Annotated in this window: 106 protein-coding genes, 1 tRNA gene and 1 riboswitch (1 of these 108 running past the window's edge); of the genes, 72 read left to right on the top strand and 35 right to left on the bottom strand. The window is 67.1% G+C overall.

The genetic code is table 11. The features are described from left to right. Together EHF44_RS18000 and pepN are read right to left on the bottom strand one after the other, a co-directional pair. Positions 1-361, bottom strand: the beginning of a protein-coding gene (locus EHF44_RS18000; RefSeq protein ID WP_124684915.1) for a class 1 fructose-bisphosphatase. Its footprint begins 653 nt before the window's first position; 361 of the gene's 1,014 nt are visible here — the first part of the coding sequence; the start codon lies at positions 359-361; the stop codon falls past the left edge of the window. Between the two features lie 122 nt (positions 362-483). Then, complete coding sequence (gene pepN, locus EHF44_RS17995) at positions 484-3,177, bottom strand: aminopeptidase N (protein WP_124684914.1); 2,694 nt, start codon at positions 3,175-3,177, stop codon at positions 484-486. 203 nt (positions 3,178-3,380) lie between these two features. Here pepN and EHF44_RS17990 point away from each other — a divergent pair, with 203 nt between their 5' ends. Together EHF44_RS17990 and EHF44_RS17985 are read left to right on the top strand one after the other, a co-directional pair. Further along, positions 3,381-4,022 (top strand): DUF4136 domain-containing protein, encoded by a 642-nt coding sequence (locus EHF44_RS17990; RefSeq protein WP_253699924.1) that lies wholly within the window; start codon positions 3,381-3,383, stop codon positions 4,020-4,022. A 244-nt stretch (positions 4,023-4,266) separates the two neighbouring features. Beyond that, the gene (locus EHF44_RS17985; RefSeq protein ID WP_124684913.1) at positions 4,267-6,588 is read left to right on the top strand and encodes an NADP-dependent malic enzyme; all 2,322 of its coding nucleotides are present in this window, start codon (positions 4,267-4,269) and stop codon (positions 6,586-6,588) included. Positions 6,589-6,768: 180 nt separating this feature from the next. Here EHF44_RS17985 and EHF44_RS17980 read toward each other — a convergent pair whose 3' ends face one another. The 6 genes from EHF44_RS17980 to EHF44_RS17955 form a co-directional block, all read right to left on the bottom strand. Next, positions 6,769-7,014 carry a hypothetical protein gene (locus EHF44_RS17980; RefSeq protein ID WP_019448091.1) on the bottom strand — a complete coding sequence of 82 codons (246 nt, stop codon included), beginning with the start codon at positions 7,012-7,014 and terminating at the stop codon, positions 6,769-6,771. Positions 7,015-7,254: 240 nt separating this feature from the next. Then, entirely contained in the window at positions 7,255-8,331 is a 1,077-nt protein-coding gene (locus EHF44_RS17975; protein ID WP_124684912.1) for a porin, read from the bottom strand. 206 nt (positions 8,332-8,537) lie between these two features. Continuing rightward, positions 8,538-9,059, bottom strand: a complete 522-nt coding sequence (gene uraD / locus EHF44_RS17970; protein ID WP_124684911.1) for a 2-oxo-4-hydroxy-4-carboxy-5-ureidoimidazoline decarboxylase — start codon at positions 9,057-9,059, stop codon at positions 8,538-8,540. Beyond that, positions 9,056-10,000 carry an allantoinase PuuE gene (gene puuE, locus EHF44_RS17965; RefSeq protein WP_124684910.1) on the bottom strand — a complete coding sequence of 315 codons (945 nt, stop codon included), beginning with the start codon at positions 9,998-10,000 and terminating at the stop codon, positions 9,056-9,058. The genes uraD and puuE overlap by 4 nt, the downstream gene beginning before the upstream one ends. A gap of 192 nt (positions 10,001-10,192) precedes the next feature. Then, positions 10,193-11,599, bottom strand: a complete 1,407-nt coding sequence (locus EHF44_RS17960) for a nucleobase:cation symporter-2 family protein (RefSeq protein WP_124684909.1) — start codon at positions 11,597-11,599, stop codon at positions 10,193-10,195. Between the two features lie 210 nt (positions 11,600-11,809). Then, a complete protein-coding gene (locus EHF44_RS17955; RefSeq protein ID WP_124684908.1) occupies positions 11,810-12,550 on the bottom strand; it encodes a GntR family transcriptional regulator in 741 nt (246 codons plus the stop codon). Positions 12,551-12,895: 345 nt separating this feature from the next. On the opposite strand from EHF44_RS17955, the gene uraH reads away from it, so the two are divergent. Both uraH and EHF44_RS17945 read left to right on the top strand, forming a co-directional pair. Further along, positions 12,896-13,249, top strand: a complete 354-nt coding sequence (uraH, locus tag EHF44_RS17950; RefSeq protein WP_124684907.1) for a hydroxyisourate hydrolase — start codon at positions 12,896-12,898, stop codon at positions 13,247-13,249. A gap of 31 nt (positions 13,250-13,280) precedes the next feature. Then, positions 13,281-14,483 carry a urate hydroxylase PuuD gene (locus EHF44_RS17945; protein WP_124684906.1) on the top strand — a complete coding sequence of 401 codons (1,203 nt, stop codon included), beginning with the start codon at positions 13,281-13,283 and terminating at the stop codon, positions 14,481-14,483. A 104-nt stretch (positions 14,484-14,587) separates the two neighbouring features. Here the strand turns inward: EHF44_RS17945 and EHF44_RS17940 are convergent, their stop codons facing one another. The 7 genes from EHF44_RS17940 to xdhA form a co-directional block, all read right to left on the bottom strand. Beyond that, on the bottom strand, positions 14,588-15,163 hold the full coding sequence (locus EHF44_RS17940; RefSeq protein ID WP_124684905.1) for a TMEM165/GDT1 family protein: 576 nt from the start codon (positions 15,161-15,163) through the stop codon (positions 14,588-14,590). A gap of 56 nt (positions 15,164-15,219) precedes the next feature. Beyond that, positions 15,220-15,394, bottom strand: a riboswitch (yybP-ykoY riboswitch). A 75-nt stretch (positions 15,395-15,469) separates the two neighbouring features. Continuing rightward, positions 15,470-16,654 carry a fatty acid desaturase gene (locus tag EHF44_RS17935; protein WP_124684904.1) on the bottom strand — a complete coding sequence of 395 codons (1,185 nt, stop codon included), beginning with the start codon at positions 16,652-16,654 and terminating at the stop codon, positions 15,470-15,472. Between the two features lie 184 nt (positions 16,655-16,838). Further along, positions 16,839-18,170, bottom strand: coding sequence for a guanine deaminase (guaD, locus tag EHF44_RS17930; RefSeq protein ID WP_124684903.1), 1,332 nt, complete (start codon positions 18,168-18,170; stop codon positions 16,839-16,841). Between the two features lie 86 nt (positions 18,171-18,256). Continuing rightward, positions 18,257-19,321 carry an adenosine deaminase gene (locus EHF44_RS17925; protein WP_124684902.1) on the bottom strand — a complete coding sequence of 355 codons (1,065 nt, stop codon included), beginning with the start codon at positions 19,319-19,321 and terminating at the stop codon, positions 18,257-18,259. Positions 19,322-19,365: 44 nt separating this feature from the next. Then, positions 19,366-20,370 carry a xanthine dehydrogenase accessory protein XdhC gene (xdhC, locus tag EHF44_RS17920; RefSeq protein ID WP_124684901.1) on the bottom strand — a complete coding sequence of 335 codons (1,005 nt, stop codon included), beginning with the start codon at positions 20,368-20,370 and terminating at the stop codon, positions 19,366-19,368. Between the two features lie 17 nt (positions 20,371-20,387). Beyond that, positions 20,388-22,742 carry a xanthine dehydrogenase molybdopterin binding subunit gene (gene xdhB / locus EHF44_RS17915; protein ID WP_124684900.1) on the bottom strand — a complete coding sequence of 785 codons (2,355 nt, stop codon included), beginning with the start codon at positions 22,740-22,742 and terminating at the stop codon, positions 20,388-20,390. Positions 22,743-22,754: 12 nt separating this feature from the next. Then, positions 22,755-24,251: a xanthine dehydrogenase small subunit gene (gene xdhA, locus EHF44_RS17910; RefSeq protein WP_124684899.1), complete on the bottom strand. Its 1,497-nt coding sequence runs from the start codon at positions 24,249-24,251 to the stop codon at positions 22,755-22,757. Between the two features lie 278 nt (positions 24,252-24,529). Between xdhA and EHF44_RS17905 the strand changes: the two genes are divergently transcribed. From EHF44_RS17905 to EHF44_RS17875, 7 genes are all read left to right on the top strand, one after another. Next, a complete protein-coding gene (locus tag EHF44_RS17905; protein WP_124684898.1) occupies positions 24,530-25,480 on the top strand; it encodes a LysR substrate-binding domain-containing protein in 951 nt (316 codons plus the stop codon). Positions 25,481-25,601: 121 nt separating this feature from the next. Then, positions 25,602-26,204: a DUF4126 domain-containing protein gene (locus EHF44_RS17900; protein WP_124684897.1), complete on the top strand. Its 603-nt coding sequence runs from the start codon at positions 25,602-25,604 to the stop codon at positions 26,202-26,204. A 39-nt stretch (positions 26,205-26,243) separates the two neighbouring features. Further along, a complete protein-coding gene (locus EHF44_RS17895) occupies positions 26,244-28,799 on the top strand; it encodes an ABC transporter permease (RefSeq protein WP_124684896.1) in 2,556 nt (851 codons plus the stop codon). A gap of 2 nt (positions 28,800-28,801) precedes the next feature. Then, positions 28,802-29,221, top strand: a complete 420-nt coding sequence (locus EHF44_RS17890) for a group II truncated hemoglobin (RefSeq protein ID WP_124684895.1) — start codon at positions 28,802-28,804, stop codon at positions 29,219-29,221. Continuing rightward, complete coding sequence (locus EHF44_RS17885; protein ID WP_124684894.1) at positions 29,208-29,819, top strand: DUF924 family protein; 612 nt, start codon at positions 29,208-29,210, stop codon at positions 29,817-29,819. Before EHF44_RS17890 ends, EHF44_RS17885 begins: the two co-directional genes overlap by 14 nt. A 114-nt stretch (positions 29,820-29,933) precedes the next feature. After that, on the top strand, positions 29,934-30,644 hold the full coding sequence (locus EHF44_RS17880) for a TetR/AcrR family transcriptional regulator (protein ID WP_124684893.1): 711 nt from the start codon (positions 29,934-29,936) through the stop codon (positions 30,642-30,644). Then, a complete protein-coding gene (locus tag EHF44_RS17875; RefSeq protein ID WP_124684892.1) occupies positions 30,641-31,225 on the top strand; it encodes a TIGR00730 family Rossman fold protein in 585 nt (194 codons plus the stop codon). Before EHF44_RS17880 ends, EHF44_RS17875 begins: the two co-directional genes overlap by 4 nt. A gap of 70 nt (positions 31,226-31,295) precedes the next feature. On the opposite strand, the gene EHF44_RS17870 is transcribed toward EHF44_RS17875, so the two are convergent. From EHF44_RS17870 to EHF44_RS17835, 8 genes are all read right to left on the bottom strand, one after another. Continuing rightward, positions 31,296-31,793, bottom strand: coding sequence for a diacylglycerol kinase (locus tag EHF44_RS17870; RefSeq protein ID WP_124684891.1), 498 nt, complete (start codon positions 31,791-31,793; stop codon positions 31,296-31,298). Beyond that, entirely contained in the window at positions 31,720-32,838 is a 1,119-nt protein-coding gene (locus EHF44_RS17865) for a glycosyltransferase family 4 protein (RefSeq protein WP_124684890.1), read from the bottom strand. Before EHF44_RS17865 ends, EHF44_RS17870 begins: the two co-directional genes overlap by 74 nt. Before the next feature lie 130 nt (positions 32,839-32,968). Next, on the bottom strand, positions 32,969-33,964 hold the full coding sequence (locus EHF44_RS17860) for a UDP-2,3-diacylglucosamine diphosphatase (protein ID WP_124684889.1): 996 nt from the start codon (positions 33,962-33,964) through the stop codon (positions 32,969-32,971). A 103-nt stretch (positions 33,965-34,067) separates the two neighbouring features. Next, positions 34,068-35,069, bottom strand: coding sequence for an esterase/lipase family protein (locus EHF44_RS17855; RefSeq protein WP_124684888.1), 1,002 nt, complete (start codon positions 35,067-35,069; stop codon positions 34,068-34,070). Further along, positions 35,066-35,605, bottom strand: a complete 540-nt coding sequence (locus EHF44_RS17850) for an RDD family protein (RefSeq protein ID WP_124684887.1) — start codon at positions 35,603-35,605, stop codon at positions 35,066-35,068. The genes EHF44_RS17855 and EHF44_RS17850 overlap by 4 nt, the downstream gene beginning before the upstream one ends. 105 nt (positions 35,606-35,710) lie before the next feature. Further along, positions 35,711-36,496, bottom strand: a complete 786-nt coding sequence (locus EHF44_RS17845; protein WP_124684886.1) for a DUF3106 domain-containing protein — start codon at positions 36,494-36,496, stop codon at positions 35,711-35,713. Position 36,497: 1 nt separating this feature from the next. After that, positions 36,498-36,950 (bottom strand): DUF3619 family protein, encoded by a 453-nt coding sequence (locus EHF44_RS17840; RefSeq protein WP_124684885.1) that lies wholly within the window; start codon positions 36,948-36,950, stop codon positions 36,498-36,500. Further along, positions 36,947-37,513 (bottom strand): RNA polymerase sigma factor, encoded by a 567-nt coding sequence (locus EHF44_RS17835; protein WP_124684884.1) that lies wholly within the window; start codon positions 37,511-37,513, stop codon positions 36,947-36,949. Before EHF44_RS17835 ends, EHF44_RS17840 begins: the two co-directional genes overlap by 4 nt. A 385-nt stretch (positions 37,514-37,898) precedes the next feature. Between EHF44_RS17835 and EHF44_RS17830 the strand changes: the two genes are divergently transcribed. The 7 genes from EHF44_RS17830 (at position 37,899) to EHF44_RS17800 (ending at position 45,581) form a co-directional block, all read left to right on the top strand. Further along, positions 37,899-39,662 carry an acetolactate synthase 3 catalytic subunit gene (locus EHF44_RS17830; RefSeq protein ID WP_124684883.1) on the top strand — a complete coding sequence of 588 codons (1,764 nt, stop codon included), beginning with the start codon at positions 37,899-37,901 and terminating at the stop codon, positions 39,660-39,662. Next, a complete protein-coding gene (ilvN, locus tag EHF44_RS17825) occupies positions 39,662-40,153 on the top strand; it encodes an acetolactate synthase small subunit (protein ID WP_008643328.1) in 492 nt (163 codons plus the stop codon). Before EHF44_RS17830 ends, ilvN begins: the two co-directional genes overlap by 1 nt. Positions 40,154-40,286: 133 nt before the next feature. Beyond that, the gene (ilvC, locus tag EHF44_RS17820; protein ID WP_124684882.1) at positions 40,287-41,303 is read left to right on the top strand and encodes a ketol-acid reductoisomerase; all 1,017 of its coding nucleotides are present in this window, start codon (positions 40,287-40,289) and stop codon (positions 41,301-41,303) included. A gap of 262 nt (positions 41,304-41,565) precedes the next feature. Further along, positions 41,566-42,219, top strand: coding sequence for a phosphatidylserine decarboxylase (locus tag EHF44_RS17815; protein ID WP_124684881.1), 654 nt, complete (start codon positions 41,566-41,568; stop codon positions 42,217-42,219). Between the two features lie 31 nt (positions 42,220-42,250). Beyond that, entirely contained in the window at positions 42,251-43,156 is a 906-nt protein-coding gene (gene pssA / locus EHF44_RS17810) for a CDP-diacylglycerol--serine O-phosphatidyltransferase (RefSeq protein WP_124684880.1), read from the top strand. Positions 43,157-43,240: 84 nt separating this feature from the next. After that, the gene (gene lysM, locus EHF44_RS17805) at positions 43,241-43,744 is read left to right on the top strand and encodes a peptidoglycan-binding protein LysM (RefSeq protein WP_124684879.1); all 504 of its coding nucleotides are present in this window, start codon (positions 43,241-43,243) and stop codon (positions 43,742-43,744) included. A 295-nt stretch (positions 43,745-44,039) separates the two neighbouring features. Next, complete coding sequence (locus tag EHF44_RS17800; RefSeq protein ID WP_124684878.1) at positions 44,040-45,581, top strand: 2-isopropylmalate synthase; 1,542 nt, start codon at positions 44,040-44,042, stop codon at positions 45,579-45,581. Between the two features lie 109 nt (positions 45,582-45,690). Here the strand turns inward: EHF44_RS17800 and EHF44_RS17795 are convergent, their stop codons facing one another. After that, positions 45,691-46,233 (bottom strand): hypothetical protein, encoded by a 543-nt coding sequence (locus EHF44_RS17795; RefSeq protein ID WP_437340305.1) that lies wholly within the window; start codon positions 46,231-46,233, stop codon positions 45,691-45,693. A 108-nt stretch (positions 46,234-46,341) separates the two neighbouring features. Here EHF44_RS17795 and EHF44_RS17790 point away from each other — a divergent pair, with 108 nt between their 5' ends. The 48 genes from EHF44_RS17790 (at position 46,342) to ureG (ending at position 93,193) form a co-directional block, all read left to right on the top strand. Further along, complete coding sequence (locus EHF44_RS17790; RefSeq protein ID WP_172966085.1) at positions 46,342-47,625, top strand: branched-chain amino acid ABC transporter substrate-binding protein; 1,284 nt, start codon at positions 46,342-46,344, stop codon at positions 47,623-47,625. A gap of 159 nt (positions 47,626-47,784) precedes the next feature. After that, positions 47,785-48,054, top strand: a complete 270-nt coding sequence (rpsO, locus tag EHF44_RS17785) for a 30S ribosomal protein S15 (RefSeq protein WP_124684877.1) — start codon at positions 47,785-47,787, stop codon at positions 48,052-48,054. 466 nt (positions 48,055-48,520) lie between these two features. Beyond that, the gene (gene pnp / locus EHF44_RS17780) at positions 48,521-50,686 is read left to right on the top strand and encodes a polyribonucleotide nucleotidyltransferase (protein ID WP_124684876.1); all 2,166 of its coding nucleotides are present in this window, start codon (positions 48,521-48,523) and stop codon (positions 50,684-50,686) included. 141 nt (positions 50,687-50,827) lie between these two features. Beyond that, positions 50,828-51,832, top strand: a complete 1,005-nt coding sequence (locus tag EHF44_RS17775; RefSeq protein ID WP_124684875.1) for an NAD(P)H-quinone oxidoreductase — start codon at positions 50,828-50,830, stop codon at positions 51,830-51,832. Positions 51,833-51,975: 143 nt separating this feature from the next. Continuing rightward, positions 51,976-52,713, top strand: a complete 738-nt coding sequence (tpiA, locus tag EHF44_RS17770) for a triose-phosphate isomerase (RefSeq protein ID WP_124684874.1) — start codon at positions 51,976-51,978, stop codon at positions 52,711-52,713. Between the two features lie 50 nt (positions 52,714-52,763). Then, positions 52,764-53,132: a preprotein translocase subunit SecG gene (gene secG, locus EHF44_RS17765; protein ID WP_124684873.1), complete on the top strand. Its 369-nt coding sequence runs from the start codon at positions 52,764-52,766 to the stop codon at positions 53,130-53,132. Between the two features lie 209 nt (positions 53,133-53,341). Continuing rightward, positions 53,342-53,426: transfer RNA gene (locus EHF44_RS17760), tRNA-Leu, on the top strand. Between the two features lie 171 nt (positions 53,427-53,597). After that, positions 53,598-53,957 carry an NADH-quinone oxidoreductase subunit A gene (locus EHF44_RS17755; RefSeq protein ID WP_124684872.1) on the top strand — a complete coding sequence of 120 codons (360 nt, stop codon included), beginning with the start codon at positions 53,598-53,600 and terminating at the stop codon, positions 53,955-53,957. A 6-nt stretch (positions 53,958-53,963) separates the two neighbouring features. Beyond that, positions 53,964-54,446 (top strand): NuoB/complex I 20 kDa subunit family protein, encoded by a 483-nt coding sequence (locus EHF44_RS17750; protein WP_008643342.1) that lies wholly within the window; start codon positions 53,964-53,966, stop codon positions 54,444-54,446. A gap of 1 nt (position 54,447) precedes the next feature. Further along, a complete protein-coding gene (locus EHF44_RS17745; RefSeq protein ID WP_124684871.1) occupies positions 54,448-55,047 on the top strand; it encodes an NADH-quinone oxidoreductase subunit C in 600 nt (199 codons plus the stop codon). Between the two features lie 10 nt (positions 55,048-55,057). Then, positions 55,058-56,311 (top strand): NADH-quinone oxidoreductase subunit D, encoded by a 1,254-nt coding sequence (locus EHF44_RS17740; protein WP_124684870.1) that lies wholly within the window; start codon positions 55,058-55,060, stop codon positions 56,309-56,311. Between the two features lie 227 nt (positions 56,312-56,538). Next, entirely contained in the window at positions 56,539-57,039 is a 501-nt protein-coding gene (gene nuoE / locus EHF44_RS17735) for an NADH-quinone oxidoreductase subunit NuoE (RefSeq protein ID WP_061957852.1), read from the top strand. 1 nt (position 57,040) lies between these two features. Continuing rightward, positions 57,041-58,336 (top strand): NADH-quinone oxidoreductase subunit NuoF, encoded by a 1,296-nt coding sequence (nuoF, locus tag EHF44_RS17730; RefSeq protein ID WP_124684869.1) that lies wholly within the window; start codon positions 57,041-57,043, stop codon positions 58,334-58,336. Between the two features lie 13 nt (positions 58,337-58,349). After that, positions 58,350-60,722, top strand: a complete 2,373-nt coding sequence (gene nuoG, locus EHF44_RS17725; protein ID WP_124684868.1) for an NADH-quinone oxidoreductase subunit NuoG — start codon at positions 58,350-58,352, stop codon at positions 60,720-60,722. 18 nt (positions 60,723-60,740) lie between these two features. Further along, complete coding sequence (nuoH, locus tag EHF44_RS17720) at positions 60,741-61,805, top strand: NADH-quinone oxidoreductase subunit NuoH (protein WP_124684867.1); 1,065 nt, start codon at positions 60,741-60,743, stop codon at positions 61,803-61,805. Between the two features lie 71 nt (positions 61,806-61,876). Further along, positions 61,877-62,368: an NADH-quinone oxidoreductase subunit NuoI gene (gene nuoI, locus EHF44_RS17715; protein ID WP_124684866.1), complete on the top strand. Its 492-nt coding sequence runs from the start codon at positions 61,877-61,879 to the stop codon at positions 62,366-62,368. A 165-nt stretch (positions 62,369-62,533) separates the two neighbouring features. Further along, on the top strand, positions 62,534-63,172 hold the full coding sequence (locus EHF44_RS17710) for an NADH-quinone oxidoreductase subunit J (protein ID WP_124684865.1): 639 nt from the start codon (positions 62,534-62,536) through the stop codon (positions 63,170-63,172). A gap of 16 nt (positions 63,173-63,188) precedes the next feature. Then, a complete protein-coding gene (gene nuoK / locus EHF44_RS17705; RefSeq protein WP_092138821.1) occupies positions 63,189-63,494 on the top strand; it encodes an NADH-quinone oxidoreductase subunit NuoK in 306 nt (101 codons plus the stop codon). A gap of 59 nt (positions 63,495-63,553) precedes the next feature. Next, a complete protein-coding gene (gene nuoL, locus EHF44_RS17700) occupies positions 63,554-65,641 on the top strand; it encodes an NADH-quinone oxidoreductase subunit L (RefSeq protein ID WP_124684864.1) in 2,088 nt (695 codons plus the stop codon). A 27-nt stretch (positions 65,642-65,668) separates the two neighbouring features. Further along, on the top strand, positions 65,669-67,135 hold the full coding sequence (locus tag EHF44_RS17695) for an NADH-quinone oxidoreductase subunit M (protein ID WP_124684863.1): 1,467 nt from the start codon (positions 65,669-65,671) through the stop codon (positions 67,133-67,135). Between the two features lie 18 nt (positions 67,136-67,153). Further along, positions 67,154-68,629: an NADH-quinone oxidoreductase subunit NuoN gene (nuoN, locus tag EHF44_RS17690; protein ID WP_124684862.1), complete on the top strand. Its 1,476-nt coding sequence runs from the start codon at positions 67,154-67,156 to the stop codon at positions 68,627-68,629. 17 nt (positions 68,630-68,646) lie between these two features. Continuing rightward, on the top strand, positions 68,647-68,955 hold the full coding sequence (locus EHF44_RS17685; protein WP_124684861.1) for a DUF2818 family protein: 309 nt from the start codon (positions 68,647-68,649) through the stop codon (positions 68,953-68,955). A gap of 40 nt (positions 68,956-68,995) precedes the next feature. Further along, the gene (locus EHF44_RS17680; protein ID WP_124684860.1) at positions 68,996-69,631 is read left to right on the top strand and encodes an NUDIX domain-containing protein; all 636 of its coding nucleotides are present in this window, start codon (positions 68,996-68,998) and stop codon (positions 69,629-69,631) included. Positions 69,632-69,786: 155 nt separating this feature from the next. After that, positions 69,787-70,758 (top strand): esterase/lipase family protein, encoded by a 972-nt coding sequence (locus EHF44_RS17675; protein ID WP_124684859.1) that lies wholly within the window; start codon positions 69,787-69,789, stop codon positions 70,756-70,758. Then, on the top strand, positions 70,755-71,735 hold the full coding sequence (locus EHF44_RS17670) for a lipase secretion chaperone (protein ID WP_124684858.1): 981 nt from the start codon (positions 70,755-70,757) through the stop codon (positions 71,733-71,735). Before EHF44_RS17675 ends, EHF44_RS17670 begins: the two co-directional genes overlap by 4 nt. 216 nt (positions 71,736-71,951) lie before the next feature. Continuing rightward, positions 71,952-72,416: a DUF1178 family protein gene (locus tag EHF44_RS17665; protein WP_124684857.1), complete on the top strand. Its 465-nt coding sequence runs from the start codon at positions 71,952-71,954 to the stop codon at positions 72,414-72,416. An 89-nt stretch (positions 72,417-72,505) separates the two neighbouring features. Further along, the gene (locus EHF44_RS17660) at positions 72,506-73,708 is read left to right on the top strand and encodes an acyl-CoA dehydrogenase family protein (RefSeq protein WP_124684856.1); all 1,203 of its coding nucleotides are present in this window, start codon (positions 72,506-72,508) and stop codon (positions 73,706-73,708) included. A 13-nt stretch (positions 73,709-73,721) separates the two neighbouring features. Next, positions 73,722-74,840, top strand: coding sequence for an acyl-CoA dehydrogenase family protein (locus tag EHF44_RS17655; RefSeq protein WP_124684855.1), 1,119 nt, complete (start codon positions 73,722-73,724; stop codon positions 74,838-74,840). Positions 74,841-74,904: 64 nt separating this feature from the next. Next, complete coding sequence (locus EHF44_RS17650) at positions 74,905-75,357, top strand: MaoC family dehydratase (protein WP_124684854.1); 453 nt, start codon at positions 74,905-74,907, stop codon at positions 75,355-75,357. A 101-nt stretch (positions 75,358-75,458) separates the two neighbouring features. Further along, positions 75,459-75,932, top strand: a complete 474-nt coding sequence (locus EHF44_RS17645; protein ID WP_124684853.1) for a MaoC family dehydratase — start codon at positions 75,459-75,461, stop codon at positions 75,930-75,932. A gap of 592 nt (positions 75,933-76,524) precedes the next feature. Continuing rightward, positions 76,525-77,493, top strand: a complete 969-nt coding sequence (gene cyoA, locus EHF44_RS17640; RefSeq protein ID WP_124684852.1) for a ubiquinol oxidase subunit II — start codon at positions 76,525-76,527, stop codon at positions 77,491-77,493. An 8-nt stretch (positions 77,494-77,501) separates the two neighbouring features. After that, entirely contained in the window at positions 77,502-79,475 is a 1,974-nt protein-coding gene (gene cyoB / locus EHF44_RS17635; RefSeq protein ID WP_124685162.1) for a cytochrome o ubiquinol oxidase subunit I, read from the top strand. 5 nt (positions 79,476-79,480) lie between these two features. Then, on the top strand, positions 79,481-80,125 hold the full coding sequence (gene cyoC / locus EHF44_RS17630; RefSeq protein ID WP_124684851.1) for a cytochrome o ubiquinol oxidase subunit III: 645 nt from the start codon (positions 79,481-79,483) through the stop codon (positions 80,123-80,125). Beyond that, on the top strand, positions 80,126-80,476 hold the full coding sequence (gene cyoD, locus EHF44_RS17625) for a cytochrome o ubiquinol oxidase subunit IV (protein WP_124684850.1): 351 nt from the start codon (positions 80,126-80,128) through the stop codon (positions 80,474-80,476). Positions 80,477-80,786: 310 nt separating this feature from the next. Beyond that, a complete protein-coding gene (gene urtA / locus EHF44_RS17620; protein WP_124684849.1) occupies positions 80,787-82,040 on the top strand; it encodes an urea ABC transporter substrate-binding protein in 1,254 nt (417 codons plus the stop codon). A gap of 113 nt (positions 82,041-82,153) precedes the next feature. After that, a complete protein-coding gene (gene urtB, locus EHF44_RS17615) occupies positions 82,154-83,800 on the top strand; it encodes an urea ABC transporter permease subunit UrtB (protein ID WP_124684848.1) in 1,647 nt (548 codons plus the stop codon). Between the two features lies 1 nt (position 83,801). Further along, on the top strand, positions 83,802-85,004 hold the full coding sequence (urtC, locus tag EHF44_RS17610) for an urea ABC transporter permease subunit UrtC (protein ID WP_124684847.1): 1,203 nt from the start codon (positions 83,802-83,804) through the stop codon (positions 85,002-85,004). Beyond that, entirely contained in the window at positions 85,001-85,849 is an 849-nt protein-coding gene (gene urtD, locus EHF44_RS17605) for an urea ABC transporter ATP-binding protein UrtD (RefSeq protein ID WP_124684846.1), read from the top strand. Before urtC ends, urtD begins: the two co-directional genes overlap by 4 nt. Before the next feature lie 2 nt (positions 85,850-85,851). Continuing rightward, positions 85,852-86,544: an urea ABC transporter ATP-binding subunit UrtE gene (urtE, locus tag EHF44_RS17600; protein WP_124684845.1), complete on the top strand. Its 693-nt coding sequence runs from the start codon at positions 85,852-85,854 to the stop codon at positions 86,542-86,544. Positions 86,545-86,652: 108 nt separating this feature from the next. Further along, positions 86,653-87,531, top strand: coding sequence for an urease accessory protein UreD (locus EHF44_RS17595; protein WP_124684844.1), 879 nt, complete (start codon positions 86,653-86,655; stop codon positions 87,529-87,531). Positions 87,532-87,558: 27 nt separating this feature from the next. Next, the gene (locus EHF44_RS17590; protein WP_124684843.1) at positions 87,559-87,861 is read left to right on the top strand and encodes an urease subunit gamma; all 303 of its coding nucleotides are present in this window, start codon (positions 87,559-87,561) and stop codon (positions 87,859-87,861) included. A 58-nt stretch (positions 87,862-87,919) separates the two neighbouring features. Continuing rightward, the gene (locus tag EHF44_RS17585) at positions 87,920-88,597 is read left to right on the top strand and encodes a HupE/UreJ family protein (protein WP_124684842.1); all 678 of its coding nucleotides are present in this window, start codon (positions 87,920-87,922) and stop codon (positions 88,595-88,597) included. A 21-nt stretch (positions 88,598-88,618) separates the two neighbouring features. Beyond that, positions 88,619-88,924 (top strand): urease subunit beta, encoded by a 306-nt coding sequence (locus EHF44_RS17580; protein ID WP_124684841.1) that lies wholly within the window; start codon positions 88,619-88,621, stop codon positions 88,922-88,924. Then, on the top strand, positions 88,924-90,642 hold the full coding sequence (gene ureC, locus EHF44_RS17575) for an urease subunit alpha (RefSeq protein ID WP_124684840.1): 1,719 nt from the start codon (positions 88,924-88,926) through the stop codon (positions 90,640-90,642). Before EHF44_RS17580 ends, ureC begins: the two co-directional genes overlap by 1 nt. Before the next feature lie 3 nt (positions 90,643-90,645). Beyond that, entirely contained in the window at positions 90,646-91,224 is a 579-nt protein-coding gene (ureE, locus tag EHF44_RS17570; RefSeq protein ID WP_124684839.1) for an urease accessory protein UreE, read from the top strand. Between the two features lie 13 nt (positions 91,225-91,237). Beyond that, positions 91,238-91,849, top strand: a complete 612-nt coding sequence (locus EHF44_RS17565) for an endonuclease domain-containing protein (protein WP_124684838.1) — start codon at positions 91,238-91,240, stop codon at positions 91,847-91,849. Continuing rightward, the gene (locus EHF44_RS17560) at positions 91,846-92,538 is read left to right on the top strand and encodes an urease accessory protein UreF (protein WP_124684837.1); all 693 of its coding nucleotides are present in this window, start codon (positions 91,846-91,848) and stop codon (positions 92,536-92,538) included. The genes EHF44_RS17565 and EHF44_RS17560 overlap by 4 nt, the downstream gene beginning before the upstream one ends. Positions 92,539-92,569: 31 nt before the next feature. Then, positions 92,570-93,193: an urease accessory protein UreG gene (ureG, locus tag EHF44_RS17555; RefSeq protein ID WP_124684836.1), complete on the top strand. Its 624-nt coding sequence runs from the start codon at positions 92,570-92,572 to the stop codon at positions 93,191-93,193. A 54-nt stretch (positions 93,194-93,247) separates the two neighbouring features. Here the strand turns inward: ureG and EHF44_RS17550 are convergent, their stop codons facing one another. From EHF44_RS17550 to EHF44_RS17540, 3 genes are all read right to left on the bottom strand, one after another. Continuing rightward, on the bottom strand, positions 93,248-93,625 hold the full coding sequence (locus tag EHF44_RS17550) for a helix-turn-helix domain-containing protein (RefSeq protein ID WP_124684835.1): 378 nt from the start codon (positions 93,623-93,625) through the stop codon (positions 93,248-93,250). 398 nt (positions 93,626-94,023) lie between these two features. Beyond that, complete coding sequence (locus EHF44_RS17545; RefSeq protein ID WP_124684834.1) at positions 94,024-94,716, bottom strand: glutathione binding-like protein; 693 nt, start codon at positions 94,714-94,716, stop codon at positions 94,024-94,026. Between the two features lie 150 nt (positions 94,717-94,866). Then, entirely contained in the window at positions 94,867-96,129 is a 1,263-nt protein-coding gene (locus tag EHF44_RS17540; RefSeq protein ID WP_124684833.1) for an acyl-CoA dehydrogenase family protein, read from the bottom strand. Positions 96,130-96,312: 183 nt separating this feature from the next. On the opposite strand from EHF44_RS17540, the gene EHF44_RS17535 reads away from it, so the two are divergent. The 3 genes from EHF44_RS17535 to ggt all read left to right on the top strand — a co-directional run bounded on the left by EHF44_RS17535 (position 96,313) and on the right by ggt (position 100,792). Continuing rightward, positions 96,313-97,263, top strand: coding sequence for a LysR family transcriptional regulator (locus EHF44_RS17535; RefSeq protein ID WP_124684832.1), 951 nt, complete (start codon positions 96,313-96,315; stop codon positions 97,261-97,263). Positions 97,264-97,487: 224 nt separating this feature from the next. Beyond that, positions 97,488-98,666: a CAP domain-containing protein gene (locus EHF44_RS17530; RefSeq protein ID WP_253699919.1), complete on the top strand. Its 1,179-nt coding sequence runs from the start codon at positions 97,488-97,490 to the stop codon at positions 98,664-98,666. Positions 98,667-98,887: 221 nt separating this feature from the next. Continuing rightward, positions 98,888-100,792, top strand: coding sequence for a gamma-glutamyltransferase (gene ggt / locus EHF44_RS17525; protein WP_124684830.1), 1,905 nt, complete (start codon positions 98,888-98,890; stop codon positions 100,790-100,792). 87 nt (positions 100,793-100,879) lie between these two features. Here ggt and EHF44_RS17520 read toward each other — a convergent pair whose 3' ends face one another. The 4 genes from EHF44_RS17520 to EHF44_RS17505 all read right to left on the bottom strand — a co-directional run bounded on the left by EHF44_RS17520 (position 100,880) and on the right by EHF44_RS17505 (position 105,793). Then, positions 100,880-101,884: a Bug family tripartite tricarboxylate transporter substrate binding protein gene (locus tag EHF44_RS17520; RefSeq protein ID WP_124684829.1), complete on the bottom strand. Its 1,005-nt coding sequence runs from the start codon at positions 101,882-101,884 to the stop codon at positions 100,880-100,882. 377 nt (positions 101,885-102,261) lie between these two features. Next, a complete protein-coding gene (locus EHF44_RS17515; RefSeq protein WP_124684828.1) occupies positions 102,262-103,341 on the bottom strand; it encodes a phosphotransferase in 1,080 nt (359 codons plus the stop codon). Positions 103,342-103,409: 68 nt separating this feature from the next. Next, complete coding sequence (locus EHF44_RS17510) at positions 103,410-104,189, bottom strand: oxepin-CoA hydrolase, alternative type (RefSeq protein WP_124684827.1); 780 nt, start codon at positions 104,187-104,189, stop codon at positions 103,410-103,412. Positions 104,190-104,269: 80 nt separating this feature from the next. Then, a complete protein-coding gene (locus tag EHF44_RS17505; protein WP_124684826.1) occupies positions 104,270-105,793 on the bottom strand; it encodes a 3-hydroxyacyl-CoA dehydrogenase in 1,524 nt (507 codons plus the stop codon). Between the two features lie 175 nt (positions 105,794-105,968). Here EHF44_RS17505 and EHF44_RS17500 point away from each other — a divergent pair, with 175 nt between their 5' ends. Next, the gene (locus tag EHF44_RS17500; RefSeq protein ID WP_124684825.1) at positions 105,969-106,610 is read left to right on the top strand and encodes a glutathione S-transferase; all 642 of its coding nucleotides are present in this window, start codon (positions 105,969-105,971) and stop codon (positions 106,608-106,610) included. A 191-nt stretch (positions 106,611-106,801) separates the two neighbouring features. Here EHF44_RS17500 and EHF44_RS17495 read toward each other — a convergent pair whose 3' ends face one another. After that, positions 106,802-107,971: a pyridoxal phosphate-dependent aminotransferase gene (locus EHF44_RS17495; RefSeq protein WP_124684824.1), complete on the bottom strand. Its 1,170-nt coding sequence runs from the start codon at positions 107,969-107,971 to the stop codon at positions 106,802-106,804. A gap of 43 nt (positions 107,972-108,014) precedes the next feature. Further along, positions 108,015-108,587: a putative toxin-antitoxin system toxin component, PIN family gene (locus tag EHF44_RS17490; RefSeq protein WP_124684823.1), complete on the bottom strand. Its 573-nt coding sequence runs from the start codon at positions 108,585-108,587 to the stop codon at positions 108,015-108,017. A gap of 40 nt (positions 108,588-108,627) precedes the next feature. On the opposite strand from EHF44_RS17490, the gene yaaA reads away from it, so the two are divergent. Next, entirely contained in the window at positions 108,628-109,413 is a 786-nt protein-coding gene (yaaA, locus tag EHF44_RS17485) for a peroxide stress protein YaaA (protein ID WP_124684822.1), read from the top strand. 26 nt (positions 109,414-109,439) lie between these two features. Next, positions 109,440-110,582 carry a M14 family metallopeptidase gene (locus EHF44_RS17480; RefSeq protein ID WP_124684821.1) on the top strand — a complete coding sequence of 381 codons (1,143 nt, stop codon included), beginning with the start codon at positions 109,440-109,442 and terminating at the stop codon, positions 110,580-110,582. 154 nt (positions 110,583-110,736) lie between these two features. Here EHF44_RS17480 and EHF44_RS17475 read toward each other — a convergent pair whose 3' ends face one another. Then, the gene (locus EHF44_RS17475; RefSeq protein WP_437340304.1) at positions 110,737-111,504 is read right to left on the bottom strand and encodes a BspC domain-containing protein; all 768 of its coding nucleotides are present in this window, start codon (positions 111,502-111,504) and stop codon (positions 110,737-110,739) included. Positions 111,505-111,766: 262 nt separating this feature from the next. Next, the gene (locus EHF44_RS17470) at positions 111,767-112,639 is read right to left on the bottom strand and encodes an N-formylglutamate amidohydrolase (RefSeq protein WP_124684819.1); all 873 of its coding nucleotides are present in this window, start codon (positions 112,637-112,639) and stop codon (positions 111,767-111,769) included. Positions 112,640-112,648 lie beyond the last annotated feature (9 nt).

Below are 112,648 nucleotides of genomic sequence, written 5' to 3'. Positions count from 1 at the left end.
TGTTCGACGAGCCGTCCAGCGGATCGAACAGCAGCAGGTACTCGCCCTTCGGGTAGCGGTTCGGGATCTCGTAGAACGAGTCCATTTCCTCGGACGCCATGGCCGCCAGGTGGCCGCCCCATTCGTTGGCGTCCAGCAGCACCTCGTTGGCGATCACGTCGAGCTTCTGCTGGGTCTCGCCCTGGACGTTGCCGGTGCCGGCCGACCCCAGCACGCCCGCGAGGGCGCCCTTGCTGACGGCGTTGGAAATGGCCTTGCAGGCGCGGGCAACCACCTCGATCAGCAGCCGTAGCTCGGGCTGGATCGTGTTGTGCTTGCGCTGCTCCTCGACCAGATAGCGGGTGAGGCTGATGCGTGTCATGGTGGGTTCTCCTTGGATGGCCGCCATTCTACAGGGCCAGCGCTGCGGACAGGCCGTTTTGGCCTGCCGCGCGCCTTAATCGGCCCATGTCCTGGTGCGGCGGCGCACCGAAGGGGGAACGGTCAGCTCGCCAGCGCCTTGCCGACGATCTCGCGCACGTCGCGTGACAGCGTGGGCGCGGCCGCCACCTGCTCCAGCGCCGCGCGCATGCGGTCGCGCAGCGGGATCTCGTACTTCTGCCAGCGGTCCATCACCCGGGCCAGCCGCGCGGCCACCTGCGGGTTGATCGCGTCCAGCGCCAGCACCTGCTCGGCCCAGAACGCGTAGCCGGAGCCGTCCTCGGCATGGAACTGGGCCGGGTTGCCCGAGCAGAAGCTGAAGATCAGCGAGCGGGCGCGGTTCGGGTTGCGCAGGTTGAACGCCGGGTGCGCCATCAGCGCGCGCACGGTGTCGATGGTGCGCTTGCCGGCGTGCGGGCCCACGTCGCCACGCTGCATGCCCTGGAGCGAGAACCACTTGTCGATCACCAGCGCGTCGCCCTCGAAGCGGCTGTAGAAGTCCGCCAGCGCGTGCTCGCGGCCCGGCGCGAAGCTGTTGACCAGCGCCGACAGCGCCGCGAAGCGGTCCGTCATGTTGTCGCTCTGCTGGTAGTGCTGGTCGGCCAGCGCCTGCATGTCGGCGTCGCCGGTGTCGGCCAGGTAGCCCAGCGCCAGGTTGCGCAGCGCGCGCCTGGCCATGGATTCGGCGTCGGGGCTGTAGGTGCCAGGCGTGGCGTTGGCGTGATAGGCGGCCAGCCATTCGGCCTTGAGCGCGCGGGCCAGGCCCTCGCGCAGGAACAGCCGGGCGCGGTGGATGGCGGCCGGGTCGGCCACGCCCATGCGCTCGGCCAGGTACGCCTCGGCCGGCAGCATCAGCGCCTGTTCGCGGAAGGCCGGATTCAGCGTGCCATCGGTCAGCACGGTGCGGAAGGCGGCCACCAGCCCGGTGTCGAGCTTCAGTTCGCGCCGGGCCTGGACGTCGGCCACCAGTTGCAGCAGCGCGCGCGTGGCCAGCCGCTGGCCGGCTTCCCAGCGGTTGAAGGCGTCGCTGTCGTGGGCCAGCAGGAACGTCAGCTCGGCATCGCTGTATTCGTAGTCGACGATGACCGGCGCCGAGAAATTGCGCAGCAGCGACGGCAGCGGCGCGCGGCCGCCCTTGGGCAGGCCGACGAAGCGGAAGGTCTGCTCGGCCTGCGTGAGATCGAGCACGCGCGTGGTGCCGGCCGGCTGCGGCTCGCCGTCGAGCTGCAGCGGCAGGTCGTTGCCCTCGGCGTCGATCAGGCCCAGCGCGAACGGGATGTGGAACGGCTGCTTGTCCGGGCTGCCGGCGCGGGTCTCGATGCCGACCTTCGGGCAGCGCTGCGTCAGCGTCAGCGTGAGCGCGCCGGCGGCGGCATCCCACTGGGTCCGGGCCATCACCACCGGCGTGCCGGCCTGGCTGTACCACAGGCCGAACTGCTTCAGGTCGCGGCCGTTGGCGTCGGCCATGGCCGCGCGGAAGTCGTCGCAGGTCACGGCCTGGCCGTCGTGGCGCTGGAAGTACAGGTCCATGCCCTTGCGGAAGCCGTCGCGGCCCAGCAGGGTCTGGTACATCCGCACCACCTCGGCGCCTTTCTCGTAGACCGTGACCGTGTAGAAGTTGTTGATTTCCTCGTAGCTGTCCGGGCGCACCGGGTGGGCCATCGGGCCGGCGTCCTCGGGAAACTGCACCTGGCGCAGCACGCGGACGTCCTCGATGCGCTTGACGGCGCGGCCCGATTCGGACCCCATCATGTCGGCCGAGAACTCCTGGTCGCGGAAGACGGTCAGGCCCTCCTTGAGCGACAACTGGAACCAGTCGCGGCAGGTCACGCGGTTGCCGGTCCAGTTGTGGAAGTACTCGTGCGCCACGACCGACTCGATATTGGCAAAGTCGACGTCGGTGGCCGTCTGCGCGTTGGCCAGCACGTACTTGGTATTGAAGATGTTGAGGCCCTTGTTCTCCATCGCGCCCATGTTGAAGTCGCCCACGGCGACGATCATGAAGCGGTCCAGGTCCAGCTCCAGCCCGAAGCGACGCTCGTCCCAGCGGATCGAGTGGATCAGCGAATCCATCGCGTGGCGGGTCTTGTCCAGGTCCTGCGGCTCCACCCAGACCTGCAGCAGCTTTTCCTTGCCCGAGGCCGAGACGATCGTCTCCTCGATCCGCTCCAGCTTGCCCGCCACCAGCGCGAACAGGTACGACGGCTTGCGGAACGGGTCTTCCCACACCGCCTCGTGGCGGCCGTCGGGCAAGTCGCGCTGCGACAGCAGGTTGCCGTTGGACAGCAGCACCGGGTAAGCCGCGCGGTCGGCGCGCAGCGTCACGCGGTAGGTGGTCATCACGTCCGGGCGATCCAGGAAGTACGTGATGCGACGAAAGCCCTCGGCCTCGCACTGGGTGAAGAAGTTGCCGTTGGAGACGTACAGGCCGGACAGCGTGGTATTGGCCGACGGGTCGATGGCGACGGTGATCTCCAGCGTGCCCTGCGCGGGCAGGCCGGTCAGCGTCAGCGTGCCGGCGTCGGCGCGGTAGGCCGTGAACGGCTGCCCGTCGAGCCGCACGCCCAGCAGTTCCAGCGCCTCGCCCGCCAGTGTCAGCGGCGCGTCGGCGGCGCCGGTGCGCTGCAGCTTCAGCGTGCTGGTGACGATGGTGCGCTGCGGATCGAGGTCGAGCACGAGGTCGACGTGGTCGATGGCAAACGCGGGCGGAGTATAGTCCTTGCGATAGACGGTAACGGGCGTGTCGGTACGCAGCATGGGGAGATCCTGTCGTCGGGTGACCGGGGGCGGCGGGCCGTGGCGGCCGGAGCCGGGCCCTGAAGCCCCCATTGTAGCCAAGGGGCCTGCGGCCTGCGTCGGGCCGGCAGCGGCCCAGGGAATTTGGCGCGTCCGTCCCTGTCTCAGGAAACGTGACCGGACCAATAAGAAGAGGTATCGCGATGTGGCAAGCCGTGGCAAGCATGGGAAGACGGGGCGGGATGGGGTTGCTGGTGGCGCTGGGCGCCTTGTGGCTGTCGGGCTGCGCCAGCACCGTCACCACCGAGGTGACGGCGTTCCGCGATGCCGGCTGGAACAACGACCCGCCGCATACCTACGCCTTCGAGCGCACCCCGCAGCAGGAAGGCCAGCTCGATCGGCAGACCTACGAAGCGTGGCTGGCGCAGACGCTGGGCGGCATCGGCTTCGAACAGGTGCCGGCCCGGCAGGCGCGCTACCTGGTGACGATGGACTATGACGCCGCGCCCGGCTTTGTCCGCGTGGCCGAGACGGTCTATCCCGACCCGTGGTACGGCCCGTGGGGTCCCTACTGGGGCCCGTATGGCTACTACCGTCCATGGGGCCCTTACGGTTGGGGGCCTGGCTACTGGCCGCCGCAGACCGTGGTGCGCGACGTGCCGGTGACATTCTCGAACCTGCGCGTGTTCTTCAAGGACGCCGCCAGCGGCAAGCGCGTGTACCAGGTGACGGCCCGCAACACCACCGAGGGCGGCAACCTGACCGCCGTGATGCCATACATGATCCGCAGCGCGTTTGCCGGCTTTCCGGGGGACAGCGGCCGCCCGCGGCGCGTGACGCTGGAGGTCGAGAAGGAGGCGAAATAAGCCGGCAGGCAAGGCAGTCGGCGCGGGCGCGCCGCAGCATTCGGCCCGCATGCATTCGTCGACATTCGTCCACCGGTTTGGTCCACCGGTGAGACGTACCTGAACCCTGCCGTGCGGTAAAAGGTGTTTTTCAACGCCGCACGGCAAAAACACGCGCCGGACCGCTGCAAAGCCCCGCCAGCGCGGAATGGCTGGGCTAGAATGGCTGCTCGATTTTTTTGGCCTTCTCTTCCGGACAAGCAGAATGAGCAGCAAGACCAGCGGTGATGCACCGCAACACGCCCCCAACAGCCCCGAAGCGCAACTGCGCCTGGCCGCGCTGGAATACCACCGCAGCCCGACCAAGGGGAAGATCCAGGTAACGGCCACGAAGGCGCTGTCCAACCAGCGCGACCTGTCGCTGGCCTATTCGCCGGGCGTGGCGTATGCCTGCGAGGAAATCCACAAGGACCCGTCGATGGCCGCCGAGTACACCTCGCGCGGCAACCTCGTGGCGGTCATCACCAACGGTACCGCCGTGCTGGGCCTGGGCGACATCGGCCCGCTGGCCGGCAAGCCGGTGATGGAAGGCAAGGGCTGCCTGTTCAAGAAGTTTGCCGGCATCGACGTGTTCGACATCGAGCTGGATGCCCGCGACCCGGACAAGATCGTCGAGATCGTGGCCGCGCTGGAGCCCACGCTGGGTGGCGTGAACCTGGAGGACATCAAGGCGCCCGAGTGCTTCTACATCGAGAAGCAACTGCGCGAGCGCATGAACATTCCGGTCTTCCACGATGACCAGCACGGCACGGCGATCATCTCGGCCGCCGCGCTGCTGAACGGCCTGAAGGTCGTGGGCAAGGAAATCGGCAAGGTCAAGCTGGCCGTCTCGGGCGCCGGCGCCGCCGCCATTGCCTGCCTGGACACCATGGTCAGCCTGGGCGTGAAGCGCGAGAACGTCTACGTGGTCGATTCGAAGGGCGTGATCTTCCAGGGCCGCGACGCCAATATGGAAGCCAACAAGGCCCGCTACGCGCAGGACACGTCGGACCGCACGCTGGCCGATATCGTCAAGGGCGCCGACGTATTCCTGGGCTGCTCCACGGCAGGCGTGCTGACCGGCGACATGGTGAAGACCATGGCCGACCGGCCGATCATCCTGGCGCTGGCCAACCCGGAGCCGGAAATCCGCCCGGAAGTGGCCAAGGCCGCGCGCCCGGACTGCATCATCGCCACCGGCCGTTCGGACTATCCGAACCAGGTGAACAACGTGCTGTGCTTCCCGTACATCTTCCGTGGCGCGCTCGATTGCGGCGCGACGAAGATCACCGAGGAAATGAAGCTGGCATGCGTGAAGGCCATCGCCGAGCTGGCCGAGGCCGAGCTGAACGATGCCGTGGCCGCCGCCTACGGTGGCCGCGAGCTGAAGTTCGGGCCCGACTACATCATCCCGACGCCGTTCGACCAGCGCCTGATCGAGAAGATCGCGCCGGCCGTGGCCAAGGCCGCCGAGGAGTCCGGCGTGGCCACGCGTCCGATCAAGGACCTGGAAGCCTACCGCCAGCAACTGTCGAGCTACGTCTACCACACCGGCCTGATCATGAAGCCGGTGTTCTCGGCCGCCAAGGCCGCGCCCAAGCGCGTGGCCTATGCCGAGGGCGAGGAAGAGCGCGTGCTGCGCGCCGTGCAGGGCGTGGTGGACGAGGGCCTGGCGCGTCCGATCCTGATCGGCCGCCCGCACGTGATCCAGATGCGCATCGAGAAGGCCGGCCTGCGCCTGCGTCCCGGTGTCGACTTCGAGCTGATCAATCCGGAAGACGATCCGCGCTACCGCGCCTATCACGAGGAATACCACGCGCTGCGCGGCCGCGACGGCGTGACGCCGGACATGGCCAAGGTGGCGCTGCGCCGCTCGAACACGCTGATCGGCACGATGCTGATGCACATGGGCGATGCCGACGCGCTGCTGTGCGGCACCGTGGGCCGCTTCGAGGCCCATCTGGAGCACGTGCGCGACGTGATCGGCCTGGCGCCGGACGCCAAGGTGTTCGCCGCCATGAACGCGCTGATGCTGGAAAAGCACACGCTGTTCATCACCGACACGTTCGTGAACGACGACCCGAGCGCCGAGGAACTGGCCGCCATCGCGCAGCTTGCCGCCAAGGAGATTGCGCGCTTCGGCCTGCATCCGAAGCTGGCGATGATGTCGCACTCGATGTTCGGCTCGTCGACGCGTCCGTCGGCGCGCAAGATGCGCGAGGCAGCGGCCATCCTGGCGCGCGTGGCGCCGGAGCTGGAAGTGGAAGGCGAGATGCAGGGCGACGCCGCGCTGGACGAGGACGTGCGCCGCCACTTCCTGCCCAACACCAAGCTCGTGGGCAGCGCCAACCTGCTGGTCATGCCGACGCTGGACGCGGCCAACATCGCGTTCAACCTGCTCAAGATGACGGGCGGCCAGGGCGTGACCGTGGGCCCGATCCTGCTGGGCGCGGCCAAGCCGGTGCACATCCTGAATCCGCAGGCCACCACGCGCCGCATCGTCAACATGACGGCCGTGGCCGTGGCCGAGGCGGGCGCGATCCGCTAAGGCCGCGCCGGGTCTGATCTGCACGGCGTGCAGGTCTGATGGTCGCAAAAGGAAACCGGGCCGCGAGGGGCAATCCTCGCGGCCCGGTTTTTTTGTCGGTGCGCTGGCACGTCTGCCGGGGTGTCAGCGCGTCGGCGGGTCAGTACGCACGGGTCGTGCGCCCTAGCCGGTGCATTGCCGCTATTGCAGCACGTTGTACTGCTCCCGCATCACCACGATGATCGAGCGGGCCGCGGCCATCTGCTGTGCCAGATCGTCGAAGGTGTCCTGGCGAAAATCGACCTCAGCGCTCCAGTTGCAACCGGTATGGTCGGGCTGGTGCACGCGCATGGCGTGCAGCTCCACCTCGCCGCATTCCGGGTTGTTGTCCAGGCACTGGCTCAGGATGGCCATCAGTTCCGATCGGGATTTCACATAGCGCCGCATGCGTCACCTCACTCGTCCTGGTTTACGTGGTCCGGCACACAGTCCGGAAGACCAATCTAGGTAGAAGAGGGGGCGGTCGCCAATTGAATCGGCCTATGAAGCGGGGGCTTCCGATCCTGCTGCAGTCGCGCGAATTTGCGCTGCGGCGCAGCATTGTGGCGGATCGGGCCGGGTTGCGCGCAAGAAAAAGCCTGCCGCGCGGGCAGGCTTTTGTGACGGCGCCGAGACTGGCGGCAGGCGTCAGAACTTGTGGCGCACGCCCACGCCGAAGCTGTCGCCGTGTTCCACGCCCGTGACCTTGTCGTAGAAGTAGGCCGCGTAGACGTCGGTGCGCTTCGACAGGTTGTAGTCGTAGGCCACCGCGAACGTGTTGCGCTTGATGCTGGTGACTTCGTTCAGCACGCGGCCGAATGTGTACGACGCCAGCACGTTGCCCGCGCCCACCGGCACCGAGACGCCGGCCTGGCCGTCGATGTGCTTGATGTCGCCGGTGGCGCTGGTCGTGAAGTCCGTCTTGATGTACTGGCCCTGCAGGAAGGCCTTCACGAACTTGAAGTCGTACGACAGGCCAGCCTGCACGGCCGACTGCTTGTCCAGGTTGGCCAGGGCCGGGTTCTGCGGGTCGAACGGCGCCACGTCGAACTTGACCTGCTGGAACGCCACGGTGGCAGCCAGGTTGCCCGAGAAGTAGGTCATGTTGCCGCCCCACTTGTTCTTGCTGTTGCTGCCCGCCGCCTCGCCCGCGCCGTAGATCAGGTTGGCGGTCAGGCCCCCGAACGTGGGCGTGGAGTAGACGATCGAGTTGTTCCAGCCCGAATCGCCGATGATGCCCGGATCGTAGAGGCCCGTACCCGGCGTGCCGAAGTACGTGTGGAAGATCATCGGGCTGAAGACGTACGAGTCGATCAGCGGGTTGAACAGGATCGTCGAGACAAAGTACGGCGTGGTGTTGCGGCCCAGCTTCAGCGCGCCGTAGCGGTCGTTCTGCAGGCCGACGTAGGCGTTGCGGCTGAACAGCGAGTCGCCGTTGAAGCGGCCCGAGCTGCCCGAATCGGTACGGAAGAAGCCGTTCAGGTCGAAGATGGCCTTGGTGCCCATGCCCAGGTCCTCGGTACCCTTGATGCCCCAGTACGACGTCTGCATGCCGCCCGAGTTGGCCACGTAGGCGCGCTCGCCCGTGCCCGGGCTCTTGATGCCGCCGACGAACATGTCGGCCTGGCCGTACAGCGTGACGCTGGACTGGGCCAGGGCCGCGCCGGAGAAGAGGGTGGCCGCGATTGCCGCCAGCTTGATGGCCGGCTTGTACTGCTTTGTCATGTAAGACCTCCGTGGTTGTGATGCTGCTCAGAACGTTTTCGTTGTGTGCCGGAACCCTTGACTGGGCTTCTTCTGCTTTGTCCCTTGGCCGCGCACGGAAGTCTGACGGTGCAGTGGGGACCGGCGCGGCCGGGACTTTGTTGGACGGCGACGCGGGTCGCCGAACGTTCCTGAATTTCTCTCTCTTGACTGCCGTGGATTTTTTTTCAGGCGGATACTAAGTCGTTCAGGCGGAACTGCGCAATGCGGTGGATCTGGTTGATGCAAGTTTGCAACTCGACCGGGGGCTCGTTGTCGAGGCGCCTTGCAAAAGCGTCGATGATCCCGTGGCGGTCGTAGCCGCGCACGGCCAGGATGAACGGGAAGCCGAACTTGCGGTTGTAGGCCGCGTTCAGGTCCTGCAGGCGCTGGAATTCCTCCGGCGTGCACTGGTCCAGCCCGGCGCCGGCCTGCTCCCGCGTCGATTCGGCCGTCAGCTCGCCGCGCACGGCCGCCTTGCCCGCCAGCTCCGGGTGGGCGCGCACCAGCTTGAGCTGGGCGTCCTGGCCCGCTGCATCCACCGCGGCGCGCAGCGCGCCGGCCAGTTCCGCCGTGTTGGCGAACGGACGCTGCCGCGCCGCGGCGTCGGCGAACCAGGGCGAATGTTCGTAGATACCGCCCAGCACCTTGACGAACTCGGGCTCGGGCATCGCGTTCAGCTGGGTAATCGTGTAGCGCGTCTGGCTCATGCCTGGCTCCGGTACGGGTGGGTGTCGATCCAGTGGCGGGCGATGTCCACGCGCCGCGTGATCCAGACCTTGTCGTGCGACTGGACGTAGTCCAGGAACCGCTGCAGCGCGCGGAACCGGCCCGGCCGGCCCAGCAGGCGGCAGTGCATGCCGATCGACAGCATCTTGGGCTGGTCCAGCCCGCTGGGGTCGCCCTCGGCGTACAGCACGTCGAACGCATCCTTCAGGTACTGGAAGAACTGCTCGCCCGTGTTGAAGCCCTGCGGCGTGGCAAAGCGCATGTCGTTGGAGTCCAGCGTGTAGGGCACCACCAGGTGGGGCTTCTTCTCGCCGCCGGCGACTTCCACCTCGGTCCAGAAGGGCAGGTCGTCGCCGTAGTAGTCCGAGTCGTACAGCAGGCCGCCGTGCTCCACCACCAGCCGGCGCGTGTTGGGGCTGTCGCGGCCGGTGTACCAGCCCAGCGGCATCTCGCCGGTCAGGTCCTTGATGATCTGCATGCCGATGCGCATGTGCTCGCGCTCGGTGGCCTCGTCGATGCCCTGGTAGTGGATCCAGCGCCAGCCGTGGCAGGCGATCTCGTGGCCCAGCTCGACGAAGGCGCGCGTCAGTTCCGGATGGCGCTGCAGTGCCATCGACACGCCGAAGATCGTCAGCGGCAGCTTGCGCTGCTCGAACTCGCGCAGGATGCGCCAGACGCCCGCGCGCGACCCGTATTCGTAGATGCCTTCCATGCTCATGTGCCGGGCGGGGTAGGCCGCGGCACCGACGATCTCGGACAGGAACTGCTCGGACGCGGCGTCGCCGTGCAGCACGCAGTTCTCGCCGCCTTCCTCGTAATTGAGCACGAACTGCAGCGCGATACGCGCGCCGCCCGGCCAGCGGGCGTGCGGCGGGCGGGCGCCGTAGCCGATGAGATCGCGTGGATAGTTATCGTGTGTCATCTGTTGTGTCTGCTTCAGGAGAGAAATCTGCAGCCTGCAGGGGTCGGTCCCGGAGCGCGCTGCATGACGCAAAGCGCGTGCCAGAGGCCGCCCGGTGCAGGCGGCAACGTACGCGGCAGGCGGAGCGGAACGCAGCGGATTGTCCGCGCCCGATTGTCGCGTGCGATTGTCAGGGGTCAATGGTCGGCGGGGTTACTCCGTGCCATGGCTGTTCGCGGCGGCGTTGCGCATGGCTTCCTCGGCCGACTGCATGCCGTTGAAGAACAGGTTCAGCACCACGGCCACGATGGTGCCCAGCACGATGCCGCTGTGCGTGAACGGGTCGGTCCACTTGGGCAGGTACTGGAACAGCGTGGGCGCCAGCGTGGGGATCATGCCGAAGCCGATGGAGATCGCCACGATGAACAGGTTGTGGCGGTTGCGGTTGAAATCGCAGCTGCCCAGGATGCGGATGCCGGTGGCCGCGACCATGCCGAACATCACGATGCCGGCGCCGCCCAGCACGAACTGCGGCACCGACGCCACCACGTGGGCCATCTTCGGGAACAGGCCGAACGCGATCAGGATCAGGCCGCCGGCGGCCGCCACGTAGCGCGAGCGCACGCCGGTCACGGTGACCAGCCCCACGTTCTGCGAGAACGACGTGTACGGGAACGTGTTGAACACGCCGCCGATGACCGTGCCCAGGCCGTCGGCGCGCAGGCCGGCGGTCAGGTCCTTCGGGCTCAGCCGGCGGCCGGTGATGTCGGACAGCGCCAGGAACATGCCGGTGGACTCGACCAGCGTGATCAGCATCACGATGCACATCGACAGGATCGCGGTGAGCTGGAACGTCGGCATGCCGAAGTGCAGCGGCGTGATGACGGCCACGAAGCTGGCTTCGTGCAGGCCCTCGAACGACACCTTGCCGAACGCCATTGCCACGAACGTGCCGATGATGATGCCCAGCAGCACCGCGCAGTTGGCCACCAGGCCGCGCCCGTAGCGCGTCAGCAGCAGGATCACCAGCAGCGTCAGGCCGGCGATGGCCAGGTTGCCCAGGTCGCCGTAGGCCAGGTTCGGCACGTCCTTGACCACGCCGTCGATGACCGCCCGCGTGGTGGGCTGGCCGCCGCCGGCCCAGTTGATGCCCACGCGCATCAGCGACACCCCGATCAGCGTGATCACGGTGCCGGTCACCACGGGCGGGAACAGCCCCAGCATGCGCCCCATCATCGGCGCGATCAGGATGCCGAAGAGCCCGGACGCGATCACCGCGCCATAGATGCCCAGCAGGCCCACGTTGGGGTCGGTGCCGATGGCGATCATCGGCGCCACCGACGCGAACGTCACGCCCATCATCACGGGCATGCGGATGCCGAACTTCCAGAAGCCGATGGCCTGGATCAGCGTGGCCAGGCCGGCCGCGAACAGGTCGGCATTGATCAGGAACGCGAGCTGGTCCTTCGGCAGCTTGAGCGCCCCGCCGACGATGAGCGGAACGGCAACGGTACCGGCATACATCACCAGCACGTGCTGCAGGCCCAGCGCCAGCAACCGCCCGGAGGGCAGCCGCTCGTTTGTCTGGTCCGTGGGGACCGTGGTGCTTGCGGAATTCATGGGTGTGTCTCCTCTCCGATTGGTTTCGATGGGAACGCGCGCCGGGTTTTGCCCGTGACCGCTTTTGTCGATGCCTCTTGTGACGGGCGATTGTTGGCGGTTCTTGTCCGGCTGCCTGCCGCGCCTCTGGCGGGCGTGGATGCGGTGGGCAGCGGGTGGGCCTGCATCGGCAACAGGGGTGTGCTGTTGCCCGGCGGCGGGAACACCGTGCTAGGTGGAGCGGCCCAGCACGCTGCGAAGATCGAAGTTGCCGGGCTCGTCCGGCTGCACGCGGTCCGCGCAGGCGCCAAGGTGGTGCGCCATGCGCGACTGCGCCAGGGCGGCGTCGCCCTGTTCCAGTGCGTCAAGAATGTCGTCGTGCTCGTCGAACGAGCACGCGTTGTGGCCGGGGGCCTCCACGCTGGCGATCATCAGCGTGGTGCGCGACACCAGCCGCCGCATCATCGTCACCAGCAGCGCGTTGCCGGACAGGTCGGCCAGCGCGGTATGGAATTCGGCGGACAGGCGGATCCAGGTAGGCCGCTCGTGCGTGAGAAACGCCTGGCGCTCGTCGGCCACCATCTTGCGCAGCGGCGCGATCACCGCGCGCACGTTCGGCATGGCGGCCAGTTTTTCCAGCACGGCGCGCTCCAGCATCTGGCGCAGCTCGAACATGTCGTGCGCCTCGTCGGTCGACGGGCTGGCGATGAAGGCGCCGCGGTTGGGCTCCAGGTCGACCATGCCGTCGGCGGCCAGCCGGGACAGCACCTTGCGCACGGTGTGTCGCGCGGTGGCATAGATCTCGCACAGCGAATGCTCGGTGAGCTTGGTGCGCGGCGGCAGGCGGTGCTCCATGATCGCGTCGTAGATCTCGTGATACATGCGCTCTTCCACCGACCCCTTGCGGGCGGGCTTGTTGTCTAGGGACGCGGGCAGCGCGTCGGCGGCGATCAGCTTGAGATTCTTGGACATCCTGGACACTCGCAATGCAGGGGAGGCGATGGTCAGCGATCGTAGCGAGCCGTTCACAGACCAACATCAAGCGTTTTGATATCGATCATTTGGCTGCGCCGATCTAAAAATTGTTGACAATTATTTGGATATGCAAGCACCATTGTCAACAAAACCGACCCAGGTTTTCGACAACTACGGGTAATTACCGAGTTGTCTAACGGATGGGGCAGGCGCATTGTCGCCTCGCACCAATCCAGCGCCGGGATGCGTTGAAACACGTACCGAGCGGGCACCATTTCCCACAAATGGTGCTAGTGAAGGCAGCGGCGCCCCTCACAACCCACATTCCAAAGGAAGAACAGGATGGGACGCTTGACCACTCACGTTCTCGACACTGCCGCCGGGACGCCCGGTGCCGGCATGTCGGTTACCCTGCATAAAATTGTCGACAATCGTCGCGAGACCCTGAAGTCGATCCGGACCAACCACGATGGCCGTGCCGACCAGCCGCTGCTGGAAGGCGCCGACCTGCAACCGGGCGTCTACGAACTCGACTTCGGTGCCGGTGACTACTTCCGTGCCCAGGGCGTCAAGCTGCCCGAACCGGCCTTCCTCGACGTGGTGACGCTGCGCTTCGGCATTGCCGACACGGCCGCGCACTACCACGTGCCGCTGCTGGTGTCGCCGTGGTCGTACTCGACCTACCGCGGCAGCTGAGACAAGGCGGACGGGAACAAGGAGACAAGTCATGGAAGGCTACATTCTCGACTGGGCCAATCTGCTCTTGCGCTGGCTGCACGTCATCACGGCGATTGCCTGGATCGGCTCGTCGTTCTACTTCGTCTGGCTCGACAACAGCCTGACGCGCCCCACGGACGCCGGGCTCAAGGACAAGGGCGTCGATGGCGAACTCTGGGCCGTGCACGGCGGCGGGTTCTACAACCCCCAGAAGTACCTGACCGCGCCGAAGTCGCTGCCCGAGAACCTGCACTGGTTCTACTGGGAGTCGTACTCCACGTGGATGAGCGGCTTCGCGCTGCTGGTGGTGCTGTACCTGTTCAACGCCAGCACCTTCCTGATCGACAAGAACGTCTACGACATGTCGCCCGGCGCGGCCGTGGGCTTCGCGGTGTCGTACCTGATCGTGGGCTGGGTGGTCTATGACGCCATCTGCCGGATCTTCGGCAAGAGCGACCGGACGGTGGGCATCCTGGTGGCGATCTACGTGGGCGTGGCCGCCTACGTGGCGTGCCATATCTTCTCGGGCCGCGCGGCGTTCCTGCTGACCGGCGCGATGATCGCCACGATCATGAGCGCGAACGTGCTGTTCTGGATCATCCCGGGGCAGCGCAAGGTGGTGGCGGCGCTGAAGGCCGGCCAGCCTGTGGACCCGATCCACGGCAAGCGCGGCAAGCAGCGCAGCGTGCACAATACGTACTTCACGCTGCCGGTGCTGTTCGCGATGCTGTCGAACCACTACAGCATGACCTACGCGGCCAAGAACAACTGGGTGGTGCTGATCCTGGTCATGCTGGCCGGCGTGCTGATCCGCCAGTTCTTCATCCTCAAGCACAAGGGCAAGATCAACATCGCGTGGCCGGCCGCCGGCGTGGCGTGCCTGGGGCTGGTGGCGTTCCTGATCGCGCCGCAGCCGCGCCCGCAGGTGGCGCAGGGCGAAGGCGCCGCCAACGCGGTGAGCTTCGTCAAGGTGCAGGAGATCATGAACTCGCGCTGCGTGCAGTGCCATGCCGCGCAGCCGAAGATGATGCCGACGGCCGCCAAGGGCATCAAGCTCGATACCGTGGACGACATCAAGTCGCACGCCCAGCTCATCTACCAGCAGGCCGTGCAGCAGAAGGCGATGCCGCTGGGCAACGTCACGCAGATCACGGACGACGAACGCGCGCTGCTGGGCCAGTGGTTCGAGGGCGGCGCCAAGACGACCAACTGATTACGACCGGGCATCGGTGATCGACGGTCCGGAGGCTGCGCAGTCGGCAGCCGGCTGTACCGGACCGGCGAGGGTTTGAACGGGGCTTCGGCCCCGTTTTTTTATCAGCGTCCGACGTTGAACAGCGCCAGCAGTCCCAGCACCAGGAAGATCGCGGCGGCGATCTTGTGGACCAGGGCGATCGGCATCCGGTTCGCGAACTTCTCGCCCAGCATCACGGCCGGTGCATTGGCCAGCATCATGCCGAACGTCGTGCCTGCCACCACCGCCAGCACCTCGCCATGGAAGCGGGCCGCCAGCGCCACGGTGGCGATCTGCGTCTTGTCGCCCATCTCGGCAAAGAAGAAGGCCACGATCGTAGTGCCCAGGATGCCCAGCGCGCCCTTGACCGGCTTGGCTTCCTCGGCCTCGTCGAGCTTGTCGGGAATCAGCATCCACGCGGCCATCGCAATAAAGCCAAGACCGAGGATCCATCGCAGCAGGTTGGCGCCCAGGACCTGGGTGATCCAGCCACCAAGGGCGCCGGCAAAGCCGTGGTTGACCAGCGTGGCGATCAGGATGCCGAGGATGATGGGAAGGGGTTTGCGATACCGCGCGGCCAGCACGAGGGACAGCAACTGCGTCTTGTCGCCCATTTCGGCGAGCGCGACGATACCTGTGGAGACGAGGAATGATTCCATTGTTATTGGTGTAAAACCGGGCCGCCTGCGCATCTTGCGAGATGCCAATGACACACACCTTTCCCGGCCCGGCCAGAAAGGTATGGTCATCGGTCTCGCCAGGCGCTGGACACAAGGTCCAAGGCTGCGCACGCCATAACCGCTTCGCGGTCAAGTCTGTTGACGTACGCCCCTGTCCTCCGGGTGCCGCATTGCGCGGCGCGGTGGGATCAGGGCGGCTACTCCCCAATGGAGCCCGCATTGTAGCCAGACCGTCGGCGAATGTCCAACGATCTGGCGGAACTACGATCGAATTGAGAAGGGTTCTCAGGCAGGTACGGGGGCGTTCTCGCTGGTCTGGCGACCGCGGAAATCGGTCCAGCACAGGGCCTTGAAGTCGTAGAGCTTGCAGTGCCGCGCGGTACGGAAGTACCAGCGCCACGAGAACTTCTCGATGATGATCCGCCCCGGCAGCGCGTGCTCCAGCAGGGCCTGCGCGCGCTTCAGCCGGTACAGCGGCACGCTCATGTCCACGTGGTGCGCCGTGTGTTCCATGATGTGGTGCAGCGCCGCGCCGATGCCCATGCCGAAGCGCAGGTGCACGGTCGTCGAGACGAACGGCTGGGCCTTGGCCCACATCGCCTTGGTGTCGTACCACGCCACGCTGGTATGGGTGTGGTGGACGTAGAGCACGAAGCCGACCGTCGTGTTCCAGACCAGGAACGGCAGCACGAAGCCGGTGCCGACCATCAGCAGCACCGACTGCCCCGTGGCGACGGCAAGCCATGCCAGCGCGCCGATCCACAGCGCGCCGAAGGCAGCCACCAGCGTGCAGTCCCACAGGAAGATCGCGCGGCGCGTGGCCATCTGGCGCTTGCTCGGGAAGAACAGCTTGAACCACCAGATCTCGATCAGGTAGTACAGGCCGGCGCCGAAGCCGTTGCGGTAGATGCGCTCCATTACGCGGCGGCGGCGCGGCAGCGCGCGGAATTCGTCGAGCGAGTAGGGCGCCCAGACGAAGTCAAAGCCCTTGAGGTTGGTATAGCCGTGGTGCACCACGTTGTGGCCCACTTCCCACAGGCTGTACGGCGTCAGCGACGGCAGGAAGGTCAGCCGGCCCAGCCACTTGTTCAGTCCACGGTGGTCGGTCAGGCTCTGGTGGCAGGCGTCGTGGCCGATGATGAACAGCCGCGCGATGATCAGCCCGGCCAGCACGCCGAGGCCCACCTTGGCCCACCATGCCGACAGCAGCACCACGCCGGCCAGCACCGCGAAGAACAGCGCGTAGTCGAACGCGAACAGCAGCAGCGCGCGCGACGTGCTGCGACGTCCCAGCGGGATCAGCCAGCTTCGGATGGTCTTGCGGTTGGGGAACGGGGCCTCGAACGCGATCGGCTCGGGCAGTGGCACGTCGCCGGCATGCGGGCGACGCTGGGAGGCGGTGGACGGGGCGGCGGCGGGGGGCGGCGCGCCGCCGTCCGTCGGGGAAAGGGTCTGGGATCTGGCAGTCATCAAGGCTTCAGCGAGTCGGAATGCAGGGGGCGCCCGTTTGCGTGGGCGCACGAATGCGACAGGCTATAAGGCTTGGATGACGATTGTGTTGATGCCGATCAAGACATTGGGCCTGAAAGGGGCTTCGGCGTCCCATGCGAAGCCGGAGCCGCTTGATCGGCAGGGCGGCACGCCGGCGGGGTGCTCAGGCAGCCACCGGCTGCGCGGCTTCGCCCATCACGTACACGCTGTCGATGACACGGTCGTCGCCCAGCATCGCAAACGCGAACAGTTGCTCTTCCAGCGTCTCCGAGCGGCTGCTGCGGCGCGCGATCAGCGGCGTGGCATCGGGGTCCAGCACCACAAAATCGGCCTCGCAGCCCACCTCGAAACTGCCGATGCGGTCCTGCCAGCCCAGCGCCTCGGCCGCCGCGCGCGTGGCCAGGTAGAACATGCGCAGCGCCGTCAGGTGGTAGCCGCCCATGCGCGCCACCTTGTGGGCGGCGTTCATCGTGCGGAACATCGAGAACGACGTGCCGCCGCCCACGTCGGTGGCCAGCGTCACGTTCAGGCGGTTGGCGTCGGACTGGTGGAAGTCGTAGAACCCGCTGCCCAGGAACAGGTTCGACGTGGGGCAGTGGGCCACGGCCGCGCCGCTGTCGGCCAGGCGGCGGCGGTCCTCGGGGTCCAGGTAGATCGCGTGGCCGTAGAACGCGCCCGGGCGCAGCAGGCCGTAGCGGTCGTAGACGTCCAGGTAGCTGCGGGCGTCCGGGAACAGCTCGGCCACCCATTTCACCTCGTCGCGGTTCTCGGCCACGTGCGTCTGGATGAAGACGTCGTCATGCGCGCGCGCCAGCTCGCCGCAGGCGGCAAGCTGGGCTTCGGTGGACGTGGGCGCGAAGCGCGGCGTGATGGCGTAGGCCAGCCGGTCCTTGCCGTGCCACTTCGAGATCAGGTCGGCCGATTCGCGCGCGCCGGATTCGGCCGTGTCCTGCAGGAAATCGGGACAGTTGCGGTCCATCAGCACCTTGCCGGTGATCATCCGCAGGTTGCGCGCCTGGCTGGCCGCGAACAGCGCGTCGGCCGACTGCGCGTGCACGGTGCTCCAGACCATCGCCGTGGTCGTGCCGTTGCGCAGCAGTTCGTCGGTGAAGAAGTCGGCCACGCCGCGCGCGTAGGTGGCGTCGCTGAAGCGGCGCTCCTCGGGGAACGTGTAGGTGTCCAGCCAGTGCAGCAGCCCCGGCGACGGCGACGCGATGATGTCGGTCTGCGGGTAGTGCACGTGCGTGTCGATGAAGCCCGGGACGATCAGCTTGCCGCGATGGTCGACCAGCTCGGCGCCGGCCGGCACCTCGTGCGCCAGCGTGGCGTACGGGCCCACGGCGGCCACGCGCCCGGCGGTCACGACCATCAGGCCGTCTTCCCAATACTGATAAGCGTCCTCGTGGAACTGCGGATCGCGCAGGAAATGGAGGATGCGGCCGCGGATGGCGCGGGTGACGGCACCGTTGGTGCGGGGGGCGGGGGAAGTCGTCATCGTCTTGTCTCGGGGCGGCCGGCGCCCCGCCCGTGCCTTGGCAGGCAGCGGGCGCGGCATCCGGCATTCTGGGATAGGCGTCCGCGTCAGCCCGTGGAACTCACATGGGCCGCCGCGGGCGGGGACATCGGCGGCGCCGACCAGAAATGGTCGACCTCCGCCAGGAATTCGGCCTTCTGCTTCTCCGGCAGGAAGGCCGCTTCAAAACTGTTGCGCGCCAGCTTGTGGGCGTCGGCGGCGTCCAGCGGCAGCGCGTCGAACGTGGCTTCCCAGTTGGCGTTCATGTAGCCGCCAAAGTAGGCCGGGTCGTCCGAATGCAGCGTCACGGCCACGCCGGCGTCCAGCAGTTGCTTCAGCGAGTGGTCGCGCAGGTCCGGATACACCTTGAGCTTCTGGTTCGACAGCGGGCAGACCGTCAGCGCCACGCGCTCGCGCGCCAGCCGTTCAACCAGCGCCGCGTCGTCGATGGCCCGCACGCCGTGGTCGATCCGCTCCACCTTGAGGATGTCCAGCGCATCGGTCACGTACTGCGCCGGGCCTTCCTCGCCCGCGTGGGCCACCAGGCGCAGGCCCAGCGCCTTGGCGCGGGCAAACACCCGCGCGAACTTCTCGGGCGGGTTGCCGCGCTCCGACGAATCCAGTCCCACGCCGACAAAGCGGTCGCGGTAGGGCAGCGCGGCCTCCAGCGTGGCGAACGCGTCTTCCTCGGACAGGTGGCGCAGGAAGCAGAGGATCAGGCTGCTCGAAAAATCGTACTCGGTGCGCGCCTGCGCCAGCGCGTCCGAGATGCCGTCGATCACGGTGCCGATCGGCACGCCGCGCTCGGTGTGGGTCTGCGGGTCGAAGAAGATCTCGGCATGGCGGACGTTGTCGGCCACGGCGCGCTGCACGTAGGCCATTGTCATGTCGAAGAAGTCTTCCTCGGTCAGCAGCACGCTGGCGCCGGCGTAGTAGATGTCCAGGAACGACTGCAGGTCGCTGAAGGCATAGGCGGCGCGCAGCGCCTCCACGTCGGGGTAGGCCAGGCTGACGTTGTTGCGCTGGGCCAGCCGGAAGATCAGCTCGGGTTCGAGCGTGCCTTCGATATGCACGTGCAGTTCGGCCTTGGGAGTTCGGCGGATTTTGTCCGCCAGCGCGGCATCGATGGTCATGGGGCCTCTTTTCTATGCTGACAGCCGCACGGGCGGCTGTGCTGTTACGGAAGCACCGTCTCCAGCCGCTGGGCGCGCAGCGCCGCAATGCGCTGCTCGCGCACCTGCAGTAGCTGGGCGACGATGGCAACCGCAATCATAGCCGGAGCCTTGTCTGTAATGCCCGCCACACCCATCGGGCAGGTCATTTCCGGCAGCCGCGCCGGGTCCACGCCGTGCTCCACCATCCGGTGCTCGAACCTGGCCCGCTTGGTCCGCGAACCGATCAGCCCGAAATAGGCGAAATCCGTGCGGCGGAAGATGCGCTCGCAGAGCTGCTGGTCCAGCGCGTGGCTGTGGGTCATGACGATGAAGTACGCGCCCGGCGGCGCCTGGTCGATCACGGCCTCGGGCGTGTCGGTCGGCTCAGCCTCGATGGTGTCGGGCAGCCCGGCCGGGAACAGCGTGTCGCGCTCGTCCACCCAGTGCACGTGACAGGGCAGCGTGGACAGCACTTTTACCAGCGCATGGCCAACGTGGCCCGCGCCGAACAGCACCACGTGCATGGCGTCGGGCACCAGCGTGTCGATCCACGTCCCGTCGCCCTGCAGCGCCGCCGTGGCCAACTGTGCACGGCTCGGCGCAAAGCCGACCGGGCCGGCGGGCGGCACCACGCGCTCGATCGCCCGGCCGGCCCGGAACGCGGCCTGCACGGTGTCCAGCCACGGCAGGTCGGTCTCGTCCAGTACTTCGAACGCCAGCTTGACCACGCCGCCGCAGCACTGGCCCAGCGTCGGCCCCAGCGCGATGCGCTCGATGCGACGCGGCGGGTTGCCGCGCACATGGCGGTTGGCCAGCATCGCGCGGGCGATGTCCATGCCGCGCCATTCCAGATGGCCGCCGCCGATGGTGCCGACCAGGTCGTCGGCCGTGACCAGCATGCGGATGCCGGCGTCGCGCGGCGCGGAGCCCTTGACGTCGACGATGGTGACCATCGCCACGGGCACGCCGGCGCGCACCCAGCGGGCGGCGTCGGCAAAGCGGAACGGCTTGAGCGGGGCGTCCTGCATGGTAGGTCTCCGTCGCGTCAGGCCGGCACGCCGGCGGCGGCCTGCACGGCCTCCACGGCGTCCAGGATGGCTTCGCTGGTGGCCGGGGCCCGCAGCGGCGGGTTGACCCGGTAGTCGCCCACGGCGGCGATGGCGTCGCGGATGGCGAAGAACACCGAGAACGGCAGCAGCAGCGGCGGCTCGCCCACGGCCTTCGAGCGGTGGATGCTGTCCTCGACGTTGGCGTTCTGGAACAGCCGCACGTGAAAGCCCTCTGGCACGTCGTTGATCGTCGGGATCTTGTAGGTCGACGGCGCGTGGGTCATCAGCTTGCCGTTCGGGTTCCACCACAGTTCCTCGGTGGTCAGCCAGCCCATGCCCTGCACGAACGCGCCTTCCACCTGGCCGATGTCGATGGCCGGGTTCAGCGACTTGCCGGCGTCATGCAGCGCGTCGGCGCGCAGCAGCTTCCATTCGCCGGTCAGCGTGTCGACGATCACCTCCGAGCACGCGGCGCCGTAGGCGTAGTAGTAGAACGGCCGGCCGTGCAGCGCCTTCTGGTCCCAGTACAGCTTGGGCGTGGTGTAGAAGCCATCCGACCAGAGCTGCACGCGGGCGATGTAGGCCTCGCGCACCAGTTCGTTGAATGGCAGCCGCAGCTCGCCGGCAATCACCAGGTCGTCGTTGAAGCGGATGTCGGCGGGCGTCACGCCGGCCTTGCGCGCGGCAAAGTCGGCCAGCCGCTCGCGGATCTGGCGCGCGGCGTCCTGGGCGGCCTTGCCGTTCAGGTCAGCGCCGGTGGACGCGGCCGTGGCCGACGTGTTGGCCACCTTGCTGGTATCGGTGGCCGTCACGCGCACGCGCTCCATGCGGATGCCCAGCTCATGCGCCACCACCATCGCCACCTTGGTGTTCAGCCCCTGGCCCATCTCGGTGCCGCCGTGGTTCACCAGTACCGACCCGTCGTTGTAGACGTGCACCAGCGCGCCGGCCTGGTTGTAGTGCGCCACGTTGAACGAGATGCCGAACTTGACCGGCGTGATCGCGATGCCCTTCTTCAGCACCGGGCTCTTTGCGTTGAACGCGCGGGTGGCCGCGCGGCGGGCCTGGTAGGCCGACGAGGCCACCAGTTCGTCGATCAGCTCGTGGATGACGTTGTCCTCCACGGTCTGGCCGTACGGCGTGACGTTGCGCTCGCCCTTGCCGTAGAAGTTGGCGCGGCGCACGTCCAGCGAATCCTTGCCGATGTTGCGCGCCACGTTGTCCAGGATGTACTCCACCGCGAACGCGCCCTGCGGGCCGCCAAAGCCCCGGAACGCCGTGTTGCTCTGCGTGTTGGTCTTGCCGCAGTAGCCGTCGATCTGCACGTGCGGCAGCCAGTAGGCGTTGTCGAAGTGGCAGATGGCGCGGGTCATGACCGGGCCGGACAGGTCGGCGGAGAAACCCGCGCGCGACACCATCTCCACGCGCACGGCCTCCAGCCGGCCCTCGTCGTCGTGGCCCACATCGAAGTCGAACGTGAAGTCGTGGCGCTTGCCGGTGATCATCATGTCGTCGTCGCGGTCCGGACGCAGCTTGACCGGGCACAGCAGCTTCCAGGCGGCCAGCGCCGCGCAGCACGCGAACATGGCCGACTGCGATTCCTTGCCGCCGAAGCCCCCGCCCATGCGGCGGCATTCCACCAGCACCTGGTGGGCGTGCCAGCCCAGCATGTGCGCCACGGCGTGCTGCATCTCGGTCGGGTGCTGGGTCGAGCACCAGACGTGCATGCCGTCGTTCTCGCGCGGGGCGGCGTAGGCGATCTGGCCTTCCAGGTAGAACTGTTCCTGGCCGCCCAGGCGGATGTGGCCGCTGTCGCGATGGGTGGCCGCCGCCAGTTGCCGGGCCGGCTCGCCGCGCGTCAGGTGCATCGGCGGCAGCACGTAGCTGCCGGCGGCATGGGCCGCCTCGGGCGTCAGCACCGGAGGCAGGTCCTCGTAGTCGATGTCGGCCAGGCGGGCGGCGCGGCGTGCGGCGTCGTGCGACGTGGCCACGACCACGAAGATCGGCTGGCCGACGAACTGCACCACGTCCCTGGCCAGGATCGGGTCGTCGTGGATGATCGGGCCGCAGTCGTTGACGCCCGGGATGTCGTCGACGGTCAGCACGGCCACCACGCCGGGCGCCTTGCGCACGCGGTCCAGCCCCACGGACTTCAGCCGCGCATGGGCCTTGGCGCTCATGCCCAGCGCTGCGTGGAGCGTGCCGGCCAGTTCGGGAATGTCGTCGGTATAGGTGGCGGTGCCGGCCACGTGCAGGTGGGCCGATTCGTGCGGGCGCGAGATGCCCACCTGGGGCGTGGACTCCGCGGCCACGCTGGCGTCGAGCAGGAAGGGTTCGGTTTGCTTGTTCATGGCGGGCGTTCCTTACGCGCTGACCGTTTCGCCGGCGCCGAGGGCGCGGACATTGACCATGGCGGCGGGCAGCGCGCCATCGCGGGTTTCCAGCCAGAAGCGGTAGAGCAGGTTGGCGGCGCCGCGCGCGCGATAGGCGGCGGTGGCGCGCATGTCGGTCAGCGGCGTGTAGTCCTGCCCCAGCGCGGCCATCGCGGCCCGCGCGGTGGCCTCGGTCCACGGCTGGCCGACCAGCGCGGCCTCGGCCTGCGCCGCTCGCCGGGGCGTGGCGGCCATGCCGCCGAACGCGATGCGGGCGTGGGTCACCATGCCGTCATCGACGCTGATGCCAAAGGCGGCGCAGACGGCCGAGATGTCCTCGTCGAAACGCTTGGACAGCTTGTAGGTCCGGAAATGGCCCGGCCCCTTCACCGGCACGCGCAGCCCGGCGACGAACTCGCCCTCGGCCATGGCCGTCTTCTGGTAGGCCAGGTACAGGTCCTCCAGCGGCAGCGTGCGGCGCACGTCGCCGTGCTGCAGCACCACCTCGGTACCCAGCGCGATCAGCGCCGGCATCGAATCGCCGATGGGGGACCCGTTGGCCACGTTGCCACCCAGCGTGCCCGCGTTGCGGATCGGCAGCGAGGCAAAGCGCTTCCACAGCTCCTCCAGCTCGGGATGGGCGGCATTGAGCGCGGCGTACGCCTTTTCCAGCGTCACGGCGGCGCCGATCTCGACGTAGCCGTCGCGCTCGGCCACGGTGTTCAGGTCTTCCACCTGGCCGACGTAGAGCAGGTTGCCCAGCTCGCGGAACTGCTTGGTGACCCACAGGCCGACGTCGGTGCTGCCGGCCAGGATGCGGATGCCGGGCTCGGCCGCCTTGATCGCGCCAAATTCGGCCGCCGTGCGCGGCGCGTAGAAATGCTGGCCGCGCGCGCTGTAGTGGAATGTCTCGCCGCGCCTGAGGCTGCGCAGCGTGTCGGCAATCTGCTTCGGGTTCAGCCGGCTGGCGGCCGGGGCGGGCAGGGCCATCATGCGCTGGCCGGCGTCGACGATGGGCCGGTAGCCGGTGCAGCGGCACAGGTTGCCGGTCAGCGCGTCGCAGATCTCCTGGCGGGCCGGCGGCGCGCCGCCCGGGGTGTGCTGCTGGTACAGCGCCCAGAGCGACATCACGAAGCCCGGCGTGCAGAAGCCGCATTGCGAGCCGTGGCATTCGACCATCGCCTCCTGCACCGGGTGCAGCGTGCCGTCCGCCTGGCGCAGGTCTTCCACCGTGACCAGTGCCTTGCCGTCCAGCGTGGGCAGGAACTGGATGCAGGCGTTGACGGCCTTGAACTCGACGTCGCCGTCCGGCTTGAGCTCGCCCAGCACGACCGTGCAGGCGCCGCAGTCGCCTTCGGCGCAGCCTTCCTTGGTGCCGGTGCAGCGCACGTCCTCGCGCAGGTACTGCAGCACGGTGCGGGTCACCGGGGCGTCGGACACTTCCTGCACCTGGCCGCGGTGGTAGAAGCGGATCGTTTGCGTCTCCATGATCTTCTCTCTTTCGGGGATGGCGGAAACATAGCACCGGGTCTTTTCCTGCAATATTTGGCCCAGGTGATATGCCCCATCAAGGCGCGCGCCAATGGCCGGCGCGGCGCCGCCATCCCTGCCCCGGGGCGGCCTGGCGGGGCATCTCCGGGTCTTCCCGTAGTGCATCGGCACGCGGCGCCGTATTTGACCGTATCAGGGGTGGCTGTCTTACACTATGCGCCGTTCCCTTCCCCCACGCCACCCACGCCACCCAGAAGAGCGGGGCGGCACCTGCCATGCACGGACGCGACCATCTCGATACCTATTTGCTGCGGGTACTGCACACCCTGCTCACCGAGCAGAGCGTGACCCGCACCGCCGTCCGGCTTGGCCAGTCGCAGCCGGCCATCAGCAATACGCTCAAGCGGCTGCGCGAGATCACCGGCGACGCCATTCTGGTGCGCGGCAAGAGCGGCATGGTGCCGACCGAGCGCGGCCGGGAACTGCTGCTGCTGGCCGAGCAGAGCCTGGCTGCGATGGACCGCATCGCCCGGCCGCCGCAGCAGTTCGACCCGGCCACCACCACGCGCACGTTCCACCTGGGCGCGCCGGACTACCTGGACGCCTTCTTCCTGCCCAACATCGTCGAGCGCGTGCGCCGGCTGGCGCCGGGCGCCAAGCTGTTCGTGCATCCGATGACCCAGTCGACCGACTTCCTGGACGCGCTGGAGCAGGGCCATCTGGATATCGTGGTCGGCAACTGGCTGTCGCCGCCCGAGCACCTGCACATCTCGCCGCTGTTCGACGACGAGGTGGTCTGCATGCTCGGCGCCCAGCACCCGCTGGCGCGCCACGGCCTGACCCTGCGCCACTACCTGGAAATGCCGCACCTGGCGCCGGCGCCGTATGCGTCGATGCAGCGCAGCATGATCGACCAGGCGCTGGCCGAGCAGGGCTACAAGCGCAATATCCAGGTCACGCTGCCGTACTTCGGGCTGGTGCCGTACGTGCTGATGAAGACCGACATGGTGTTCACCACGGGCCGCCAGTTTGCCGCCCACTACGCGCAGTACCTGCCGATCCGCATGGTGCCGTCGCCGGTCACGTTCCCGCGCATGCGCTTCTACCAGCTCTGGCACGAGCGCTGCCACGCCGCGCCGGACGTGATGTGGCTGCGCCGGATGATTGCCGAGGTGGCGTCGGACCTGCCGCAGCTCCCCCGCCTGGAGTCGGCGCCGGCTACCTGACGCTGCGCCCGGTATGGCGCATGATCCACTTCCATATCGGCGCTGTCCGGCCCGCGCCCGCACCGGCCGCTGGCGTTACACTCACCGGACGTTGAACGCGCCGTAACGCGAGGGAGCTGCCATGCTGGAAACCGCCGCGCTGGCCGCCGGCATGTCCTGGGCCAGCGGCCTGCGCCTCTACCTGGCCGTGCTGACGGCCGGCGTGCTGGCCCGCCTGGGCTGGCTCGACCTGCCGTCCGGGCTGCAGGTGCTGTCGTCCTGGTGGGTGATCGGGGTGGCCGCCGCGCTGACCATGGCTGAATTCGTGGCCGACAAGGTGCCCGGCTTCGACACCGCCTGGGACGGCATCCAGACCTTCATCCGGATTCCCGCCGGCGCCATCCTGGCGGCCGCCGCCTTTGGCCACATGGACCCCCAGTGGACCGTGGCCGCCGGCCTGATCGGCGGCACGCTGGCCGGCACCGCCCACGCGGCCAAGGCCGGCACGCGGGCGCTGATCAACGTGTCGCCCGAACCTTTCTCGAACTGGGTGGCCTCATTCACCGAGGATGTCGGCACGATGGGCGGCCTGCTGCTGGCGTTCTTCCTGCCGGTCGTGTTCCTGGTGCTGCTGGTAGTGTTCCTGATCGTCGCCGCCTGGCTCGTGCCCCGGCTCTGGCGCGGCGCGCGGCGGCTGCACGCCAGCCTGCGCGGCAAGCCCGACCATCCGCCCCATCGTCCCTGATTGCCACCCCCAAACTGCCTGCCAACCCGCCAGCCGGACATGTCGACTGCCTCCCCAACCGAAGCCCACCCCCATCGATTCTCGGCCTGGCGCCAGGCCATGCGCATGGCCCGCCGCGACTGGCTGGCCGGCGAACTGACGCTGCTGTTGTTTGCACTGGTGCTGGCCGTGGCCGCGCTGACCAGCGTGGGCTTTCTGGCCGACCGCATGCGGCTGGGGCTGGAGCGCGACGCGCGGCAGATGATCGCCGCCGATGTGCTGCTGATCTCCGACCAGCCGTTCGATGCCGCCTTTGCCGACCGCGCCCGGCGCGACGGCCTGCAGGTGGCGCAGACGGTGACTTTCCCGAGCATGGCCACGGCGCGCGCCCAGGGCGCCCCGGCGCAGGGCGACGCGCCGAGCCAGCTGGCCGCGCTGAAGGCCGCCTCTGACGGCTACCCGTTGCGCGGCCGGCTCAAGGTGGCGCAGGCGCCCGGCGGGCCCGAAGCCAACGCCGAGGGCATCCCGGCGCCCGGCACGGTCTGGGTGGACGAGGCGCTGCTGATCGCGCTGGGCCTGCGCGTCGGCGACGGCCTGCAACTGGGCAGCAAGACGTTCCGCATCGACCGGATCATCACGCAGGAACTCGATCGCGGCGCCGGCTTCATGAACTTCGCGCCGCGCGTGCTGCTGCCGATGGCCGACCTGGAGGCCACCAGGCTGATCGGCTGGGGCAGCCGCGTGACCTACCGCCTGCTGGTGGCCGGCCCCGACGCGGCCGGCGAGGCGTACCGCAAGTGGGCAACGGCCGAGATCGAGCGGCGCCACCTGCGCAATACGCGCGTGGAATCGCTGGAATCGGGCCAGCCGCAGATGCGCGCCACGCTGGACCGGGCCGAGCGATTCCTGTCGCTGGTGGCGGTGCTGTCGTCGATGATCGCCGCGGTGGCCATTGCCATGTCCGCGCGGCGCTACATGCAGCGCCACACCGACGCCACGGCGGTCTACAAGTGCCTGGGGCTGTCGCGCGGGCAGATCCTGGCCGCGTTCGGCATCGAGTTCGTGATGCTGGGGCTGGCCGGCGCGCTGGTGGGCGTGGCGCTGGGCTACGCGGCCCATTACGGGCTGCTGGCGTCGCTGGGCGGCATCCTGCAGGTGTCGCTGCCGCATCCGTCGGCCGTGCCGGCGCTGGTGGGCGTGGCGGCCGGGCTGGTGCTGCTGGTGGGGTTTGCGCTGCCCCCCCTGCTGGCGCTGACGCGGATCGCGCCGCTGCGCGTGCTGCGGCGGGACATCGGGCTGCCGCCGGTATCGGCCTGGACGGCCTACGCGCTGGGCCTGGGCGCGTTCGTGGCGCTGCTGATGGTGGCCGCGCGCGACCTGAAGCTGGGCCTGACCACGGCGGGCGGCTTCGTGGGCGCCGGCGTAGTGTTCGCGCTGCTGGCGCTGGCGTTGCTGATGGCGCTGTCGCGCACCATGCGCGGCCGCGCGCGGGGCAGCGTGGGCTGGCGCTTTGCGCTGGCGGTGCTGGAACGGCGCCGTGGCGTGACCGTGCTGCAGACCGTGGCGCTGGCCGTGGGGCTGATGGCGCTGCTGCTGCTGGGCATGACGCGCAATGACCTGATCGATTCCTGGCGCAACGCCACGCCGGCCGACGCGCCCAACCGGTTCATCATCAACATCCAGCCCGACCAGCGCGAGCCGCTGCGCCAGATGCTGGCCCGGAGCGGGGTCGACGACCTGCTGTTCCCGATGGTGCGCGGCCGGCTGATCCAGATCGGCGACCGGCCGGTGCAGGCTGCTGACTACCCCGACGGCCGCGCACGCAACCTGGTCGAGCGCGAGTTCAACCTGTCGTACATGGATACGGTGCCGGACGGCAACGAGGTGGTGGCCGGCAAGTGGGACGGCGGCGCGTCGGTGGAGGAGGGCATCGCCAAGACCCTGCATATCCGGCTGGGCGATACGCTGCGCTTCGACGTGGCCGGGCAGATCGTGGAGGCGCCGGTGACGTCGCTGCGCAAGCTCGAATGGGGCTCGATGCGTGTCAACTTCTTCGTCATCCTGCCCGTGGCCAAGATGCAGGGGCTGCCGGAGACGTACATCACGTCGTTCCACCTGCCGCCCGAGCAGGCGGCGCTCGGCAACCGGCTGACGGCCACGTTTCCGAACATCACCGTGGTCAATACCGACCTGATCCTGCGCCAGATCCAGAACGTGCTGGACCAGGTGATCGCGGCCGTGGAGTTCCTGTTCGTCTTCACGCTGCTGGCCGGCGTGACCGTGCTGTACGCGGCGCTGTCCGGCGCGCGCGACGAGCGCAAGCGCGACGCGGGCCTGCTCAAGGCGCTGGGCGCTCCGGCGGCGCTGGTCCGGCAGACGCAGTACGCCGAGTTCCTGGTGGTGGGCGGGCTGGCCGGCTTCCTGGCCAGCCTGGGCGCCATTGCCGTGGGCTGGGGGCTGTCGCAGTTCGTGTTCGACTTTCCGTACCGCTTCAACGGCTGGATCGTGCCGGTGGGCGTGGTTTCTGGCATGCTGTGCGCTTTTGCCGGCGGCTGGCTGGGCCTGCGCGAAGTGCTGCGGCAGCCGGCGCTGGCCACGCTGCGGGATGTGAACTGAAGATGGTGACGAATATCGAAGAGCCCGGCGAGAAGCGCGAGGAGATCACCGCCTACGAGCTGATCGGCGGCGAGGCGCGCGTGCGCGAGCTGGTCGACCGTTTCTACGACCTGATGGACCTGGAGGCCGAGTTTGCCGGGCTGCGCGCGCTGCATCCGGCATCGCTGGACGGCTCGCGCGACAAGCTGTTCTGGTTCCTCTGCGGCTGGCTGGGCGGCCCGAACTACTTTATCGAGCGCTTTGGCCACCCGCGCCTGCGCGCCCGCCACCTGCCGTTCGAGATCGGCACCAGCGAGCGCGACCAGTGGATGCGCTGCATGGCGCTGGCGATGCAGGACGTGGGCCTGCCCGAGGACCTGCAGATGCGCCTGATGCAGGCGCTGTTCCAGACCGCCGACTGGATGCGCAATGTCCAGCGCTGACCCCCGCGACACCGTGCCCCCCGCCGCGCGCGCGGTGCTCGACTTCTGGTTCGGGCTGCCGGGATCGCCTGCGTGGAATACCTCGCGGCGCGAGTGGTTCACCAAGTCCGACGCCTTCGACGCCGACATCCGCGAGCGCTTCCTGCCGGCCTGGCAGGCCGCCCACGACGGCGCGGCGGACGACTGGTCGGTCACCCCGGCCGGCGCCTGCGCGCGCGTGGTGCTGCTGGACCAGTTCCCGCGCAACATGTTCCGCGGCGACGCCCGCAGCTTTGCCACCGACGGCCAGGCGCTGGCGCTGGCCCGGCGCATGCTGGCCGACGGCTGGGACCGCCAGCTCCCCACGCCGTGGCATCGGATGTTCTGCTACCTGCCATTCGAACACGCCGAGTCGCTGGCCGAGCAGGACGTCTCCGTGGGCGCATTCGAGGCGCTGCGCGACGAGACCGGCGGCCAGGTCGACGTGGTCGAGTGGGCGATCAAGCACCGCGATATCGTCGCGCGTTTCGGCCGGTTCCCGCATCGCAACGCCGTGCTGGGCCGCGCCGGCACCGCCGAGGAACTGGCCTTCCTGGAGCAGCCGGGATCGCGGTTCTAGCCGCCGGGCACGGCCGGGCGACCGTCCTGTGCCGTGCACGCCGCCCGGCGGGGTCGGGCTGCCCGGTGTGCTTATAATCCCAATCCTGCCGATCGAAAGTCTTTCCGATATCCCATGGAAGCCAAACCGCAAGCCGGTCCGCGCCGTACCCGAGACCGCATCCTCGATGTGTCGCTGCGCCTGTTCAACGAGCTGGGCGAGCCGAACGTCACCACGACGACCATCGCGGAGGCCATGGAAATCAGCCCTGGCAACCTCTACTACCACTTCCGCAACAAGGACGACATCATCAATTCCATCTTCGTGCGCTTCGAGCAGGAGATGGAGCGCCGCCTGAAGATGCCGGAGGACCACAAGGCCACGCTGGGCGAGAGCTGGGGCTACCTGCAGTACATGTCGGAGTTCCTGTGGAACTATCGCTTCCTGTACCGCGACATCAACGACCTGCTGGCGCGCAACCGGATGCTGGAGACGAACTTCAAGCGCATCGTCGACCAGAAGAAGCGCTTTGCGATGGAGATCTGCCGCCAGTTCCAGGAGGACGGCGACATGGAGGCCACGCCTGAGCAGGTGGACGCGGTCTGCACCAACATCGTGGTGATCGCCACCTACTGGCTGTCGTTCCAGTTCGTGCAGCACCCGCGCCAGTACAACGATCCCGAGCAGATCCGCGGCTACCTGCACGGGTCCAGCTATCACATTTTCTCGATCCTGGCGCCGTACCTGCGCGGCAAGGCGCGCGAGGCGTTCGACCAGCTGGCGCGCGAGTACGCGGCCGAGAAGGCCGCCGCCGACGCCGCCCGCGCCGAAAAGGAGCGCAAGTGAAATCGGTCTGCGTCTATTGCGGGTCCAGCCCCGGCTTCCGGCCCGAGTATGCGGCGATGGCGCAGGCGCTGGGCCAGGCCATGGCCGAACGCGGTCTGGCGCTGGTCTACGGCGGTGGCAAGGTGGGGCTGATGGGTGTCGTGGCGGACAGCGTGATGGCTGCGGGCGGCAAGGCCATCGGCATCATTCCGGACGCGCTGATGCAGAAGGAAGTCGGCCATCGCGGCCTGACCGAGCTCCACGTCGTGCGCAACATGCACGAGCGCAAGCAGATGATGGCGGACCGCGCCGACGCGTTCATCGCCATGCCCGGCGGCGTGGGGACCTTCGAGGAACTGTTCGAGACGTTCACATGGGCCCAGCTTGGCTACCACGACAAGCCCGTGGGGCTGCTGAACGTGGCGGGCTTCTACGACGGCATGCTCGCGTTCCTTAACCACGCCGTGGGCGAGGGCTTTCTGAAGCAGGCGCACGCCGACATGCTCCACGTCTCGACGTCGCCCGCCGACCTGCTCGCCCAACTGGCCGCCGCACCGCGCGTGCGCGTGGACAAGTGGCAGGCCGGACGGGAGAAGACCTGAACGTTTGACTTGGCCGAAGGTTTTCTCCCTTCTCCCGCCGGCGGGAGAGGGGAGCACCCCAGCCGTTCCCTTATCCCCACCACCCCCCGATCCACCGCACCACCGGCGGGCCGCCGATGGCGATCCATGTGCCGCCGCACAGGATCAGCGCCAGCATCACGGCGGCGCTGCCGAAGTCCTTGGCGCGCTTGGACAGGCTGTGGCGTTCCAGTGAGATCCGGTCGATCGCCGCCTCGACGCTCGAATTGAGCAGCTCCACGATCAGCACCAGCAGCAGCGTGCCCAGCAGCAGCACGCGCTCCACGATCGTCACCGGCAGCAGGAACGCGCACGGCGTGAGGATGACCACCAGCGTCAGTTCCTGGCGGAACGCGCTCTCTTCGAGCACCGCGTAGCGCAGCCCCGACAGCGAATTGATGGCCGCATGCCACGCGCGCGTCAGCCCGCGGTTGCCCTTGTGGGGATTGTTGGCGATCGAGTATTCGGATTCCACTTCAGCCGCCACCCGGGTGGCGGTCGGCCGGTGCAGCGACGGATCGGGCGGTAGCGTGGGTTGGGGCTTGGCCATGATCGGGTGCGACGGTAGATGCCGGGTTGTCGGATCCGCCCGCCGCGCCAGGCAGCGGACGCAGATGCGCAAGGAACTGTTCGGAAGCGGCGCGCCATGAGAACTTCTCGGCGTGCTGGCGCGCGGTGGCGCGGTCGATGCGCAGCGCTTCCAGGCAGGCTTCGCGCAGGTCTTCGTGCATCACGCCGGCCGGGCTGTCGCCCAGTACGTCGATCGGACCCGTCACCGGATACGCCGCCACGGGCAGGCCGCTGGCCAGCGCTTCCAGCAGGACCAGGCCGAACGTGTCGGTCTTGCTCGGAAACACGAAAACGTCTGCCGAAGCATACACCTTTGCCAGATCTGGCTGTTTCAGCACGCCCAGGTAGTTGGCCGTCGGATAGCGCTGCTTGAGCCCGGCCAGCGCCGGGCCGTCGCCCACGATCCATTTGGAGCCGGGCAGGTCAAGCTGCAGGAACGCCTCGACGTTCTTTTCCACGGCCACGCGGCCCACGTACAGGAAGATCGGATGCGCGGTGTTTAAAACGTTGGCCCGCTGCGCGGTAAAGACGTCCAGGTCCACGCCGCGCGTCCAGAGCACGCCGTGCGTGATGCCGTAGTCCTGCAGGTCCTTGAGCACGACCGGCGTCGGGGCCATCACCGCGCGCGCCGGGCCGTGGAACCAGCGCAGGAAGCGGTAGGTCCAGGCCAGCGGAATGCCGAAGCGGGCCTGGACGTATTCCGGAAACCGCGTGTGGTAGGCCGTGGTGAACGGCAGGCGATGGCGGATGGCATAGGCGCGCGCGGCCAGGCCCAGCGGGCCTTCGGTGGCGATGTGCAGGGCCTCCGGGCGGAAACCGTCGATGCGCCGGCGTACCTTGGCCGACGGCAGGATCGACAGGCGGATCTCGGGATAGGTCGGGCACGGCACCGTGCGGAATTCCAGCGGCGTGAGCAGATCCACCGTGTGACCCATGGCTTCGAGCTCGCGGCGGGTCGACTTCAGCGTGCGTACCACGCCGTTGACCTGCGGTTCCCATGCGTCGGTAACGATCATGACTCTCATTGAAGCTCCTTGGGGCGGCAGTGCCGTAGTGGTATGGCGGTCCGGGCCGGCAGCCGGCGCGGAGAAGGGGCGGGCCCAACGCGGGGCCGGGCCGCGGACGGCCGCGCCCCGGGGGGCCGGCTCGGTCGGGTCAGGCGGCGATTTCGGCCGTGCGGCGGCGCCGGCGGGTGGTCGGGACGGGCGGGTCGATCAGCGTCGTCCAGTAGACAATCTTCAGCTCGCCCTCCATCGTCTCCACCAGCGCCGACAGGCTTTCGACCCAGTCGCCGTCGTTGCAGTAGAGCTGGCCGTCCACCTCGCGGATCTCGGCCTTGTGGATGTGGCCGCAGACCACGCCGTCGCAGCCACGGCGGCGCGCCTCGTCGACCATGGCGTGCTCGAACGAGTTGATGTAGCTGACCGCGTTCTTGACCTGGTGCTTCAGGTACTGCGACAGCGACCAGTAGTCGAAGCCCAGCCGGGCGCGGATGCGGTTGAAATGCCGGTTCAGCGCCAGGATCATCGTGTAGGCCGAATCGCCCAGGTAGGCCAGCCATTTCGCATGCTGGACCACGCCGTCGAACAGGTCGCCATGCACCACCCAGAGCCGCTTGCCGGTGGCGGTCACGTGCACGGCGTCCTCGCGCACGGTCACGTCGCCGAAGGCCAGGCCGTCGAACTGGCGCGCGCCTTCGTCGTGGTTGCCGGGGATGTAGATCACCTCGGTGCCCTTGCGCGCCTTGCGCAGCAGCTTCTGCACCACGTCGTTGTGGCTCTGCGGCCAGTACCAGCCGCGGCGGAGCTGCCAGCCGTCGATGATGTCGCCGACCAGGTAGAGCACGTCGGAATCGTTGTGCTTCAGGAAGTCGAGCAGGTAGGTGGCCTGGCAGCCCGGCGTGCCCAGGTGGATGTCGGACAGCCAGATCGCCCGGTAGCGGTGCGCCGACGGTTCGGCGGGGACGGCGGGACGGGTGCCGGCATCGGCGGCGTCGCGCAGGGGCGCGTGGCGGGCGGCGGACAGATCGGCGGGCGGGGGCATGAAGGCCGCAAACGCGGCGGTCATGGAAAGCGTGGTGTCAGGCTTGCCGCGCAGGCGCTGCGCGACCCTCGACAGACGTCCGCGTGCAAATCGGATGGCTTGAACCATGGCGGCCCCGGTATCGGCGATGGCTGCATTGGGCCAGCGCCGCATGACGGAGCCGTGACGGAAACATGAATGTCACATGAAGCTTGCGCGCCACTGCGGCGGGTCAGCGCAGCGGGGCGGGCGTGGCCGCTGCCGGCGTCCGGCGCAGCATCGCCAGCGCCTGAAGCGTGGCCGCCACGGCGCGCGGGTCGCGCAGCAGCGAGACATGGCCGATGCCATCCAGCGCGATGTGGCGCGCGCCGACCAGGCACGCCGTGCCGGGCGGCCCGGCAATCGAGTCATGCCAGCTGAAGACCGAGACAATGCGCGCGCGCATCTGCGGCGTTTCGAGCCCGGCCAGCGCCGCCAGCCACGGACTGCGCCACCGCATCTGCCGGGCATTGCGCCCGCCGCCAAAGCGCGCCAGCGCGCAGCCATGGTGCGGGCTGCCAAGCGTGACGATGCCCGCGCACGGCGGCGGCTCCGCCGCGCGGGCGGCCAGCACCTGCGCGGCGCGCGCGGCGAGCCCGCCCATGCTGTGGCAGACCAGCAGCGGCGCGCGGCCGGTGCGCGCCTGGATATCGCGCATCCGGGCCAGCAACTGCGGCGCGTAGTCGTCGATGTCGCCCAGCACCGGCATCAGGTCGATCGCTTCGCACCGATAGCCGGCGTCCGCCAGCGCTGGCGCCATGTCCAGCCAGATCGCGTGGTTGCAGCCGTAGCCATGGACCAGCAGGACAGGCGGGGCATCGGCCAGCGGCTGCGCCGGCGCGGCGAACCGCAGCCGCGAGCGGAACGGCTGCAGCCAGTTGAACATCCGGAACACGGCGCGGTATTCGGCAAGAAAGCCACGCAGGGCGGCGCTGAGACCGAGTGGGCGGGGCGAGGGGACATCGGCAGGTACAGACGGGCGGTCGTGGCGCCGCACGCCGACCCCGGCCAGCGTGGCGCCAAAGGCCATCGCGATGCTGATGCCGAAGCCGACCAGCACGGCAGCCAGTCCACCGGCCAGCGCGGCGCCCCATGACCAGCCGTGCGCCAGCGCCAGCCATGCCGCCACCGCTGCGGCAGAACACGCCTGCACGACCACGGCCACGCGCCGCAGGGCGGCCGCCGACAGGCTCATGGGCGCGGCGGGCGCAGGTCAGTCAGCCGGGTGCCGGCCAGGCGGTCATGCAAGAACTGGCGGCGCGGATCCAGCCACGCCAGCGACATCCAGAGCAGCAGCGCGATCGCCAGCACGCCCAGGAACGGCCACCGCGTCAGCCCCATTGCATGACCCACGGCGGCGGCAGGCGGCAGCCAGAGCCACGCCAGCACGTAGCGCAGCACCGCCTGCGGCCAGCGTGGCGGTTGCCCGGCCGCGTTGACCAGCCGGATGCGCCAGGTCTGCATCGCCAGCGTCTGCCCGGTGCGCTGCCAGAACCACGTGAAATAGATGCCCAGCACGACAAACATCCACGCCTGGTCGGCATAGGGATGATCGAGCCCGACCTTGCGCAGCAGCGGCCGCGCCAGCACGTGCACCGCACTGGCCGCCATCAGCACGCCAAACAGCAACACCCCTTCGTACAACATGCAGAGCAGGCGGCGCCGCAGCGTGGGCGCGGCAGCAGGAACGGCAGCAGACAGATCGGAAGCGGCGGGCGTGGCGGCAGACATGGCGCGGGGCAGGTCGGGGGAGCGGCCATTATGCCAAATGCCCGGCACATGGTCGCCGGGTTTGCCGCACCGGGCACGCCGGCCATCGGGCCGGGGTGCGCCCTGTTACCGCTGCGTCTCCGACGGATTGAAATCCGTGGCCGCTTCGCCCGTGACGGGCGGGGACAGTGTGGCGGGGGCCGGTGTGGCGGCGGCTGCGGGCGGGGCTGCCGGGGCGGAGGCGATCGGCGCCGGGGTGGCGGCGGAGGCGCCGGCGATGGCCTGGGTGGCGGGCGAGGACGCCGGCGTGGCATCCGGGGCGCTGGCCGGGTGCTTGCCCGGGTGATGGATCTGGCGGCTGGTATCGGCCGGCGGACGCTTGCCCGACGGCAGGGCGCTCACGGCGCCGGGGCGGCGGACTTTCTCGGCGGCGGCCAGCTTTTTCTTCTGCTCTTCAGGCAGTTGCTGGTAGCGGTCCCACGCCTCGGCCTTCTTCTCGGGCGGCAGCTGGCGCGTGATCTGGTAGTTCTCGCGCGCCAGGCGGCGCTGCTGGGGCGTCATCTTGACCCACTCGGCCATGCGCTCCTGCAGCCGCTGCTGTTCCTCGGGCTTGAGCTTCGGATACAGATCGGCGATGCGCTGCCACTTGCGGCGGTTCAGTTCCGGGATCGTGTCCCACAGCGGCTGCAGCGGCGCCAGGATCTGGCGATGCGTGGCCGACAGCTCGTTCCACATCGGCCGGGCGTTGATGATCGGCCGGGCAGCTGCCTGGCTGGCGGCATCGTGCTGGCCTTGCGCGAGCGCCTCATGGGCCACGGTGCCGAAGAAAAGTGCAGCAAAGGTTGCGCCGGCGGCGCAGAAAGCGGTCAGCCGGCGACGGATCACGTCGGTACGGGAAGATGCGCGCGCCATGCTAGGGATTGTCGCGGTCGCGCTTCAGGAACACGTGGAAGCCCTGGTCGGCGTAGGCCGTGGGCGGCAGGTCGTCCAGCAGCATCGCGGCGTCCACGTCGGCCAGTTCCTCGACGCGCTTCTGCTGCTGCCAGTGGTAGATGCCGACCAGTCCCGTGACCAGCGCGACGAGCGTCCAGACCAGCGCCAGCTTGCGCAGCCACGCACCGGCGCGGTGCAGCGGCGTGTCGTCCACGTCGTCGAGGTCGTGGCCGTACCCGCCCGGTGCGCCGGGCATCGCCAGGCGCGGGACGTGAGCGGTTGCTTCGGCTTTCTTCGCGGCCAGCGCCATGCGGCGCGCGGCGGCCAGCCGTTCGGCGATGTCGCGCGGCAACGCGTCGGCCGAGGCATCGAGTGCCACGCGGACCTCGCGTGCAAAGCGCCGTTCCTGGATTTCTCGTTCGTTTCTGCTCATAGTCGGACCCCCCGCGCGCGCAAGGCTTGCGCCAGCGTATGCGTGGCACGGGAACAGTGCGTCTTGACGCTGCCTTCCGAACAGCCCATCACGGCTGCCGTTTCGGCCACGTCCATATCTTCCCAGTAACGCATCAGGAAAGCCTGGCGTTGACGCGTGGGCAGGCGCTGGATTTCCTGTTCGATGATCGCCATGACCTGGGCGCGCTCCACCTTGTCGGCGCTGCTTTCGGCCATTTCGGTGCCCGATTCGGCCTCCAGCGTGTCCAGCAGGTCGCTGTCGTCGCCGTCGCGCTCGTCGCGCAGGTTCGAGAACAGCGTCACCCAGGTGTTGCGCACCTTCTGGCGGCGGAACCAGTCGTGGATCGTATTCTGCAGGATGCGCTGGAACAGCGGCGGCAATTCCGTCGGGCCCTTGTCGCCGTACTTTTCCGCCAGCTTGATCATGGCGTCCTGCACGATGTCCAGCGCCGCTTCGTCGTCACGGACGGCGAAAACGGCCTGCTTGAAGGCGCGGCGTTCGACGCTGGCGAGAAAGTCTGAGAGTTCCTTGTCGGTGGCCATGCAGGCAAAAACAGCGTATGGGCGTGGTGGGGCAGGCCAAATGTGCCGCCTCAGTCCTGCGGCAGCCGGGAAATGTCTGCGATGCTAGCAAAAAACGGCCGCTTCCTGCCACTCCTGTATGCAAATGCAGACATGGGCCCGGGCCGCCGCCCCGGCGTTGTAGCGCCGCTGCCCCCACAGGGTGCGGCCGTGCAAAAAGTTCCGGCGATTCATTTACCGCACTGGTGCATTGCAGTATCATCGGCGGTTCACGACATCAGTGGTTGTCTCATCAGACCGCTTATGAGGCGGTCTCCTCATGCAGACGCGCACCGCTTGAACCCGAGCCACAAGCCCGGCAGAGAGCATCCAAACAATTTTTTGCCGAAAATTGCAAAGGACTGAAATGAACATGCCCAGCGCGGAATTCTCCCACGCAGACAGCAATTCATCCTCCGCTCGCGAAATGATCGGAGCGGAAATCCTCGTCAATGCACTTGCCGAAGAAGGCGTCGAGTACGTCTGGGGCTACCCCGGCGGCGCAGTGCTCTATATCTACGACGAGCTCCACAAGCAAAAGAAATTCGAACACATCCTGGTGCGCCACGAGCAGGCCGCCGTGCATGCCGCCGATGGCTATGCCCGCGCGACCGGCAAGGTCGGCGTCGCCCTGGTGACCTCGGGCCCCGGCGTGACCAATGCCGTGACCGGCATCGCCACGGCCTACCTGGACTCGATCCCGATGGTGGTGATCACCGGCAACGTGCCGACCCACGCCATTGGCCAGGACGCGTTCCAGGAGTGCGATACCGTCGGCATCACGCGCCCCATCGTCAAGCACAACTTCCTGGTCAAGGACGTGCGCGACCTGGCCGCGACGATCAAGAAGGCGTTCTTCATCGCCGCCACGGGCCGTCCCGGCCCTGTGGTGGTGGACATCCCGAAGGACGTGTCGCGCAATGCCTGCCGCTTCGAGTACCCGAAGGCGGTGGACATGCGGTCGTACAACCCGGTCAACAAGGGCCACTCGGGCCAGATCCGCAAGGCCGTGGCGCTGCTGCAGGGCGCCGAGCGCCCGTACATCTACTCGGGCGGCGGCGTGGTGCTGGCCAATGCCAGCGACGAGCTGCGCGAGCTGGCGGCACTGACCGGCCACCCGGTGACCAACACGCTGATGGGCCTGGGCGCGTTCCCGGGCACGCACAAGCAGTTCGTCGGCATGCTCGGCATGCACGGCACGTATGAAGCCAACATGGCCATGCAGAACTGCGACGTGCTGATCGCCATCGGCGCCCGCTTCGACGACCGCGTGATCGGCAACCCGGCGCACTTCACGGCCCAGGCGCGCAAGATCATCCACATCGACATCGACCCGTCGTCGATCTCGAAGCGCGTCAAGGTGGACATTCCCATCGTCGGCAATGTCAAGGATGTGCTGCAGGAACTGATCGCCCAGATCAAGGCCAGCGACGTCAAGCCCAAGCGCGAGGCGCTGGCGAAGTGGTGGGACCAGATCGAGCAATGGCGCTCGGTGGACTGCCTGAAGTACGACCGCAACTCCGAGATCATCAAGCCGCAATACGTGGTGGAAAAGATCTGGGAACTGACCAAGGGCGACGCGTTCGTCTGCTCCGACGTCGGCCAGCACCAGATGTGGGCCGCGCAGTTCTACAAGTTCGACGAGCCGCGCCGCTGGATCAACTCCGGCGGCCTGGGCACGATGGGCGTGGGCCTGCCGTACGCGATGGGCATCAAGAAGGCGTTCCCGGACAAGGAAGTCGTCACGATCACGGGCGAAGGCTCGATCCAGATGTGCATCCAGGAACTGTCGACCTGCCTGCAGTACGACACCCCGGTCAAGATCTGCTCGCTGAACAACGGCTACCTGGGCATGGTGCGCCAGTGGCAGGAGATCGAGTACGACAACCGCTACTCGCACTCCTACATGACCGCGCTGCCCGACTTCGTGAAGCTGGCGGAGTCGTATGGCCACGTGGGCATGCGCGTCGAGAAGACGTCCGACGTCGAGCCGGCGCTGCGCGAGGCGTTCCGCCTGAAGGACCGTACCGTGTTCCTGGACTTCCAGACCGACCCCACGGAAAACGTGTGGCCGATGGTGCAGGCCGGCAAGGGTATCTCCGAAATGCTGCTCGGCGTGGAGGACCTGTAATGCGTCACATCATCTCGGTCCTGCTGGAAAACGAACCCGGCGCGCTGTCGCGCGTGGTGGGCCTGTTCTCGGCCCGTGGCTACAACATCGAGACGCTCACGGTGGCCCCCACCGAGGATGCGTCGCTGTCGCGGATGACCATCGTCACCACCGGCTCGGACGACGTGATCGAACAGATCACGAAGCACCTGAACCGGCTGGTGGAGGTGGTCAAGGTGGTGGACCTGACCGAAGGCGCGCACATCGAGCGCGAGCTGATGCTGGTCAAGGTCCGCGCGGTCGGCAAGGAGCGCGAGGAAATGAAGCGCACGGCCGACATCTTCCGTGGCCGCATCATCGACGTGACCGAAAAGACGTACACCATCGAGCTGACCGGCAACGGCGGCAAGCTGGATGCGTTCCTCGATGCCATCGACCGCACCGCGATCCTGGAAACCGTCCGCACGGGCGGCTCCGGCATCGGCCGCGGCGAGCGCATCCTGAAGGTCTGACCGGCGCCCCCGGCAACAGAGCACGGCCACAAGCCGACAGCAGTATCCCGAAGCAGCGCGGCGCCCGCACGCACCCGTGGGTCGCTGCGCCGCCACCCCAAATACGAAGATCTGAGAAATTGAAGGAACCATCATGAAAGTGTTTTACGACAAGGACGCCGACCTCTCCCTCATCAAGGGCAAGAATGTCACCATCATCGGTTACGGCTCGCAAGGCCACGCCCACGCGCTGAACCTGAAGGATTCGGGCGTGAACGTGACGGTGGGCCTGCGCAAGAGCGGCGCGTCGTGGAACAAGGCCGTCAACGCCGGCCTGCAGGTCAAGGAAGTGGCGGAGTCCGTGAAGGGCGCCGACGTGGTCATGATCCTGCTGCCGGACGAGCAGATCGCCGACGTGTACAAGAACGAAGTGCACGCCAACATCAAGGAAGGCGCCGCGCTGGCCTTTGCCCACGGCTTCAACGTGCACTACGGCGCCGTGATCCCGCGTGCCGACCTGGACGTGATCATGATCGCCCCGAAGGCCCCGGGCCACACCGTGCGCTCGACGTACTCGCAGGGTGGCGGCGTGCCGCACCTGATCGCCGTGCACCAGAACAAGTCCGGCGCCGCCCGTGACATCGCCCTGTCGTACGCCACCGCCAACGGCGGCGGCCGCGCCGGCATCATCGAGACCAACTTCCGCGAGGAAACCGAGACCGACCTGTTCGGCGAGCAGGCCGTGCTGTGCGGCGGTACCGTCGAGCTGATCAAGGCAGGCTTCGAGACGCTGGTGGAAGCCGGCTACGCGCCGGAAATGGCCTACTTCGAGTGCCTGCACGAACTGAAGCTGATCGTCGACCTGATCTACGAAGGCGGCATCGCCAACATGAACTACTCGATCTCGAACAACGCCGAGTATGGCGAATACGTCACCGGCCCGCGCGTCGTGACGGAAGAGACGAAGAAGGCCATGAAGCAGTGCCTGACCGACATCCAGACCGGCGAGTACGCCAAGAGCTTCCTGCTGGAAAACAAGGCCGGCGCCCCGACGCTGATCTCGCGCCGCCGCCTGACGGCCGAGCACCAGATCGAGGAAGTGGGTGCGAAGCTGCGCGCGATGATGCCGTGGATCGCCAAGAACAAGCTGGTCGACCAGTCGAAGAACTAAGCAGTACGGGCAGCGGCGGCGCGCCTGGCCAACCGGCCGGGCCTGCCGCGATTGCCACGGCCGCCCAGTCGGCCGCCGGTCTTATGCAATGCACGGGACATTTCGGCGGCGACTGGGCGGCTTTTTGTTATCCTTGTCGGACTTTTTCAGGCGCAGGCCTGATTTTTTCTTATATTTCGCTCCGACGGCCCCGCATGGCCTGCATGTGCAGCATCGTGCGCCGGGTTTGTCGACCTTACGCGACCAACAGAACAACGCTTGCATGAACTATCCTCATCCGCTGATCGCCCGTGAAGGCTGGCCGTTCCTGGCCGGCGCTTTCATCATCTCGCTGCTGGTGCATGTCAGCGCGGGTTTCTGGTGGGCGTTGCCGCTGTGGATCATCACGATTTTCGTGCTGCAGTTCTTCCGCGACCCGCCGCGCCCGATCCCGTCGGCGCCCAACGCCATCCTGGCGCCCGCCGACGGCCGCATCGTCGTGGTCGAGAAGACGCAGGACCCTTATGCCGGCCGCGAGGCGCTCAAGATCAGCGTGTTCATGAACGTGTTCAACGTGCACTCGAACCGCTCGTCGCTGGACGGCAAGGTAGAGAAGCTCGAATACTTCCCGGGCAAGTTCGTCAACGCGGACCTGGACAAGGCGTCGCTGGAGAACGAACGCAACGCGGTGGTGGTCCGCCGCGCGGCCGATGGCCAGCTGGTGACGCTGGTGCAGGTGGCCGGCCTGGTGGCGCGCCGCATTCTCTGCTACACCAAGGTGGGCGACACGCTGTCGCGCGGCCAGCGCTACGGTTTCATCCGCTTCGGCTCGCGCGTGGACGTGTACCTGCCCGTGGATGCCCGTCCGCGCGTGACGATCGGCGAGAAGGTGTCGGCCTCGTCGACCGTGCTCGCCGAGCTGGACGTGCAGCCCTGACGCCGGACCGGTCAGCGACAGGAGACCTGGCATGGGTGCCTTCAACCGACGCAACAAGCGCGTGAGCAGCGGCAATGTGACGCATCTGCGCCCGTTCCGCCACAACCAGCTTCGCAACGACGCCGGCTACGACGATGCCGACGAGCACGACATCGAGTACGTGCGTCCGCGCCGCCGCGGCATTTACCTGCTGCCGAACGCGTTCACCACGGCGGCACTGTTCGCGGGCTTTTTCGCGATCGTGCAGGCCATGAACATGCGCTTCGACGTGGCGGCCATCGCCATCTTCGCGGCCATGGTGCTCGATGGCATGGACGGCCGCGTGGCCCGCATCACCAACACCCAGAGCGCCTTCGGCGAGCAGTACGATTCGCTCTCGGACATGACGTCGTTCGGCGTGGCGCCGGCGCTGGTCATGTACGAGTGGATCCTGCACGACCTGGGCAAATGGGGCTGGATCGCGGCGTTCGTCTACTGCACGTGCGCCGCGCTGCGGCTGGCGCGCTTCAACGCGAACATCGGCGTGATCGACAAGCGGTTCTTCCAGGGCCTGCCGAGCCCGGCCGCGGCCGCGCTGGTGGCCGGCTTTGTCTGGCTGGCCATCGACAACAAGCTGCCGGTCAAGGAGTTGTGGATGCCGTGGGTGGCGTTCGCGATCACGCTCTATGCGGGGCTGTCGATGGTGTCCAATGCCCCGTTCTACAGCGGCAAGGCGCTCGATGTGCGCTACCGGGTGCCGTTCGGCATGATGGTGCTGGTCCTGGTGCTGTTCGTCATCGTGTCGTCCGATCCGCCCGTGGCGCTGTTTGGGCTGTTCGTCGCCTATGCGATCTCCGGCTATGTGCTGTGGGCCTGGCGGTCCATCCACGGGCAGCGGGGCAGCGTCGGCAAGTCGCGGCCAGCCGGCGGCGGCAGCGGCGATGGCAACGGCCATTGATCTCGTCTTGTGGAAGGGCGCCCTCGTGGCGCCCTTTGTTTTGCGCGCGTTGTAGTCCGTTACACCCACCCCAAGGAGAATGACATGGGCATGTTCGACTTCATCAAGGAAGCGGGAGAGAAGCTGTTCGGCAAGGGCGAGGCCAAGGCGGCCCAGGATGCGGCCACGGCCAATCCCGGCGCGGCCGACAAGGCCGAGGCGGCCAACCGGGCGGCCGGCGACGCGATCGAGGCGTACATCGCCCAGATGGGGCTCTCCGCCACCGGGCTGACCGTGACGGTGGATGGCTCGCGGGGCAAGGTGACCGTGTTCGGCGTGGCCCCGGACCAGGCCACGCGCGAGAAGATCATCCTGTGCTGCGGCAACGTCGAGGGCGTGGCGTCGGTGGAGGACAAGATGTCGGTCAACGTGGAGACCGACGCATCGCAGTGGCACACCGTGGTCAAGGGCGACACGCTTTGGGCGATTTCCCAGGCGGCGTACGGCAACGGCGCCGAGTACAACAAGATCTTCGAGGCCAACAAGCCGATGCTGACGCACCCGGACAAGATCTACCCGGGTCAGAAGCTGCGCATCCCGCCGAAATAGCCGGGTTGCCGCCGGTTGCGCGCCGCTGGCAAACCGGCTATAGTCGCCGACATGATTTCGCGCCAGATCCTAATCGCCCGCACCACCCTAGGTGGCCTACTAGGCCATCGGGTCGGGACGCGCGCGCGCTAAAGGGATCGACGGTTCGCCCCTAGCGCGGAAATCACAAGGATTTTTCAACGCCCCGGCCTGCATCCATGCACGCCGGGGCGTTTTGCATTCCGATCCGAATGCCCGGCGTGGTGAAGGCGGGCCAGCGGTACAGCACATAAGGCACAGCCCAGGAGCTCCACAAATGTCTGACAAACTCATCATTTTCGACACCACCTTGCGCGACGGCGAGCAGTCGCCCGGTGCGTCCATGACCCGCGAAGAGAAGATTCGCATCGCGCGTCAGCTGGAACGCCTGAAGGTCGATGTGATCGAGGCCGGCTTTGCGGCCAGCTCCAACGGCGATTTCGAGGCCATCCGCTCGATCGCCCAGGTCGTCAAGGATTCGACGATCTGCTCGCTGGCCCGCGCCAACGACAAGGACATCGCCCGCGCCGCCGAGGCCCTGAAGCCGGCCAACTCGTTCCGGATCCATACGTTCATCGCCACCTCGGCGCTGCACATGGAGAAGAAGCTCCGCATGACGCCGGACCAGGTCTACGAACAGGCCCGCCTGGCTGTGCGCTTTGCGCGGCAGTTCACCGACGACATCGAATTTTCGCCAGAGGACGGCAGCCGTTCGGATATGGACTTCCTGTGCCGCGTGCTGGAAGGCGTGATTGCCGAAGGCGCGACGACGATCAACCTGCCGGACACCGTCGGCTACGCCGTGCCGGAAGGCTATGCCGAGCTGATCCGCTCGGTGCGCGAGCGCATTCCGAACTCGGACAAGGCCGTCTGGTCCGTCCACTGCCATAACGACCTGGGCATGGCCGTGGCAAACTCGCTGGCCGCCGTGAAGCTGGGTGGTGCGCGCCAGATCGAATGCACGATCAACGGCCTGGGCGAGCGGGCCGGCAACACGAGCCTGGAAGAGGTGGTGATGGCCGTGAAGACGCGCCGTGACTACTTCAACATGGACGTCGGCATCGATACCACGCAGATCGTGCCGGCCTCGAAGCTCGTGTCGCAGGTGACCGGCTTCGTGGTGCAGCCGAACAAGGCCGTGGTGGGCGCCAACGCCTTCGCGCATGCCTCGGGCATCCACCAGGACGGCGTGCTCAAGGCGCGCGACACCTACGAGATCATGCGTGCGGAAGACGTGGGCTGGACGGCCAACAAGATTGTGCTGGGCAAGCTCTCGGGCCGCAACGCGTTCAAGCAGCGCCTGCAGGAGCTGGGCATCGAGCTGGAGAGCGAGGCCGAGATCAACGCCGCGTTCGCCCGCTTCAAGGAGCTGGCCGACCAGAAGGCCGAGATCTTCGACGAGGACATCATGGCCATCGTGTCCGACGAGGAGCAGGAGCACGCCAACGAACACTACCGCTTCGTGTCGCTGTCGCAGCGTTCGGAAACCGGCGAGCGCCCGCACGCCCGCGTGGTGTTCAACGCCGATGGCACCGAGCAGGTGGGCGAGGCCGAGGGCAATGGCCCGGTCGACGCCACGCTCCATGCCATCGAGGGCCGCGTGTCGAGCGGCGCCGAACTGGTGCTGTACTCGGTCAACGCGATCACGGCCGGCACCCAGGCTCAGGGCGAAGTGACCGTGCGGCTGTCGAAGGCCGGCCGCATCGTCAACGGCGTAGGCACCGACCCGGACATCGTGGCCGCCTCGGCCAAGGCCTACCTGGCCGCGCTGAACAAGCTGCACGACAAGGCCGTGCAGAAGATCAACCCGCAGATCTGACCCTTACCTGACCTGAATCCTGCGATGCGACGGCCGGCGCCCACGAAGCGCCAGCCGTCATGGACCGCCCGGCCCGTTGCGTATCCCGCATGGCCGGGCGGTTTGTCGTTTACCGCCGGTCGGGACGGTCGCGCAGCGGGTCGGGCGTGATCAGCGTCCGGCGCAGCACGCCGGCATCGTCGAACATGAAGTTGAACATCGAGTACCACTGGTCCTCGTGCAGGAAGCGGTAGCTCCAGGCTTCCTGGCGCAGGCGGGGGTAGTACTCGATGGGCTCGCGCGGCGCGCCGAAATGTTCGAGCACGTCCTTCTTGGTCCAGACGTTGACCTGCGACTTGTACAGCTCGGTCGTGGTCAGCATCTGGCGGAAATTGGTCAGGCGGCCGTCGCGGTCGAAGTCGGCGGCGTAGGAATATTCGCCCAGCGGCTGCTTGGAATAGAACCAGCGCGTGGTGCCGTCGTCCAGCCGGTAGACGTCTGTGGGCCTGCCGAAGGTGGCCTCCAAGGCGCTCTGCGGCTGGCCCACCAGCTTCAGGCCGGTGCTGACCGGCGCCAGGGCCGGGCCCAGGCTGGCACAGCCGGCGAGTGCGGCGGCGGCCAGCAGCGCCGCGGACATCCAGCGGCCGGCACGATATTTCGGGGAAAGCATCATTTTCTCGGTGAACGGCAGCGAAAGTGCGTTGATCGCCAGTGTAGCGGTGGCCGGCGGTCTGTGTGTACCATCGCGGCTTTCGCAGCGACTGGAATGACTGGAGTGGCAATGGGTGGGATCCGAATGAACCGCGTGCGGCGCTGGCTGGCTGTGGCGCTGTGCTGCGCGGCGACGGGCGCCATGGCGCAGCAGCCGTCGGGCGCGCCGATCCGGCTGGGCATGATCGACGGGCTGTCCGGTCCGTTCGCCAACGCGGGCGAGGCCGTGGTGCGCAACCTGCGGATCGCGGTGGAGCGGGTCAACGCGCGCGGCGGCGTCAAGCTGCCGGATGGCGCGCACCCGCTGGAACTGGTCACGTTCGACAGCAAGGGCAACGTCGACGAAAGCCTGATCCAGTTCCGCAGCGTGGTGGACAAGCGCATCCCGTTCGTCCTGCAGGGCAACAGCTCGGCCGTGGCCAGCGCGCTGGTGGCGGCGATCAACCGCCAGAACCAGCGCCAGCCGGACGCCCGCGTGCTGTTCCTGAACTACTCGGCCGTCGATCCGACGCTGACCAACGAGAATTGCAGTTTCTGGCATTTCCGGTTCGACGCCAGCGCCGACATGCGGATGCAGGCGCTGACCGAGGCCATCCGCGCCGAGCACGGCGTGCGCAAGGTCTACCTGATCGACCAGGACTACAGCTTCGGCCACCAGGTGGCGCGTTCGGCACGCGAGATGCTGGCGGCCAAGCGGCCGGACATCCAGATCGTCGGCGACGAATTCCATCCGATCGGCAAGATTAAGGATTTCGCGCCCTACGTGGCCAAGATCAAGGCCAGCGGCGCCGACGCCGTGGTCACGGGCAACTGGGGCAACGACCTGACGTTGATGATCAAGGCGGCCCGCGAGGGCGGCCTGAAGGCCCGGTTCTATACGTTCTACGGCAACGGCCTGGGCGCCCCGGCGGCGATGGGCGATGCCGGCGTGGGCCGGGTGCTGGCCGTGGCCGAATGGCACCCGAACGTGGGCGGCGCGGCGTCCGACGCGTTCTACCAGGCGTTTCGCACGCGCTACCCCGATCCGCGCGACGACTACGTGCACCTGCGCATGCAGATGATGGTCGAGATGCTGGCGCGCGCGATCGAGCAGGCCGGATCCACCGAGGCTGCCGCCGTGGCCTACGCGCTGGAGGACATGCGGTTCACCAACGGCTTCCACGAGGCCACGGTGCGCGCCGACGACCACCAGGTCCTGCAGCCGCTGTACGTGTCGGTGATGGCCCGGCAGGGCGGGGAGGTGCGCTTCGACAACGAAGGGTCGGGCTACGGGTTCCGCACCGTGAAGAAGCTCAAGACCGCCCAGACCACGCTGCCCACCACGTGCCGGATGGAGCGCCCGCCGCGCAATTGAGCGCTGCCGGCGCGCGGATTTCGCCGCGGGAAGGAATTCGGCTATAATGCGCGGCTGTCGTCCGTTGGCCCCCGGCCATGGGGCGGCAGATGCCAAGACAAGGCACGACGCAGGCGGCGCATTCCGCGCTGCAGCGATCGCAAGTGAAAGGAAATCATCATGGCAGTTGCCAATATCAACAAGTCCGAAGTCATCCAGAAGTTCGCCCGCGGTGCCAACGACACGGGTAGCCCCGAAGTCCAGGTCGCCCTGCTGACCACCCGCATCAACGAACTGACCCCGCACTTCAAGGCCAACATGAAGGATCACCACAGCCGCCGCGGTCTGCTGCGCATGGTGAGCCGTCGTCGCCGCCTGCTGGACTACCTCAAGGCCAGCGACGCCGACCGTTACCGCGCCCTGATCGAAGCCCTGGGCCTGCGCAAGTAAGGTCTGCGGATGGCAGCACGAGTCCTGCAAGCGTTGTTCGGGCACGACTTCCCGTGAGGCCGCGATGCCTGCGCCAGCACTGCTGGGGCAGGCATTTTGCTTTTCTGGTCCGGCGTTCGGTTGCCGGATCCAGCCGTTGATGTGATGTCTGTTTCACACTTGTTCCGGGCAACTGGCCCGGGCGCCGTTGCGCCACGCCGCGTGACGGAGTAAGTTACCTCGCTCTTTCTGTAGCTCTGACACACCGGAGCCGGCCTAGGAAACGGGGTTTTGTGTCATTCCATCGCGTGGCGCGCCTGTCGCCTCGCATCGCCCGGGAGCACCGGGCGATGGCGCGATGGAATGGCATAGCACTTCCCTGCGACTGCGGACCGGGAACCATCCGGCAGTTCGCCTGCCGCTGCGAGCGCAGGCGTCCGCCCGCCGAATCTGTTAACGGCGGGCAAGCATGAATCAAGGAACGCTCATGACCATGTTCAACAAGATCGTCAAGGAATTCCAGTGGGGCCAGCACACGGTCCGCATGGAAACCGGCGAAATCGCGCGCCAGGCATCCGGCGCCGTGATCGTCGACGTGGAAGACACCGTGGTGCTGGCCACCGTGGTGGCGGCCAAGAGCCCGAAGGCTGGCCAGGACTTCTTCCCGCTGACCGTCGACTACATCGAGAAGACCTACGCCGCAGGCAAGATCCCCGGTGGCTTCTTCAAGCGCGAAGGCCGTCCGTCGGAAAACGAGACGCTGACGTCGCGCCTGATCGACCGTCCGCTGCGTCCGCTCTTCCCGGAAGGCTTCTACAACGACGTGCAGGTGGTGATCCACGTGCTGTCGATCAACCCGGAAGTGCCGGCCGACATCCCGGCCCTGATCGCCTCGTCGGCCGCGCTGGCCGTGTCGGGCATCCCGTTCAGCGGCCCGGTGGGCGCCGCCCGCGTGGGTTACAAGGACGGCCAGTATCTGCTGAACCCGACCCGTTCGCAGATCGCCGCGTCGGACCTGGACCTCGTGGTCGCCGGTACCGAGCGTGCCGTGCTGATGGTGGAATCGGAAGCCAACCAGCTGTCGGAAGAAGTGATGCTGGGTGCCGTGGTCTACGGCCACGAGCAGATGCAGATCGCCATCAACGCGATCCACGACCTGGTCCGTGAAGGCGGCAAGCCGGAATGGGACTGGGCGCCGGCCGCCAGGAACGAGGCGCTGATCGCCAAGGTCAGCGAGATCGGCCTGCCGCTGCTGCAGGAAACGTATCAACTGCGCCAGAAGTCGGCCCGCAGCGCCAAGCTGAAGGAAGTCTACGCCACGGTGCAGGACAAGTTGGCCGAAGCCGGCGTGGAAGCCGACAAGGTGGAGGTGGGCAACGTCCTGTTCGACCTGGAAGCCAAGATCGTGCGTGGCCAGATCCTGGCCGGCGAGCCGCGTATCGACGGCCGCGACACGCGCACGGTGCGCCCGATCGAGATCCGCTCGTCGGTGCTGCCGCGCGCCCACGGTTCGTCGCTGTTCACGCGTGGCGAGACCCAGGCGCTGGCCGTGGCCACGCTGGGCACCAAGAGCGACGAGCAGATCATCGACGCACTGGCCGGCGAGTACCGCGACCGCTTCATGCTCCACTACAACATGCCCCCGTTCGCCACCGGCGAGACGGGCCGCGTGGGCAGCCCGAAGCGCCGTGAAATCGGCCACGGCCGCCTGGCCAAGCGCGCGCTGATCCCGGTGCTGCCGAAGGAAGACGAGTTCGCCTACACGATCCGCCTGGTCTCGGAAATCACCGAGTCGAACGGTTCGTCGTCGATGGCTTCGGTCTGCGGCGGCTGCCTGGCACTGATGGACGCCGGCGTTCCGGTCAAGGCGCACGTGGCCGGCGTGGCCATGGGCCTGATCCTGGAAGGCAACAAGTTTGCCGTGCTGACCGACATCCTGGGCGATGAGGATCACCTGGGCGACATGGACTTCAAGGTGGCCGGTACCGACACGGGTATCACGGCGCTGCAGATGGACATCAAGGTGCAGGGCATCACCAAGGAAATCATGCAGGTGGCGCTGGCGCAGGCCCGCGAAGGCCGCATGCACATCCTGGGCAAGATGCAGGAAGCGATGGGCCATGCCCGCACCGAGCTGTCGGCGCACGCGCCGCGCATGATCACGATGAAGATCCATCCGGACAAGATCCGCGAGGTGATCGGCAAGGGCGGCTCGACCATCCAGGCGCTGACCAAGGAAACGGGCACGACCATCGACATCCAGGAAGACGGCACGATCACGATCGCGTCGACGTCGACCGACGGCATGGCCGAGGCCAAGCGCCGCATCGAGGGCATCACCGCGGAAGCCGAAGTGGGCAAGATCTACGCCGGCACCGTGCTGAAGCTGCTGGACTTTGGCGCCATCGTGAACATCCTGCCGGGCAAGGACGGTCTGCTCCATATCTCGGAGATCGTCAACGAGCGCGTGAAGGACATCAAGGACTGGCTGAAGGAAGGCCAGCAGGTGCGCGTGAAGCTGATCCAGGCCGACGAGAAGGGTCGCCTGCGCCTGTCGCTGAAGGCGGCGCTGGCCGAAGAGGGCGGCAGCATCAGCCCGATCGTCCAGCAGGGCGACGCCCCCGCGTCGGCCTCGCCGGAGCAGCAGCAGTAAGCTGTAGCCCCTACAGGCAGTAACGGTAAAAGCGGCTGGCAATGTCCAGCCGCTTTTTTGTTTACACTGCCGGACAGTCTTCGATCCCCCTAGCGCGCCGCACACTGGCGCGCGGCGTCCCCCCATTAATGAGGAGTCATCATGAAAGCCATCGAGATCCGTGAATACGGCGGCCCTGAAGTCCTGCAGGAGACCCAGCGTCCCGATCCGGAACCGAAGGCCGGTGAGATCCTGATTCGTGTCGCGGCGGCGGGCATCAACCGTCCCGACGTGTTCCAGCGCACGGGCAACTATCCCGTGCCGCCGGGTGCTTCGGACCTGCCCGGCCTCGAAGTGGCCGGCGTGGTGGTGGGCGGCGACCTGTCGAACGCGGCCAACCGCTTCGGCCTCAAGGTGGGCGACCGGGTTTGTGCGCTGGTCCAGGGCGGTGGCTACGCGGAACTGTGTACCGCGCCGATCGAGCAATGCCTGCCGGTGCCCGAGGGGCTGAGCGACATCGAGGCGGCGGCGCTGCCCGAGACGTTTTTCACCGTCTGGAGCAATGTGTTCGACCGCGGCCAGCTCGGCAAGGGTCCGCGCGGGGCGGCGGAGACGCTGCTGATCCAGGGCGGGTCGAGCGGCATCGGCACCACGGCGATCCAGATCGCCAAGGCGATGGGCTTCAAGGTCTTCGTCACGGCCGGCAGCGACGACAAGTGCAAGGCGTGCGAAGAACTGGGCGCCGACCGGGCGATCAACTACAAGACGCAGGATTTCGCGGCCGAGGTGAAGGCGCTGACCGACGGCAAGGGCGTGGACGTGATTCTGGACATGGTGGCCGGCTCGTACCTGGCGCGCGAACTGTCTTGCATCGCCGACGACGGCCGGATCGTCATCATCGCGCTGCTGGGCGGCGCCAAGGCAGAGATCCCGCTGGGCGACATCCTGCGCCGGCGCATCACCATCACCGGGTCGACGCTGCGTCCGCGCCCGGCGTCGTTCAAGGGCGCCATCGCCCAGGCGCTGCACCAGAACGTCTGGCCGCTGCTGGCATCGGGCAAGATCAAGCCCGTGATCTACAAGGTGTTCCCGGCCGCGCAGGCCGCGGACGCGCACCGTCTGATGGAATCGAGCGAGCACACCGGCAAGATCGTGCTGACCTGGTAAGCCACGCGCGGGCGGCCCCGACTGCATCGGCAGCGATGCAATTGTGGGCCGCCGGCCACTGGCTGTCCGCAATTGACCGTCACGCGCTGGCGGCACCCCCTTGACCACGCTACAATAGCCGGTTTGATCGAGAGGGGACCCTTGTGAGACAAAAGCTGGTCATCGGCAACTGGAAGATGCATGGCAGTCTGGCGGCGAACGCCGGCCTGCTCGAGGCCATCAAGGCAGCGCCGGCCAAGGCGAAACTGGCTGTCTGCGCGCCGTTCCCCTATCTTGCCCAGTGCCAGTCGCTGCTCACCGGTTCCCAGGTCGCCTGGGGCGCCCAGGACACTTCGGCCGAGACGCGCGGTGCGTTCACCGGCGAGGTCGCCGCGCCGATGCTGGCCGAATTCGGCTGCGCCTACGTGCTGGTGGGACACTCCGAGCGCCGTACCTATCATGGCGAGACGGATGCCACCGTGGCCGCCAAGGCGCTGCGGGCGCTGGAATCGGGCATCGTGCCGGTGGTTTGCGTCGGCGAGACGCTGGCCGAGCGCGAGGCGGGCCAGACCGAGGCCGTGGTGGGTCGCCAGCTCCAGGCCGTGCTCGATGCGCTGTCTATTGAACAACTGGGTCGCATTGTCCTGGCCTATGAGCCCGTCTGGGCCATCGGCACCGGCAAGACCGCGACCAGCGAGCAGGCCCAGGCCGTGCACGCCGCGCTGCGCGCGCAGGTGGCCCGCAAGGACGCCGGCGTGGCCGGACGCGTGGCCATCCTGTACGGCGGCAGCGTCAAGCCGGACAATGCGGCTGAACTGTTTTCGATGTCCGATATCGACGGGGGGCTGATTGGCGGCGCCTCGCTGAAGGCGGATGATTTCCTCGCGATCGGCAACGCCTGAATGCCGGATGCGACTGTCTGATCAGGCAAGTACGAAACGAATCTAACGAAATGGCAATTTTCAAGACTCTGTTGGTCATTGTGCAGGTCCTGTCCGCGCTGGGCGTGATCGGCCTCGTCCTGCTGCAGCATGGCAAGGGCGCCGACGTCGGCGCGGCGTTCGGCTCCGGCGCATCGGGCAGCCTGTTCGGTGCCTCGGGCTCGGCGAACTTCCTGTCCCGCACGACGGCTGTGCTGGCGGCGCTGTTCTTTGCCTCGACGCTGGGCCTGACGTTGCTGGGCAACTACAAGCCCCTGGCTTCGGTGGGCGTCATGGGCGCGGCCCAGCAACCGCAGGCGGCGCCGGCTTCGGCCCCCGCAGCATCGGCCGCGGCAGCGTCTGCCGCTTCCGCGCCGGCTGCCCCGGCAGTGCCGAAGTAACGCGCCAGATCGGCGCAATAATCGAACAGTGTGTTAGCGGATTCCTGAGTTAATTTGCAGTTGTGCATTGAACAATTCGGGAATCATGAGTTAGAATGCAGGGCTTGAAACGATTCCCCAGCGCGGGGCAAAAGCGGGAGGAAAGACTTCTTCCGCCAAGCTTCGTAGGGCCTGAAAACCCGGCGCAAGGCAATATTGTTTCTCCCCCAGCCGACGTGGTGAAATTGGTAGACACGCTATCTTGAGGGGGTAGTGGCGAAAGCTGTGCGAGTTCGAGTCTCGCCGTCGGCACCAAACAATTGATCGGAAGTCATTGACGCATCCCTGTCATGCATGGGCTGCAGCATGGCTCTCCGGCAGTCCGCAAGGCGGCGCCGTAGCTAAGACGGGATGGCGCCTGGGGTGGGCAACAGGTCGCCGCTAGCTGGTGCTGTTGACAACATTCCAGATAAGGCTGGCCGTACCTTGACTCTCGAAGCCTACTTCCCCGTCCTCATCTTCATCCTGTTTGGCATCGTGCTCGGTGTGGCACTGATGTCGATCGGCAGGATTCTCGGTCCCAACAAGCCTGACGCAGCGAAGCTGTCGCCGTACGAGTGCGGCTTCGAAGCATTCGAGGACGCGCGCATGAAGTTCGACGTGCGCTACTACCTCATCGCCATCCTGTTTATCCTGTTCGATCTCGAAACTGCCTTCCTGTTTCCGTGGGGCGTTGCCCTCAAGGACATCGGCTGGCCGGGATTCATCGCCATGGGCGTGTTTCTGCTGGAATTCATCGTGGGCTTCGTCTACATCTGGAAAAAGGGCGCGCTCGATTGGGAGTGATGTGAAATGGCAATCGAAGGCGTTCTCAACGAAGGCTTTGTCACGACGACCGCTGACAAGCTGATCAACTGGACCCGTACGGGTTCCCTCTGGCCCATGACGTTCGGTCTGGCCTGCTGTGCCGTGGAAATGATGCACGCCGGCGCCGCGCGTTACGACATGGACCGCTTTGGCGTGATCTTCCGCCCGTCGCCGCGTCAGTCCGACGTGATGATCGTGGCCGGCACGCTGTGCAACAAGATGGCCCCCGCGCTGCGCAAGGTCTACGACCAGATGGCCGAGCCGCGCTGGGTGATCTCGATGGGCTCGTGCGCCAACGGCGGCGGCTACTACCACTACTCGTATTCGGTGGTGCGTGGCTGCGACCGCATCGTGCCGGTCGACATCTATGTTCCGGGCTGCCCGCCGACGGCGGAAGCGCTGATCTACGGCGTGATCCAGCTCCAGAACAAGATCAAGCGTACCAACACCATTGCGCGCAAGGGCTGACATGGCGAACCTCGATACCCTCAAGGCCGCCCTCGAGAAAGTACTGGGCAAGCGCGTGCAGAGCCTGATCGAGGCGACCGGCGAACTGACGCTGATCGTCAAGGCCGCCGACTACCTGGACGCCGCGCGCCTGCTGCGCGACGACCCCTCGCTGCATTTCGAGCAAGCGCTGGACCTCTGCGGCGTCGACTATTCCGACTATGCCGAAGGCACCTGGGATGGTCCCCGCTTTGCCGCCGTCACCCAGCTGCTGTCGATCAAGCACAACTGGCGCCTGCGCCTGCGCGTGTTCGCGCCGGACGACGACATGCCGGTCGTGCCGTCGCTGATCGACGTCTGGAACTCGGTGAACTGGTTCGAGCGCGAGGCGTTCGACTTCTACGGCATCGTGTTCGAAGGCCACCCGGACCTGCGCCGCATCCTGACCGACTACGGTTTCGTCGGCCATCCGTTCCGCAAGGACTTCCCGGTGTCGGGCTACGTGGAAATGCGCTACGACCCCGAGCAGAAGCGGGTCATCTACCAGCCGGTGACGATCGAGCCGCGCGAAATCACGCCGCGCGTGATTCGCGAGGAAAACTACGGCGGCACGAAGCACTGAGAACGGCGTCATGGCAGATATCAAGAACTACACCCTCAACTTCGGTCCCCAACACCCGGCGGCCCACGGCGTGCTGCGCCTGGTGCTGGAGCTGGACGGCGAAGTCATCCAGCGTGCCGATCCCCACATCGGCCTGCTGCACCGCGCCACCGAGAAGCTGGCCGAGCAGAAGAGCTGGATCCAGAGCGTTCCCTACATGGACCGTCTCGACTACGTGTCGATGATGTCCAACGAACACGCCTACGTGATGGCGATCGAGCGGCTGCTGGGCATCGAGGTGCCGATCCGCGCGCAGTACATCCGCGTGATGTTCGACGAGATCACCCGCCTGCTGAACCACCTGATGTGGATCGGCGCCCACGCGCTGGACGTGGGGGCGATGGCCGTGTTCCTGTACGCGTTCCGCGAGCGCGAGGACATGTTCGACATGTACGAGGCGGTGTCCGGCGCGCGCATGCACGCGGCGTACTACCGTCCGGGCGGCGTCTACCGCGACCTGCCGGACACGATGCCGCAGTATCGTGCGTCGAAGATCCACAACGAGCGCGCCATCAAGGTCATGAACGAGGCGCGTTCGGGCTCGCTGCTGGACTTCATCGAGGACTTCACGAACCGTTTTCCGACGTACGTGGATGAATATGAGACGCTGCTGACCGATAACCGTATCTGGAAGCAGCGCCTTGTGGACATCGGCGTGGTCACGCCGGAGCGTGCCCTGCAGCTTGGCTTCACCGGCCCGATGCTGCGTGGCTCGGGCATCGAGTGGGACCTGCGCAAGAAGCAGCCCTACGAGGTGTACGACCAGCTCGACTTCGATATCCCGGTGGGCACGGCCGGCGACTGCTACTCGCGCTATCTGGTGCGGGTAGAGGAAATGCGCCAGTCGAACCGCATCATCAAGCAGTGCATCGACTGGCTGCGCCGCAACCCGGGCCCGGTGATCACCGAGAACCACAAGGTGGCACCGCCGTCGCGCGTGGACATGAAGTCGAACATGGAAGAGCTGATCCACCACTTCAAGCTCTTCACCGAAGGCATCCACGTGCCGCCGGGCGAGGCGTATGCCGCGGTGGAGCACCCGAAGGGCGAGTTCGGCATCTACGCGATCTCGGACGGGGCGAACAAGCCGTATCGCCTGAAGATCCGCGCCCCGGGGTATGCCCACCTGGCCGCGCTGGACGAAATGGCCCGCGGCCACATGATTGCGGACGCGGTCACGATCATCGGTACGCAGGACATCGTGTTCGGCGAGATCGACCGCTAAGGGATACCGGCAGGCACGCGGTATCCCGTCACAGGCCGTTGTCCGGACGACGTTTCCGGGCGTGTTCGGCCGGCCCCGGCGGTAACGGTGGCGGCAGGCGATGCCTGCGACGGACCGGCAAGGAATGCGCTGGAGCATTCCGGGCCGGCGGAACATGGCAGCGACGGCTGCAAACCAGTGGAGCCGCGCGACAGTCGCGACGGCTCCGCCGTATTACTGCAATGACCATGCTATCAGCAGAAGCTCTCAAGGAAATCGATCGCGCGATCGCGAAGTATCCGGCCGACCAGAAGCAGTCGGCCGTGATGGCGGCCCTCGCCGTGGCACAGGGCGAGGTGGGCTGGGTTTCCCCCGAAGTCATGCAGTTCGTCGCCAGCTACCTGGAAATGCCGCCCGTGTGGGTGGAAGAGGTGGCCACGTTCTACAACATGTATGACACCAAGCCGGTGGGCAAGTACAAGCTCACCGTCTGCACCAACCTGCCGTGCGCGCTGTCGGGCGGCGAGCGGGCCGGCGAATACCTGAAGCGCAAGCTCGGGATCGACTACAACGAGACCACCGCCGACGGCTGCTTCACGCTGAAGGAAGGCGAGTGCATGGGCGCCTGCGGCGATGCACCGGTGATGATCGTCAACAACACCCGCATGTGCAGCTTCATGAGCGACCAGAAGCTCGACGCCCTGGTCGACGAGCTCAAGGCCGAAGCCGCCGCCAAGGGGGACAAGTAACATGACCTCTCTGCACGACCGTCACATCAAGCCGCTGATCCTGGCCGGCCTGGACGGCAAGAACTGGCACCTCGATGACTACGTCGCGCGCGGTGGCTACCAGCAACTGCGCCGCATCCTCGAGCAGAAGGTAACGCCCGAGCAGGTGATTGCCGACGTCAAGGCGTCGGGCCTGCGTGGCCGCGGCGGTGCGGGCTTTCCCACCGGCCTGAAGTGGAGCTTCATGCCGCGTTCGTTCCCGGGCCAGAAGTACCTGGTCTGCAATACGGACGAAGGCGAGCCGGGCACGTTCAAGGACCGCGACATCATCCGCTACAACCCCCATGCGCTGATCGAAGGCATGGCCATCGGGGCGTACGCGATGGGCATCACCGTGGGCTACAACTACATCCACGGCGAAATCTGGAACGAGTACAAGATCTTCGAGGAAGCCCTGGAAGAAGCGCGCCGCGCCGGTTTCCTGGGTGACAACATCCTGGGTTCGGGCTTCAGCTTCCAGCTCCACGCGCACCATGGCTACGGCGCCTACATCTGCGGCGAGGAAACCGCGCTGCTGGAGTCGCTGGAAGGCAAGAAGGGCCAGCCGCGCTTCAAGCCGCCGTTCCCGGCCAGCTTTGGCCTGTACGGCAAGCCGACCACGATCAACAACACCGAGACGTTCGCCGCGGTGCCGTTCCTGCTGGCCGTGGGCCCGGAGGAATACCTGAAGATGGGCAAGCCGAACAACGGCGGCACCAAGATTTTCTCGGTATCGGGCGACGTCGAGCGTCCGGGCAACTACGAAATCCCGCTGGGCACGCCGTTCTCCACGCTGCTGGAGCTGGCGGGCGGCATGCGCGGCGGCAAGGCGCTCAAGGCGGTGATCCCCGGCGGCTCGTCGGCCCCGGTGGTGCCGGCGGACCTGATGATGGCGTCGACCATGGATTACGACTCGATCGCCAAGGCCGGCTCGATGCTGGGCTCGGGCGCCGTGATCGTCATGGACGAGACGCGCTGCATGGTGCGGTCGCTGCTGCGCCTGTCGTATTTCTACTTTGAGGAATCGTGCGGCCAGTGCACGCCGTGCCGCGAAGGCACCGGCTGGCTCTATCGCATGGTGAATCGTATTGAACACGGAGAAGGCCGCCAGGAAGACCTGGACCTGCTCAACAACGTCGCGGAAAACATCATGGGTCGCACGATTTGCGCGCTCGGCGATGCCGCGGCGATGCCGGTACGCGGCATGCTCAAGCACTACTGGAAAGAGTTCGAGTATCACGTCGAACACAAGCAGTGCATGGTCCCGGCCCATTCCTGAAGCGTGGCAGAACATGGTTGAACTCGAGATCGACGGCAAGAAGGTGGAGGTTGCGGAAGGCAGCCTCGTCATGGAAGCAGCCCGCAAGCTGGGCACTTACATCCCGCACTTCTGCTACCACCGCAAACTGTCCATCGCGGCGAACTGCCGCATGTGCCTGGTCGAAGTGGAAAAGGCGCCCAAGGCGCTGCCCGCCTGCGCCACCCCGGTGACGCCCGGCATGAAGGTCTTCACGAACTCTGAAAAGGCCGTCAAGGCCCAGAAGTCCGTGATGGAATTCCTGCTGATCAACCACCCGCTCGACTGCCCGATCTGCGATCAGGGCGGCGAATGCCAGCTGCAGGATCTGGCGGTGGGCTACGGTGCATCGGAGTCGCGCTACAAGGAAGAAAAGCGCGTGGTGTTCCACAAGAACGTGGGCCCGCTGATCTCCATGGAGGAGATGACGCGCTGCATCCACTGCACCCGCTGCGTGCGCTTTGGCCAGGAAGTGGCCGGCGTGATGGAGCTGGGCATGCTGAACCGCGGCGAGCACTCGGAAATCACGACGTTCGTCGGCCAGACCGTGGATTCGGAGCTGTCCGGCAACATGATCGACCTGTGCCCGGTTGGCGCGCTGACCAGCAAGCCGTTCCGCTATTCGGCCCGTACGTGGGAACTGGCGCGCCGCAAGTCGGTGTCGCCGCACGACGGCGTGGGCGCCAACATCGTGGTCCAGACCAAGAACCAGCGCGTGATGCGCGTGGTGCCGCTGGAAAACGAGGATGTCAACGAGTGCTGGATCTCGGACAAGGACCGCTTCTCGTACGAAGGCGTGAACAGTGCCGACCGCGTGACCCGTCCGATGCTCAAGCAGGGCGGCCAGTGGATCGAAACCGACTGGCAGACCGCGCTGGAATACGTGGCGAACGGCCTGGCCGGCATCAAGCGCGAGCATGGCGCCGACCAGATCGCCGCCATCGCCAGCCCGCACAGCACGCTGGAAGAACTGTTCCTGCTGGGCAACCTGGTGCGTGGCCTGGGCAGCGACAACGTCGACTTCCGCCTACGCCAGACCGATTTCTCGGCGGCCCTCAAGGGTGCGCCGTGGCTGGGCATGCCGATTGCCGACGTGACCACGCTGCAACGGGCGCTGGTGATCGGTGCCTCGCTGCGCAAGGACCAGCCGCTGCTGGCGTCGCGCCTGCGCCAGGCTGTCAAGAAGGGTGCCCGCGTGGCCGTGATCGGCACCGGTGGTGAAGACCTGCTGATGCCGGTGGCTGCCCGTATCGACGTGGCCCCGTCGGGCTGGACCGCCGCACTGGCCGGTGTGGCCCGTGCCGTGGCCGCCGCCAAGGGCGTTGCCGCCCCGGCCGGCACCGATGGCTTCGATGGTGGCGATGCCGCCAAGGCCGTGGCCGACGCGCTGGTGTCGGGCGAGCGCCGTGCCGTGTTCCTGGGCAACGAGGCCGTGCGCCACCCGCAATTCTCGGCGCTGCACGCGCTGGCACAGTGGATCGCCACGGAAACAGGCGCCACGCTGGGCTTCCTGACCGAAGCCGCCAACACGGTCGGCGGCTACATCGCCGGCGCGCTGCCGCAGCAAGGCGGCGCCAACGCGCAGGCCATGTTCGACACGCCGCGCCGCGCCTACATCGTGCTGAACGCCGAAGTCGAATTCGATACCGCCGATGCGCGCAAGGCCCTGGCCGCGCTGCAGCAGGCCGGTACGGTGGTGGTGCTGTCGCCGTTCCGTTCGGAAGCGGCCATGCAGTACGCCGACGTGATCCTGCCGATCACGCCGTTCACCGAGACCGCCGGTACGTTCGTGAACGCCGAGGGCCGTGCCCAGAGCTTCAACGGCGTGGTCCGTGCGCTGGGCGAATCGCGTCCGGGCTGGAAGGTGCTGCGCGTGCTGGGCAACCTGCTCGACGTGCCAGGCTTCGACTTCGACACCGCCGAGTCCGTGCGCGATGCCGCGCTGGTCAAGCTGGCGCCGGAGCAGCTGAACAACGCCACCGATGCCCCGATCCGCGTGACGGCCGCTGCCGCCGGCGGTATCGAGCGCATCGCCGACGTGCCGATCTATCACGCCGACCCGATCGTGCGCCGTGCCGATTCGCTGCAGCTGACCGCCGCCGCGCGCCGCGCGATGACGGTGGGCCTGTCGCCCGAGCTGTTCGACAAGCTCGGCGTGCAGGCGGGCGATCCGGTGCGCGTGACGCAGGACGGTGCCAGCGTGGTGCTGCCCGCGGCGCTGGAAAAGACGCTGCCGGCCAACGCCGTGCGCGTGCCGGCCGCCACCGTGGCCGCCGCGACGCTGGGCCCGCTGTTCGGCAACGTCACCGTTGAGAAAGCCATCGACCTGTCGGCCGGCCAGAACGCCGCCGCGACGGCCACCGTATAAGAAGAGCGAGATAGCAACATGATCGATCTCATTACCTCGCAAGGCCAGGCCATCTTCGGCAGCGCTTGGACGCTGATCTGGATCCTGGTCCGTGCCGTGGTCATTGTGGTGCCGGTGCTGCTGTGCGTGGCCTACCTGATCCTGTGGGAGCGCAAGCTGATCGGCTGGATGCACGTCCGTATCGGCCCGAACCGCGTGGGTCCGCTGGGCCTGCTGCAGCCGATTGCCGACGTGCTGAAGCTGCTGCTCAAGGAAGTCATGTTCCCGTCGCAGGTGAACAAGGGCATGTACCTGGTGGCGCCGCTGATGGTGCTGATGCCGGCCGTGGCCGTGTGGGCCGTGATCCCGTTCCAGCCCGAAGTGGTGATGGCGGACGTGAACGCCGGCCTGCTGTACGTGATGGCCATCAGCTCGGTGGGCGTCTACGGCGTGATCCTGGCTGGCTGGGCTTCGAACTCGAAGTATGCGTTCATCGGCGCCATGCGCGCCGCCGCGCAGATGGTGTCGTACGAAATCGCCATGGGCTTCGCGCTGGTCACCGTGCTGATGGTGGCGGGCAGCCTGAACCTGTCGGCGATCGTGAACGGCCAGAACGTCGGCTACTTCGCGGACAAGGGCATCAACATCCTGTCGTGGAACTGGCTGCCGCTGCTGCCGATGTTCGCCGTGTACTTCATCTCGGGTGTGGCGGAAACGAACCGCCACCCGTTCGACGTGGTGGAAGGCGAATCGGAAATCGTGGCCGGCCACATGATCGAATACTCGGGCATGACGTTCGCGCTGTTCTTCCTGGCCGAATACATCAACATGATCATCATCTCGACGATGACCTCGTTGCTGTTCCTGGGAGGCTGGGCGCCGCCGTTCTCCAGCTTCATCACGAACGCGATCCCGGGCTTCTTCTGGCTGGTGATCAAGGTTTTCCTGCTGCTGTCGGTGTTCATCTGGATCCGCGCCTCGTTCCCGCGTTACCGCTATGACCAGATCATGCGTCTGGGCTGGAAGATCTTCATTCCGCTGACCGTGGCGTGGCTGATCATTGTGGCGATCTGGATCAAGTCGCCGTGGAACATCTGGCACTGAGAGGCCAGGCGATGGCGCGCCGCCCGAACGGGCAGGGCGCGCCGCGCGGAAATACTTAGGAAGCAATCGTCATGCTGCTCGCCATCAAGGACTTCTTCAACAGCCTGCTCCTGAAGGAACTCTTCAAGGGCATGGCACTGACCGGCCGTTATCTCTTCGCCCGGAAAGTGACCGTCCAGTTCCCCGAAGAGAAGACGCCGATGTCGCCGCGTTTCCGCGGCCTGCACGCGCTGCGCCGTTACCCCAACGGGGAAGAGCGCTGCATCGCCTGCAAGCTGTGCGAGGCGGTGTGCCCGGCGTTGGCCATCACGATCGAGTCCGACGTGCGTAACGACGGCACGCGCCGCACCACGCGCTACGACATCGACCTGACCAAGTGCATCTTCTGCGGCTTCTGCGAGGAAGCCTGCCCGGTGGACGCCATCGTCGAGACGCACATCTTCGAATACCACGGCGAAAAGCGCGGCGACCTGTACTTCACCAAGGACATGCTGCTGGCCGTGGGCGACCGCTACGAGCCGCAGATTGCCGCGGCCAAGGCTGCCGACGCGAAGTACCGCTGAGCGCAGCAAGCTGGACGGAAGCGGGGCACACGGTGCAGCGCTTCCGGCAACGAATTTGAAGTGGCCCCTCAGGGGCACGCAACCAAGAGAAGGATGCCGCGCCAGCGGCGGGCCGCCCCCGGGCAGCCTGCGGCAGCGCGGCCCAAAGAGGATCCGATAGGGACCATGGAACTCACGACAGCCATCTTCTATGCCTTTGCCCTGGTGCTGGTGCTTTCCGCACTGAAAGTCATCACGGCAAAGAACCCGGTGCACTCCGCACTGTTCCTCGTCCTGGCGTTCTTCACCGCCGCGGCGATCTGGATGATCCTGAAGGCCGAGTTCCTCGCCATCCTGCTGGTGCTGGTCTACGTGGGCGCCGTGATGGTGCTGTTCCTGTTCGTGGTGATGATGATCGACATCGACATCGAGCACCTGCGCCGCGACTTCTGGACCTACGTGCCAATGGCGTCGATCGTCGGTGCGCTGATCATCGCCGAAATGGCCATCGTGCTCGTGCGCAACTTCATCGGCACGACCAACGCGGTGCTGCCGCCGGGCGCGCAGGACCCGAACTACTCGAACACCCATGCGCTGGGCAAGCTGATCTACACGGACTACGTGTACGCCTTCGAAGTGGCGGGCGTGATCCTGCTGGTGGCGATCATCGCCGCCGTGGCGCTGACGCTGCGCCGCCGCAAGGACGTCAAGGCGCAGGACGTGGGCGCCCAGCTTCGCGTGCGCCGCGACGAGCGCGTGCGCATGGTGAAGATGCCGGCCGAGGGCCGGGCCCAAGCGGACGCAGCCTCCGCCAACAAGAACTAAGCCCGGAGAACCCGCTGTGTTGTCTCTCGCCCATTTTCTCGTCCTCGGTGCCATCCTGTTCGCGATCAGCATCGTCGGCATCTTCCTGAACCGCAAGAACGTCATCGTGCTGCTGATGGCGCTGGAACTGATGCTGCTTGCGGTGAACATCAATTTCGTCGCCTTCTCGCACTACATGGGCGACCTGGCCGGACAGGTTTTCGTTTTCTTCATCCTTACGGTGGCCGCCGCCGAGTCGGCAATCGGTCTGGCAATCCTGGTCGTGCTGTTCCGTAACCTGGACACGATCAACGTGGACGACATGGATACCCTCAAGGGCTGACATGACCGCTCACGACATGAACCAAGACTGCATCCCGACCGCACACCAATAAGCGTCCTATGGCAACCACGCTCAACCCCAACCTGCTGCTGGCCATCGCGCTGGCACCGCTCGCCGGTGCCGCGATAGCCGGTCTGTTCGGTACCAAGTTCTTCGGCACGTTTTCCTCGGAGTCGCGCGGCGGCCGGATCGTGGCCCATTCGGCGACGATTCTCGGCGTGGCCGTGTCGTTCGTCCTGTCGGTGATGGTGCTGCTCGACGTGATGCACGGCGCCGGCTACAACGGCACCGTGTACGAGTGGATGGCCATCGGCTCGCTGAAGATGGAAGTCGGCTTCCTGGTCGATTCGCTGACCGCGATGATGATGGTCGTGGTGACCTTCGTGTCGCTGATGGTGCATATCTACACCGTCGGCTACATGGAAGGGGACCCCGGCTACAACCGTTTCTTCGCCTACATCTCGCTTTTCACCTTTTCGATGCTGATGCTGGTGATGAGCAACAACTTCCTGCAGCTGTTCTTCGGCTGGGAAGCCGTGGGCCTGGTGTCGTACCTGCTGATCGGCTTCTGGTACACGCGCCCGACCGCGATCTTCGCGAACCTGAAGGCGTTCCTGGTCAACCGCGTCGGCGACTTCGGCTTCATCCTCGGTATCGGCCTGCTGCTGGCCTACAGCGGCAGCATGAACTACACCGACGTGTTCGCGCAGCGCGAGCAACTGGCAACCGTGATCTTCCCGGGCACCGACTGGCTGATGATCACCGTGGCGTGCATCTGCCTGTTCATCGGCGCGATGGGCAAGTCGGCGCAGTTCCCGCTGCACGTGTGGCTGCCTGACTCGATGGAAGGCCCGACCCCGATCTCGGCGCTGATCCACGCGGCCACGATGGTGACCGCCGGCATCTTCATGGTGTCGCGCATGTCGCCGCTGTTCGAGCTGTCGGACACCGCGCTGTCGTTCGTGCTGGTCATCGGCGCGATCACCGCGCTGTTCATGGGCTTCCTGGGCATCATCCAGAACGACATCAAGCGCGTGGTGGCCTATTCCACGCTGTCGCAACTCGGCTACATGACCGTGGCGCTGGGCGCTTCGGCCTACTCGGTGGCCGTGTTCCACCTGATGACGCACGCGTTCTTCAAGGCGCTGCTGTTCCTGGGTGCCGGCTCGGTCATCATCGGCATGCACCACGACCAGGACATCCGCAACATGGGCGGCCTGCGCAAGTACATGCCGATCACGTGGATCACGTCGCTGGTGGGTTCGCTGGCGCTGATCGGCACGCCGTTCTTCTCGGGCTTCTATTCGAAGGACTCGATCATCGAGGCCGTGGCCGAGTCGCACCTGGCCGGTTCGGGCTTCGCGTACTTCGCGGTACTGGCCGGCGTGTTCGTGACCGCGTTCTACTCGTTCCGCATGTACTTCCTGGTGTTCCACGGTGAGGAGCGCTTCGGCAAGGCCCATGCGCACGACCACCATGACGACCATCACGAAGAGGAAGACGGCCACGACGAGCATCATCACGGCCTGGCGCCCGGCCAGAAGCCGCACGAGTCGCCGTGGGTGGTGACGCTGCCGCTGGTGCTGCTGGCGATCCCGTCGGTCGTGATCGGCGCCATCGCCATCGAGCCGATGCTGTTTGGCGACTTCTTCAAGCATGGCCTGGCCTTCAAGGACGTGATCTTCGTCGGCGAGAACCACCACGCCATGGAAGAGCTGAAGCAAGCGTTCCACGGCTGGGTGCCGATGGCGATCCACTCGCTGACGACGCCGGTGCTGTGGCTGGCCATCGCGGGCGTGGTGCTGTCGTGGTTCTTCTACATGAAGCGCCCGGACATCCCCGAAGCCATCAAGCAACGCTTCTCGGGCCTCTACAAGCTGCTGGACAACAAGTACTACATGGATGCGATCAACCAGGCGGTGTTCGCCCGCGGTGCGCGCATGCTGGGTACGGGTCTGTGGAAGGGCGGCGACCAGAGCTTCATCGACGGCCTGTTCGTCAACGGTTCGGCCCGCGTGGTGGCGTCGTTCGCCGCGGCCAGCCGCTACCTGCAGTCCGGCTACATCTACCATTACGCTTTCGCGATGATCATCGGCATGTTGGTGCTTTTGACGCTGACGATCACTGGCGTGATAGGCACCAAGTGATAGGCACCGAGTAAGGAAAACAAACAAATGGTTCTGTCTCTCGCAATCTGGCTGCCTATCTTCTTCGGCCTGCTGGTATTGATGTTCGGCTCCGACAACAGCAAGGGCTTCGTGCGCTGGATGTCGCTGTTCGGCGCCATCGCCAGCTTCGTCGTGACGTTGCCGCTGGTCTTCCATTTCGATACGTCGACGGCTGCCATGCAGTTCGTCGTACAGGCGCCGTGGATCGAGCGCTTCAACATCGCCTACCACCTGGGCGTCGATGGCATCTCGATGTGGTTCGTGGTGCTGACCGCGTTCATCACCGTGATCGTCGTGATCTCGGCCTGGGAAGTGATCACCGAGCGCGTGGCCGAGTACATGGCGGCGTTCCTGATCCTGTCGGGCCTGATGGTCGGCGTGTTCTGCGCGCTGGACGGCATGCTGTTCTACGTGTTCTTCGAGGCCACGCTGATCCCGATGTACATCATCATCGGTGTCTGGGGCGGCCCGAACCGCGTGTACGCCGCGTTCAAGTTCTTCCTGTACACGCTGCTGGGCTCGCTGCTGACGCTGGTTGCGCTGCTGTACCTGTACAACAAGACCGGTACCTTCGACATCCAGTCCTGGCACCAGGCCAAGCTGACGTTCGAAGAGCAGATCGCGATCTTCGTGGCGTTCTTCATGGCGTTCGCCGTGAAGGTGCCGATGTGGCCGGTGCACACCTGGCTGCCGGACGCCCACGTGGAAGCACCGACCGGCGGCTCCGTAGTGCTGGCCGCGATCATGCTGAAGCTGGGCGCCTACGGTTTCCTGCGTTTCTCGCTGCCGATCGCGCCGGACGCCAGCCACTACATGGCTCCGTTCATCATCACGATCTCGCTGGTCGCGGTGATCTACATCGGCCTCGTGGCGCTGGTGCAGTCCGACATGAAGAAGCTGGTGGCGTATTCGTCGATCGCCCACATGGGTTTCGTCACGCTGGGCTTCTTCATCTTCAATGACCTCGGCGTCGAGGGCGGCATCATCCAGATGATCTCGCACGGCTTCGTGTCGGGCGCGATGTTCCTGGGCATCGGCGTGCTGTACGACCGTGTGCACTCGCGCCAGATTGCCGACTACGGCGGCGTGGTGAACGTGATGCCGAAGTTCGCCGCGTTCTCGGTGTTCTTCGCCATGGCCAACTGCGGCCTGCCGGCCACGTCGGGCTTCGTCGGCGAGTTCATGGTCATCCTGGCGTCGGTCAAGTTCAACTTCTGGATCGGCCTGCTGGCCGCCACCGCCCTGATCCTGGGCGCGGCTTACTCGCTGTGGATGGTCAAGCGCGTGATCTTCGGCGAGATCGTGCACCAGCACGTGCGCGAACTGGTGGACCTGAACAAGCGGGAATTCCTGATGTTCGGCCTGCTGGCCATCCTGACGCTGTACATGGGCCTGTACCCGAAACCCTTCACCGACGTGATGCACGCCTCGGTGGTGAACCTGCTGTCCCACGTGGCACAGTCCAAGCTGTAAGCGGGGGAGAGAAATATCATGCAATCGTCCTCTAGCCTGGCCCCGGTGGCGCCAATCATCTTCCTGGCGATCGCCATTGCGGCGATCAACTGGATCGACCTCGCGCGCGGCAAGGGCCGCACCAGCGTGGCCTACCCGCTCTCGCTGCTGACCACGCTGGTCCTGACCGTCTGGTTCGCGATCGATGCGGCCAACGGCCAGACGCACTACGCGTTCGCCAACCTGGTGGTCATCGACCCGATGGCCAACGTGCTGTCGGCGTTCTGCGCGCTGGGCATGTTCCTGACGCTGATCTACACGCGCACCTACCTGGGCAACCGGGACATGAACGCGGGCGAGTTCTACATGCTCGCGCTGTTCACGCTGGGCGGCCAGCTCGTGATGATCACCGGCAACAACTTCCTGACCCTGTACCTGGGCCTGGAACTGCTGTCGCTGTCGTCATACGCGCTGGTGGCGCTGCGCCGCGATTCGCGCGTGACGTCGGAATCGGCCATCAAGTACTTCGTGCTGGGCGCGCTGGCGTCGGGCTTCCTGCTGTACGGCATGTCGATGATGTACGGCGCCACCGGTTCGCTGAACCTGGGCGAAGTCTTCCGCGTGGTGGAGTCGGGCCGCGTCAACACGACGATGCTGGCCTTTGGCGTGGTGTTCATCGTGGCCGGCGTGTCGTTCAAGCTGGGCGCCGCTCCGTTCCACATGTGGATCCCGGACATCTACCAGGGTTCGCCGACCGCGGTGACGCTGCTGATCGCAGCCGGCCCGAAGGTTGCCGCATTCGCGCTGATCATGCGCCTGCTGGTGGAAGGGCTGCTGCCGCTGGCGTCGGACTGGCAGGTGATGCTGGTGGGCCTGTCGATCGTGTCGCTGGTGATCGGCAACCTGACCGCCATCGTCCAGACCAACCTGAAGCGGATGCTGGCGTACTCGACGATCTCGCACATGGGCTTCATCCTGCTGGGCATGCTGTCCGGCGTGGTGGCCAGCAAGGCCGATGGCGCCGCCAATGCGTACAGCGCGTCGATGTTCTACTCGATCACGTACATGCTGACCACGCTCGGCACGTTCGGCCTGATCCTGATCCGCACGCGCAAGGGCTTCGAAGCCGAGACGCTGGACGACCTGAAGGGCATGTCGCGCCGCCATCCGTGGTTCGCCTTCCTGATGCTGGTGATGATGTTCTCGATGGCCGGCATCCCGCCGACCGTCGGCTTCTACGCCAAGCTGGCCGTGCTGTCGGCCGTGGTGAAGGCCGGCATGAGCTGGCTGGCCATCCTGGCCGTGGTGTTCTCGCTGATCGGCGCGTTCTACTACCTGCGCATCGTCAAGCTGATGTACTTCGATGCCCCGGCTGGCGAAGAGCCGCTGGAAGCGTCGGCGGGCCTGCGCTCGGTGCTGAGCCTGAACGGCCTGGCGGTGATCCTGCTGGGTATCTTCCCGGCCGCGCTGATGAACCTGTGCTACCAGGCCATCCGCGCGACGCTGGCGTCGTAACGTAACAAGGTGGCGCGATGAGTTCCTCGGCGGGCGGTTGGTTTGTCATTCTGCTGGCACTGGTATGTGCCAACCTGCCGTTCGTCAACCAGCGCCTGTTCGCGGCGGTGGGGCTCAGGTGGGCCCGCAAGCCGCTGTGGCTGCGCCTGGTGGAACTCGTCGTCTGGTACGCGGTGGCTGGCGCCGCCGGCTTTGCGGTGGAATCGGGCCTTGGCAACGTGTTCCCGCAGGGCTGGCAGTTCTACGCCATCACGGCCTGCATGATGCTGGTGTTCGCCTTCCCGGGCTTCACCTGGCAATACCTGGTCAAACATCGCACGGCCTGAGGGCTTGCCTGCTCCGGCCCGTGCCACCCCCGGAGCGTTCATGACCGACAAGACTTCCGTACCCGCGTCCGACGACGCGGACACTCATCTCCGCGAAACGCCGGTTGCCTCGGCGACCCTCCACCGCGGCAAGTTCCTTACGCTCAAGCAGGACATCGTGCGGCTGCCCGACGGCAAGCAGACCGGGCGCGAGTACGTGCTGCATCCGGGCGCGGTCATGATGATTCCGCTGTTCGACGACGGCTCCGTGTTGATGGAGCGCCAGTTCCGCTATCCGGTGGGCGAGGTCATGCTCGAATTCCCGGCCGGCAAGCTCGATCCGCAAGAGGGCGCGCAGCGCTGCGGCGAGCGCGAGCTGCTGGAGGAGACCGGCTACACCGCCAGGCGATGGGACTACCTGACGCGTATCCATCCAGTGATTTCCTACTCGACCGAGTTCATCGACCTGTTCCTGGCCCGCGACCTGACGGCCGGCGCGTCGAAGCTCGACGACGGCGAATTCCTGGAAACCTTCATCACGCCGGTGGGGCAGGTGATCGACTGGGTGCGCCAGGGCCGCATCACCGACGTCAAGACGATCATCGGCGCGTTCTGGCTCGAAAAGATTGTCTCGGGCACGTGGCAGCCGGGCGAGCAGTCCGAGCCGCCGTTCCCGGCGAAGCGCGCGGCCGACTGACTGGTTGCCGGCTTCGGCCGTGACAGTTGCTGTCCGGGCAGTGTCACGTTGAAACAGGAATTTTATGTTCCTAGCATAGGGATGGCCTGCGGGTGCAATGCCTGCAGACCGGTGCGCGCCGCCGCCGTCGGCGCGGCGCATCCAAGGAGCCCCCTATGCTGATCCGGACCGTTTCCCAGATTGCCCGGCTGGTCGCGCTTGCCGTTGCCATGCTCGTCCTGGTGGTGCCGGCATCGGCACGTGCCCAGCCCTCCGACTACGCGCAGACCGACGCGCCGATCATCCTGGTCCACGGCGGGCTCGGCACCTCGCAGTATCTTGGGCTGGCCGACTACTTCTACGGCATTCCGGACGACCTGCGCAGCCACGGCGCGGAAGTCTTCGTGGTGCACCTCAGTGCCGTGAACGGCGAAGGGCCTGACCGGCGCGGCGGGCAGCTCGTCCAGTGGATGCAGGATTTCATGGTGGTCAACGGCCCCAGCCGGTTCAACCTCATCGGCCACAGCATGGGTGGGCTGAGTTCGCGCTATGCGGCCACGGTACTGCCAGAAAACGTGGTTTCCGTGACGACCATTGGCACGCCGCACAAGGGCATGGAACTGTTCGACTTCACGGGCGAGCAGCCCGTGCCCGTCCAACTGGCGCTCATCGCGGCATTGAACCTGATGGGATACGCCATTGGGGTGACGTCGGGTCAGCCGCTACCGCAGGATGCGGCAGCGTTGCAGCAGCAACTGTCGACCGAGGGCTCCGCCGCCTACAACGCCATGTATCCCAGCGCCGGCCTGCCCGCAGATTGCACCGGGCCCACCGCCGAGGTGGACGTTCGCAACGGCGAGACCCAGCTGCTGTATTCCTGGACCGGCAATGCGTCCGCCACCAACGTGCTCGATCCGTCGGACCTCGTGTTCGTGCCGGTGGGCCTGCTGATCGAGTCGCGCAATGGCGGCAGCCACGACGGGTTCGTCTCGGTGTGCAGCGCCCGGTTCGGCAAGGAGCTCGGCATCTACGACTGGAACCACTTCGATGAAGTGAACCAGATCCTCGGGCTGCGGGGGCTCTGGTCAGCGGATCCCGTGGCCGTGATCCGGCAGCACGCCAACCGCCTGAAGCTGGCCGGCCTGTGAACCGGTCCGGGCTGAGATGGGCTGCCGGTGCGGTAGGGCTTGCCGCAGCCATCGCCATCGCGGCCTTCTACCGTGCCGATGAGATCACGCGTGGCGACGCCGCACCCTCGACAGGCGCCGGTGTCGGGGTGCCGGCAAGGATCGAGGCGGCCGGCAACGTCCCTGATCGCGGTGCCGAAGCGGCGCGCGATGACACCGTTGCCCCGGATGGGCTCCACACCGATGCGAAGGGACGGTTGCGCGTCACGCGCCAGACCCGGGACCTGTTCGAATACTTTCTGGCCAGCGCGCCCAGGGCCAACCGGGAGCGCCAGATTGCCCTGTTGACTGCCCACATCAACAAGACGCTGGGCGCCGCCGCACCGGTCGCGCGCAACGAGGCGCTGGACCTCGCCAGACGTTTCGTGTCCTACATGGACGCTCACGACGCCATGCTGCGGACGTATGGATTTGCCCGCAATGCCAACCTGGCCGATACCGCCGAGCTGCCGCGCATCGCGGAATTCCTGCGCAAGCGATCCGATCTGCGGCGGCAGCATCTGGGTGCCAATGTTGCGCGGCTCTGGTACGGCGACGAGGAAGATCGCGAGCAACAGTTGCTCGCCCGGCTACGGTCGGGGCAGGGCGCCCCGGAGCCGGCGCCGGTGCCCCGGGCGCAGGCGCTGACCCAGCAGTTGCAGGACCTGCGCGCCAAGGGGGCGAGCCCCGAGGCATTGCGCGAATTCCTGCGCGCCAATGTCGGCGAGGACGCCGTGCAACGGTTCGACGCCCAGCGCCGCGCCGATGCCGCATGGGCCGCCAAGTACGCGAGCTACCGCGCCGACGTGGCCGCGGTTGCCAGCCACGGCGGGCTCGATGCCGACGAAGTCCGCCGCCAGTCGGACGCCATCCGGACGCGGCACTTTCCCGATGCCCGGGACGCGGCACGCGCCGCGATGCTCGACGGGCAACCGCCCCCGGCACCCCGCGCCCCATAGCATCCGCCGGGCGCCGTCAAATCCGACGCCAATCCTGTAAGCTTGCTTCCCCGCCGGTCGGGGTTTTCCCTCGGTCCGGCGCGGCCTGGCTACGCCGCCACGGCAATTGTGTTTTGCGCGTATCCTGCCAGGTGGAAAACGGTCCGAAAAAAATTAGCACGACCGTTCACAAAATTTCGATTCACGGCTAACATTGCCCGACGGGCTGGAAAGATCATGAAGGTGCTCGACCTGCGCTGTGCGCAAGACCATCGATTCGAGGGCTGGTTTGCCTCGGCGGAAGACGCGCAGTCGCAGATGTCACGCAACCTCGTCCAATGCCCGGTCTGTGGCGACCATGCGGTCAGCCGCCTGCCCAGCGCGCCGCGCCTGAATCTTTCGGGTGCCACCGCCAGGCCGGCGCCGACGCAGGCCCGCGCGGAACCAGGCAACGCCGAGGCGCAGCAGTTGATGCAGGCGCTGCAGGCGCGCTACCTGAAGGCCGTGCGGCAGGTGCTGGCGCAGACCGAGGACGTGGGCGAGCGCTTCGTCGAGGAAGCGCGGCGCATGCATTACGAGGAGGCGCCCGAACGCGGCATCCGCGGTTCGGCCACCCCCGAGGACGTGCAGGCGCTGGCCGAAGAGGGCATCGACACCTTTCCGCTCATCGTGCCGGACGCCTTGAAGCAGACGGCCCACTGAACAAGCATCCTGTGCCCGGTTTTTCCGCGCAGCGATGCGCAGGGAAAACAATCGGCCGGCGCCCGCCGGCACCACCAATGGAGACGGGCATGGATCTCAACTACTCGGCGGCCGACAACGCCTTCCGTCAGGAAGTGCGTAGCTGGCTCGAAGCCAACCTGCCGGCGGATATCCGCGACAAGGTTCTCAATCACCGCCGTCCCAACCGCGACGACCTCGTGCGCTGGCACAAGACGCTGGCCGGCAAGGGCTGGTCGGCGCCGCACTGGCCGGTGGAATTCGGCGGCACGGGCTGGAACGCCACGCAGCGCCATATCTGGGACGAGGAAAACGCCCGCGTCGGCGCGCCCGGCGTGCTGCCGTTCGGCGTGGCCATGGTGGCGCCGGTGATCATGAAGTACGGCAATGCCGAGCAGAAGTCGTACTACCTGCCGCGTATCCTCGACTGCACCGACTGGTGGTGCCAGGGCTATTCCGAGCCGGGCTCGGGCTCCGACCTGGCGTCGCTGAAAACGCGCGCCGAACTGACGCCGGACGGCAAGCACTACATCGTGAACGGCCAGAAGACGTGGACCACGCTGGGCCAGCACGCCGACATGATCTTCTGCCTGGTGCGCACCGATCCGGAAGCCAAGAAGCAGGAAGGCATCTCGTTCCTGCTGATCGACATGAAGACGCCGGGCATCACCGTGCGGCCGATCATCATGCTCGACGAAGAGCACGAGGTAAACGAGGTCTTCTTCGACAACGTGAAGGTGCCGGTGGAAAACCGCGTTGGCGAGGAAAACCGCGGCTGGACCTACGCCAAGTACCTGCTGGGCCACGAGCGGACCGGCATTGCCCGCGTGGGCGCGTCCAAGCGCGAGCTGGGCTTCCTGAAGCGCGTGGCGCGCCAGCAGCAGAAGAACGGCCAGCCGCTGCTGGAGGACCCGGTGTTCGGCGCCAAGGTGGCCGCGCTGGAGATCGAGCTGATGGCGCTGGAGATCACCGTGCTGCGCGTGGTGTCGAGCGAGGCGGCCGGCAAGGGCCCCGGCCCCGAGGCATCGATGCTCAAGATCAAGGGCACCGAGATCCAGCAGATGCTCACCGAACTGATGGTGGAGGCCGTGGGCCCGTACGCGCAGCCGTTCGACACGCCGTACCTGGAGTGCGAGACCGAGCACGCCGTGACCGGCTACGACGACGCCGCGCCGCTGGCCGCGCACTACTTCAACTACCGCAAGACGTCGATCTACGGTGGTTCCAACGAAATCCAAAAGAACATCATCAGCCAGATGATTCTGGGGCTGTGAGGAGACACGCGACATGAACTTCAATCTCAGCGACGAACAGAAGCAACTGTCCGATGCCATCCGCCGCTTCGTCGAGAAAAGCTACGACTTCGAATCGCGCAAGAAGAACATCAAGACCGATGCCGGCTTTGGCGAGCAGGCTTGGGGCGCCCTGGTGGAACTGGGCCTGACGGCGCTGCCGGTGCCGGAAGCGCAGGGCGGGTTCTCGGGCACGGCCGTCGACATGATGGTGGTGCAGGAACAACTGGGCCGTGGCCTGGTGGTCGAGCCGTACTTTGCCACCGTGGTGGCCACGCAGGCACTGAAGCTGGCCGGCGGGCAGGACGCGCTGCTGGAACAGGTGGCCGGCGGTGAAGTGAAGCTGGCCACGGCGTTCAACGAGCCGCAGGCGCGCTACGAGCTGCACAACGTGACCGTGACGGCCAAGGGCGGCAAGCTCAACGGCCGCAAGGTCGTGGTGATCCACGGCGCGCAAGCTGACAAGCTGGTGGTGTCGGCCCGTACGGCCGGCGGCCAGTCTGACCGCGATGGCATCTCGCTGTTCCTGGTCGACACGCTGGGCGCGGGCGTCAGCGTCAAGGACTACCGCACGATCGACAACCTGCGCGCGGCCGACGTGACGTTCACCGACGCCCCCGCCACGCTGCTGGGCGCCGAAGGCAAGGGCTGGGACGTGCTGGAGGCCACGGCCGACTATGCCGCCGTGCTGCTCTGCGCCGAGGCCGTTGGCGTGATGGATACGCTGAACGCCGCCACGCTCGAATACGCCAAGACGCGCCAGCAGTTTGGCGTGCCCATCGCCCGCTTCCAGGCGCTGCAGCACCGCATGGTCGAGATGTTCATCCATGCCGAGCAGTCGCGCTCGATCACGCTGCTGGCCGCGGCGCGCTTCGAGGAGGCGTCGCCCGAGGAGCGCCGCCGCTACGTGTCCGCCGCCAAGGCGCGCGTGGGCCAGGCGGCCCGCTCGGTCGGCCAGGAGGCGGTGCAGATCCACGGCGGCATGGGCGTGACCGACGAACTGCCGGCCGCGCACATGTTCAAGCGGCTGACGCTGATCAACACGACCTTCGGCGACGTGGACCACCACCTGGGACGCTTTGCCAGCCAGCCCGGCTTCCAGGAAGCCGCCTGACCGCATCGATTGACCCGAACCGCGCCGGCCACCCCGAGCGCGGTTTTTTGCTTTGGAGCCCCCGATGTCCAGCAAGATGTATTTCGAAGACTACGTCGTCGGCAGCGAGATCCCGCTCGGCAGCTACCACGTGACCGAAGAGGAAATCGTCGCGTTCGCCAGGCAGTACGACCCCCAGCCGTTCCACATCGACAAGGCCGCCGCCGAGCAGAGCATCTACGGCGGGCTGATCTCCAGCGGCTGGATGACCTGCGGCATCATCATGCGGCTGCTGGTACAGTCGATGGGCGACCGCTCCACCAGCATGGGCTCGCCCGGCGTGGACGAAGTCCGCTGGATCAAGCCGGTCTATGCCGGCGACACGCTGACCGCGTCGCTCAAGATCCTGGACGCCCGGCCGTCCAGCTCCAAGCCTGACCGGGGCGTGGTGATGACCCAGTGGGTCGGCACGAACCAGAAGGGCGAGGTGGTCTGCACGGTCAAGGGCATGGGTATGTACAAGCGGCGCCCGGCGTAAGGCAACGGCCGGCAGCAGGACATCCGGCCGACAGGAACACAGCACCACAGGAACACAGCACCACAGCAGCACCTACCACAGCACGACAGGAGACAACGCATATGCGCACCATCGCATCGCTGGAAGAACTGGAATCCCTCCAGGGCCAGGAAGTGGCCGTCAGCGACTGGTTCGAGATCACCCAGCAGCAGGTGAACCTGTTCGCCGAGGCGACCGGCGACCACCAGTGGATCCACGTGGACGTCGAGCGGGCCCGGCGCGAGTCGCCGTTCGGCGCCCCGGTGGCGCACGGCTTCCTGACGCTGTCGCTGCTGCCGCAGTTCATGCACAGTGCCATCCACATGGAAGGCGTCAAGATGGGCGTCAACTATGGCCTGAACCGGGTGCGATTCACCGCCCCGGTGCCGGTGGGCAGCCGCCTGCGCGCACGCGTGAAACTGCTCAAGGTGGAGCGGCTGGACCCGGCGCCCAACGGGCTGGTTGGGGCGCAGTCCACCTGGGAGGTCACGGTCGAGCGGGAAGGCAGCGACCGGCCGGTCTGCGTGGCAGAATCGATCACCCGCCGCTACTCCTGAGCGCGCCGTCAGCGCAGCGCCAGCGGGGCCGCTAGAACGCGGCCCTTTTCTTTTGTCCAGCAGATTCGCGTCGTCCATCGCTTCATGACGTGATCTGTTTCCTTTGTGCGACAGCTGAAACATTGTCCGATTAAAAGAACAGTGTTTCCGTTGTGTTTGGGTTTACCCGCAATGTTGCGTTGCGGTACATTCGCGGCCAACGATGTTTTAGGTAATGCGATATCCGCTCGGAGACCGTTCTCGCTGCGCTGGCGAGGCGGTCAAATGCAGGCGGATACCGCGTAGGCATCGTTGCACAACGCTTGTCCCGGTGGCTGCTCCGAACCGGGACCGATCGCAGTAGGCAGTCGGTTACCTCAGCGCACGCTTGGCGCCCCCCGCGTTTCGCGCACGCAGTCGTCAGTTGCTGTCCAGCCGCGCTCATGGCGTTGCCCGGCCGCATGGTCCGCCGGCGCTTGCACGCCCCATTTTCCGCACGCGCCAGCTTAGGACACGTCCCCGGTTTTCCCCAGCCCAGCCAGCCCGTTGCCCCGTGCAGCAGGCGGCAGTGCCTCGCTTGTGCACAGGCGTGGCGCAACCAGACCGTCGTGACATGAAGACACCAACAATGCCGCGCCTGATGCGGTACCTGCCTTGCCTTGGCCTGCTCCTGCTGGCCGGCTGCGACTTTGCGCTGATGAACCCGAAAGGGCAGGTCGGCGTGGACATCAAGGGCATCATCCTGATCGCCACCTGGCTGATGCTGCTGGTCGTCGTGCCAGTCATCATCCTGACGCTCGTGTTCGCGTGGAAGTACCGCGCCAGCAACACGTCGGCCACCTACGACCCCGACTGGTCGCACTCGACGAAGATCGAAGTGGTGGTCTGGCTGATCCCGTGCCTGATCATCATCGCGCTGGGCATCATCACGTGGAAGTCTTCCCACGACCTCGATCCGTACAAGCCGCTGGAATCCAGCGTCAAGCCCGTGCAGGTGGAAGCCGTGGCGATGAACTGGAAATGGCTGTTCATCTATCCCGAACTGAAGATCGCGACGGTCAACCAGCTGGCGCTGCCGGTGAACACGCCGGTGAACTTCAAGATCACGTCGGATTCGATCATGAATTCGTTCTTCATCCCGCAACTGGGCAGCCAGGTGTACGCCATGGCCGGGATGGAGACCAAGCTGCACCTCATCGCCAATGAAGCCGGCACGTACGACGGCATGTCCGCCAACTACAGTGGCGGCGGCTTCTCGGGCATGAAGTTCAAGACCATCGCCATGTCGAACTTCGAGTTCGACAAGTGGGTGGAGCAGGTGCGCGCGTCCAGCAAGCAGCTCGCCGCCGCGGACTACAAGGTCCTGGCCAAGCCGAGCGAGGCAGAACCGGTGACGTACTTCGGCAAGGTCGAAGACAACCTGTTCACCGGCATCCTGCATCAGTACATGGGGCACGACGGCCGTGCAATCGCCCGCGAAGGTTTCGATGGCGGTCCGGTCTGCACGTCGCGTAACACGCTCGGCGAAGAGCGTGTGTCCCTGACCACGCCGGCCACCCCGGCCGTGGGCGCGCAAATCTAGGAGCAATGATGTTTGGCAAATTGAGTTTGTCGGCGATTCCGTTTCATGAGCCGATCATCATGATCACGCTGAGCTGCGTGGCCCTTGGCGGGCTGGCGCTGCTCGGCGCGATCACGTATTTCAAGAAGTGGGACTACCTGTGGACCGAGTGGATTACCTCGGTCGACCACAAGCGCATCGGCGTGATGTACTCGCTGGTGGCGCTGATCATGCTGCTGCGCGGCTTTGCCGACGCCATCATGATGCGTACCCAGCTTGCCGTGGCCACCAACGGTGCCACCGGCTTCCTGCCGCCCGAGCACTACGACCAGGTGTTCACGGCCCACGGCGTGATCATGATCTTCTTCGTGGCCATGCCGCTGATGACGGGCCTGATGAACCTCGTGGTGCCGCTGCAGATTGGCGCGCGCGACGTGGCATTCCCGTTCCTGAACACGCTGAGCTTCTGGCTGTTCGTGGCCGGCGCGATGCTGGTGAACGTGTCGCTGGGCGTTGGCGAGTTCGCGCGCACCGGCTGGCTGGCCTACCCGCCGCTGTCGGGCCTGGACTACAGCCCTGGCGTGGGGGTGGACTACTACCTCTGGTCGCTGCAGATTTCAGGGTTGGGCACGCTGCTTACCGGCGTGAACTTCCTGGTGACGATCCTGAAGATGCGCGCCCCGGGCATGACGCTGATGCGCATGCCGGTGTTCACCTGGACGGCCCTGTGCACCAACGTGCTGATCGTGGCCGCCTTCCCGGTGCTGACCGTGTCGCTGGCGCTGCTGGGCCTGGACCGCTACTTCGACATGCACTTCTTCACGAACGATGGCGGCGGTAACGCCATGATGTACGTGAACCTGATCTGGATCTGGGGCCACCCCGAGGTGTACATCCTGATCCTGCCGGCCTTCGGCATCTTCTCGGAAATCATCTCGACGTTCTCGGGCAAGAAGCTGTTCGGCTACAAGGGCATGGTCTACGCCACGGCCGCGATCATGGTCCTGTCGTTCATCGTGTGGCTGCACCACTTCTTCACGATGGGCTCCGGTGCCAACGTCAACGCGTTCTTCGGCATCACGACGATGATCATCTCGATCCCGACGGGCGTGAAGATCTTCAACTGGCTGTTCACGATGTACCGTGGCCGCGTGCAGTTCACGTCGCCGGTGCTGTGGACGCTGGGCTTCATGATCACGTTCGTGATCGGCGGCATGACCGGCGTGCTGATGGCCGTGCCGGCAGCGGACTTCGTGCTGCACAACTCGCTGTTCCTGATCGCCCACTTCCACAACGTGATCATCGGCGGCGTGCTGTTCGGCTACCTGGCCGGCGTCACCTACTGGTGGCCGAAGGCGTTCGGCTTCAAGCTGAACGAGCGCCTGGGCAAGTGCGCCTTCTGGTGCTGGCTGGTGGGCTTCTACTTCGCGTTCATGCCGCTGTACGTGCTGGGCCTGATGGGCATGACGCGCCGCCTGAACCATACCGACAACCCGGAATGGACGCCCTGGCTGCACCTGGCCGTGGTGGGCGTGGTGTTCGTGGCGATGGGCATCGGCTTCCAGGTGCTGCAGATCGTCGTGTCGATCCGCGACCGCAAGAAGCTGGCCGACGTGACCGGCGACCCGTGGGGTGGCCGCACGCTGGAATGGGCCACGTCGTCGCCGCCCGCGTTCTACAACTTCGCGCACACCCCGGTGGTGCGTGACCTGGACGCGTTTGCCGACATGAAGGCCCGTGGCGAGAAGATGCCGACCAGCGGCTTCGAGCAGATCCACATGCCGAAGAACACGGCAGCCGGCTTCTACATGGGTGCCTGGAGCCTGGCGCTGGGCTTCGCGCTGACCTGGCACATCTGGTGGCTGGCCGCCGTGGGCCTGGTCGGCATGGTCGTGGCGTTCATCCGCCGCGCCAACGATGACCACATCGACTACTACGTGCCGGCCGCCGAGGTCGAGCAGATCGAAACCCGCTACCAGCAGCGTGTGGCTGCCCAGGGCTGATAACCATGTCGACAGAAGTTCTTGACCGCTTCGGGGCGCAAGCCCCCGCGCATGCGCACTCGCACGACGAGGCGCACGACCACGCGCATCACGACACCAGCGAGAACACGATCTTCGGGTTCTGGCTGTACCTGATGAGCGACTGCATCCTGTTCGCGTGCCTGTTCGCCGCGTTCGCCGTCCTGCGTGGCGAAGTGGCGGGCGGCCCGTCGGGCAAGGAGCTGTTCGAGCTCAACTACGTGCTCGTGGAAACCGCCATCCTGCTGTTCTCGTCGATCACCTACGGCTTTGCCATGGTGTCGATGCAGAACCAGCAGCGTGGTCGCGTGATGTTCTGGCTGGCCGTGACGTTCCTGCTTGGCGCGGGCTTCATGGCGATGGAAATCAACGAGTTCGCCCACCTGATCCACGAAGGCGCCGGCCCCAGCCGCAGCGCGTTCCTGTCGTCGTTCTTCACGCTGGTCGGCACGCACGGCCTGCACGTGGCAAGCGGCATGGTGTGGATGCTGGTGCTGATGTACCAGTTGTCGAAGAAGGGCCTGACGCCGGTGGTGGCCAAGCGCCTGAACTGCCTCAGCCTGTTCTGGCACTTCCTGGACGTGGTCTGGATCGGCGTGTTCACGGTCGTCTACCTGATGGGAGCAATGTAAATGGCACAGCAACACGCTACGAGCGCCCACGGCGCGTCGCACGGCCACAGCAGCGTCAAGTCGTACGTCATCGGCTTCGTGCTGGCCGTGATCCTGACCGTGATCCCGTTCAAGATCGTGATGGACGGCTCGATGGACCGCGCCACCACGCTCTGGATCATCCTGGGCATGGCCGTCGTGCAGATCGTCGTCCACCTGAAGTACTTCCTGCACCTGGACGGCTCCGATGGCCAGAAGTGGAACGTGATGGCGCTGCTGTTCACGGTCCTGATCCTGTTCATCGTGCTGGCCGGTTCGCTCTGGATCATGCACAACATGAACGCGAACATGATGCCGTGGATGAGCAAGTAACCGCCGTCGCCGGTATCTGACGAAACGGGGCCTTCGGGCCCCGTTTTTTATTGCCCGCGGTGCGCCATGCACCGGCGGCGCACGGTCCTGCACCGTGCCGCATCGATGCACGGCATCGGTGCATCCTCCTGCCGCCTGCCCCGCGCGGCACGCGCACCGTCCTGGTGCGCCGCGATTCCCTTTCCGCCGATTTGTCGCGTCGCCGATGCCTGGCAACGGTTTGCGGGCGATGCGCCCGATGGCACGCTAGTTGCAGAAGCATCACCCGGGGTGCGTAGTCCCTACCAAACACGACAAACTGGGAGCTGCAATGAAACGACGTGACATGCTGAAGCTGTCGGCGGTGGCCGCCGCGGCGATGATCGGTACCAGCCCGCTGATGGCGCAGACCAAGGAGCCGATCAAGGTCGGCATCCTGCACTCGCTGTCCGGCACGATGGCCATTTCCGAGACGTCGCTGAAGGACGTGGCGCTCATGACGATCGACGAGATCAACAAGAGCGGCGGCCTGCTGGGCCGCAAGCTTGAGCCCGTGGTGGTGGACCCCGCCTCGAACTGGCCGCTGTTCGCCGAGAAGGCCCGCCAGCTTGTCACCAAGGACAAGGTCGCGGTCACGTTCGGCTGCTGGACGTCGGTGTCGCGCAAGTCCGTGCTGCCGGTCTACGAGGAACTGAATTCGCTGCTGTTCTACCCGGTGCAGTACGAGGGCGAGGAAATGTCCAAGAACGTGTTCTACACGGGCGCCGCGCCGAACCAGCAGGCCATCCCGGCGGTGGAATACCTGATGAGCAAGGAAGGCGGCGGCGCCAAGCGCTTCTTCCTGCTGGGCACCGACTACGTCTACCCGCGCACCACCAACAAGATCCTGCGCGCGTTCCTGAAGAGCAAGGGCGTGGCCGACAAGGACATCGAGGAGGTCTACACCCCGTTCGGCCACAGCGACTATCAGACCATCGTCGCCAACATCAAGAAGTTCTCGCAGGGCGGCAAGACCGCCGTGATCTCGACGATCAACGGCGACTCCAACGTGCCGTTCTACAAGGAACTGGGCAACGCCGGCCTGAAGGCCAAGGACGTGCCGGTGGTGGCGTTCTCCGTGGGCGAGGAAGAACTGCGCGGCATCGACACCAAGCCGCTGGTGGGCCACCTGGCCGCGTGGAACTACTTCATGTCGGTCAAGAACCCGCAGAACGATGCATTCAAGAAGCAGTGGGCGGCATGGGTCAAGGCCAACAACCTGCCCGGCGGCGACAAGCGCGTGACCAACGATCCGATGGAAGCCACCTACGTGGGCATCCACATGTGGGCCCAGGCCGTCAAGAAGGCCGGCACCACCGACGTGGACAAGGTGCGCGCCGCCATGTACGGCCAGACCTTCAAGGCCCCGGACGGCTTCACGCTGACCATGGGTGACAACCACCACCTCTACAAGCCCGTGATGATCGGCGAGGTGAAGGGCGACGGCCAGTTCAACGTGGTGTGGAAGACGGCCAAGCCGGTCCGCGCCCAGCCGTGGAGCCCGTTCATCGCCGGCAACGAAGGCAAGGCCGACAAGGTCAACTAAGCCGCCCCCGGCTTGGTCATGCATCCCCTTTCCCGCCCGGCGGGAGAGGGGGCGCCCGCAGGTCATCCGAACGAACAAAAGACGCGATCCATCGCGCTACACCAGACTCCTGAATGCACCGACCACATGCGTCATGGCTGGCATGGCTGCGCGCCGTGCTTGCCGCCTTGCTGCTGGCCGCCGCCCCGCTCTGGGCCGCCACGCCGCTGACCCAGGCGGACCTGAAGCCGCTGGCCGAAGACGACTTCGATGCGAAGTCCGCCGCGCTGACCCGCATCACGCAGGCGCCGCCCGCCCAGGCCGAGCCGATCCTGAAGGCGCTGCAGGACGATGCGCTGCAGTACGCGCCGTCCGTGGGCATGGTGCGCACCGACGGCGACAAGACGCTCGACGCGATCACCGGCCAGCCGGTCACCGTGCCGGCCGATTCGCTGGAATCGCTGACGCTGAACAACAGCCTGCGCGCCATCGTCGACAGTGCCGCCAGCAGCCTGCTGCTGCAGTCGGCCGACATCGCCGTCCGCACGCAGGCCATCGCCACGCTGCTGGACCAGCCCGAGAGCGCGTCGCGCCCGGCGGTGGAGGCAGCCCGCAAGGCCGAGGCCGACGCCGGCCTGCGCGCCCGGCTCGACGTGATCTGGGCCAGCACGGTGCTGGCCGAGGGTACCGACGCGGCGCGCGGCGACCGCATCGAGGCCATCCGCATCCTGGCCAGCGACAGCAACCCGCAGTCGCGCCAGAAGCTGGCGCCGCTGATGGAAAAGGACGACGCCGGCAAGTATCGCGAGCCCGACGAGGGCGTGCGCGTGGCCGCCCAGCAGGCCATCGACCAGTTGCGCAGCGGCGAGCGCCGCGCCGAGGTGGTCGGCAACCTGTTCGCGGGCCTGAGCCTGGGCAGCGTGCTGCTGCTGGCCGCGCTGGGCCTGGCCATCACCTACGGCCTGATCGGCGTCATCAACATGGCGCACGGCGAATTCCTGATGATCGGCGCCTATGCCACCTACGTGGTGCAGACGCTGTTCCGCGCCTACGCGCCGCCCGAGGCGTTCGGCTGGTACCTGCTGGCCGCGCTGCCGGCATCGTTCCTGGCCGCCGGCCTGGTCGGCTTCGCGATCGAGCGCATCGTGCTGCGCCACCTGTACGGCCGTCCGCTGGAAACGCTGCTGGCCACGTTCGGTATCAGCCTGCTGCTGATGCAGGCCGTGCGCACGATCTTCGGCGCGCAGAACGTGGAGGTGGCCAACCCGGCGTGGATGAGCGGCGGCTTTACCGCGATGGCCGGGCTCGTGATCCCGTACAACCGCGTGGTCATCATCCTGTTCGCGCTGGGCGTGGTGGCCGTGGCCTGGGCCGTGCTGAACCGCACGCGGCTGGGCCTGTTCGTGCGCGCCACGACGCAGAACCGCACGATGGCCGCCTGCGTGGGCGTGCGCACCTGGAAGGTGGACAGCTACGCGTTCGCGTTCGGCGCCGGCATCGCCGGGCTGGGCGGCTGCGCGCTGTCGCAGATCGGCAATGTGGGCCCGGATCTGGGCCAGGCGTACATCATCGACTCGTTCATGGTCGTGGTGCTCGGCGGCGTGGGCCAGCTGGCCGGGACCATCGTCGGCGCCTTCGGCCTGGGCATCATCAACAAGTTCATCGAGCCGTTCTACGGCGCGGTGCTGGCCAAGATCTTCGTCCTCGTGCTGATCGTGCTGTTCATCCAGAAACGGCCACAGGGACTTTTCGCGCTCAAGGGGCGCAGCGCGGAGGCCTGACATGCGCAGTTTTTCCTCTGAATCCGGCAAGACGTTCCGCCTGGCCGTGCCCGAGCGCCAGCCGCTGTTCTCGGTCCGCGTCTGGACCCTGCTGGTGGCGCTGACCGCCATCGTCGGCATCGGCGTGCCGGTCTGCGCGCTGCTGCTGCCCGAGGGGCATCCGCTGCACCTGTCGGCCTACGCGCTGACGCTGGTCGGCAAGATCATGTGCTTTGCGCTGGCCGCCATCGCGCTGGACCTGGTCTGGGGCTACTGCGGCATCCTGAGCCTGGGCCACGGGCTGTTCTTCGCGCTGGGTGGCTACGCGATGGGCATGTACCTGATGCGGTCCATCGGCCGCGAGGGCGTCTACAAGAGCGACCTGCCCGACTTCATGGTGTTCCTGGACTGGAAGGAACTGCCCTGGTTCTGGCAAGGCACCGAGCACCTGCCGTACGCGCTGCTGCTGGTGGTGCTGGTGCCGGGCGTGCTGGCTTGGCTGTTCGGGTACTTCGCGTTCCGCTCGCGCATCAAGGGCGTCTACCTGTCGATCATCACGCAGGCCATGACCTACGCGGCGATGCTGCTGTTCTTCCGCAACGAGACCGGCTTCGGCGGCAACAACGGCTTCACGGATTTCAAGCGCATCGCCGGCTACGCCGTGGCCGCGCCGGAGACGCGCACCGCGCTGTTCGTGCTGACGTTCCTGGCGCTGGTCGGCGGGTTCGTCGCGTGCCGCTACATCGTCACGTCCAAGCTCGGCCGCGTGGTCACGGCCGTGCGCGACGCCGAGATGCGCGTGATGTTTTCCGGCTACAACCCGCTTGGCTACAAGCTGTTCGTCTGGACGTTCTCGGCCGTGCTGTGCGGCATTGCCGGCGCGCTGTACGTGCCGCAGGTGGGCATCATCAACCCGGGCGAGATGTCGCCGGCCAACTCGATCGAGATGGCCGTCTGGGTGGCCGTGGGCGGGCGCGGCACGCTGATTGGGCCGATCGTCGGCGCGTTCCTGGTCAACGGTGCCAAGACGATGTTCACGGCGTACTTTGCCGAGTACTGGCTGTTCCTGCTCGGTGCGATGTTCGTGCTGGTGACGCTGTACCTGCCCGACGGCGTGGTCGGCCTGGTGCGCCGCCTGCGCGGCCGGCGCACCGCCGCGCAGAAGATCGACGCCGCGGCGGCCGAGGAACCGGTGGCCGCGCCGCAACAAGGGAGCAACGCATGAACGCCGCACTGGGAGTGGAGCAGGCCGAAAACGGCGACGCCACGGGCCTGGGCCGCATCGTCGAGCCGGGCGTCATCGACACCACGCACGGCCCGATCCTCTACATCGAGGACCTGACCGTGCAGTTCGACGGCTTTCGCGCGCTGAACAAGCTGTCGCTGTCGATCGACCACGGCGAGCTGCGTTGCGTGATCGGCCCCAACGGCGCCGGCAAGACGACGATGATGGACGTGATTACCGGCAAGACCGGCCCGCGCAACGCCAACGTCACGGGCCGCGTGTTCCTGGGCCAGACCATCGACCTGATGCGCATGACCGAGCCGAAGATCGCCCAGACCGGCATCGGCCGCAAGTTCCAGAAGCCCACGGTCTTCGAGCAGCACGAAGTCTGGGAAAACCTGGAACTGGCGATGAAGGCCGACAAGCGCTGGTGGTCGTCGCTGCGCGCGCGGCTGACCGGCGACGGCCACCGCCGCATCGAGGAAACGCTGGCGCTGACCGGGCTGGAGGACGAAGCCTACCGGCCGGCGGGCCTGCTGTCGCACGGGCAGAAGCAGCGGCTGGAGATCGGCATGCTGCTGATGCAGCAACCGCAGCTGCTGCTGCTCGACGAGCCGGTGGCCGGCATGACCGACGAGGAAACGATGCAGTTGGCCGGCCTGCTGAACAGCCTGCGCGGCACTTGCTCGATGATGGTGGTGGAGCACGACATGGAATTCGTGGCCGCGCTGGCCGGCGACGCCGGCAAGGTCACCGTGCTCGCCGAAGGCAGCCTGCTGGCCGAGGGCACGCTCGACGCCGTGAAGCGCGACGAGCGCGTGATCGAATCCTACCTGGGAAGATAACGATGCTGCAGGTCAATGCACTGAACCAGTTCTACGGCGGCAGCCACATCCTGCGCGATGTCTCGTTCGACGTGCCGCAGGGCCGGCTGACCACGCTGCTGGGCCGCAACGGCGTGGGCAAGAGCACGCTGCTGAAGTGCCTGATGGGCGTGGTGCCCACGCGCAGCGGCACGGTCCGCTGGGACGGCAAGGCGCTGGAGAAGAAGGCGCCGTACGAGCGCGTGTCGGCCGGGCTGGCCTATGTGCCGCAGGGGCGCGAGATCTTTCCGCGCCTGACGGTCGAGGAAAACCTGCTGATCGGCGCGGCCAGCCGCGGCAAGCCGGACGGCGTGCCGGACCGCATCTACCAGTTGTTCCCGGTGCTGCGCACCATGCGCCAGCGGCGCGGCGGCGACCTGTCGGGCGGCCAGCAGCAGCAACTGGCCATCGGCCGCGCGCTGATGAGCGAGCCCAGCCTGCTGATCCTGGACGAGCCCACCGAGGGCATCCAGCCGTCGATCATCCAGGACATCGGCCGGGCGCTGCGGCTGCTGGTGGACGAGTACGGCATGACCGTGCTGCTGGTGGAGCAGTACTACGAGTTCGCGCGCCACCTGGCCGACCACTACGTGGTGATGAGCCGCGGCGAGGTGGTGGCCAAGGGCGCGGGCGCGACGATGGAGCAGGACGGTGTGCGCGAGCTGATCGCCGTCTGACGCCGCGCCGCCTGCGCCGGCCGCCGTGCCGCCTTCCGGTGGAGGCGGCCGCGCGCTATGATCGCCGCCAACGCCCCCGCGCCCCCTGAACCCGCCGAATCCGTTTCGATGCGTCACCCCGATTTCCCTTCGTCGCTTGCCGCCTCGTCCACGTGGCACGCCAGCCTGCGCCTGCGCTTTGCCGTGCGCGCGGGCCGCACCGCCATGGTCGAGCGCCGCCACGAAGGCCCGCTGCGCGTGCAGAAGCCGCTCTATCCCGAGGGCGACATCTGCCACGGCGTGGTGCTGCACCCGCCGGCCGGCGTGGCTGGTGGCGACCGGCTGGACATCGACATCGCCGTGGCGCCGGGCGCCCATGCGGTGCTGGCAACGCCGGGCGCCACCAAGTGGTACAAGTCGCTCGGCCGCGACGCCGCGCAGCATGTGCGCATCGACGTGGCCGAAGGCGCACGGCTGGACTGGCTGCCGCAGGAGAACATCGTGTTCGACGATGCCCGCGCGCGGATCGGCACCGACGTCGACGTGGCGCCCGGCGGCAGCGCCATCGGCTGGGACGCCGTCGTGCTGGGCCGGCTGGCCTCGGGCGAGCGCTGGGCCAGCGGATCGCTGTGGCTCGACACGCGCATTGCCTGCGCCGGCCGCGCGCTGTGGATCGAGCAGTCGCATTTCGACGCCGCGTCGCCGTTGCGCGGCGCGGTGGCCGGCCTGGACGGCCTGCCCATCCTCGGCACGCTCTGGGCCGTGGGGCAGGGCGCCACGCAGGATCTGGCCGAGGCGCTGGCTGCGTCGCTGCCGTACCGGCCCGACCTGCGCGCCGGCGTGACCTGCCTGGCCGCCGCCGGGCCGGCATCGATGCCGATGCTACTGATGCGCGTGCTGGGCCGCGACATGGAGGCCGTGCGACACCTGATGATCGACGGCTGGCAGGTCCTGCGCCAGCCGCTGCACGGCGTGCCGGCCCGCCCGCTGCGGCTCTGGGCCACCTGAACAACCACGAAGAACTGGATCCGACACATGGAACTGACACCGCGCGAGAAAGACAAGCTGCTGATCTTCACCGCCGCGCTGCTGGCCGAACGCCGCCGCGCGCGCGGGCTCAAGCTCAACTACCCCGAGGCCGTGGCGCTGATCACGGCCGCCATCATGGAAGGCGCGCGCGATGGCCGCACCGTGGCCGAGCTGATGCACGAAGGCACCACCGTGCTGGCGCGCGAGGAAGTCATGGACGGCGTGGCCGAGATGATCCCCGAGATCCAGGTCGAGGCCACCTTCCCGGACGGCACCAAGCTCGTGACCGTCCACCACCCGATTGTCTGACGCGCCCATGCCGCGCCAGCCCCGCCCATCCGACATGCACAACAAGAGGAACCACCCGATGCGCCATTCCGCCCATTCCCTCGATACCGTCCGCCGCCGCCTGCGCACGCTGGCGCCGCGCGTGGCCACCGGCGCCGCGCTGTCGCTGGCCGCCGCCTCGGCCCTGGCCCATCCGGGCCACGACGCCGCCACGGTCGGCGCCAGCCTGTTCGCCGGGCTGGCCCATCCGTTCACGGGCGCCGACCACCTGCTGGCCATGGCCGCCGTGGGCGTCTGGAGCGCGCTGGCCGCGCCGACGCAAAGCGCGTTCGGGCAGGGCGATGCGAAGCGCGCGCTGCTGCGCCTGCCGTTCGTGTTCGTGGCGATGATGCTGGTGGGCGCGGTGCTGGGCCTGGCGGGCCTGTCGCTGCCGGCCGTGGAGCCGATGATCGCCGCCTCGCTGCTCGTGATCGGGTTGCTGGTGGCCGCACGCGCCCGGCTGTCGGCGCCGGCCGGCATGGCCATCGTCGGCGGCTTCGCGCTGTTCCACGGCTACGCGCACGGCGCCGAGCTGCCCGCCACGGCCGCCGCGCTGCCGGCCGTGCTGGCCTACGTCGGCGGCTTTGCCGCGAGCACGATGGCGCTGCACGTGATGGGCATCGGCGCCGGCACGTTCCTGCGCCGCCATGCGGGCTGGATCGCGCGCGTGGCGGGGGCAGGCGTGGCGTTGTACGGCGCCGGCCTGCTGGTGGCCTGACCCAACCCAAGGAGCCAGGCGATGATTCCCGGGGAACTGATGCCGCTGGACGGCGAGATCGAACTGAACGCGGGCCGGCCGACGGTCAGCGTGACCGTGGCCAACACGGGCGACCGCCCGGTGCAGGTGGGCTCGCACTTCCACTTCTACGAGACGAACGCGGCGCTGTCGTTCGACCGCGAGGCCGCGCGCGGCTTCCGGCTGGACATCGCGGCGGGCACGGCCGTGCGCTTCGAGCCCGGCCAGTCGCGCACGGTGCAGCTCGTGGCGCTGGACGGCGACCGCATCGTCTACGGCTTCAACGGCAAGATCATGGGAGCGCTGTGATGAGCGTGAAGATTTCGCGGCAGGCGTATGCCGAGATGTTCGGCCCCACCACGGGCGACCGCCTGCGGCTGGCCGACACGGGGCTGGTGATCGAGGTCGAGCGCGACTTCACGATCTACGGCGAGGAGGTCAAGTTCGGCGGCGGCAAGGTGATCCGCGACGGCATGGGGCAGAGCCAGCGCATGTCGCAGGACTGCGTCGACACGGTCATCACCAACGCGCTGATCGTCGATCACTGGGGCATCGTCAAGGCCGACATCGGGCTGAAGCACGGCCGCATCGCCGGCATCGGCAAGGCCGGCAACCCGGACATCCAGCCGGGCGTGACCATCGTCGTGGGCCCCGGCACCGAGGTCATTGCCGGCGAGGGCATGATCGTCACGGCCGGCGGCATCGACACCCACATCCACTTCATCTGCCCGCAGCAGATCGAAGAGGCGCTGATGAGCGGCGTGACGACGATGATTGGCGGCGGCACGGGCCCGGCCACGGGCACCTACGCCACCACCGTGACGCCGGGCCCGTGGTACATGGAGCGGATGCTGCAGGCCGCCGACGCCTACCCGATGAACATCGGCTTCCTGGGCAAGGGCAACGCCAGCCAGACCGGCCCGCTGACCGAACAGGTGCAGGCCGGGGCCATCGGGCTGAAGCTGCACGAGGACTGGGGCACCACGCCGCAGGCCATCGACACCTGCCTGACCGTGGCCGACGACACCGACACCCAGGTGGCCATCCACACCGACACGCTGAACGAAGGCGGCTTCGTCGAGGCCACCATCGCCGCGTTCAAGGGCCGCACGATCCACACGTATCACACGGAGGGCGCCGGCGGCGGCCACGCGCCCGACATCATCAAGGTCTGCGGTGAGGCCAACGTGCTGCCGTCGTCGACCAACCCCACGCGGCCGTACACCGTGAACACGCTGGACGAGCACCTGGACATGCTGATGGTCTGCCATCACCTGGACCCGTCGATCGCCGAGGACATCGCCTTTGCCGAGTCGCGCATCCGGCGCGAGACCATCGCCGCCGAGGATATCCTGCACGACCTGGGCGCGTTCTCGATGATCTCCAGCGATTCGCAGGCCATGGGCCGCGTGGGCGAGGTGATCCTGCGCACCTGGCAGACCGCGCACAAGATGGCGGCGCAGCGCGGCAAGCTGCCGGGCGACCCGCACGACGCGCGCGGCGGGCACGACAACTTCCGCGTGCGGCGCTACATCGCCAAGTACACGATCAACCCGGCGCTGACGCACGGCATCGCGCACGAGGTGGGGTCGATCGAGGTGGGCAAGTGGGCCGACCTGGTGCTCTGGAAGCCGGCGTTCTTCGGCGTGAAGCCGAGCCTGATCCTCAAGGGCGGCATGATCGCCGCGGCGGCCATGGGCGACCCCAACGCGTCGATCCCGACGCCCCAGCCGGTGCACTACCGCCCGATGTTCGCATCGGCCGGCGGCGCGCTGCCCAGGTCGTCGCTGACGTTCGTCTCGCAGGCCGCGCTGGCGGCCGACGTGGGCGGGCGCTACGGGCTGGCCAAGACGCTGGCCGCCGTGCGCGGCTGCCGCACCGTCAGCAAGCGCGACATGGTGCACAATGACTGGCAGCCCCACGTCACCGTCGATCCCGAGACGTACCAGGTGGTGGCCGACGGCCAGTTGCTGACGTGCGAGCCCGCCACCGTGCTGCCGATGGCGCAGCGCTACTTCCTGTTCTGACCCGTGATCAAGATCGACAAAGTCCTGCCCGCGCCGCATGGCATCGCACCGGTACTGGTGCGCCGCGCCCCCAAGCTGGTGCTGCCATTCGGCGACCGCAGCAAGAGCCGCCTGCGCGCGGTGCTCGATAACGGCACCGAGGCCGCGCTGTTCCTGCCGCGCGGCACCGTGCTGCGCGGCGGCGACCTGCTGGTGGCCGAGGACGGCACCTTCGTGGAAGTCCAGGCCGCTGCGGAATCGGTGCTCGAAGTCAGCGCCACCGATCCCCAGGCCCTGATGCGCGCAGCCTACCACCTGGGCAACCGCCACACCCCCGTGGAAGTGGGCCGCGACTACCTGCGGCTGGAATACGACCCCGTGCTGGCCGACATGCTGGCCCGCCTGGGCGTCCAGGCATCCCGCGCCAGCGCCCCCTTCGAACCCGAAGCCGGCGCCTACGGCGGCGGCCACAAACATGGCCACGACGCCACGTTCGCCGAAGACTACGCCACGGCGCAGGCGGTGTTCCACGATCACCATGGGCATGGGCATGGGCATGGGCATTCGCATGGGCATGGGGGACACTGTGGGCATGAGCATTGACGGGATGTGATCAATGGTTGAACGGCTGGCCCTCTCCCCCAACCCCTCTCCCGCAAGCGGAAGAGGGGAGACCACCAATGGAACTGATAACGCCCCTGCCAGCACCGGCAAGGCTGCCGGTTTGCTTGCCGACGCCAGCGCTGGCGAGGCTGCTGGTTTGCTCCCCTCTCCCGCTGGCGGGAGAGGGGCCGGGGGAGAGGGCCGGCGCCTGAGTCGCTACGCGTTCGCAAAGTCCCTCCGCACCCGCCAGACCAATGCCGAAGAACGCCTCTGGTACTTCCTCCGGGCTCACCGGTTTCTCGGGCTGAAGTTCAAGCGGCAGGTGCCACTGGGACCCTACGTCGCGGACTTCGTCTGCATGCAGTACCACCTCATCATCGAAGCCGACGGCAGCCAGCACGGCACGCTGGCAGACATGGCCCGCGACCGCTGGCTGCAGGCGCAGGGCTACACGGTCCTGCGCTTCTGGAACAACCAGATCGACCACGAGATCGACGGCGTGCTGGAATCGATCCGCCTGGCCGTGCTGGCACGCGGTTTCGTAGAACTGCCGTCCCCGGTCACCGATCATGCGGTCCCCCGTCCCGCCGGCGGACAGGGCCGGCGCATCCAGGGCGCCCCATGACAACCCTCCCACAGCTCATCTCCCTGCTGCACCTGGCCTCGCCGGCGCTGCCGATTGGCGGGTTCAGCTATTCGCAGGGGCTGGAGGCGGCCATCGACTGCGGGCTGGTGGCCGATGCCGGCACGGCGGAGCGGTGGATTCACGACAACCTGTCGCACGTGCAGGCCCAGTGCGAGGCGCCGGTCTGGCTGCTGCTGCATCGCGCGTGGCGGGCTGGCGATCACGACGCGGTGGCGCACTGGAACGGCTGGTTCCATGCCACGCGCGAGACGGCCGAGCTGCGGCTGGAGACCGAGCAGATGGGATGGTCGCTGGCGAAGCTCGTCGCGCAGATGGGCTGGGGCGACGACGCCATGCGCGGCGTGCTGCGCGACCTGTCGCCGCTGTGCCTGCCCACGGCGTTCACGGCGGCCTGCGTGGCGCTGGGCATCGACGGGCGCGACGGCCTGGCGGCCTATGCGTTCAACTGGGCCGAGAACCAGGTGGCCGCCGCGATCAAGGCCGTGCCGCTGGGGCAGGTGGCCGGACAACGCATCCTGCTTGGGCTGCATGGCGCCGTGCAGGCGACCGTCGACGAAGCCGTACGCCGCGCCGATGCCGAGCCGCCGCGGCTCTCCACGTTCTCGCCCATGCTCGGGCTGCTGTCGGCCCGGCACGAGACCCAGTATTCCCGGCTGTTCCGCTCGTAGGCGGCCGGCCCAACTCCTGAAGCTTTCGATCATGACCCGTACCAAGAAGAATCCTCCCCTGCGCGTCGGCGTGGGCGGCCCGGTGGGCTCCGGCAAGACCACGCTGCTGGAAATGCTCTGCAAGGCCATGCGCGACCGCTATGACCTCGTGGCGATCACCAACGACATCTACACGAAGGAAGACCAGCGCCTGCTGACCATCTCGGGCGCGCTGCCGGCGGAGCGGATCATGGGCGTGGAGACGGGCGGCTGCCCGCACACGGCGATCCGCGAGGATGCGTCGATCAACCTGGAGGCGGTGGACCGCATGCTGGCGAAGTTTCCCGACGCCGACGTGGTGTTCATCGAATCGGGCGGCGACAACCTCGCCGCCACGTTCAGCCCCGAGCTGTCGGACCTGACGATCTACGTGATCGACGTGGCCGGCGGCGAGAAGATCCCGCGCAAGGGCGGGCCGGGCATCACCAAGTCAGACCTGCTGGTGGTCAACAAGACCGACCTGGCGCCGTACGTGGGGGCGTCGCTGGAAATCATGGAAAGCGACACGCGCAAGATGCGCGGCGAGCGTCCGTTCGTGATGGGCAGCGTGAAGTCGGGGCAGGGGCTGGACCAGGTCATCGCCTTCATCGAGCAGCAGGGCATGCTGAACGTCTGAGCGCGCGCGGCGCGGCTGGCGAAGGGCGCCCGGCCTGGGCGCCGGGGTGGTGCTTCAGCGCGTGTGGCGCCGGGCCAGCGCGCGGGCCACGCCGGCCACGACGTCGCGGTCCACGTCGTTCAGTTCCGCCATGTACCGCAGCGTGGCCTGCACGGACGGCGACTGCTCGGCGTCGAACGGCGACCGGGGCGCGTCCTGGCTCTCCTCGGCACGATGCTTGGAAAAGTCAAGCATCTCGGTTGGCGCAACACCGAGCGTATCCGCGAGGGTACATATGTTGTATAGCGCAACATTGCGCGTGCCGCGTTCGATGCCGCTGAGGTACGATCGGGCCAGGCCGCTTTCCAGCGACAGCGCTTCCTGTGACCAACCGCGCTGCTTGCGCAACCAGGTCAGGTGCCGCCCGAACAGCTTGAGTGGGTCTGCTGTCATATGCTGCTGTGTGGATACTAAGTCGCTAAGTCGATCGAGCCTAAGGGTTCGACCTATGCACAACGACAACTTATAGTTCGTCGTTCTATCGGTGCCAGATCGCAATCCTAAGCGCGCTGACTATCGCGATGGCGGCACAGATGCCAGCCTGTCCGTCGAACACAGGGGCACCGAAAACGGCCCCGCCCGGCATGGGCGGCGGGGCGGAAAACCGCGCCACGCCGTCCATTGCGGATACCGGGGCGCCGGGCACCCCCGGCCTGCCTGGCAGGTTCCGAAAGGCCGTGCAGCCGGCCCCCTTGCCACCCCGCAGCCAACCTCCGTCACACCCCGCCGGCCGAAACCGAGGCCGGCATCGGTTGACGGTAATGTGTCATTCCGGCAACGGCCGGCGGCGGTCAGCGGCGCTGATATTGCGTGGCCCCGAACAGGATCTCGCGTTCCTTGTCCGATTGCAGCGGCTTGCGCTCCTTGGCCAGCACCTCCACGCCGCGCTTGACGGCCGGGCGCTCGGCAATCTCGTTGAACCAGCGCTTCAGGTGCGGGTAGTCGTCCAGCTCCACGCCCTGGTTCTGCCAGCTGCGCAGCCACGGGAAGGTGGCGATGTCCGCGATGGTGTAGCCGTCGCCGGCCAGCCAGGCGTGGCGGGACAGCTGCTTGTCGATCACGCCATACAGGCGCCGGGCCTCGTTGGTGTAGCGGTTGACCGCGTATTCGATCTTTTCCGGGGCGTAGATGCGGAAATGGTGCGCCTGGCCCAGCATCGGGCCCACGCCGCCCATCTGGAACATCAGCCATTGCAGCGCGTCGTACTTGCCGCGCACGTCGTCGGGCAGGAACTTGCCGGTCTTGCCGGCCAGGTAGAGCAGGATCGCGCCCGATTCGAACAGCGAGATCGGCGCGCCGTCGGGGCCGTCACTGTCGACGATCGCCGGGATCTTGTTGTTGGGGCTGATCTTGAGGAAGTCGTCGCCGAACTGGTCGCCGGCGCCGATGTTGATCGGATGCACCTTGTACTCGAGACCGCATTCCTCGAGCATGATGTGGACCTTGTGGCCGTTCGGGGTGGCCCACGAATAGACGTCGATCATTTTGCAACGCGCTCCATGGTGAATTGGCGGAGGCATTACAGCACAGAGTGAAAAACCCTGCTGACGGGAGATCTAACGCGCCGGGCCGGGCCCCCTGGAGTGGGGGCGCCGGCCCGGGCGGCAGGTCAGGTCAGGTCAGGGCGGGGCAGGTCAGGAACCGCGCGTGACCGGCATCTGGATGCTGTCGGCGCTGACGTTCATGTGCTTGGCCAGTTCCAGCTTGGCGATGGCGTTGCGGTGCACCTCGTCCGGACCGTCGGCCAGGCGCAGCGTGCGCTGGTGGGCCCACCAGTTGGCCAGCGGGAAGTCGCTGGACACGCCGGCGGCGCCATGCACCTGGATGGCCCAGTCGATCACGCGCAGGGCCACGTTGGGCGCCACCACCTTGATCATCGCGATCTCGGCCTTGGCCACCTTGTTGCCCACGGTATCCATCATGTAGGCGGCCTTCAGCGTCAGCAGGCGCGCCATCTCGATATCGCAGCGGGCCTCGGCGATGCGCTCCTGCGTGACGCCATGGCGGGCAATCTGCTTGCCAAAGGCCACGCGCTCCAGGCTGCGCTTGCACATCAGTTCCAGCGCGCGCTCGGCCACGCCGATGCTGCGCATGCAGTGGTGGATGCGGCCCGGGCCCAGGCGGCCCTGCGCGATCTCGAAGCCGCGGCCTTCGCCCAGCAGGATGTTCTCGGCCGGCACGCGCACGTCCTTCAGCTCGATCTCCATGTGGCCGTGCGGCGCGTCGTCATAGCCAAACACCGGCAGGAAGCGCTTGATCGTGATGCCCGGCGTGTCGGCCGGCACGACGATCATTGACTGCTGCTCGTGGCGGCCCGCCTCGGGGTCGGTCTTGCCCATCACGATGTAGACCTTGCAGCGCGGGTCGCCGGCGCCCGACGACCACCACTTGGTGCCGTTGATCACGTAGTGGTCGCCGTCGCGCTCGATGCGGCAGGCGATGTTGGTGGCGTCCGACGACGCCACGGCCGGCTCGGTCATCAGGAAGGCCGAGCGGATCTCGCCGCGCAGCAGCGGCTCCAGCCACTGGTCCTTGAGCGCCTCGGACGCGTAGCGTTCCAGCGTCTCCATGTTGCCGGTGTCCGGCGCGGCGCAGTTGAAGACCTCGGCCGACCAGGGCACGCGGCCCATGATCTCGCACATCGGCGCGTATTCGAGGTTGGACAGCCCCTCCGGGGCCCGCTTGGAACGCGGCAGGAACAGGTTCCACAGGCCGGCCTCGCGTGCCAGCGGCTTCAGTTCCTCCACCACCTTGGTGGGCACCCACGCATTGCCGGCCTCGCGGTTGGCCTGCACTTCGGCATAGAAGCGCTTTTCGTTCGGATAGATGTGCTTGTCGAAGAAGGCCAGCAGCCTGGCCTGCATCTCCTTGACCTTGGGCGAGTATTCGAATTGCATGAGGTCTCCTCGGGGGTTTGGTGGGCACGCGCGTGCCGACTGTGGCTACTCTAGCGGAACGATTCAAATTAGAAAAATGAATTTTCTGGATTGGTCAGTATCAATGTGCTGCATTCCGTGCCAGAATGCGCGACATCGGCGCCGGGGTGTCGCGCCAGTCCATTGTTCGTGCAGGAAGGTGCCATGCAACTGAGCCGGATCGACCTTAATCTGTTCGTCGTCTTCGACGCCATCTACAGCGAAGGCAGCATCACCGCCGCGGCCCGCCAGCTCAACCTGACCCAGCCGGCCGTGAGCCACGCGCTGGGCCGGCTGCGCACGCTGTTCGACGACCCGCTGTTCGAGCGGCGCGGGCAGGGCATGGCGCCCACGCCCCTGGCGCGCTCGCTGGCCGGCGAGGTGCGCGGCGCGCTGCAATCGTTCGCGCGCACGCTGCAGGACACGCCGCACTTCGACCCCGCCAACACCACGCGCCGCTTCACCATCGGCATGCGCGACGCGCTGGAAAGCACGCTGCTGCCGCCGCTGATGGCCCGCGTGACGGCCATGGCGCCGCACGTGGAAATCGCCGCCATCCGCTTCGACCGCCGCGAGATGGAGTCCGAACTGCTGGCCGGCACGCTGGACACCGCCATCGACATCCTGCTGCCGGTCTCGCCGGCAATCCACCATGTCGCGTTCATGTCCGATCCGATGGTCGTGCTGGCCCGGCGCGACCATCCGCTGGTCAAGAAGGAACTGACGCTGGAACGCTACCTGGCTGCCGAGCACGTCCACGTCTCGTCACGCCGGCGCGGCGCGGGGCTCGAAGACCAGGCGCTGCACCGGATGGGCCTGACGCGCCGCGTGCGGCTGCGCTGCCAGCACTATGCGGCGGCCTGCCGCGTGGTGAGCTGTACCGATCTGCTGGCCACGCTGCCGCTGCGCTACGCGCGTATCGCCAACGAGCCGTACGCCAACCGGCTGCTGTCGCTGCCGTTCAAGGTGCCGTCGCTGGAGCTGCACCTGTACTGGCACGCTGGCGGCGAGAACGACGGCGCCAACCGCTGGCTGCGCGAGCAGTTGATGGCGGTCATGACGTCGCTGGGCAACGGCATGGCCGATGTGACCGGCGAGGCGCCCCCGTCCGCCTGAATCGCCCGCCGGGCCGCCACGTGCAGCGCGCCCGGATCACACCGTAAGAAAATGTTCGCAGGCTGGACGGGTCCGGGATGCCTCCCTACCATCACCCCGTTCCATCTGCCCCGGACGCCTCCCATCGCGGCGCTGCCGCGCCCTGGTTGGCGTTGTGACGGCCCGCGCGGCCGCCATGCGGGCAGTTTCCCCATTCCTAGATTGCCATGCACCGAGACGATTCCATGTCAGGGAAACCCTTGCCCTTTGCCTTTCTGAAGCTGCGCCCGCTGGCCTGCGGCGCCATGGCCGCCGGCGCGGCGCTGACGCTGGCCGCCTGCGGTGGCGGCGATGGCGGCAGCAGCAGCACGGCGGCGTCGGGCAGCCCGGCGCAATCGGCGGCGCAGCCCGCGACGGGCACCGGCACGCAGCCGTCGACGGGCACGGGCGCCACGGCCACCGCGCCCACGGCCGGCGGCACCGACCGGGCCTGCTACACCGTGTCCGGCAGCGCGCCGGCCCCGGTCACCGGATCGGTCGCGCTGCTGCCCGCGCGCGGCACCGGCGTGTCCGGCTATCGCGTGCTGGCCGATGCCCGCAGCGCGGGCCTGTGCTACGCCAACTATCGCCGCGAGCAGGTGGGCCTGGCGCCGCTGACCGCGCGCGATGCGCTGAACACCGTCGCGCAGAACCACACGGCCTACATGCTGGCCAACAACACGCTCACGCACGACGAGCAGTCGGGCAAGACCGGCTACACCGGCGCGGCGCCCAACGACCGCATCCAGGCCGCCTATCCGACCAACGCCACGGCCGAAGTGGTGGCCGGCGCCAACCGCTGGACGTCGCAGTCGGGCGCCAGCCTGTCGATGACGCCGAAGGACCAGCTTGTGGTGGATCTGGTGGACGCGCCGTTCCATCGCGCCGCGCTGCTGGGCAGCTACGGCTCGGCTGGCAGCGGGTTTGCCGAGAGCGTGGCCGCCGGCAGCAGCGGCGGCACGCAGGCGTACTACTACCAGACGATCGACCTGGCCGACCGCAGCCAGGGCGGCGCCGACAACCAGATGGTGGCCTACCCCTACAACGGCCAGGCCGACGTGCCGGCAAGCTGGGTCAACAACGAAAGCCCGAACCCGGCACCGGCCTACGCGGGGCAGACCATGGGCTATCCGGTGACCGTGCAGGCCGTGAACACCAATCTGGCGTTCAACGCCGACACCTTCACGATTACCGACGCGGCCGGCAACGGCGTGCCGTGCGAGAAGGTGGACGCGCGCACCGCGGGCATGTCCGGCGCCGCGCGCGGCCTGGCGATCTGCACGCCGCGCGCGCCGCTGGCCGCCGGCACGCGCTACAACGTCACCGTCAGCGGCACGCTGAACGGGCAGGGCGTGAACCTGAACTGGGCGTTCACCACGCGCTGACGCGGTCGTCGGAAGTCGACACAAAGCAAGGACGGGAGGCATGGGCCTCCCGTTTTGCCGTGTGACGGCCGGGCTGGCTGGGGGATTGGCGGCAGGACTGGCGGCAGGACTGGCGGCTCCAGACGCGGTGGCCGCCCGGGGTGCCGTTTTCAGACTATTCGCAAGTCCGGGCGCCCCGTTCGCCGCTACAATCGCCGAAGCCTTCCCCCAGGAGACACCGCATGACTGACGACGTTGCAGCAACTTCCCAGGTTTCCGGTTTCCAATCGCCGCGCTGGCGCGCCACGCTGGCCGTGGCGCTGACGGCGCTGCTTGCCGCGTGCGGCACGACGGACAAGGACGCCGGCAAGCCGGCTGCCGCCCAGGGCCCGGCCTCGGCGCCGGCGGCCCAGGCGCCCATGCCGGCCGCACCCGAGGTGTCGTCGGGCTACCGGCCCGGCATGACCACCACCTACGCGCAGAAGCACATGGCGGCCGCGGCCAATCCGCTGGCCACCGAGGCCGGGCGCGAGATCCTGCGGGCCGGCGGCTCGGCCATCGACGCGGCCGTGGCCATGCAGGCCGTGCTGACGCTGGTGGAGCCGCAGGCCACCGGCATCGGCGGCGGCGCGTTCATCATGTACTGGGACGGCAAGCGCGTGCAGGCATACGACGGCCGCGAGACCGCGCCGGCCGGCGCCACCGAGAACCTGTTCATGCGGCCCGACGGCAAGCCGATGGAGTTCTCCGAAGGTCAGATCGGCGGACGCTCGGTGGGCGTGCCGGGCGTGCTGCGCGCGCTGGAAATGGCGCATCGCGAGCATGGCCGGCTGCCGTGGGCGCGGCTGTTCCAGCCCGCCATCCGGCTGGCCGAGAAGGGCTTTCCGATGTCGCAGCGGCTCTACACGCAGGTCGCGGCGGACAAGTTCATGGGCGGCTCGCCCGAGATGACCGCGTACTTCCTTGACGCGCAGGGCAAGGCCAAGCCGGTCGGCACGCTGATCCGCAATCCGCAACTGGCGCAGACGCTGCGCGAGATTGCCCGCAACGGCCCGAACGTGTTCTACAACGGCCCGATCGCGCGCGACATCGCCGCCAAGGTCAACGCGCATCCGAACCCCGGCAGCCTCTCGGTGGCCGATCTCAAGGGCTACAAGGCCAAGGTGCGCGTGCCGGTCTGCACCGACTACCGGCAGTGGAAGGTCTGCGGCATGCCGCCGCCGTCGTCGGGCGGCATTGCCATCGCGCAGATCCTGGGCACGCTGGAGGCGCTGGAAAAGCGCGACCCGCGCTATGCGCTGGCCAGCCTGAAGCCGTCGCGCGTCGACCTGCCGTCGCTGATGGAGCCGAACCCGCTGGCGGTGCATGCCATCGCCGAGGCCGACCGGCTGGCCTATGCCGACCGGGGCCTCTACGTGGCCGATGCCGACTTCGTGCCCGTGGACGTGGCCGCGATGGTCAATCCGAACTACCTGGCCGAGCGCGCGCAACTGATTGGCGACAAGAGCATGGGCAAGGCCCAGCCCGGCACGCCACCCGGCGTGAAGGTGGCGTTCGCGCCGGACCGCTCGCCGCCGCGTATTTCCACGTCGCAGATCGTGGCCGTCGACAACCGGGGCGGGGCGTTGTCGATGACGACGACGATCGAGTCGTACTTCGGCTCGCACATCATGGTGCGCGGCTTTATGCTCAACAACCAGCTTACCGATTTCTCGTTCACCCCGACCGAGAACGGCAAGCCCGTGGCCAACCGCGTGCAGGCCGGCAAGCGGCCGCGCTCGTCGATGGCGCCGACGCTGGTGTTCGACCGTCAGTCGGGCAAGCTGGTGGCCGCGCTGGGGTCGCCGGGCGGGTCGCAGATCATCGAGTACGTGTCGAAGACGCTGGTCGGCCTGCTCGACTGGGGCATGGACGTGCAGCAGGCCGTGGGCATGGCCAACTTCGGCAGCCGCAACGGCCCGACCGAGGTGGAGCGCGGACTGGTGACGCCGCGGCTGGTGGACGCGCTGCGCCAGCAGGGCCATCAGGTGGCCGAGATCGAGATGACCAGCGGCACGCAGGCCATCATGCGCAAGACCGTGGACGGCAAGGCCGTCTGGGCCGGCGGCGCCGATCCGCGCCGCGAAGGCGTGGCGCTGGGCGACTGACCGTGGCCCATCGCGGCGGCGCGCGGGCATAAAAAAACGGGCGCGAAGATCGCGCCCGTTCCAGTGCTGCATGTTGTTGGTCTGGACTCAGGCGTCCAGCTTGACCCCTGCCGCTTTCACGACTTGTGCCCAGCGCTTCTCCTCGGCCTGGAACCACTTGTTGGTCTCGGCCGGCGACATCGTCACCACTTCCGCCCCCTGGCCGGCCAGGTTGGCGCGGATTTCAGGCGTGCGGATGATCTTGACCAGCTCGGTGTTGATGCGCTGGACCAGCGCGTCGGGCATGCCGGCCGGCGCCATCACGCCCTGCCACGTGCCCGATTCGAAGTTCGGCACGCCGCTTTCGGCAATCGTCGGCGTCTGGCCGACCAGCGCCATACGCGTGCGCTTGGATACGGCCAGCAGCTTCAGCTTGCCGGACTGCACGTGCGGATAGGTCGCCAGCATGCCGTTCATCAGCACCTGGGCGGTACCGCCGACCGTGTCGGCAATCGCCTGCGCACCGCCCTTGTACGGCACGTACTGCCACGCGGCCTTGGTGGCCTGCTGCACGGCCACGCCGGCCAGGTGCGGGGCGCTGCCGATGGCCGTCACGGCAAAGTTCAGCGACTGCTTGTGCGACAGCTCGACCAGTTCCTTGAGGTTGTTGGCCGGCACAGAGGGGTGCACGACCAGCAGGTGCGGCGAGTAGGCCAGCATCGCCACGCCCTTGAGGTCCTTGTCCGGATTGAACGTCAGCTTGGTGTAGACCGACGGGGTGATCGCCAGCGCGCCGACGTCGCACAGCAGCAGCGTGTGGTTCTCGGATCCGGCCTGCGCCACCATGGCGGCGCCGATATTGCCGTTGGCGCCCGGGCGGTTGTCCACCACGATCGGCTGGCCCAGCGCTTCGCCCAGCTGCTTGCTGATCAGGCGCGCGATGATGTCCGACGAACCGCCGGCGGGATAGGGCACCACGAGCCGGATCGGCTTGGTTGGCCATTTGTCCTGGGCCCACGAGGTGGCCGGGGCAATGATGCCGGACGTGCCCACGGCACCGAGAGCCGCAAGGCCCGGAAGCTGGCCAAGGAATTGGCGGCGGGAAGAGGTCATGCTGTGTCTCCAGTCAACACTTATCATCAGTCGTCGTACAACGATGGATGGGAGTGTAGGCTGGGATCGCGGTCGGGTCTATCGGGAAAACACGTAGAAGGGAGGGGATGAATGTTGGGACATTAGGGTGGGGGCGGGTGCTGGGGTGGGGCGTTCAATGTCTCGGCGCAGACGGAGCCATGTGGACCGGCGTGCTCAGTTGTCTGATGACTTGAGCTTGGGTTTGCTGCCTTCTTCCGCCGCTGGTGTAGGGGCCGGGGATGAGGGCCGGCCGTCGGGCATTGACAAGCGTTCTTCGCAGGCGACCCGCTTGGCCCTCACCCCCAACCCCTCTCCCGCAGGCGGGAGAGGGGAGCTGGTCAGGCCGCACCTCAGCCCTACGCCCCCGACTTCTTCGCGTACTCCCAGCCCATTTCCGCCATCGGGCGGGCGCGCTTGCCGGCGTCCAGGGCCTGGGCGGACGATGCCGTGCCGTCCACCACGCGCTTCATGATGCCCTGCAGGATGCCGGCGATGCGGAACATGCTGAAGGCCAGGTAGAAGTTCCAGTCGCCGGTGATCTGGCGGCCGGTGCGTTGTTCGTACAGGCGGCGGTACGCGGCTTCGTCGGGGATGCCGAGCGCCTGGTGGTCTAGCCCGGCGATGCCGCGGAACTGGCCGGGCTGGATGTGCCAGCTCATGCAGTGGTAGCCAAAGTCGGCCATCGGATGGCCCAGCGTGGACAGCTCCCAGTCCAGCACGGCCAGCACCTTGGGCTCGGTCGGGTGGAACATCAGGTTGTCGAGCCGGTAGTCGCCATGGACGATGCTGGTCAGATCCACGTCTTCCTGCGGGATGTGATCGGGCAGCCACGCCATGAGCTGGTCCATGGCCGGGATCGATTCGGTCTCGGACAGCTTGTACTGCTTGCTCCAGCGCTCGATCTGGCGCTGGAAGTAGTTGCCGGGCTTGCCGTAGTCGGCCAGCCCGATGGCCTTGTAGTCGACCGTGTGCAGCGCGGTGATGACACGGTTCATCTCGTCGTAGATCGCGCCGCGCTGGGCGGGGGTCATGTCCGGCAGCGACTGGTCCCACAGCACGCGGCCGCTGACGAATTCCATGATGTAGAAGGCGCGGCCGATGATGGCCTCGTCCTCGCAGAGCGCGAACATGTGCGCGACCGGCACGTCGGTGCCGGCCAGCGCCTTCATGACGCGGTATTCGCGCTCGATGGCGTGGGCCGACGGCAGCAGCTTGGCCTTGGGGCCCGGCTTGGCGCGCATCACGTAGGTCTGGCCCGGCGTGACCAGCTTGAAGGTGGGATTGGACTGGCCGCCCTTGAACTGCTCGACGCTCAGCGGCCCGGCAAAGCCGGCCACGTGCTGGCGCATCCAGTCCTCCAGCGCGCCGACGTCAAAGCGCTGCTGGTCGGCCACGGGGCGCGTGCCTTCGAAATGCGAAACGTTGCTGCTGCTCATGTGTGTCTCTCTCCGCAATGTGTTTTGTCGTCGTTGTCGGAATTGTCGCCGCCGGATATGCCCGGGCGTCAGCGATAGTTCGGCTTGCGCTTTTCCAGGAAGGCCGTGATGCCCTCGCCCCCGTCGCGGTGGTGCAGCGCGGCCACGAAGCTGTCGCGCTCGGCGGCCAGGTGTTCGGTCAGCGTGGCGGTGCCGGCATGGTTGATCAGCGATTTCATGCCGCGCACGGCGTTCGGCGATTCCTTGGCCAGGTTGTCGGCAATCCGCAGCGCCTCGGTCAGCGCGTGGCCCGGCTGGACCACGCGGTTGACGATGCCAAAGTGTGCCAGCCGCGCCGGGTCCACCGGTTTGCCTTCCATCAGGATCTCGCTGGCCAGCTGGCGCGGCAGCATGCGGGCAATCTCGTACGAGCCGCCGCCGTCCGGCGTCAGCCCGACCTTGACGTAGGCCATCACGAACTTGGCGTCGCTGGCGGCCACCACGAAGTCGCAGGCCAGCACCAGCGAGAAGCCGGCGCCGGCGGCCGGGCCTTCCACGGCGGCGATGATCGGCTTGGGAAACGCGTGGAACGATTCGATCCAGTGGTGCAGCGTCTCGATGCTCTCGGCCTGCACCGCCGGCGGCTGCGAGCGGTTGCCGAGCAGCCGGTTCAGGTTGCCGCCGGCGCAGAACACGCCGTTGGCGCCGGTCAGCACCACGGTGCGGATCGCGTCATCGCGCGCGGCCACTTCCAGCGCCTCCTGCGAGGCGGCGTAGATGTCCGGATGCAGCGCGTTGCGCGCCTCGGGGTTCGAGATGGTCAGGACGAGCGTCGCGTCGACGCGTTCGGAAAGTAGCTGGGCGGTCATGGCGGCCTCTGTTCTGATAAGGATTGCCGGGGGGATACGAAACGGGCGCCCCGTGTCTCGTCGGGGCGCCCGTGCGGGGGTCAGGCTTCTTCGGTCAGCAGCGACAGGCCCAGGCCCGCGCGGCGCCACAGCCACGGGCTCGGGCGGTAGCGCATGTCGCCGGTCAGGCGGTTCATGTTGCGCAGCACTTCCAGGATCACGCCGGGGCCGATCGTGTCGCCCAGCGCCAGCGGGCCCTTGGGGTAGCCCAGGCCCAGGTTCACGGCCAGGTCGATGTCGGTCGGCGTGGCAATGCGCTGCTGCGCGATGTCGCTGGCGATGTTGACGATGCAGCCGATGATGCGCTGGGCGATGAAGCCGGCCGAGTCGCGGATCACGGTCACCGGCACGCCGTCGCTGGCCAGCAGGCCGTGCGCGGCGTCGCGGGCGGCGGCGCTGGTGGCCGGCGTGGTCATCAGCGTGCGGCGCTTGGTGGCTTCGAACGGCAGCAGCGTGTCGATGGCGACCACGCGCGTGGCGTCCAGCCCTTCCTCCAGCGCGGCGGTGGTGGCGTCCAGGCCCAGCGGCGTCACCACGATCAGCGCGTCGGCCGACGGGGCGTTGCCGCCTTCGACCGTCGCGCCCAGCGCGCCCAGCAGCTTCACGGTCATCGCGTGGCCGCGCGCGTTGGCGCGGCTGACCCAGACGCTGGCCGGGCGGGCGTCGGGCACGGGCTGGGCGGCCGGCACCTGCTTCTGGCCGTCCGGATAGGCGTAGAAGCCCGCGCCGGTCTTGCGGCCCAGCAGGCCGCCGGTGTAGCGCAGCTGCGTGATCGGCGACGGGCGGTAGCGCGCTTCCTGGTAGAACTGGTTGTAGATCGACTCCATCACCGGGTGCGACACGTCGAGCCCGGTCAGGTCCATCAGCTCGAACGGACCCATGCGGAAGCCGGCCTGCTCGCGCATGATGTTGTCGATGTCGACGAACGCGGCCACGCCTTCCTGCGCGGCCTTCAGGCCCTCGATGTTCATGCCGCGGCCAGCATGGTTGACGATGAAGCCCGGCATGTCCTTGCAGCGCACCGGCGTATGGCCCATGCGGCGCGACAGCTCCATCAGGCGGTCGCCGACGGCCGGGTCGCCAGAGAGGCCGTCGATCACTTCCACGACCTTCATCAGCGGCACCGGGTTGAAGAAGTGATAGCCGACGATGCGGCCCGGCTGGCGGGCGCCCACGGCGATGGCCGTGATCGACAGCGACGACGTGTTCGACGCAATCACCGCGTCGTCCGGCAGGATCGCCTCTAGCCGGGCCACGAGGTCGCGCTTGACGTCGAGCTTTTCCACGATGGCTTCCACGACCATGTCGCAGCCGGCCAGGTCTTCCAGCGCGGTGCACGCCTTCACGCGGGCCAGCGCGGCCTCGCTGTCGGCGGCGCTGATCTTGCCCTTGTCGGCCAGCTTGGCAAAGGTATCCTGCAGGTACTGGCGCGCAGCGGCCACGGCCTGGGCGTTGGTATCGAACAGGCTGACGGCAAGGCCCGCCTGCGCGGCGATCTGGGCGATGCCGCGGCCCATGGCGCCGGTGCCAACGATGCCGAGCGATTGGATAGTGGAATTGCGCATTGTCGGTCCAAAAAAGTTGTGGCTAAATTAGCACGATCGTACGTTTTCTGCACCTTCAGCGACAGAGGCGCCGCGCATGCGGCGTGCGCTGATCGGCCATGCAAGGCGGGGCAGACGGCGGCGGTGCGGCCTGGGGTCGACACCGGCGATTCCACCTACCTGGAGAGACACACACATGCTGAAGCTCTGCGGATTTTCCGCCAGCAACTACTACAACAAGGTCAAGCTGGCCCTGCTGGAAAAGAACCTGCCGTTCGAGGAAGTGCTGGCCTGGATTGGCGAGACCGACCTGGCGGCGTCCCCGCTGGGCAAGGTGCCCTACATCATCACCGATGCCGGCCCGCTGTGCGAGTCCGAGGCGATTGCCGAGTACATCGAAACCACCTACATCCAGGCCCCGCTGCTGCCGAAGGACCCGTACCAGGCCGGCAAGGTGCGCGAACTCGTCACGTTCATGGAGCTGTACCTGGAACTGACCGCCCGCGAGCTGTACCCGGAGGCGTTCTTCGGCGGCAAGGTCAGCGACCGCGTGAAGGAACGCCAGCGCGCGCTGCTGGACAAGTTCATCCCCGCCTTCGGCAAGCTGGCGAAGTTCTCGCCGTATGTCGCCGGCGACACCTTCACGCTGGCCGACTGCGCCGCCGTGTGTCACCTGCCGCTGGTGTCGTCGTGCACCAAGATCATCTACGGCGAGGACCTGCTGGCCGGCCTGCCGGTGAAGGACTACCTGAAGCGGATGGCCGAACGGCCGAGCGTGCAGAAGGTCAATGCCGACCGGAAGGCCAACACCGAGCTGATGCTGAGTCGGAATCGGTAACCATCGTTTTCCGCTTGTTTGCTCCACTCCCCCGCGTGCGGGAGAGGGGCCGGGGGTGGGGGCGTTGAGGTTCTGCTTGCCGACGGGTGGCAGTTTGCACCGCTGGCCCTCACCCCCAACCCCTCTCCCGCAGGCGGGAGAGGGGAGCTACAACCCTCAGCGCTTCACACCCCTCACAGTTGCAATCCCCATCACAGCTTTGCCAGACGCTCCAGCGCCAGCTTCAGCGTTTCTTCCTTCTTGGCGAAGCAGAACCGCACCACGCCGGACTCGCGCGGGGCCGAGTAGAAGGCGGAGACCGGGATCGCGGCCACGCCGATTTCGCGCGTCAGCCACATCGAGAAATCGGCCTCGCTCATGTCGGAGATGGCCGAATAGTCCACGCACTGGAAGTACGTGCCGTCCGAGGGCAGCAGCTTGAAGCGCGTGCCGGATAGTCCGGCGCGGAAATAGTCGCGCTTCTTCTGGTAGAAGGCGGCCAGGTCCAGATACGGCGCGGGATCAGCCATGTAGTCGGCCAGGCCGTGCTGCACCGGGGTGTTCACCGTGAACACGTTGAACTGGTGCACCTTGCGGAATTCGTGCATCAGCGCGGCCGGCGCGGCCACGTAGCCAACCTTCCAGCCCGTCACGTGGTAGGTCTTGCCGAAGCTCGACACGACGAAGCTGCGGCGCGCCAGCTCGGGGTGGCGCGATACCGACGCGTGCGGCTGGCCGTCGTAGACCATGTGCTCGTAGACCTCGTCGGACAGCAGCAGGATGTCGGTGCCGGCCAGCAGGTCAGCCAGCTGCTGCATGTCCTCGGCGCGCCAGATCGTGCCGGTCGGGTTGTGCGGCGTGTTGATCATGATCATGCGCGTCCTGGGCGTGATCGCGGCGGCCAGCTTGTCGAACGGGATGCGGAACAGCGGCGCCTCCAGCCGCACGGGCACGGCCGTGGCGCCGGCCAGCTCGATCGACGGCAGGTAGCTGTCGTAGCACGGCTCCAGCACGATGACCTCGTCGCCGGGGTGCACCGCGCACAGGATCGACGTCAGCAGGCCCTGCGTGGCGCCGGCCGTGACCGTGATCTCGGTGTTCCAGTCGTACTGGTGGCCGTACAGCGTGGCGATCTTGGCGGCGATGGCCTGGCGCAGCCGCGGCACGCCGGCCATCGGCGGGTACTGGTTGTGGCCAGCGCGCATGGCGGCCGCCACGGCGTCGACGATGCGCGGGTCGCAGTCGAAGTCCGGAAAGCCCTGGCCCAGGTTCACGGCGTTCTTCTCGGCGGCCAGCGCCGACATCACGGTGAAGATCGTGGTGCCCACGTTGGGCAGGCGGGACAGCGGCGGATTCAGCGGGGCAAGGGTCGATTCGGACATGTGGGACGAAGGCGGAAAAGGTCTCGGGCAGGCAGGCAGAGCGTCATTCTAGCGGGGTTCCGGCGGCGGCTGCGGGCGCCCGCCCGCTGGCCTGCCAGCCGCCGAGCCAGCCGGCAAAGGCCAGCGGCGGCAGCACGTCCACGCCGCTGGTGCGGCGCAGGCGGCTCCTGAGCTTCAGCACGGCCTTGTCCTTCGACACCAGCAGCACGGCGCGCGCGAAGTGGGCCAGTTCGATGAACTTCTGGTCGTCGGTGTCGCGGCACTTCGGCAGGCGGACGGCGTCGGCCTCGGCGGCCGGCGGCAGCGGTTCGAGCGTGGCCAGGCGGTCTACCTCGGCCAGCGCCGCGTCGATGTCGACCGCGAACCGCGCAAACTGCGGATAGGCCAGCACGCGGCGCAGTTCCTCGCGGCAGTCGGCCCGGATCACCGGCGCGATGGCGCCCGTGGCCAGCGCGGCCCGGATCGGCTCGACGTGGGGGTCCCGGAAGACCAACAGGTCCACCCAGACGTTGGAATCAAGCACCACGCGCGGCGCGCCGGCGGGGGTGTCGGAGGTGGCGCCGGGGGCAGGCGCGGGGGTGCGGGGCAGGGCGCCGGCGGTGGCTTCGGTGGGCATTCGCTACAATCTCAGCTTTGTTTCTGCCCGCGATTTTGCCATGCTCATCGTCCTGTCTCCCGCCAAGTCCCTGGACTACGAGACACCGCCGCGCGTCAAGACCCACACGATGCCGCGTTTCATCGACCGTTCGGCCACGTTGATCGACCGCCTGCGCAAGCTGGCGCCGCAGGACGTGGCGTCGCTGATGGACATCTCCGACAAGCTCGCCGTGCTCAACGTGACCCGCTACGCCGACTGGTCGCCCGAGTTCACGGCCGCCAACAGCAAGCAGGCGGTGCTGGCGTTCAACGGCGACGTCTACGACGGGCTGGACGCGAAATCGCTGTCCACCGACGACCTGGCGTTCGCGCAGAAGCACCTGCGCATCCTGTCCGGGCTGTACGGCCTGCTGCGGCCGATGGACTGGATGCAGCCCTACCGGCTGGAAATGGGCACCCGGCTGGACAACGCCGCCGGCCGCGACCTGTACGCGTTCTGGGGCGACGACGTCACCCAGCTGCTCAACAAGGACATGGCCGCGCTCAAGCACGAGGGCGCGCCGACGCTGGTGAACCTGGCGTCCGAGGAATATTTCAAGGTGGTGCGTCCGAAGGTGCTCGACGCGCGGGTCATCACGCCCGTGTTCGAGGACTGGAAGGGCGGCCGCTACAAGATCATCTCGTTCCATGCCAAGCGGGCGCGCGGTACGATGGCACGCTACGCGGTCACGCACCGCGTGACCGACGCCACCCGGCTCAAGCGCTTCAACGAGGACGGCTACGCTTTCGACAAGGCCGCCTCGGACGACGCGCGCTGGGTGTTCCGCCGCCGCCTGGAAGACTGACCCGAGACAAACAGGACCCTATCCCCATGACCTCGGCACTCCATATCTCGTCAATGTTCGATTCCGGCGCGATCGAAGTCGAATCGATCGACCGCGCCGACGACATCCGCCTGCGCATCCGCGCCGATTCCCACGCCGACTTTCGCCAGTGGTTCCACTTCCGGCTGCAGGGCGCGGCCGGGCAGGCCTGCCGGCTGCGGTTCCTGAACGCGGGCGAGTGCACGTACCCGGACGGCTGGCGCGACTATCGCGCCGTGGCGTCGTACGACCGCGCGCACTGGTTCCGCGTGCCGACCCAGTACGACGGCCAGACCATGACCGTCGACTTCACGCCGTCGCACGACAGCGTCTGGTTTGCCTATTTCGAGCCGTATTCCGATGAGCGTCACCTGGCGCTGCTGGCGTCGTGCCAGCGCTCGCCGGTGGCCAGGCTGTCGCACCTGGGCAGCACCGTGGACGGCCGCGACCTGACCTGCGTGACGCTGGGCGAGCCCGGGCCGGGCAAGAAGACCGTCTGGATGATTGCGCGCCAGCACCCGGGCGAGAGCATGGCCGAATGGTTCTGCGAAGGCGTGCTGCAGCGTCTGACCGGCACCGGCACGTGGCACGGTGACCCGGTGGCGCGCAAGCTGCTGGAGCGCGCGGTGTTCCACATCGTGCCGAACATGAACCCGGACGGGTCGTCGCGCGGCAACCTGCGGACCAACGCGGCCGGCGCGAACCTGAATCGTGAATGGATGCAGCCGAGCCTGGAGACCAGCCCCGAGGTCTACCACGTGCGCCGCGCCATCGAACGGACCGGCGTGGACCTGTTCTTCGACATCCACGGCGACGAGGCGCTGCCCTACAACTTCGTGGCCGGCAGCGAGATGCTGCCCGGCTTCACCGAGGCCCAGCGCGCGCAGCAGTCGCGCTTCATCGATGCATTCAAGCGCGTCTCGCCCGATTTCCAGGACGTGCACGGCTACGCGGCCAGCAAGTACAACGCCGACGCGCTGAAGCTGGCCTCGAAGTACATCGGCCACACCTTCGGCTGCCTGGCGCTGACGCTGGAAATGCCGTTCAAGGACAACGCCGACCTGCCGGACCCGGAAGTGGGCTGGAACGGCGCGCGCAGCGCGCTGCTGGGCACGGCAATGCTGCAGGCGGTGCTGGAGTATCTAGGCTAGGAAAGATTCAGGATGGTTTGCTCCCGTCTCCCACACGGTGGGAGACGGGTTGGGGGTGCGGGCCCGGCGTTTCAGATTGCTGTGGTCGGCAACTTGAGCCGCTTGCCCTTACCCGCGGCCCCTCTCCCGCGTGCGGGAGAGGGGAGCGACAAAGCTACTGCTTCTTCTTCGTCTTCGACGACGCCGAGTTCTTCGTCGATGACGTCGACTTGGCCTTCGACTTCGATGTCGTCGACTTGGCGCTGCTCTTGCCTTTCTTCTTGCTCTGCGTGGCCGACGTGGCCACGGCCGGTGCGGCGGCGGGTTCGATGATCGTGTCGCCGTTGCTGTCCAGCAGTTCGTACGCGAGCATCATGCCGTCGTTGTAGCCGCAGCGGACGCGCACGGGCTGCCATTGGGCCTCGCCGCGGCGCTTGTGCGCGGTGGCGTTGAACGTGACCACGGAGCTGACCGGCACGGCCTGCTTGCCGGGCGAGAAGCGGCCTTCCCAGCGTTCTTCCATGGCCTGGCCGGCGGACAGCGCGCCGGTGGGAATCTTCAGGGCGTCGTAGGTGGCCGATCGCGGCACCACCCAGCTCGCGTGGGCGGCGCAGTCGGCCACATCGGCCGCGGCATTTTCCGATTTCATCAACTGCTGGCGCATCTGGGTCCGGTACTCGGCCAGGCTGACGCGGCCCTTGTCGGGCAGGGTGACCGTGGTGGTCGGCGGTGGCGTCTTGTTGACGATCGGAGGCGGCTTGACGGCCGATGCCGGGGTGGGCGCGGTGGCGGGTGTGGCGGTGGGCGAAGCGGCCGGCGTGGCGGCCGTGGCGTTGTCGTCGGTCGGCGCGGTGGCGCAGCCGGCCAGCGCGATGGCGCCTGCCACTGCGGCAGTCAGCATGCGGAGCTGGCTGCCAAACAGTTCGGAAATTCGTCTGATCACGGGAACGTCTTTGCTCGTGCAAGCAAGGAGGGTGGGTGAAGGATTGCCATGATAGAGGAATCCCCCGCCGTGAAGTTCCTAAATGTTGTTACCCTTCGTTCTAATTGCTTACATCTTGCGCGCATTGGATGCGATTATCCGCGCGCAATAGCAGAAGTGTCCGGGATGTTGCAACTGAGAGGAACCCCGAGACACGCATGCAGCGTGTCCCGGAGTGTGCAGCGGGCGCCCTTGCGGCGCCCGTTCCGTCGATGACCGCCGGTCAGAACGTGCGCGCGAAGCGCAGCAGGTCGTCCATCAGCGCGTCGAGGTCGCGCTGGAGCTTGTCGAAGCCGGCCGATTTTGCCAGCCCCACCTCGTCCATGTAGAGCTTGCGGTTGACCTCCAGCTGCAGGCTGTGGCGGCTGGCCTGCGGCTGGCCCACCACGCGCACGATCTCCACGCCCTTGTACGGGTGGTTGCGCCACACGTCGTAGCCCATCTCCTTGAGCACGGCCTCCACGCGGTCGGTGAACCGGGTGTCGCAGGTGGTGCCGTCGCGGTCGCCCACGACGAAGTCCGGATGCTGCAGCCCCGGATGCTCGGTCGCAAACTTAGCGGCCTCGCTGGGCATCGAGTGGCAATTGATGTGGAACATATGCCCGTGGCGCGCCACGGCCGCGTCCGACAGCCGCTGCAGCTGGGCGTAGTACGGCAGGTAGTACGTGTCGATGCGCGCCTGCAGCTCGGCCACGCCGAGCTTGCGGTCGTAGATCGGCTCGCCGGTGTCCAGCACGCGCCAGACCAGGCCCTTGCCCAGGCGCGTCTTGGACGTTTCCTGCTTCAGGCCCGGCCACGGCGCGTCCAGCAGCGCCTCGTCAATTTCCGTCAGGCCGCGGTTGGCGTCGAGGTAGCTGCGCGGAAAGCCGGCGGCCAGCAGCGGAATGCCGCGCGCGGGCGCGCCGGCGTAGAGCTCGTCCACGAACGTGTCTTCCGCCTGCCGCAGCAGCGGCAGGGGCAGGTTGGCCGCAAAGCGAAAATCGGCCGGGTACGTGGTGCAGCTATGCGGGGAATCAAGAAAGAGCGGGCCGCACTCGCCTTCCGGCATCTGCAGGAAGTACGGGCTTTCCGCGGTCTTTCGGTCTGCTTCGGTCATACGGACTGC

Origin of the sequence: Cupriavidus pauculus (assembly GCF_003854935.1) — a bacterium.
GTDB lineage: Bacteria > Pseudomonadota > Gammaproteobacteria > Burkholderiales > Burkholderiaceae > Cupriavidus > Cupriavidus pauculus_C.
The sequence above is the reverse complement of the archived record's forward strand: the minus strand, read 5'-3'. Positions and strand labels throughout refer to the sequence as shown.

What these genes read in the sequence shown, in the direction of transcription:
- pepN (WP_124684914.1), bottom strand. Translation starts at nt 3,177, where the DNA reads ATGCTGCGTACCGACACGCCCGTTACCGTCTATCGCAAGGACTATACT.
- EHF44_RS17990 (WP_253699924.1), top strand. Translation starts at nt 3,381, where the DNA reads ATGGGAAGACGGGGCGGGATGGGGTTGCTGGTGGCGCTGGGCGCCTTG.
- EHF44_RS17985 (WP_124684913.1), top strand. Translation starts at nt 4,267, where the DNA reads ATGAGCAGCAAGACCAGCGGTGATGCACCGCAACACGCCCCCAACAGC.
- EHF44_RS17980 (WP_019448091.1), bottom strand. Translation starts at nt 7,014, where the DNA reads ATGCGGCGCTATGTGAAATCCCGATCGGAACTGATGGCCATCCTGAGC.
- EHF44_RS17975 (WP_124684912.1), bottom strand. Translation starts at nt 8,331, where the DNA reads ATGACAAAGCAGTACAAGCCGGCCATCAAGCTGGCGGCAATCGCGGCC.
- uraD (WP_124684911.1), bottom strand. Translation starts at nt 9,059, where the DNA reads ATGAGCCAGACGCGCTACACGATTACCCAGCTGAACGCGATGCCCGAG.
- puuE (WP_124684910.1), bottom strand. Translation starts at nt 10,000, where the DNA reads ATGACACACGATAACTATCCACGCGATCTCATCGGCTACGGCGCCCGC.
- EHF44_RS17960 (WP_124684909.1), bottom strand. Translation starts at nt 11,599, where the DNA reads ATGAATTCCGCAAGCACCACGGTCCCCACGGACCAGACAAACGAGCGG.
- EHF44_RS17955 (WP_124684908.1), bottom strand. Translation starts at nt 12,550, where the DNA reads ATGTCCAAGAATCTCAAGCTGATCGCCGCCGACGCGCTGCCCGCGTCC.
- uraH (WP_124684907.1), top strand. Translation starts at nt 12,896, where the DNA reads ATGGGACGCTTGACCACTCACGTTCTCGACACTGCCGCCGGGACGCCC.
- EHF44_RS17945 (WP_124684906.1), top strand. Translation starts at nt 13,281, where the DNA reads ATGGAAGGCTACATTCTCGACTGGGCCAATCTGCTCTTGCGCTGGCTG.
- EHF44_RS17940 (WP_124684905.1), bottom strand. Translation starts at nt 15,163, where the DNA reads ATGGAATCATTCCTCGTCTCCACAGGTATCGTCGCGCTCGCCGAAATG.
- EHF44_RS17935 (WP_124684904.1), bottom strand. Translation starts at nt 16,654, where the DNA reads ATGACTGCCAGATCCCAGACCCTTTCCCCGACGGACGGCGGCGCGCCG.
- guaD (WP_124684903.1), bottom strand. Translation starts at nt 18,170, where the DNA reads ATGACGACTTCCCCCGCCCCCCGCACCAACGGTGCCGTCACCCGCGCC.
- EHF44_RS17925 (WP_124684902.1), bottom strand. Translation starts at nt 19,321, where the DNA reads ATGACCATCGATGCCGCGCTGGCGGACAAAATCCGCCGAACTCCCAAG.
- xdhC (WP_124684901.1), bottom strand. Translation starts at nt 20,370, where the DNA reads ATGCAGGACGCCCCGCTCAAGCCGTTCCGCTTTGCCGACGCCGCCCGC.
- xdhB (WP_124684900.1), bottom strand. Translation starts at nt 22,742, where the DNA reads ATGAACAAGCAAACCGAACCCTTCCTGCTCGACGCCAGCGTGGCCGCG.
- xdhA (WP_124684899.1), bottom strand. Translation starts at nt 24,251, where the DNA reads ATGGAGACGCAAACGATCCGCTTCTACCACCGCGGCCAGGTGCAGGAA.
- EHF44_RS17905 (WP_124684898.1), top strand. Translation starts at nt 24,530, where the DNA reads ATGCACGGACGCGACCATCTCGATACCTATTTGCTGCGGGTACTGCAC.
- EHF44_RS17900 (WP_124684897.1), top strand. Translation starts at nt 25,602, where the DNA reads ATGCTGGAAACCGCCGCGCTGGCCGCCGGCATGTCCTGGGCCAGCGGC.
- EHF44_RS17895 (WP_124684896.1), top strand. Translation starts at nt 26,244, where the DNA reads ATGTCGACTGCCTCCCCAACCGAAGCCCACCCCCATCGATTCTCGGCC.
- EHF44_RS17890 (WP_124684895.1), top strand. Translation starts at nt 28,802, where the DNA reads ATGGTGACGAATATCGAAGAGCCCGGCGAGAAGCGCGAGGAGATCACC.
- EHF44_RS17885 (WP_124684894.1), top strand. Translation starts at nt 29,208, where the DNA reads ATGTCCAGCGCTGACCCCCGCGACACCGTGCCCCCCGCCGCGCGCGCG.
- EHF44_RS17880 (WP_124684893.1), top strand. Translation starts at nt 29,934, where the DNA reads ATGGAAGCCAAACCGCAAGCCGGTCCGCGCCGTACCCGAGACCGCATC.
- EHF44_RS17870 (WP_124684891.1), bottom strand. Translation starts at nt 31,793, where the DNA reads ATGGCCAAGCCCCAACCCACGCTACCGCCCGATCCGTCGCTGCACCGG.
- EHF44_RS17865 (WP_124684890.1), bottom strand. Translation starts at nt 32,838, where the DNA reads ATGAGAGTCATGATCGTTACCGACGCATGGGAACCGCAGGTCAACGGC.
- EHF44_RS17860 (WP_124684889.1), bottom strand. Translation starts at nt 33,964, where the DNA reads ATGGTTCAAGCCATCCGATTTGCACGCGGACGTCTGTCGAGGGTCGCG.
- EHF44_RS17855 (WP_124684888.1), bottom strand. Translation starts at nt 35,069, where the DNA reads ATGAGCCTGTCGGCGGCCGCCCTGCGGCGCGTGGCCGTGGTCGTGCAG.
- EHF44_RS17850 (WP_124684887.1), bottom strand. Translation starts at nt 35,605, where the DNA reads ATGTCTGCCGCCACGCCCGCCGCTTCCGATCTGTCTGCTGCCGTTCCT.
- EHF44_RS17845 (WP_124684886.1), bottom strand. Translation starts at nt 36,496, where the DNA reads ATGGCGCGCGCATCTTCCCGTACCGACGTGATCCGTCGCCGGCTGACC.
- EHF44_RS17840 (WP_124684885.1), bottom strand. Translation starts at nt 36,950, where the DNA reads ATGAGCAGAAACGAACGAGAAATCCAGGAACGGCGCTTTGCACGCGAG.
- EHF44_RS17835 (WP_124684884.1), bottom strand. Translation starts at nt 37,513, where the DNA reads ATGGCCACCGACAAGGAACTCTCAGACTTTCTCGCCAGCGTCGAACGC.
- EHF44_RS17830 (WP_124684883.1), top strand. Translation starts at nt 37,899, where the DNA reads ATGAACATGCCCAGCGCGGAATTCTCCCACGCAGACAGCAATTCATCC.
- ilvN (WP_008643328.1), top strand. Translation starts at nt 39,662, where the DNA reads ATGCGTCACATCATCTCGGTCCTGCTGGAAAACGAACCCGGCGCGCTG.
- ilvC (WP_124684882.1), top strand. Translation starts at nt 40,287, where the DNA reads ATGAAAGTGTTTTACGACAAGGACGCCGACCTCTCCCTCATCAAGGGC.
- EHF44_RS17815 (WP_124684881.1), top strand. Translation starts at nt 41,566, where the DNA reads ATGAACTATCCTCATCCGCTGATCGCCCGTGAAGGCTGGCCGTTCCTG.
- pssA (WP_124684880.1), top strand. Translation starts at nt 42,251, where the DNA reads ATGGGTGCCTTCAACCGACGCAACAAGCGCGTGAGCAGCGGCAATGTG.
- lysM (WP_124684879.1), top strand. Translation starts at nt 43,241, where the DNA reads ATGGGCATGTTCGACTTCATCAAGGAAGCGGGAGAGAAGCTGTTCGGC.
- EHF44_RS17800 (WP_124684878.1), top strand. Translation starts at nt 44,040, where the DNA reads ATGTCTGACAAACTCATCATTTTCGACACCACCTTGCGCGACGGCGAG.
- EHF44_RS17795 (WP_437340305.1), bottom strand. Translation starts at nt 46,233, where the DNA reads ATGATGCTTTCCCCGAAATATCGTGCCGGCCGCTGGATGTCCGCGGCG.
- EHF44_RS17790 (WP_172966085.1), top strand. Translation starts at nt 46,342, where the DNA reads ATGGGTGGGATCCGAATGAACCGCGTGCGGCGCTGGCTGGCTGTGGCG.
- rpsO (WP_124684877.1), top strand. Translation starts at nt 47,785, where the DNA reads ATGGCAGTTGCCAATATCAACAAGTCCGAAGTCATCCAGAAGTTCGCC.
- pnp (WP_124684876.1), top strand. Translation starts at nt 48,521, where the DNA reads ATGACCATGTTCAACAAGATCGTCAAGGAATTCCAGTGGGGCCAGCAC.
- EHF44_RS17775 (WP_124684875.1), top strand. Translation starts at nt 50,828, where the DNA reads ATGAAAGCCATCGAGATCCGTGAATACGGCGGCCCTGAAGTCCTGCAG.
- secG (WP_124684873.1), top strand. Translation starts at nt 52,764, where the DNA reads ATGGCAATTTTCAAGACTCTGTTGGTCATTGTGCAGGTCCTGTCCGCG.
- EHF44_RS17750 (WP_008643342.1), top strand. Translation starts at nt 53,964, where the DNA reads ATGGCAATCGAAGGCGTTCTCAACGAAGGCTTTGTCACGACGACCGCT.
- EHF44_RS17745 (WP_124684871.1), top strand. Translation starts at nt 54,448, where the DNA reads ATGGCGAACCTCGATACCCTCAAGGCCGCCCTCGAGAAAGTACTGGGC.
- EHF44_RS17740 (WP_124684870.1), top strand. Translation starts at nt 55,058, where the DNA reads ATGGCAGATATCAAGAACTACACCCTCAACTTCGGTCCCCAACACCCG.
- nuoE (WP_061957852.1), top strand. Translation starts at nt 56,539, where the DNA reads ATGCTATCAGCAGAAGCTCTCAAGGAAATCGATCGCGCGATCGCGAAG.
- nuoF (WP_124684869.1), top strand. Translation starts at nt 57,041, where the DNA reads ATGACCTCTCTGCACGACCGTCACATCAAGCCGCTGATCCTGGCCGGC.
- nuoG (WP_124684868.1), top strand. Translation starts at nt 58,350, where the DNA reads ATGGTTGAACTCGAGATCGACGGCAAGAAGGTGGAGGTTGCGGAAGGC.
- nuoH (WP_124684867.1), top strand. Translation starts at nt 60,741, where the DNA reads ATGATCGATCTCATTACCTCGCAAGGCCAGGCCATCTTCGGCAGCGCT.
- nuoI (WP_124684866.1), top strand. Translation starts at nt 61,877, where the DNA reads ATGCTGCTCGCCATCAAGGACTTCTTCAACAGCCTGCTCCTGAAGGAA.
- EHF44_RS17710 (WP_124684865.1), top strand. Translation starts at nt 62,534, where the DNA reads ATGGAACTCACGACAGCCATCTTCTATGCCTTTGCCCTGGTGCTGGTG.
- nuoL (WP_124684864.1), top strand. Translation starts at nt 63,554, where the DNA reads ATGGCAACCACGCTCAACCCCAACCTGCTGCTGGCCATCGCGCTGGCA.
- EHF44_RS17695 (WP_124684863.1), top strand. Translation starts at nt 65,669, where the DNA reads ATGGTTCTGTCTCTCGCAATCTGGCTGCCTATCTTCTTCGGCCTGCTG.
- nuoN (WP_124684862.1), top strand. Translation starts at nt 67,154, where the DNA reads ATGCAATCGTCCTCTAGCCTGGCCCCGGTGGCGCCAATCATCTTCCTG.
- EHF44_RS17685 (WP_124684861.1), top strand. Translation starts at nt 68,647, where the DNA reads ATGAGTTCCTCGGCGGGCGGTTGGTTTGTCATTCTGCTGGCACTGGTA.
- EHF44_RS17680 (WP_124684860.1), top strand. Translation starts at nt 68,996, where the DNA reads ATGACCGACAAGACTTCCGTACCCGCGTCCGACGACGCGGACACTCAT.
- EHF44_RS17675 (WP_124684859.1), top strand. Translation starts at nt 69,787, where the DNA reads ATGCTGATCCGGACCGTTTCCCAGATTGCCCGGCTGGTCGCGCTTGCC.
- EHF44_RS17665 (WP_124684857.1), top strand. Translation starts at nt 71,952, where the DNA reads ATGAAGGTGCTCGACCTGCGCTGTGCGCAAGACCATCGATTCGAGGGC.
- EHF44_RS17660 (WP_124684856.1), top strand. Translation starts at nt 72,506, where the DNA reads ATGGATCTCAACTACTCGGCGGCCGACAACGCCTTCCGTCAGGAAGTG.
- EHF44_RS17655 (WP_124684855.1), top strand. Translation starts at nt 73,722, where the DNA reads ATGAACTTCAATCTCAGCGACGAACAGAAGCAACTGTCCGATGCCATC.
- EHF44_RS17650 (WP_124684854.1), top strand. Translation starts at nt 74,905, where the DNA reads ATGTCCAGCAAGATGTATTTCGAAGACTACGTCGTCGGCAGCGAGATC.
- EHF44_RS17645 (WP_124684853.1), top strand. Translation starts at nt 75,459, where the DNA reads ATGCGCACCATCGCATCGCTGGAAGAACTGGAATCCCTCCAGGGCCAG.
- cyoA (WP_124684852.1), top strand. Translation starts at nt 76,525, where the DNA reads ATGAAGACACCAACAATGCCGCGCCTGATGCGGTACCTGCCTTGCCTT.
- cyoB (WP_124685162.1), top strand. Translation starts at nt 77,502, where the DNA reads ATGTTTGGCAAATTGAGTTTGTCGGCGATTCCGTTTCATGAGCCGATC.
- cyoC (WP_124684851.1), top strand. Translation starts at nt 79,481, where the DNA reads ATGTCGACAGAAGTTCTTGACCGCTTCGGGGCGCAAGCCCCCGCGCAT.
- cyoD (WP_124684850.1), top strand. Translation starts at nt 80,126, where the DNA reads ATGGCACAGCAACACGCTACGAGCGCCCACGGCGCGTCGCACGGCCAC.
- urtA (WP_124684849.1), top strand. Translation starts at nt 80,787, where the DNA reads ATGAAACGACGTGACATGCTGAAGCTGTCGGCGGTGGCCGCCGCGGCG.
- urtB (WP_124684848.1), top strand. Translation starts at nt 82,154, where the DNA reads ATGCACCGACCACATGCGTCATGGCTGGCATGGCTGCGCGCCGTGCTT.
- urtC (WP_124684847.1), top strand. Translation starts at nt 83,802, where the DNA reads ATGCGCAGTTTTTCCTCTGAATCCGGCAAGACGTTCCGCCTGGCCGTG.
- urtD (WP_124684846.1), top strand. Translation starts at nt 85,001, where the DNA reads ATGAACGCCGCACTGGGAGTGGAGCAGGCCGAAAACGGCGACGCCACG.
- urtE (WP_124684845.1), top strand. Translation starts at nt 85,852, where the DNA reads ATGCTGCAGGTCAATGCACTGAACCAGTTCTACGGCGGCAGCCACATC.
- EHF44_RS17595 (WP_124684844.1), top strand. Translation starts at nt 86,653, where the DNA reads ATGCGTCACCCCGATTTCCCTTCGTCGCTTGCCGCCTCGTCCACGTGG.
- EHF44_RS17590 (WP_124684843.1), top strand. Translation starts at nt 87,559, where the DNA reads ATGGAACTGACACCGCGCGAGAAAGACAAGCTGCTGATCTTCACCGCC.
- EHF44_RS17585 (WP_124684842.1), top strand. Translation starts at nt 87,920, where the DNA reads ATGCGCCATTCCGCCCATTCCCTCGATACCGTCCGCCGCCGCCTGCGC.
- EHF44_RS17580 (WP_124684841.1), top strand. Translation starts at nt 88,619, where the DNA reads ATGATTCCCGGGGAACTGATGCCGCTGGACGGCGAGATCGAACTGAAC.
- ureC (WP_124684840.1), top strand. Translation starts at nt 88,924, where the DNA reads ATGAGCGTGAAGATTTCGCGGCAGGCGTATGCCGAGATGTTCGGCCCC.
- EHF44_RS17565 (WP_124684838.1), top strand. Translation starts at nt 91,238, where the DNA reads ATGGTTGAACGGCTGGCCCTCTCCCCCAACCCCTCTCCCGCAAGCGGA.
- EHF44_RS17560 (WP_124684837.1), top strand. Translation starts at nt 91,846, where the DNA reads ATGACAACCCTCCCACAGCTCATCTCCCTGCTGCACCTGGCCTCGCCG.
- ureG (WP_124684836.1), top strand. Translation starts at nt 92,570, where the DNA reads ATGACCCGTACCAAGAAGAATCCTCCCCTGCGCGTCGGCGTGGGCGGC.
- EHF44_RS17550 (WP_124684835.1), bottom strand. Translation starts at nt 93,625, where the DNA reads ATGACAGCAGACCCACTCAAGCTGTTCGGGCGGCACCTGACCTGGTTG.
- EHF44_RS17545 (WP_124684834.1), bottom strand. Translation starts at nt 94,716, where the DNA reads ATGATCGACGTCTATTCGTGGGCCACCCCGAACGGCCACAAGGTCCAC.
- EHF44_RS17540 (WP_124684833.1), bottom strand. Translation starts at nt 96,129, where the DNA reads ATGCAATTCGAATACTCGCCCAAGGTCAAGGAGATGCAGGCCAGGCTG.
- EHF44_RS17535 (WP_124684832.1), top strand. Translation starts at nt 96,313, where the DNA reads ATGCAACTGAGCCGGATCGACCTTAATCTGTTCGTCGTCTTCGACGCC.
- EHF44_RS17530 (WP_253699919.1), top strand. Translation starts at nt 97,488, where the DNA reads ATGTCAGGGAAACCCTTGCCCTTTGCCTTTCTGAAGCTGCGCCCGCTG.
- ggt (WP_124684830.1), top strand. Translation starts at nt 98,888, where the DNA reads ATGACTGACGACGTTGCAGCAACTTCCCAGGTTTCCGGTTTCCAATCG.
- EHF44_RS17520 (WP_124684829.1), bottom strand. Translation starts at nt 101,884, where the DNA reads ATGACCTCTTCCCGCCGCCAATTCCTTGGCCAGCTTCCGGGCCTTGCG.
- EHF44_RS17515 (WP_124684828.1), bottom strand. Translation starts at nt 103,341, where the DNA reads ATGAGCAGCAGCAACGTTTCGCATTTCGAAGGCACGCGCCCCGTGGCC.
- EHF44_RS17510 (WP_124684827.1), bottom strand. Translation starts at nt 104,189, where the DNA reads ATGACCGCCCAGCTACTTTCCGAACGCGTCGACGCGACGCTCGTCCTG.
- EHF44_RS17505 (WP_124684826.1), bottom strand. Translation starts at nt 105,793, where the DNA reads ATGCGCAATTCCACTATCCAATCGCTCGGCATCGTTGGCACCGGCGCC.
- EHF44_RS17500 (WP_124684825.1), top strand. Translation starts at nt 105,969, where the DNA reads ATGCTGAAGCTCTGCGGATTTTCCGCCAGCAACTACTACAACAAGGTC.
- EHF44_RS17495 (WP_124684824.1), bottom strand. Translation starts at nt 107,971, where the DNA reads ATGTCCGAATCGACCCTTGCCCCGCTGAATCCGCCGCTGTCCCGCCTG.
- EHF44_RS17490 (WP_124684823.1), bottom strand. Translation starts at nt 108,587, where the DNA reads ATGCCCACCGAAGCCACCGCCGGCGCCCTGCCCCGCACCCCCGCGCCT.
- yaaA (WP_124684822.1), top strand. Translation starts at nt 108,628, where the DNA reads ATGCTCATCGTCCTGTCTCCCGCCAAGTCCCTGGACTACGAGACACCG.
- EHF44_RS17480 (WP_124684821.1), top strand. Translation starts at nt 109,440, where the DNA reads ATGACCTCGGCACTCCATATCTCGTCAATGTTCGATTCCGGCGCGATC.
- EHF44_RS17470 (WP_124684819.1), bottom strand. Translation starts at nt 112,639, where the DNA reads ATGACCGAAGCAGACCGAAAGACCGCGGAAAGCCCGTACTTCCTGCAG.